The organism is Rathayibacter sp. AC451 (genome assembly GCF_979253095.1).
The window spans coordinates 2951272-3063618 of record NZ_CEEDBD010000001.1 but is presented as its reverse complement, the minus strand read 5'-3'; the positions used below and the strand labels follow the sequence as shown (position 1 = coordinate 3063618).

Genomic DNA, 112347 nt, shown 5'->3' with positions numbered 1-112347 from the left:
CTCCGGCGCCGTCGCAGCCGATCCCCCCGTCTGTGGGGGTTTCTGTGCGGATTCCCGTCTATTCCTCGTCCGGCACCGAACACCCGTGCAGAGTCGGGAGTGCACCGGTACGCCGGTGCCGATCGCCCGTGCTCGGGAACGACGACCGGAGGAGTCAGCCATGCTCGGAGACCTCGCACCGGATCCGCGGCTCGCCGCGCTCGGCGAGCTGGACATCATGGGCACGCCGCCCGAGGAGCGCTTCGACCGCATCACCCGCATGGCGAAGGACCTCTTCGGGGTCGCGCTGGCCGAGATCCACTTCCTCGACGAGACCACGCTCTTCACGAAGTCGCCGCAGGTGCCGGGCTGGCCGCTCCAGTATCCGAGGGCCGGCACGTTCTGCGATGCGACGCTGCGCGAGCAGCGGATGCTCGTCATCCCCGATCTCGAGACCGACGGCGAGTTCGCCGCGCACGAGAACGTCGCGGGAGCACCCCCACGTGCGCTTCTACGCCGGCCGTCCGCTGATCGTCGAGGCCGACCTCGCGGTCGGCACGCTGTGCCTCCTCGACTTCGTGCCGCGCGAGCTGACCGCCGACCAGGAGGCGCTGCTCGACGAGCTGGGCGACTGGGTGGAGCGGGAGCTGCGCGACCGGCTCGAGCGCGACCGCGCCGCGGACGTGCAGCTGCGACTGGCTCCGGCCGACGAGACCCACCCGGCCGGCTACGAGTTCTCGGGCCTCTCGATCCCGATGCGCGGTCTCGCGGGCGACTTCTACAGCTGGCGCGGCGGCGACGTCGTCGACCTGACCCTCGTCGACGTCATGGGCAAGGGCACCGCGGCGGCGATCGTCGGAGCAGGGGTCCGCTCGGCCTTCCACGCGCGCACCGGGTCCTCCGCCACCGACGCCGTGTCGGCCGTCAACGAGCAGCTGCTCGACGACTTCGCCGCGACCGGCACGTTCGCCACGCTCTTCCACGCGCGCCTCGAGACCGAGACGGGGCGCCTCTCCTTCGTCGACGCCGGTCACGGCCTGTCGGTGCTCCTGCGCCCGGACGGCTCGTTCCAGCGCCTGGCCTCGCTCGGCCTGCCTCTGGGCATCGCGGCCGAGGGCGGCTGGGTCGACCAGACCGTCGAGCTCGCGCCCGGCGACTCCCTCGTCTCGTTCACCGACGGGCTGCTCGACCTGTACGACGGCACGCTCGACTCCCTCACCGAGGCGACCGAGCTGGCCCGCTCGTGCGGCAGCACGGAGGAGTTCTTCGCCGCGATCCGCGCGCTCGCCGACTCCGGCAAGGCGCTGGACGACATCACGGTCCTGGTGGTGACCCGCACGTGAGGCGCGGGAAGCCCCACCGAGCACGCGCGCTCCTGGTCGCCGCGTCGGCCGTCGCCCTCGCGCTCCTCGGAGCCCCCGCCGCGGCCGCCGCGGACCGGGCGCCGTCCCCCGACGTGCTCACGCCCGAGTCGGGCGCGTACTTCGGCGCCAGCCTGGACTGGAGCATCGACAGCGCCGCGCAGCAGAGCGAGCGCCTCGGAGCGCCCGCCGCGGTCCTCGAGCACTCCGCGACCCTCCCGCTCTCCAGCGCCGAGACGACCTACCTCGCGCAGTTCCTGCGCCAGGCCCAGGGCGAGGGATCGCTCGCCGCGATCACGCTGCGCCCCTCCGGAGACCTCGTCGGGTTCGACGAGAGCGATGCCGAGGAGGCGGTGGCCGCTCTCGCGGACGCCCGCCAGGACGACGCGCTCCCGCTCTACCTCCGCTTCGCCCCCGACATGAACGCGGACTGGGTGCAGTGGGGCCAGGCTCCGGAGGCGTACATCGGCGCCTTCCGCGCGTTCTCGGACGCCGTGCACTCGGACCTGCCCGACGCCGCCGTGGTGTGGTCGCCGGTCGCCGGTGCCGCATACCCGTTCCAGGCGGCGCGCGGCGGCACCGACCCCGCCCTCGACACCGACGGCGACGGACTGGTCGCCTCGGGTGACGACCCCTACGGCCCCTACTACCCGGGCGACGAGTACGTCGACCGGGTAGGGCTCTCGGCCTACCACGACCCCAGCGGCGGCGGACAGCCGCTGAACGAGGTCCCCCGGCCCGGCGCGCTCGACACCGCCCTCGCCGGCGGCGGCGACCTCGACTTCTACCAGCGCTTCTCGGAGGCGACCGGCACCCCGATGCTGCTCGAGACCGCGGCGTTCTTCAGCCCCGGAGCGGGCGGACCCGGTGCGCTCGAGATCAAGCAGGAGTGGTGGCGGCAGGTCATCGCCGCGGTGTCCGGGCCGCAGTACCCGCTCCTGGACGTCGTGCTGTGGCGCGACTCCTCGTCGGCCCGCGCGGTCGTCGGCGAGGTCGTCATCGACTGGAGCATCTCGACCGACGCCGAGACCGCCGCGGCGTTCCGTGCCGACGCGGCCGGCAGCGGACTGGTGTTCGGCCCGCTCTACTCGCCGTACGGCACGGCGGGTCCGGTGCGCACCGACGGCGGCACCCTCGACGGCGCGGCGGCCTGGATCGTCGTCGCCGGCGTGCTGCTCGCGGCCGTCGCGCTCACGCTCTGGGGGCTCCTGCGCGGCCGCACGAGCCGTCTCGCCTACTCCGGCCCGCCCTCGCGCGATCTGCGCATCGACCTGCTGCGCGGCGGCGCCATCGTGTTCGTCGTCATCAACCACCTCGCTCTCGTCTCGTTCTTCCAGAACGCGACGCAGGAGGCGATCGGCATGGTCTCGGGAGCGGAGCTGTTCGTGCTGCTCTCGGGCGCGGTGCTCGGCCTGGTGCACCGCCCCAAGATCGTCGGCGGGGGCCTCGGCGAGGTCACCCTGCGCACCGGGGCGCGGGCCTGGAAGCTCTACGTCACAGCGGTCGTCGTGACCCTGATCGTCGGCTTCGCCAGCCTGGTGCCGTTCGTGAACGCGGTGCCGGCCACGACCTACGTCGACGAGGGCACCGGAGCCGCGGGCAGCGAGGCGACCGGTCGCGTCTACGACCTGTACACCGGCTTCGACTCCCTCCTGCGCTACCCCGTCGATCCGCAGACGATCGTCGACATCGCGCTCCTGCGGATCGGCCCGTGGCAGGTCAACGTCCTGGGCCTCTACGTCGTCATGCTCGTGATCGCCCCGCTGATCCTGTGGGCCCTGTCGCGGCGCCGCTGGATCCTCGTCCTCGCCGTGAGCTGGGGCCTCTACGCCGTGCAGTCGCTGCTGAGCCTGCGCCTGCTGCCCTCGCAGTTCGAGGACTCGTTCCCGCTGCTGACCTGGCAGGCCCTGTTCGTGACGGGCATGGTGGCGGGCTTCTACCGGCGCGAGATCCTCGGCTGGTTCGCCACCCGCGCCGGCCGCGTCGTGCTGGCCGTCTCGGTGATCGCGACGGTCGCGCTCGCGCTGTTCTCGTGGAACAACCCGTACCTCTCCAGCGCCTACGACCTGCGGCTCGGACTCGTGCCGGCCAACACGTTCACGTCGATCTACTCGTTCGCGTTCGAGCGCACCACGCTCGACCTCGGCCGCGTGCTCAACGTGCTCCTCGTGACGATCACGGGCTACGCGCTGCTCAGCGTCCTGTGGAAGCCGATCCACCGGGTCCTCGGGTGGTTCCTCATCCCGCTCGGCCAGGCCACCCTCTACGTGTTCGTGATGCACGTGCTCTTCGTGCTGATCGTCGCCAACGTCCCGTTCCTCGATCGAGGGAGCATCGTGATCGACACGCTCGCCTATGTCGTCGTCCTCGCCCTGCTCTGGGTCATGGTCAAGACGCGGTTCCTGTTCGGGATCGTGCCGCGATGAGCGCCCGCGGGAAGAAGAAGAAGAGCGGAGTGACGGGGCCGGGCACCGAGAGCACGCTCGTCTCGCCGGGGCGCATGCTGCTCCTGCGCATCATCGTGCTGCTCACGATCGCGCTCGGCGTGAACTACGTCGCCTGGCGCTGGGTCGCGTCCCTGAACTGGGACGCCTGGTGGATCGCCGTGCCGCTGATCGCGGCCGAGACCTACAGCCTCATCGACGTCTGCCTCTACGGCATGACCATGTGGCGCGCGCGGGGCCGGCCGGCGCCCCCGAGCCCGACCCCGAGGCCACGGTCGACATCTTCATCACGACCTACAACGAGCCGATCGAGCTCGTCATGGAGACGGCGCTGGCGGCGCAGGCCGCGCGGATCCCCCACTCGACCTGGGTGCTCGACGACGGCGACCGGCCCGAGATGCGCGCGGCCGCCGAGGGAGCCGGGCTGGGCTACATCACCCGGTCGCAGGCGTGGAAGGACATGCCCCGGCACGCCAAGGCGGGCAACCTCAACAACGCGCTCGAGCAGACGGTGGGCGAGTTCCTCCTGATCCTCGACGCCGACCAGATCCCCCGGCCCGAGATCCTCGAGCACACGCTCGGCTACTTCCGCGACCCGGAGGTGGCGCTGGTCCAGACTCCGCAGGTCTTCTCGAACGTCGCCACCGGGGACCCGCTCGGCAGCCAGGCGCCGCTCTTCTACGGGCCGATCCAGCAGGGCAAGGACGGCTGGAACGCCGCCTTCTTCTGCGGCTCCAACGCGATCCTCCGCCGCGAGGCGCTGATGCAGCTCGGCATCACCGGCTACATCCGCGAGCTCGACCGGAGCATCGCCCGGGCCCTGCGCACCGCCTCCCGCGCCGTGGCCAAGGCCCGCAGCCACCCCGCCGCCCGCGACGCCGCCGTGGCGAAGGCCCTGGACGACGTGTCGGCCGCGATCGCCCACGGGCGCACCGCCCTCGCCTCCGGGGAGCCGATCGGCTCGATCACCTACGACCTGCACCGCGCGGTCGACGAGGCCAGCTACTCCCTCGTCGCCTCCGACGTCGCCGGACTCGAGAACGACCTCGCCGAGATCCGCGCGCTCGCGCGGGCCGACGGAGGCGACGGCGACACGATCGTCGACATCGAGGCGATCGTCTCGTCGCTCGCCGATCGCGAGCTCTCGCCGCTGAACGCGCTCGAGTCCGTCCAGGCGGTCCTGCAGGGCATCGCGGTGGACCGGCCCGACGAGGCCCAGCCGATCATGCCGCTGGCCACCATCTCGGTCACCGAGGACATGGCGACCTGCATGCGCCTGCACGGCCTCGGCTGGAAGACCGTCTACCACCACGAGCTGCTCGCCGACGGCCTCGCCCCCGAGGACGCGGGCACCATGCTGGTGCAGCGGCTGCGCTGGGCGCAGGGCACCATGCAGGTGTTCCTCCGCGAGAACCCGCTGCTGCAGCGGGCCCTCTCGATCCCGCAGCGCCTGATGTACTTCGCCACGATGTGGAGCTACCTCAGCGGCTACGCGGCGGTCGTCTACTTCGCGGCGCCGATCGTGTTCCTGGTGCTCGGGATCCTGCCGGTCACCTCGCTGGCGGCGGACTTCTTCGTCCGGTTCATCCCGTTCATGATCGCCAACCAGCTGCTCTTCCTCGTCTCGGCGAAGGGCACGCCCACCTGGCGCGGCCAGCAGTACAGCCTGGCGCTGTTCCCGGTCTGGCTCGAGGCCTGCCGGACGGCGGTCAACAACGTGATCCTGCGCATCCCGCTCGGCTTCGCCGTCACCCCGAAGACCCGGCAGGAGTCGACCGGCACGCCGTGGCGCCTGATCAAGGTGCAGCTGGTGGTCATGGTGCTGCTCGTGATCGCGATCGTGGTCGGCGTCTTCCACCTCGTCGTGAACGGGGCGGAGCCGATCGGCACCGGAGTCAACATCGCCTGGGCCGTCTACGATCTGGTCGTGCTCAGCGTCCTGTTCCAGGCCGTCCACTACCAGGGCTTCTCCCCCGAGGAGTCCCCCGTTCCCGAGAAGGAGTCCGCATGACGTTCACCACCGAGAAGATCGAGCCCGACATCGCCGTCGTCCGCGGCGAGGGCAAGCTCAACATGGTCTCGGCCCCCGAGCTGCGCACCCTCGTGCTCCGCGTGATCGAGGAGGGCGAGAACCGCGTCGTCGTCGACCTCAGCGGCATCGAGTTCATGGACTCCTCCGGACTCGGCGCCCTCGTCGGCTGCCTCAAGAGCGCCCGCCAGGCCGGGGGCGACCTCCGCATCGCCGCTCCGAGCCCGCAGGTGTCGATGGTCCTCAAGCTCTCGAACCTCGACCGCGTGCTGGCGAGCTTCGAGAGCGCCGAGGACGCCTACCGTGTCTGAGCGCTCCATCGTCTTCCGGACTCCTCCGGACGGTGTCGAGGCCGTGCACGACGCCCTCGAGACGCTGTGGCAGGACCGCACCGACGTCGACGAGATGGAGCGGATGATGTTCGAGACCGCGCTCATCGAACTCGTCTCGAACGTGGTGCAGCACGCCTCCTCGACCACCACGATCATCTGCCAGCTGCGCCTCGAGGCCGACGAGAGCGTCCTGCGCGCCGTGCTGGTCGACACCGCCGACCCGCCGCTCGTCGACACCGACACGGTCGTCGAGATGCCGGACGAGTTCGCCGAGTCGGGACGCGGGATCCCCTTCATCCAGGCCCTGGTCGACTCGTTCGACCACGAGCGGGAGCACGGCCGGAACGTCTGGACCATCGCGAAGCACCGGCCCTCCTCCGCGTCGTGAGTCCGACCCTCGCGCACCGGCGCGCACGCACGCTCCCCGCGGTCGACTCCGTCGCCCTGACCGCGAACGGCTTCGACCGGCAGATCCCGCTGGTGAAGCAGCTGCCCGTGCTCGGGCTCTTCCTCGTCGCCGTCGTGCTCAGCGTCACGGTGCCGACGATCGAGGTGACGAGCGCGCCGGCGCTGATCGGCTCGGTGGTGATGATGCTGGGGGCGACGGTGCTCGCGGCCGTGCTGCCGCGCGTGGATCCGCTCGGGCGGGCGACGCTGCTGATCCCCGCCCTCGACTTCCTGGTCGTGGGCGTGCTGCGCTTCGCGACCGGCGAGAGCGCGTCGATCTTCGCCTCCCTCGCCGTGCTGCCGACCGTGTGGGTCGCGGCGGGACCGGGCCGACGGCACGTCGCCCTCGCCTGCCTCGGCGTCGGGGCCGGGCTGGTGCTGCCGTTCGTCCTCGGATCCACGCTCGAGGACAACCCCAACGAGATCGCCCGCGGGTTCTTCTCGGCGGGCGCTTTCGGGCTGGCCGCCGCGGTCGTCAACGACCTCGCCCGCATGGCGCGGGAGCGGGTGGCCGACATCAGCGCCCGCGAGAAGCTCACCCACCTCGAGCTGACCCAGGCCTCGGTCGTGCAGCAGGCGCTGCTGCCCAAGGAGCGGACGCAGGTCCTCGGCTACGCCTTCGCCGGCGTCTGCCTGCCCTCGCGCGCCATCGGCGGCGACTTCTTCGACTGGTACGACATCGAGGGCGGAGCCGCCTTCACGGTCGGCGACGTGATGGGCAAGGGAGTCGGAGCCGGCATCATCGCCGCGACCGTCCGTGCCGTCGTGCGCAGCGCGCGCGGCCACGACGACCTCTCGGTGGCCGCGTCGCGCGCCTCCGAGAGCCTGTCGTCGGACCTGGGCGAGACCGCCTCCTTCGCCACCCTGTTCCACGCGCGCCTCGACGAGGCGACCGGCACGGTCCGCTACCTCGACGCGGGGCACGGCCTCACCCTGCACGTGCGCGCCGACGGCACCTGGGATCGCCTCGCCTCGCACAACCTGCCGGTGGGCATCGACTCGGACGAGCCGTGGGCGACCGCGCAGCTGACCCTGCTGCCGGGAGACTCGCTCGTGAGCTGCAGCGACGGCATCCTCGATCTCTACGACGGACGGGTGGAGTCGCTCCGCCACGTCGCGGCGCTCGTCGCGCAGTCGACGGACGCGGCCGACGCGGTCGCGCGCATCAGCGCCGGGGCCGAGGACGGGACGAACGAGGACGACGTGACGGTGCTGGTGCTGACGCGCGCGGTGTGAGCGGGCGCGGCCCCGGCCGCTGAACCGTCGCGAACGGTCGTCCCCGCCTCTCGATCGGTCGTCTCCGCCTCTCGTTCGTCACGAACGGTCGTCCCGTGCCCTCGATCGGTCGCGAACGGTCGTTCCGAGCGAGCGGCAGGAGCCGTTCGCGACGGATCGGCCGACGGCCCACCCCCGGCGCGCGCGGACGCCTCGCCCCCCCTCGCTGATCGAGTAGCGCGCGGAGCGCGCGTATCGAGATCCACGTGCCCGGGAGCGGGTGGGTCTCGACACGCCCTTGCGGGGCTGCTCGACCAGCAGCAGGAGGGCGGCCTCGGCGGACGCGCACGGGCGGTCGGTGCCGGGACGTCAGGGCGTGGGCATGCCGCCGTTCACGTTGAGCGTCTCGCCCGCGACGAAGCTCGACTCGGCCGACGCGAGGAACACGTAGGCCGGCGCGAGCTCGGCCGGCTGGGCTGGACGGCCCATCGGCGACTCGCTCGAGCCGAAGTCCGGCAGGCTCTCGGGGTCCACGCCGTCCGTCACCTGCAGCACGGTCCAGGTAGGACCCGGCGCGACGACGTTCACCCGGATGCCCTTCGGCGCCAGCTGCTGCGCCAGCCCCTTCGAGAGGTTGTTGATCGCGCCCTTCGTCATCGCGTAGTCGAGCCGGTCGGGCGCGGGCGTGTGCGCCTCCGCCGACGCGGTCGTGATGATCGTGGACCCGGGGGCGAGGTGCGGGACCGCCGCCTTCACGATGCGGAACATCGCGAGGACGTTGACCTGGAACGTCTCGAGGAACTGCTCGTCGCTGAGCTGCAGCACGTCCTCCTGCCACACCTGCTTGCCCGCGACGTTCACGACCGCGTCGAGCCCGCCGAGCCCCTCGACGGCCTTCTCGACGAGGTCGGTGCAGTAGCCCTGGTCGCGCAGATCACCCGGGAGGGGCACCGCGGTGCGGCCCGCCGCGCGGATCAGCTCGATCACGTGCTGCGCGTCCTCCTCCTCCTCGGGCAGGTAGGCCAGCGCCACGTCGGCGCCCTCGCGCGCGAAAGCGATCGCGACCGCCGCTCCGATGCCGGAGTCGGCACCCGTGATCAGCGCGCGCCGCCCGGTCAGCCGGCCGGTGCCGCGGTAGCTGTCCTCGCCCAGGTCGGGCCGCGGGTCGAGCCGCGACTGCAGGCCGGGCTCCTCCTGGTGCTGCACGGGAGGGGTGGTGTTCGGGTACTGCGTCGCGGGGTTCGTGAAGGTGTACTGATCGGGCATGGTCTCCTGCTGCTCCCCGGCCGGGTCTCGGGCCGTCGCTCCCAGTCCACCCCACCCGCCCCTCGTCCGGAGGGGACTTGACGTCCCGCCGCGCTCCCCCCCCGCCGATCCCCCGCCCCCCTCCGTGAGGGAACCCCGGACCGTCGAGACAGCCCGGAACAGCGGGTTCCCTCGACGTTCCGGGGTTCCCTCACCGCGCGGGAGGGCCTCAGGCCCCGGCCGGGAAGAGCGGGCGCTGGAAGCGGCGCTCGTAGCGCAGGATGCACCGGGAGTCGCGGGCCAGCTCGTAGGCCGCGAGGCACTCCGGATCGGTGAGGGACTCGATCCGGTACCGCTCGTAGTCGGCCAGGGACGGGAAGGTGAAGAGCGTGAAGGCCTCGTCGCTGTCCCCCTCCGACGGGAGGAAGTACCCGTGGTGCTGTCCGCCGAAGCGCTCGACCAGCACCATCCAGCGATTCGCGTAGTCCGTGAAGACGTCGATCTGCTCCGGATCGATCCGGTAGCGCAGGTGGATCGTGATCACGAGCGTCCCCCTCGCGTCCGCCCGTGCCGCTCCGGCGTCGTGGTCCTGCGCATCGCTCCCCCTCGCGAGGTCGGCCGTCTCCGGCGTGCGGATCCTCCGCACCGCTCCACAGTGCCAGCGCGCCGCGCCGCCCGAGGGGCGGCGACGGACGATCACCGTCGAGAAGCCGCCAGGACGTCGGCGCTCACCAGCCCTCGGGACCGGCGCTCCCCGCCGCGTACTCCTCGAGCGGAGCGGCGCCGTCGGCCCAGTGCGCGAGCACCGGGGTCACGATGCGCCAGCACTGCTCGGCCACGTCGCCCGGCACCGAGAGCAGGGTGTCGCCCTGCAGGATGCCGGCGAGCACCTGCGCGTAGGCGTCGAGGGTCGCCGCGCCGGGCTCGGCCCGCAGCGTCGTGCGCTCGAGGCCGGTCAGGTCGTCGGCGCTGTTGACGAGCAGGTCGAGCGCGACGTCGCCGCCCGTGAGCGACATCCTGAGCACCGTCCCCGCGCCGGCCTCGGTCGAGCGGAGGCCGCGGGGCGGCGTCGAGGGGCGGAAGTGCACGGCGACCTCGGAGCGCGGGTCGCCGATCGCCTTGCCGGAGCGCAGGACGAACGGCACGCCCGCCCAGCGCGGCGTGTCGACCTGCAGCAGCAGCTGCGCGAGCGTCTCGGTGCCGGCGTCGGGATCGACGTCGGGCTCGTCGACGTAGGAGGGGAGGAGCCGGCCGTCGATCCGCCCCTCCGTGTAGCGGGCACGGCGGGCCGTGTCGGGGTCGTCGCGCCAGAGCCGGACGGCCCCGAGGACCTCGGCCATCCGCGCGTGGACGTCCTCGGGCGAGACCTCGTCGGGGCGCTCCATCGCGGTCAGCGCCAGCACCATCAGCAGGTGGCTCTGCAGCATGTCCCGCAGCGCCCCGGTGCCGTCGTAGAACTTCGCACGCCCCTCGATGCCGAGGGTCTCGTCGTAGACGATCTCGACCTTCTCGACGTGCTCGGCGCTCCAGCCCGCCTCGAGCAGCGCGTTGCCGAAGCGCAGGCCCAGCATCCCCATCACGGTGGCGTTGCCGAGGAAGTGGTCGACGCGCCAGAGCCGGTCCTCCGGGATCACGGCCGCGAGTGCGGCGTTCAGGGCGACGGCGTCGTCGAGGTCCTCGCCGAACGGCTTCTCGATCGCGACGACGAGATCCTCGGGCAGCTCGATCGCGGCCAGCGACTCCGCGACGGCGTGGCCCATCGCGGGCGGGAGGGCCACGTAGAGCACGGGCGTCGTGGGGCAGGCGTCGAGCAAGGCCGTCAGCTGCTCGGGATCGGAGGCGTCGGTCGCGACGAAGCGGGCCCGCGAGGAGAGGTCGTCGACGGTGCTCGCCGCGATCCCCGCGTCCTCGAGGCTGCGGCGCACGAGCGCCTGCCACTCCTCGTCGCTCTGCGGCGTCCGGGCGGCTCCGATGAGGGTGACCTCCGAGTCGCGAGCGAGCTCGGCGACGCGGCCCAGTCCCGGCAGCAGCAGCCGCTCGGTGAGGTCGCCTCCCGCGCCCAGGATCGCGACGGTGCGCCGCGTCCGCTCGAGTGCGGCGGCCTCGGGGATCCCGATCTGCTCGGTCATGATGTCTCCTCCTGTGCGTCCTTCCTCACGGTAGGGGACGGGTCTGCGCTGTTCCTCCGTGCCTCCTCCGTGCCTCCTCCGCGCCTCCTCCGCGCACGCTCCGCCCGCGGTCCCGCCGCCGCCGCCGAGCGCCTGTGCCGAGGGAACCCCCGACCGTCGAGGGAACCCGCATCTGCGGGCTCCCTCGACCGGCCGGGGTTCCCTCACCGCGCGGCCGGGCGCGCTAGCGTCGCTCCTGACGGCGGGGGACCGCCAGGGGGAAGGTCCGCATGCTCGAGGAGTCCGACCGGGAGCTGATGCGGGTCGTGTCCCGCTACCTGAAGCGCGTCGAGGCGCTCGCCGCCACCGAGCAGACGGCCGAGCGCACCCCGCTCGGCGACGCGGTGAGCGAGCACCTCGGCACCGATGCGACGACGCTCGCGGTGACCACCGAGGAGGTCCTGCCGCACCGCCTGGTCGACGCCGACCTCGCCCTCGACGCGCTCGGAGGAGCCGAGGCGTCGGTCCTGGGCGTCGGCGGCGGCGAGCAGCGGTTCCACTCCTCCATCGGCGAGATGCTCGGCAACCCGCACACCCGCTTCGCCCCGGGCCCCGTGACCTACGCCACCCGCGCGACCGGCCCCCTGACCGACCGCCGCGTGATCGCGTTCGGCGTGCGGCTCCTCCGCGTCGAGGGCGTGCCGTTCGCGGTGCTGCAGCGCGACGCGATGCCGCAGACCGGGCGCGAGGCGGCGTCGCTCGAGATCCTCGCGGCCGACGAGGACGCCGTGCCCGCGTTCGTCCGGCGCCTGCACGCCCTGATGGTCGAGCACAGCGTGCTGCGCGGCCAGGTGCTGTCGTTCGCCGGCTCCGAGTTCGGGCGCCACGCGGGTGCGACCTTCCTGCCGCGGCCCGACGTCGCGGCGGGCGACGTGGTGCTCGAGGACGGCGTGCTCGAGTCCGTCGTCGACCACGTCGTCGGCATCGGCGAGCACCGCGACGAGCTGCTCGCGGCGGGCCAGCACCTCAAGCGCGGGCTGCTGCTCTACGGCCCTCCCGGCACCGGCAAGACGCTGACCGTGCGCCACCTGCTCTCCCGCACCCCGGGCACGACCGCGGTCGTCCTCACCGGATCGAGCATCCGGTTCATCGGAGCCGCGGCCGAGATCGCGCGGACCTTCCCGCCGGCGCTGGTCGTCCTCGAGGACATCGACCTCGTCGCGATGGAGCGCGCGCACAGCCCGCAGCCGCTGCTCTTCGAGGTGCTCGACGCCCTCGACGGCCTCGACGGGGACGCCGACGTGGCCTTCGTGATGACCACCAACCGCGTGCAGGTCCTCGAGCGCGCTCTCGCCGCCCGACCGGGCCGGGTCGACCTCGGCGTCGAGATCCCGCTGCCGGGTCCCGACGCCCGCCGCCGCCTGTTCCGCCGGTACGCCGCCTCCCTCCCGTTCAGCGAGGCGGCCCTCGACGCCGCGGCCGAGCGCGCGGAGGGGGACCACCGGCTCCTTCGCCAAGGAGCTGATGCGCCGCAGCGTGCTCGCGGCGGCCCTGCGCGGGGCGGCTCCGACCGACGACGACCTCGCGGCGGCGCTCGACACCCTGCTCTCGTCGGCGGAGTCGCTGACGCGGCTGCTGCTCGGCAGTCCGGGCGAGCGCGGCGAGGCGCCCGAGGAGGGCGATGCACCCGACGGGAGCGGCACCGTCGACGGGAGCGACCCGTACGAGGACGACGGCTACGGCGTCGTCACGACCGCCGCCCAGCACGCGTCCCCCGGCATGAGCAGCCGCTACTCGGTCTCGTACGAGCCGGACCAGGGCGTCTGAGCCCCACCCGCCGCGATAGCAGCACCCGCCCCGCGCAGCCAGTCCCTGCGCGGGGCGGGCGATCGTGGTCGACTGCTCGGACACGTCCCCGCTCGAAAGCCGGTCCCATGCTCTCCCTCGTGTACGCCAGCCGCGCCACCGCCCCGTTCGACGAGGCGCACCTCGCGTCGCTCCTGCAGCAGAGCCGCGCCGACAACGGGCGCGTCGATCTCACCGGCATGCTCCTGTACCGCGACGGCCGGTTCCTCCAGGTGCTCGAGGGGCCCGACGACGCGGTGCAGGAGCGGATGGACGCGATCGCCCACGATCCCCGGCACGAGTCGATCCGCATCCTGCTGAAGGAGTCCACGACCGAGCGCCTGTTCCCCGAGTGGTCGATGGCCTACGCCGCCGTCCCCGACGCCGAGGGCCAGCCCGAGGGCTTCCGCACCACGTTCGAGGACCTCGCCGGCGACCGCGACACGAGCATGACCCTGCCCGCCCTGCGCGAGCTGGTCCGCTGGTTCCAGGAGCGCCCGGCGGCCTGAGCCTCCGCCGGCCCTGGCATGCTCGAGGGGGTGGGGATCGGAGTGGACGGCCGCGAGCTGCGACGGCTGCAGAGGCAGCACCGCGAGCTGCTGCACCGGCGCTCCCCCGAGCTCGCCGATCCCGAGTGGGACCTGGTGCGCGACGCGGTCCTCGCCGTGCTGACGGAGGAGGACCTCTGGGGCCTGCTTCCGGAGGCGCCGGCCGACGAATACCTGCCCGAGGCGGTCGACCTCGCCCGGCTCCTGCTCCAGGACGGCGCCTGCCTCGGTCTGCACGTGCGGACCTGCTGGGCGGCGCTGTTCGACACGGTGCTCGACGTCGAGGTCGCCGATCAGCTCGCGGGGCGGATCACGGCGGAGGTGCGGGCGGCGATCGCCCTCGCGCCGGAACCCTCCGCGGACCCCGTTCGCGAGGCCGCGGCCGAGTTCCTCCTCGGCGGCTGCCGGCCCCGCCAGGTCGTCGCGGCGGCCGTCGAACGGGTCGCGGCGGGGGTTCCGGGCGAGCGGCTGCTGGCTCTCGCCTCCCTCTACTCCGACGCGTCGGTCTGGGAGGTGCTCGACGCCCTGAACGCGGCATTCGCGGAAGCGGGAGAGCCTGATCTCGTCGAGGGCAGCGACGAGACCGCGATCCTCGCGCTGCGCTCGGCGTGCCGGAGGCTCCTGGCGGGCGCGATCGACGCGTACTCGCTCGGGTCCTGGGCGGGTTCGCGCGTCGGCTTCCTCGGCCCCACGGTCACGGCACCGATCACCCTCCTCGGCGACGACCTCCACGTCGTCGACGCCGACGATCCCGGGCCCGGCCCGGCGGCACTGCTCGACGCCGACCTCCGCGCCGTCGCCTTCCTCCGCGCGACCGCCTGACCACCCGTTCCGGCCCGCTGTCGGGCTCCTGTCGAGTCCCTCCGCTCTGCTCCTCCGCCACGGATCACGGACCGCCCCCATCCGTCACGAACGGCGGCCTCGCACCCCCGGGGACCACCGTCCCTGACGGATCACGCCCCGCCGGACCCCGTCCAGGCGGCGCCCTCACCCCCCAGCCGAGCTCGGCCAGCGCCTCCCGTGCGTCGCGGCGCGGCGAGTACGGCACCTCGACGCCCCGCACCAGCCGGTAGTCCGTGTCGCCCGGCCCCACCCAGAGCACGCTGTCGGAGTCGGTGGCCGAGCCCAGCGCCGCACGGATCGCCTCCGCGGGCTCCGCGATCTCGCGCACGTCGCTCCCGTCGCGCGCCCCGTCGAGCAGCGCGCGCCGGATCCGCGCCGGGTCCTCCGACCGCGGGTGGTGATCGGTGACGACGACCACGTCGGCCCCCTCCGCCGCGGCCCGCCCCATCGGCCCGCGCTTGGACGGATCCCGGTCGCCGTCGGCTCCGAGCACCACGATCACGCGCCCCGGGGTCACTTCGCGCAGCGCCGCCACGGTCTTCTCGATCGAGTCGGGCGTGTGCGAGAAGTCGAGGTACACCCGCGGCCCGCGCTCGCCCGACACCAGGAGCGACCGGCCCGGCACGCGCGCGTCGATGCCGTCGCGCACCGCCTCGGCGAGCGCCGCGAACGGATGCCCGGCCGACAGCAGCATCACCAGGGCGAGTCCCGCATCCGCCGCCATGTGCCGGCCGACCAGGGGGACGGAGGTGGTCAGCGACCCGTCGGGCCCGCTGAGCCGGAACAGGGTCCGGTCGGTCGTCGCCTCGAGCACCTCGACCCGCCAGTCGGCGTCCGCGCCCGGGACGGACGCGACCGTGACCACCGGCACCTCGGCGAGGTCGCGCATCCGCCCGCCCGCCGGCGAATCGAGCAGCACCACGGCGCGCTCCGACAGCTCCGGACGCAGCAGCCGCGCCTTCGCCCGCAGGTACTCGTCCATGTCCGCGTAGTCGTCGAGGTGGTCGTGGCTGAGGTTCGTGAAGCCTGCGACCTCGAAGCGCAGCCCGTCGACGCGGTGCCGCGTGAGCGCCTGCGCGCTGACCTCTAGCGCAGCGGCGTCCACCCCGTCCTCGACCATGCGCGCGAGCAGCGCGTGCACCTCGGGCGCCTCGGGCGACGTGAGCCGGCTGGCGATCTCGACGGGGCCGCTGCGCCGTGTCGCCGTCGAGCTGTGCCCGACGCGCAGCCCGAGCTGCTCGAGCACCGCCGTGAGCAGGTGCACGGTCGTCGTCTTGCCGTTGGTCCCGGTGACGCCGAAGAGCGGCGGGCGGGCGGAGTCGGTGCCGTAGACCCGCGCGGCGACGGGGCCCAGCACCCGGCGCGGATCCGGAGCGACGAGCACGGGCAGACCGTCGACCCGCCGCCGGCCGTCCTCGTCGGTGAGCACCGCGACGGCCCCCGCCGCCCGCGCCCGCTCGACGAAGTCGGCACCGTGAGCGCCCCGGCCCGGCAGCGCGGCGAACAGGCCGCCCGGCTCGACCTCGCGATCGCTGACGGTGACGCTGGTCACCCGGACGTCGGGCCCGTCGAGGCGCAGGCCCGCGGTCGCGGCGAGCTCCGAGAGCAGAGCTCCCGCCGCGCGACGCGGCCGGAGGAACGAGAAGTCCGGCACCGCGCCCCTTGCGTGATCAGTGGGCTCATCGGTCCGGCCCGTCCCGCCGATCGGAGGAAACCGCTCGCCGGAGGTGAAGAGAGTTGACAAGCGCCGGGCGACCCGATCCGCAGGAGGTCGAGGGAGGGGCCGGACCCGTCCGCCCGAGCGCCGTCGGAGCGCGACTCCTCTCGGCGTTTCCCCTCGTCGGGTTCGGACTGCTCGTGTCCGCGTGGACGCGGCGGGCGCAGGAGCTCGCGGGCGCCCCCGGTGAAGCGGGGCGGTCGGGAGCGCTGCAGCGGACGTCCACTCCGAGCGTCGGCCGTCTCGCCGCTCTGGCGCTCGCCGGAGAAGTGGGAGATGGTGGCTCCGTGACTCCCGGCCGGCGCATCCCGCTCTCCTCCGCAGTCCTCGCGGCGCTGCTCTCACTGGCCGGATGCTCGCTTCCGGCTGAGAGCGACGATCCCGTCGTCGAGAAGTCTCCGGTCGGCGAGACCGCGGTCTGGGAGCTCGCCGATCCGTCCGGAGTGTCGCCGCGGATCGAGCAGGTGGATCTCCTCGTCAGCCGCCTCGAGGTGCGCCTCAGGAGTCACCGGAGCGACCCTGCCGCCCGTCGTCTCCCTCGGTGAGGCGGACGTCGTCATCCGTGTGGACGCGTCCTGGAACGGGACGTCCGGGGGGACCTGTCCCGCCAACGACCTCGTTCCCGTCACCGTTCAGCTCGGCGAACCCCTCGGACAGCGCGCGCTCGTCGACGGCGCCTGCCTCCGAGAGGACGCCGCGGGGACCGCCTCGTGCGAGGACAGCGGCGTCGGCCTCGGCGGGCGGTAGCACCGTCGGGACTCGCATCGGACCCGACGCCCGAAGCGCTCCAGCCGAGAGGCCGACGAACGGCCGAGCCCCGACGTCCTCGAGGGTGACGGGTCCGGACGATCGATCCCGCCGCGTCGCGGATCGCGACGCGGGTCTCCTCCACAGGGTGGTCCGGAGGCCGGATCGTCGTCGACGGGCGAAGACCGCCCCCTTGGTGTCGGTGGTCCCTGATTCAATACGCGTATGGCAGAGATCGGAACAGCGCAGGCGGCCCTCACGCAGGTGCACGAGTGCGGGGACGAGGCGTCCCGACTCGTGCGCTCCGCGGCTCCCGTGCTCCTGGCCGCCGCCGAGGCGCTGTACGCCGGGTATCGGGCGGCCCTCGCCTGTCCGGAGGCGTTCGCGCGGGGCGGTGCAGGCGGTCCCGGCGCAGGCGCGAGCCGCAGCGAGGCGGCGGACCTGGTCGAGCGATCGATCCGCGCCGAGTTCGCGGTCGCGCTCGGTGTCTCCGAGCGCGTCGCCTCGCGGGAGTTGGAGCAGGCGCAGCTGCTCACCGAGGATCTTCCCCGCACACGTGCGGCTCTCGCTGCGGCGCGGATCCGCTGGGAGGCCGGGCAGGTGATCTGCTCCGCCGCCGCCACCCTGCCCGTGGCCTCGCGCGCAGCCTTCGACGAGCGCGCCGCGGAGGTCGCGGTGTCGATGACGCCGACCCAGCTGCGGCGCGCGGTGGCGCGGCTCCGCGAGGAGCTGCACGAGCAACCGCTCGCCGACCGCCACGCCCGGGCCCGCCAGGACCGATCGGTGTGGATCACGCCCGAGGTGGACGGCATGGCGACGCTGTCGGCGTACCTGCCGGCCGCCGCTGCCGTCGGCGCGTTCCACCGCCTGGACCGCATCGCCCGGAGCCTCCGCGACGGCGACGGTTCCGTCAGCGGAGACGGGCGCACTCTCGCCCAGCTGCGCGCCGACGCTCTCATCGATCTGCTCTGCGACGGAGACGTCTCGGGCACCACGCCCGTCGACGGCGACTCGTCCGCCGTTCCGACCTTTGTGCCGGGGATCCGAGCGGAGGTGCGGGTGACGCTCTCGGCGAGCACCGCTGCCGGGCTCGACGACCACCCCGCCTACCTCGACGGCTACGGACCCGTGCCTGCCGCCGTCGCTCAGCAGCTCGCGGGCCCGGGAACGACGTTCACCTGCGTCACGGCAGCACCGGGCACGGGCACGGTCCTGGACGTCGGGCGCACCCTCCGGGTTCCGCCTCCGCGCATGCGCCTGCTCCTGCAGCTGCGCGACCGGACCTGCCGGTTCCCCGGCTGCACACGTCCCGCGTCCACCGCCGAGGCCGACCACACCCTCGAGTGGCGCCACGGCGGCACGACCGACGTGCACAACCTCGCCTCCCTGTGCGTCGCGCACCACCACGTCCGCCACGGCGACCGGTGGACCTACGTCCTCCATCCCGACGGGGTCGCCGACTGGATCACTCCCACCGGCCGCCGGGTCACCACCCGACCGGCGCCTCTCCCCGGAGGACCACCCGAGCCGACCCCTCGACCGCGGTTCGTCGACCCGCCGGCGCCGGTCTGAGGCGCGTCGGCTCGCGCATCGCCGGGCGCCTCCGACTCCGCGCCGCCCTGCTGCTCCATTCCGCCCTGCTGCTCCATCGCTCCGTGCTGCCTCGACGCGCCCGGCCACCCCTCGCCGCACCACCACCACCACCACGCAGCGTTCGACGGCACTCGAGCCGCTACTCCCCCGTCGGCCGCCGCCGTTGCTTCTTCGTCGCCGACCGCTGCTGCTTGGCGGCGGCGTGCCGCCGGGCCGACCCCCGCGTCGGCCTGGTCGGTCGGCGCGGAGCCGCCGGCGGTGCCAGTGCCGAGCTCACCAGCCCCCGCAGCTGCTCGAGCGCCACCTCGCGGTTCCGCAGCTGCGACCGCTGCTCCGACACCGTCACGGTCAGCGTCCCCGAGACCAGCCGCCGCTCCAGCCGCTCGAGGATCCGCTCCCGCTGCGACTCGTCCAGCACCGCGGATGCCGCCACGTCCCACGTCAGCTGCACCCGGCTGTCCGACGTGTTCACGTGCTGCCCGCCCGGCCCCGACGACCGCGAGAACCGCCACTGCAGCTCCGACGCCGGGATCGTCAGACCGCGGCCGACCTCGAGATCCACGACGTCGCACCTCCCTCGAGCGCCTCGCGCCTCAGCACTGGAGCACCACCGCGCCGTAGTGCGTCCCCGCGCCCGTCCCGACCAGCAGCAGCGACTCCCCCTCCTGCGCCCGCGCGCGATGCAGCGCCAGCGGCAGAGCGGAGCCGATCGTGTTGCCGACCTCGGGCAGCGTGACCACCATCCGCTCGCGCCCCCACAGCCGCGCCATGCCCTCGAGCCCCGCGCCGCTCGTCTGGTGCGGCACCACCCGGTCGATGCCCGGGAGGCCCGAGCCGAGCCCCGGCCGCACGGTCTCGAGGAACGCCGGGAAGTGCCGCAGCGCGTCGATCAGCAGCCGGATCCCGTCCATGTCGAAGCGGAAGTCCCCGAGCCGGTCCGCCGCCTCCTCGATCCGGATCCGCGAGCCGAACCCGCGGATCTCGGCGTGCGCCACTCCGCTCGTGCGCGTCGCGAAGCGCGACGTCGTGATCCCCTGCCCCGGAGTCGCTGCGCGCCCCACGACGACCGCCGCGGCCGCATCGCCGATCAGCAGGGCGCTCTCGGGCTGGCCGAGGTCGATGCCGCGACTGCCGCCCTCCGTCGACACGATCAGCACGCGCTCGGCGCGGTGCGTGGCGAGCAGGAACCCCGCCTCCTGCAGCGCGAAGAGAAACGAGAGGCAGGTGGCGTTCAACGAGTACGCCGAGACGCCGGTCATGCCCAGTCCGGCGGCGAGCAGCGCGCCCCCGTCGGGGATCGCCTGCAGCTGCGTGCCCGACGCGTTCAGCACCACGTCGATATCGCGCGGCTCGAGCTCGGCTGCGGCGAGCGCCCTGCGGGCCGCCAGCAGCCCCAGTTCGAGCGGGTCCTCGTCGTCCGCGAGCCAGTGCCGCGTCACGACTCCGGTGCGGCGGATCGCCTCGTCGACGTCCAGACCGCAGAGTCCGGCGATCTCGGCGGTCGGCACGACGCGCCGAGGCAGCGCCTCTCCGGTGCCCAGGAGCCGGACGGGGAGCACGTCGGACACGATCGCGTCCCTCCTGCGCCGGCCCGTCGGAGGTCGCCGCTCCCCCTGTATAGCGGGGATGCGCCCTCCGTGCTCGTTAGGGTGGAGCGGTCACGGCAGGAGGGGGTCCGAGTGGATTTCTGGGTCGTCGTGCCCCTCTTCGACGAGGAGAAGCTGCTCCGGGGCACCCTCGACGCCCTCGCGGCGCAGACCGACCAGGACTTCACCCTGCTGCTCGTCGACAACGGCAGCACCGACCGCTCGCGCGAGGTCATCGCCGCGTTCGCCGCCGAGCGTCCGGAGCGGCCCGTGCTCACGATCGACGAGCCGCAGAAGGGCACCGGAGCCGCCTCCGACACCGGCTTCCGGCACGCGATCGCGCACGGCGCGAGGGTCGTCGCGCGCACCGACGCCGACTCGCTGCCGGACGAGCACTGGGTCGAGCTGCTGAAGGCCGACTTCCGCGCCGGCTTCCGCTTCGTCGGCGGACGCGTCGCGCCGCGCACCGACGAGCCCGACTACCGCTGGTACGACGGAGTGATCGGCACCGCTCTCATCCGCATCCTCGAGCGGGCGCCCGGCGTCGTCTACCGCCGACCGGGCCAGCGCTACCGGATGTTCATGATCGCCGGCCTCAACCTCGCCATCGACGCCGAGCTCTACCTCGAGGTCGGCGGCTTCCCGCGCTCGAGCATCGACGACACCGACGAGGACCTCGAGCTGCACCTGAAGGTCTGCCGGGTGATCCCGGGCTCGCAGGCGAGGCTGAACCGCCGCGCGATCGTCCGCTGCTCGATCCGCAAGGGCAAGGCGCTCGGCTACCTCGGGATCCTGCTCTGGTACTGGGGCCGCAAGAAGGGCCTGGAGGTCGTCGATGTCCGCTGAGCGTGCACCAGGCCCCCGCCGCGTCCTCGTCACCGGCGCCACCGGCTTCCTCGGCGGCCACGCCGTGCGCGCGTTCCTCGCCGAGGGCGACGAGGTCATCGCCTCCGGCCGGAACGCCCCCGCCCTCGAGCGCCTCGCCGCCGCCGGAGCCGAGACGATCGCCGCCGACCTCGCCGACCTCGCGACGCTCCCCGTACGCGCCGACGTGCTCGTCCACTCCGCCGCCCTGTCGAGCCCGTGGGGCCGCTGGAGCGACTTCCGCGAGGCGAACGTCGCGGGCACGGAGGCGATGGTGGGCCTCGCCGAGCGCGCCGGCATCCCGCGCATCGTCTTCGTCTCGTCGCCGAGCATCTACTCGGCCCGCCGGCACCAGCACCTGGTGCGCGAGGACCAGTTCGATCCCGCGAGCCGGATGAGCCTCTACATCCGCAGCAAGATCGAGGCGGAGCAGGTGCTGCAGCACGCTCTCGCGGCCGGGCGGATCCGGGAGCTCGTGATCCTCCGTCCGCGCGGCCTGATCGGCGTCGGCGACCCGAGTCTGATCCCCCGCTTCGTCGCCGCGAACCGCCGCCGCGGCATCCCGCTCTTCGACGGCGGCCGCAACGTCGTCGACGTGACCTGCGTCGAGAACGCCGCCCGGGCGCTGGTCCTCGCCGCCGGCACGGAGCACGCCCGCGGCAGCGTCTACAACATCACCAACGGAGAGCCGACCCCGTTCGGCGACCTGCTCCGCGCCTTCTTCGCCGCGATGGGAGAGGACCCGCGCTTCCTCACCGTCGATCTGCGCCTCCTGACCGCTCTGGCCGAGGTGCTCGAGCGGGTTTACGCGAGGCTGCCCGGCAGCGCCGAGCCGCCCTTCACCCGCTACACCGTCGCCACCCTCGCCTACGCGCAGACGCTCGACATCTCGCGCGCCCGCGCCGAGCTCGGCTACGAGCCGACCGTGCCGCTGGCCGAGGGCATCCGCCGCGTCGGCGAGCACTACCGGGCCGCGTCCCGTGCCTGAGCGCGAGCCCGCCCTGCGCGTCTTCGCGTGCGGAGACACCACCTTCCCTCTCGCCCGCGTGTTCCGCGGCGAGGGCCTCCCCCGCCGCACCTTCCCCTCGTCGGTCTTCCTGTACGCGCACCCCGGCGGCCGCCGCGTGCTCTTCGACACCGGCTACCCGCCGTCCCTGCAGGGCACCGGCCCCGTCGGCGCCCTCTACCGGCGGATCCTGCCGGCGCGCGTCACTCCCGCCGAGACGATCGACGCCCGGCTGCGCTGCGAGGGGCTCGAGCCCGACGACATCGACGTCGTCGTGCTCTCGCACCTGCACCCCGACCATCTCGGCGGACTGCGGTACTTCCCGAACGCGACGCTCGTCCTCTCGCGCGGCCAGCTCGAGCGGATCGAGCGCAGCCGCCTCACCGACGGCGTGTTCTCGGCGCTGATCCCGCCCTGGTTCGCCGACTCCGAGCGCCTCGTCGTCGACGAGCAGCCCGTGGTCACCGTCGCCGGAGTGAGCGGCGCCGACCTCTTCGGCGACGGCCGGTACGTGGTGGCCCCGCTCCCGGGCCACGCCCTCGGCCACCTCGGCGCGCTCGTCGAGGGCCGGTTCCTGCTCGCCGGCGACGCCGCCTGGGGCCGCGAGTTCCTGGAGTGGTCCGACCGCCTGCGCCCGCTCCCCCGCCTCATCAGCGACGACCCCGCGGCCCACCACCGCACCTCCGAGCAGCTGCTGCGCCTCGAGGCGTCGGGCCTCACCCTCTGTTTCAGCCACGACGCGTACCCGTCGCGAGTGCTGCTCGACTGAGCGCCGGTGCCGATGCACCGTGCCCGGATGATCCCCACCCCCGTCGCTCGCCCGCGGATCCGGAGAAATCAGCCGGACTCGAGGCTGCAGACCTCGCTTCTGCGGGGAGAGCGGTTCGCAACCGAGGGTGAGAGCTGTTCACGCGTGCCTCGGAGGCCGGATCCGCGGTTCCCTCCTCGTCAGCGAACACCTTCAGCGGCGCTCCGTCCCCCTCGAGGGTTCGAGAGTCGCGTTCCGGCGCTCCTCCTCGAGGCGGGATCGCCGTGCCGCAGCTCAGCCCGGGAAGTCCTCCGGCCAGCCGCGCTCCGCGAGCGAGGCGTCGCACGCGCTCGACGTCGGCGTCCGACGGCAGCTCCGAGGTGACGCGGGCGATCGCCGCCGCCACGTCGATCCGACTCGCGGGCAGCGCGCCCTCGGCGTCGAGCCCCGCGGCGACCTCCGCGACCTCCTCGTCGGTCAGCCGCCGGCGCAGCAGCGCCACGAGCGGCACGAAGTCCTGCTCGGGCAGCCCCGCCGGGTAGCCGGCGCGCAGCCAGCGCACGATCCGGGTGACGAGTCCGACCTGCGGCGCGTCCGCCTCCGGCAGCCCGAGCGGCCATCCCGCACTCGCGAGACGGACGGAGACGCGCACGAGATCCTCGGGCAGCGCGGGGCCCAGCAGCATCTCCTCGATGCGGAGTCGGAGCCGCGCGCGATCCAGCGGCACGCCCGCCGCGGACGCTCGGGACGCGTCGTGCACCAGCCGCTCGACGACCTGCTCGACCTCCTCGGGCGTGAGGCTGCGGCGCAGGATGCCGAGCAGCGGCACGTAGTCCTGCTCGGGGACACCGGCCGGGTAGCCCGCCCGCAGCCAGCCGACGACGCGGGCGACGAGACCGCCCTCGGTCACCTGCTCGCTCATGCTCAGTCCTTCGGGACGAAGACGGGGATCACGTGCGTGAAGTCAACCTCCTGGCCGAAGCCCGTGGCGAGGATGATGCTCAGCCCCACGACCACCGCGAGCACGACGATCGCGAAGCAGGCGACTCCGAGCACGCGCAGCAGCGGCACGGGGAGGCGCGGCTGCTCGCCGGAGGCACCGCCCGCGACCGCGAACGAGCGGACGCCCAGCGCGAAGAGGACGGGCAGGCCGGCCCCGAGGAGGACGGCGACGAGCGCCACCTGACCGGCGGCCTCGAAGAACAGTGCGAGCACGGTGCTACTCCTCAGATCTCGGGGGGGGGTCAGACGTTCAGGGTCTCGGCCGACGGGCGGCGGGAGTCCTGCCACTCGTCGTTGACGTTGTGCGAGCCGATCGCGTCGCGGCGCGAGCGGACGTAGATCAGCACGGCCACCGCGACGAGGATCGCCGCCATCAGCAGGCCGCCCAGCGCCCCGCCCGCGAGGTGGCCGATCCACCACATCACCGCGCCGACGAGCCCGGCGGCGGGCAGCGTGATCACCCAGGCGATCACCATCCGCAGCGCCACGCGCCAGCGCACCTGGGCGCCGGGGCGTCCGACGCCGGAGCCGAGGATCGAGCCGGTCGCGACGTGCGTGGTCGAGAGGGCGAAGCCGAGGTGGCTGGAGGCGAGGATGACCGCGGCCGACGAGCTCTCGGCCGCCATTCCCTGCGGGGTGTCGATCTCGACGAGGCCCTTGCCGACGGTCCGGATGATGCGCCAGCCGCCGATGTAGGTGCCGAGCGAGATGGCGAGGGCGCAGCTGAGCTTGACCCAGAACGGCACCGAGCCGGTGTCGCTCCAGCCGCCGGCCGCGATCAGCGCCAGCGTGATCACTCCCATGGTCTTCTGCGCGTCGTTCGTGCCGTGCGCGAGCGAGACGAGGGACGCGCTGCCGATCTGGCCGATGCGGAAGCCGTGGTCCAGGCTCTTCGAGGCCAGGTTGCCGACCACCTTGAAGACCAGCCAGGTGCCGATCGCCGCGACCGCTCCGGCGAGCACGGGCGACATCAGCGCCGGCAGGATCACCTTGCCGACGACACCGTCGAGCTTCGAGCCGTCGCCGGCCCAGTTGACCCCGTCGACGCCGAGGCCGGCGAGCGTCGAGCCGATCAGCCCGCCGAAGAGGGCGTGCGACGAGCTCGACGGCAGTCCCAGCAGCCAGGTCAGCAGGTTCCAGATGATGCCGCCGATGAGCCCGGCGAGCACGATCAGCAGCAGAGCGGATCCGCCGCCCTCGAGCAGCGCCGGGTCCGGTGCGCCGGACGAGTCCTGGATCTTCACCACCGCGTTGGTGACGGTCAGCGCCACCTCGATGCTGAGGAACGCACCCACCAGGTTGAGGGACGCGGAAAGTGCGACGGCGACCTTCGGCTTCAGCGCACCGGTCGCGATGGACGTGGCCATCGCGTTGGCGGTGTCGTGGAAGCCGTTGGTGAAGTCGAACGCGAGAGCGGTGACGACGACCAGGACGAGCAGAACGAAGGGATCCACGCAGGAATGATGCGCCTGCCGGAGGGCCGTGTGGCGACCTCACCGGATGTATTTACCGGCTATTCACTTTCGCCGGCGGCGTGGCGCGCAGAACCTCGGCCAGGAGGGGTCGTCGCGCACGACTGTGGCTGACGAGCACTCCCGGCCGAGGTTCTGCAGAGACCTGCGGAGGTCAGTGCCCGGACGGCAGCGGCGGAGTCAGGTCCGGAGTGTGCTCGGGGTCGGAGTCGACGACGGGCTCGTCCTCGTGCGGCGCGCTCGGCAGCGGCGGAGTGAGGTCGGGGGTCCGCTCCGGATCGGTGTTCGGCGCCGCGACCGCGACCGGTGCCGCGTGCTTCGGCTCGTTGGTGGACGTGCCCCGCTCGGCCGACTCCGCCTTCTTCGCGGCCTTGGCCTGCTTGCGCTGCAGCTTCTCGGTCTGCTCGGCGAGCTTCCGCGCCTTCTTGCGCAGCTTCTTGCTGGAGTCGCGCACCGCTTCGTGCGCCGCGCGGACCGACTTCTCGGCCTTCTTCAGAGCCTTCTTCGCCCGCTTCTCGACCGCCTTGTCGCTGCCGGCCTTGCCGCCCTTGGTCTGCGCCATGGTGTCGTCCTCCGCTCGTCGGCCTCGACGGGCCGTCCTCCCCCTTACGGTACCGAGCCGGTCCCGTACGGCGCCTGCACGAGTCCGCGGGTGACGGTGGCGCGCCGCGTCGGATCCGGCGTACAACTGCGGCATGACCGATCGACTCTCGCCCCGCGCGTTCCGCGCCGTCCCCGGGACCGAGGACTGGCGCGTCGTCGGCGACGGAGCGCGAGCCTGGTTCCCGACACGCTCCTTCGCCGACGGCGCGGCCCTCGTCGCCGCCGTCGCGGAGATCGCCGAGGCCGCGGACCACCACCCCGACGTCGATCTGCGCTATGGAGGCGTCGCCGTGCGCCTGATCAGCCACGACGTCGGCGACATCAGCGGCCGCGACGCCGCACTGGCCGTCCGCATCTCTGCCGCCGCCCGCGAGCTCGGACTCAGCGGCGCCCCGTCCCTCGTGCAGAGTCTGCAGATCGCGATCGACGCGGTCGACGTGGAGGCGGTGCGTCCGTTCTGGCGGGCCGTGCTCGGCTACTCCCCCGTCGAGGACGCCGACCTCACCGACCCCCGGGCCCTGAGCCCGAACGTCTGGATCCAGCGGATCGCCGCCCCGCGCCCCGAGCGCAACACGATCCACCTGGACCTCTACGTCCCCCGCGACGTCGTCGAGTCGAGGATCGCCGCCGCACTCGCCGCAGGAGGCCGCATCGCGAACGGGGACCACGCGCCCGAGTGGTGGACGCTCGCCGACCCCGAGGGCAACGAGGTCGACGTGGCTCCCTGGCGCGACGACAGCGAGTAGGGCGACTGAGCCGGAACCCGCGGGCGTCTGGGAGTCGCGTTCGAGAGTCGCGCGCGCTCGGAGTGAGCACGGCAGTCTGGACGCATGGTCTTCTCCTCCGACCCCACCGGCTTCCTCGGCACGCACGGTCAGCGGCGCCCGATGCGCGGCCCCCGGCGCGACCGCTGGATGTGGTGGCGCCTGGGCGCGGGCGTCGCCGCCACCGTCGGCGGGCTGATCGCCCTGCTGGTGTTCACCGGCGGGTCGTACTAGACCGGGCCCGCAGAACGGGTCCGAAGGCGAGGCCTCTCGAGGGAGGGGCTTGACTGCTGAGCACTCTCCCAGGTCGAATCCCGAGCACCTCGGGTAATCTGGAGGGTCGTACGGCGCGGAAGACCGCGGCCGTGACGGTTCCCCAGCCCCAGCAGCGCCCCGCCCCCGCGCTGCGAACGACCCGGAAACTCTGACTGCATGCACCACGAGGATCTCGCCCCGACCCCTTCCCCCGGGGAGTCGGGCAGACCGACAGCTCCACCGCTCTGCCGACCCGGCGCCTGCTGCGCGCCCAGCAGGAGGCCCAGCGGACCGCCGGACGTCGCGCCTCCCGCCGACCGTCGAAGCCCCGCGCCTCCGCCATGGCGGCCATGACGTTCGTCGTCGGCATCGCGGTCACCACGACCATGCCGGCCTTCGCCGTCGAGGGTGCCTCCGACCCCGAGGTCGTGCGCGACACGACGAGCGCCGTGGCGGCCGCGCGTCCGCAGAGCTTCGTCGCGGCCGGCGCCGTGCAGCACACCGTCACCCGCGACGCCTTCGCCGCCGAGGCGAAGCCCGAGGTCCTCGTGCCCACCGAGTCGCTCGACGCGATCACCGCCGGAGCGGGAGAGTCGACCGCCGCCGCGGACGGCGCGTCCGGCAGCTGGATGATCCCGGTGTCCGGTCGCATCAGCAGCAGCTACGGCCCACGCCCCGACGCTCCGGTCTCGGGCGTCAACCTGTTCCACAAGGGCACCGACCTCGCCGCCTCGTGCGGCACCCCGATCGTCGCGGCGTCGGGCGGAGTCGTCGAGGAGTCGACGTACTTCGGCACCTACGGCAACTGGATCCTGATCGACAACGGGGGCGGCATCGAGACCGGCTACGCCCACAACAGCGAGCTCCTCGTCGACGTCGGCGACACGGTCGCCGCCGGCGACGTGATCGCGCTCCTCGGGAGCACGGGCGCCTCCTCCGGCTGCCACCTGCACTTCGAGACCCGCGTCGACGGAGAGGCGGTCGACGCCGTGCCGTTCATGAGCGCGCTGGGCGTGCCGCTGGGCTGACCGGCGGTCGACTACGTCGGAGCGTTCGCCTCAGCCCGGACCCGGACCCGGCACCGTCCGCGGTCCGGTCGACACGGTCCCCGACCAGCGGGCGTCCGCCGGTACGGTCGTGACGACGATGCGGGCGTCCTGGTCGACGGAGATCTGCATGCTCGCGCCGTTGCCCTCGTGGGGGTCGCCGCGCGTGATGCCCTCGTCGGAGAAGCACTTCGAGGCGCTGGTCATCAGGCCCTCGATCTCGACGGTCACCTCCGCGTCCGCGGTGTCGCAGGCGACGGCGAGCCGGATCGAGAGCGGTTCGCCCACCAGGCGGACGGTCTGCGGCTCCGGTGCTCCGACCTGGTCGGTCCAGGTGACCGCCGCGGTCTGGCCTTCCGGCAGATCCAGCGGTCCGATCGGACCCGGAGTCGGAGTCGACGTCTCCGTGGCCGTCGCGGTCGGCGTCGCCGCCTCGTCCTCGGCCGGTGCCGTGCAGCCCGCCAGCGCGAGCACCGCGAGCACCGTCGCGGCCCCTGTCGCGGTCGTCCTTCTCATCACCATCGCGGATCCCCCTGTCCGTCTCGGTCCTTCCGGTCTACCCGAGGTCGGCATCCGGCGGGACGGTCTCTGCGGCCCTTGCCAGGGTCCGCCGGAGCGGCGCCGCACCCCGGCACGGAGCCGGCACCCAGAAAACCGAGTAACACTTGGGAGCGAGTCGAAGGGCGTCCGTGAACGAGCACGGAGCCGGACTCGCCGGCCCCGCCGACCCCTTCGCTCGTCGAGCAGGAGGTCACCATGTCCACCACCCAGCCGTCCACCGCCCAGCGCTTCACCGACCGCGTCGTCCTCATCACCGGCGGCGGATCCGGACTCGGCCGCGCCAGTGCCGTCCGCCTCGCCGAGGAGGGCGCGCGCCTCTCCCTCGTCGACATCTCCGAAGAGGGCCTCTCCGCCACCGTCGAGGCCGTGACCACCGTCGTCCCCGACGCGGAGGTCCTCACCGTGACCGCCGACGTGTCGCAGGAGGAGGACGTCGACGCCTACGTCGCCGCCACCCTCGAGCGCTTCGGCCGCATCGACGGCTTCTTCAACAACGCCGGCATCGAGGGCCGGCAGAACCTCACCGAGGACTTCACCGCCGCCGAGTTCGACAAGGTCGTCGCGATCAACCTGCGCGGCGTGTTCCTCGGCCTCGAGAAGGTGCTGAAGGTCATGCGCGAGCAGGGCTCCGGCATGGTCGTGAACACCGCGAGCGTCGGCGGCATCACCGGCATCGGCAACCAGTCCGGCTATGCGGCCGCCAAGCACGGCGTCGTCGGCCTCACCCGCAACTCCGGCATCGAGTACGGGCAGTACGGCATCCGCATCAACGCGATCGCCCCCGGCGCCATCTGGACCCCCATGGTCGAGAACTCGATGAAGCAGCTCGACCCCGAGAACCCGCGCGAGGCGGCGGAGGAGTTCATCCAGGTCAACCCGACCAAGCGCTACGGAGAGGCCGCCGAGATCGCCTCGGTCGTCGCGTTCCTGCTGTCGGACGACGCCGCCTACGTCAACGCGGTCGTCCTCCCGATCGACGGCGGCCAGTCCATCAAGTACTGAGCAGGCGGGGTGCGCCGCGCGTCGGGGGAGAATGAGTCCATGAATCCCACCGGGAGCTTCCGCGCCGCGCGCGACACCCTGCTCCAGCACCGCACCGACGCGGCCGCCGCGACCGAGGCCTTCCGCTGGCCCGACGTCGGCCCCCGCTTCAACTGGGCCGTCGACTGGTTCGACGCGATCGCGATCGGCAACGAGCGGACCGCGCTGTGGATCGTCGAGGAGGACGGCTCGGAGCAGAAGGTCTCGTTCGACGAGATGCGCTGGCGCTCGGACGAGGTCGCCACCTGGCTGCACTCGGTCGGCGTGGAGCAGGGCGATCACGTGATGCTCATGCTGGGCAACCGGGTCGAGCTCTGGGAGTCGATGCTCGCGATCATGAAGCTGGGCGCCGTCATCCTGCCCACCACGACGCTCCTCTCGCCGGCCGACCTGGCCGACCGCCTCGAGCGCGGCGAGGTCGCGCATGTGATCGCCGACGTCTCCGAGACCGCGAAGTTCGACGACGTGGAGGGCGGCTTCGGCCGCATCTCGGTCGGCGGGGCCGTCGACGGCTGGCTCGACTTCGCCGACTCCGCGGAGCCCTTCGGCATCAGCCCGGCGGTGGTCGTCGAGAGCACCGACCCGTGCCTGATCTACTTCACCTCGGGCACGACCTCCCGGCCCAAGATGGTCGTCCACACACACGAGTCCTACCCCGTCGGGCACCTGAGCACCATGTACTGGCTGGGCGTGCAGCCCGGCGACGTCCACTCGGCGATCAGCTCCCCCGGCTGGGGCAAGCACGCGTGGAGCTGCTTCTTCGCGCCGTGGAACGCCGAGGCGACGGTCTTCGTCTACAACTACAGCCGCTTCTCGGCCACCGCGCTGCGCGAGCAGCTCGACCGCGCCGGCGTCACCACCTTCTGCGCCCCGCCGACCGTGTGGCGGATGCTGATCCAGTCCGAGCTCGGCGCGAAGCCGCGTGCGCTGACCGAGATCCTGTCGGCCGGCGAGCCGCTGAACCCCGAGGTCATCGCCGCCATCGAGCGCGGGTGGGGACTCGGGATCCGCGACGGCTACGGCCAGACCGAGACCACCGCGATCATCGCGAATCCGCCCGGCTCCGAGATCGTGCCGGGGGCGATGGGCCGCCCGCTGCCCGGAGTCGCGATCGCGCTGATCGACCCGCTCACGGGCGAGAGCGCGTCGACCGGCGAGATCTGCCTCGACCTCTCGACCGAGCCCGTGAACCTCATGTCGGGGTACCACGCCGACGAGGAGCGCACGGCGCTCGCCCGCGCCGACGGCTACTTCCACACCGGCGACGTCGCCGTGCGCGCCGTCGACGGCACCATCACCTTCGTCGGCCGCACCGACGACATCTTCAAGTCCTCCGACTTCAAGATCTCGCCGTTCGAGGTCGAGAGCGTGCTGCTGCAGCACCCCGCCGTCGCCGAGTCGGCGGTCGTGCCCGCTCCGGACGCCGTGCGCCAGAGCATCGTGAAGGCATACGTCGCGCTCGCCGAGGGCTGGGAGCCCACCGCCGGGACGGCCGCCTCGATCTTCGCCCACACCCGCGAGGTGCTCTCGTCCTTCGAGCGCGTGCGGCGCCTCGAGTTCGCGGAGCTCCCCAAGACCATCTCGGGCAAGATCCGCCGGGTCGAGCTGCGCGAGCGCGAGCAGGCCGCCTTCGACCGCGGCGAGGAGCTCACGACGGAGTGGCGGAGCGACCGGATCTGACCGCGCCGGTCGGCGCCTGCCGTTACCCGAGTCGTGCGGCGGAGCCGCGACTCGATCCCATCCGGAACCACGCGGCGAGCGCCGGCGTCCCGCGCCAGCGGAGGAAGTCGCGGTCCAGGGCCGGGACGCCGCGGTAGCCGGAGGCGCGCGCGATCTCCTCGAGCGCGCCGAGGCGGTGCGGAGTGCTCGCCATCAGGACGGTCGCGAGCTCGAGGCGGCGCTGGGCGAGGAGCTCGTCGAGCGGGAAGCCGTAGAAGCGGCGGAACCGCACGCGCAGGGTGAGCGCCGGCACGTGCAGCTCGGCGGCGAGGCCGGCCGGACCGAAGTGCCGATCGGCGTAGCGCTCGTTCACGAGCGCGGCCGCGGCGACGGCGAGCAGATCGGGTCGGCGGGCCGGAGGGCGGCGGCGGACGGGGCGGCGGGCGGGGCGGCGGGCGGGGAGCGGCAGGAGTCGGGGAAGGGGCACGGTGAAGAGACTCCGCCGCCCGCTCCTGATGACGCGATGGCGCGATCCGCAGTGGTTCCGGCGCACGACGTCCGGCGCGGGTCGGGGCGCGACCCGCCGCGGATCCCGCCGCTCGCGCCCCGGATCCGGGGCTTCGCGCCGACGGCGCGACGCGGAGTGCGGGGCCCGCCGATCATCGTCCCGCCGCCGCCCGTCCACCCCGAGGAGACCCCCATGCCCCTGACCTCGATCCTCGCGGCGCCGTCCGGCGGCACGGTCGCCCCCGGTCGCTCCGTACCCCGCCTCCACCTCGATCTCTCCGTCTCGCACTCCGGCCGGGGTCCCGCCCGCCGTGCGGACGCGCTGGTCCTGGCCTTCTGGTTCCACGTCCGCAACGACACCGCCGGGCCGCTGCACGACCTGCACCTCCTGCAGGGCGGCTTCTCGGACGACGTCGACACCGACCTCGAGTACGACGCAGCGCCCATCGTCCTGGCCGGACCGGACGAGCGCATGGAGCCGGGCGCCGGCTTCGTGGCCGTGGCGCGGTACACGGCGAGAGTGCTCCCGCGCGCGAGGACCCTCCTCAACACGATCGTCGTGCGGGGCACCGGAGCGGACGGCGCCCCCGTCAGCGGGCACGCCCAGGTGCGCGTCACGGTGGCGCGGGAGCGGCCGCCGCAGGTCCGGTGACCGCGCTGTTCCTGCTGTGACCCGAAGGGAGGGCCCTTCGACTCGAAGGACCGGCTCGGCGCGGCGAGCGGGTGATTTCCCGGGCCGCGACGGGTGAAATCCCCACGGCACCTGCTCCTCCGGGTGCAGTGTTGCGCCTGTCGCGCCGCCCGAACGGCCGACAGGAAGGCACCACCGTGAACAGCATGCCGATCGAACGGACGTCCATCGAGCGGGGCGTGACCCGCCGAGACCAGGACGCGAGGATCTGGCTCGGTCGCATGGGGCTGGAGGCGAGGCCCTCCGGTCCGCTGCGCGTCGTCGCCGACGTGCTCCGGAGCGGCTCCTTCGACGTCGTGCGACTCTGGCACACCCCCGGCCGGCTCCACCGCGCCGCTCCCGCGGGATCGGGAGTGCGCCTCCTCATCCCCCTCGAGGGCGAGATCGTCGTGCAGCCCGACGACCCGTCGGCGCTCGAGGTGCTCGTGCGCGTCGGATGCATCGCGTTCCTCCGCCGCAGCCACTCCTTCACGATCGTGACCGATGCCCCGAGCGCGCGCATCGAGATCGCTCTCGAGAGCCCGCTGCTCGGCCTCCTCGACTGGGACGACACGGGCGCTCTCGTCACGGAGGCGGACGGCGCGGGTCGCGGCATCCTGCTCTCGACCGTCAACGCCACGTTCGGATCGGCGCTCGACGCCGAGTCGCCCGCCTTCCCCCTCGTGCGCGCAGCGGTCGAGCAGCTCACGGGAGCGGTGCTCGCCACCTCCCTCCCGCGGGAGCGGACCGAGACGGTGCACACGCGCGCCCTCGCCCTGATCGCGGCGATGTCGACCGACGCCGGGCTGTCGGTGCACGAGGTCTCGGAACGCCTCGGCGTGCCCAAGCGCACGCTTCAGCGGGTGTTCGCGGCGAACGGCACGACGGTCTTCAACGAGATCCGGCGGGCGCGGCTCGCCACGGCCCGCGCGGTCCTCGGCGACCTCTCCACTCCGCCCGCGCACGGGCACGCGCTCAGCGGCTACCTGCGCTCCCAGCGCCTCCAGCGCGACCTGCGCCGCCTCGAGCCGGAGCAGCGGGAGCAGTAATGAGCGCCACCGCGCACTGAAAGGATTCACAGCCGTACTCTGGGGCGCCTGCCGTCCCTTCTCCTCGCACCGACCCCGGGGACGTCGGTCCCGCGAGGACGATCCACCGAGGAAGCATCTGCCCGTGATCACCGCCGACGCTCTCGACCGCCTCGCCGCGGCACTCGACGAGCAGCACTGGAGTGCCGTCGTCGAACTCCTCGACAGACACTGGTCCCGCTCCGTCCACGAGTACGCGCCCGTCCTGCTCGCCGCGCTCGATCGCGTGCCGGACAGCGTCCTGGACGAGCGTCCGCGCTGGATCCGCGCCCGCGACTTCCTGCGGAGCCGGTCACCGGAGGCGCGTCCCGTCGGGGCGCAGGAGCAGCCGGCCGGGCTCCTCCGGACGACGGCACGCATCGCGGAGCTCCGGCGCGCGAACCGGGCGCGGGAGGCTCTCCCCGCTCTGCAGGACGCGCGCGAGCTGCTCGGCTCGATCCCCTGCGGGTCGAGCGCCGTCGTCGACGCCGTCCGCGCGGAGCTGCACTACCAGTGGGGCTGTGCTCTCGAGGAGGCCGGAGCGACGGAGGACGCCCTCGACGAGTACGAGGCCGCGGTGCGGTCGGCACCACTGTCCGGCTCCGCCCCGCGGATGCTGTCGCTCGCCGGCGGTGCGGCGGCGCTCCTCGCGGCCCTCCGCGGTGAGCGCGCCCGGGCGGTGAGGGCCCTCGCCGACGCCGCGACGGGCAGTGGTGCGGAGGATCCGCTCGCGGGCGCCGTGTCGGCGACCCTCGCCGAGGGGTTCCTCCGCTTCGACGAGCTCGACCGGGCCGAGGCGCGTCGGCTGATCGCGAGCATCGACCGGGCGGCGATCGGGCACCGCTGGGCGCCGTACTTCCACCTCCGGGCCGCCGTCGAGTGGGAGCAGCAGGGGACGCGCCGGCTCGCCGTCGAGCTCGAGACCCACCTCGCCGCCCTGCCGCCCGAGGCCGCGACGGACGCGCAGACCGAGCACCTGCGCATCATCCGCTACCTCCTCTTCGCCGCGGACGGACGGAGGGGAGCAGGCGCGCGATGCGCTGGGGCCCGACTCCCCGACGAGGACCCTCCTCGAGCAGTTCACCGCCGCCCTCCGCGCGCACGACCTGGTGCAGCGCGGGCGGCGCGCGGAGGCCCGCGTGCTCCTGGCGCCGCTGCGCGGGCGGACGACGGCGCCCCGCGCTGAGGTCCTGGCCCTCGCGGCGGCCCCCGAGCGCTCGTGCGGAGACCTCGAGCGCATCACCGAGCTCCTCGCGGAGCACCGCCTCCTCTGGCTCCTGCCGGAGCTCCCGAGCGAGGACCGCCACGAGGTCGCCCGGCTCCTCGGCGGTCGAGGCGTCGTCGTCCCGCGCGCCATCGAGCCTGCCGAGGAGAGGGCCCTCTCGCTGCTCACCGCGCGCGAGCGCGAGGTCGCCGAGCACGCCGCCCTGGGCGACTCGGTCGTCGGCATCGCCGCGGCGCTGCACGTCAGCGCGAACACGGTCAAGTCGCAGCTGCGCAGCGTCTACCGCAAGCTCGGCGTCTCCTCGCGGCACGAGCTCCTCGCGGTGCTGCAGAGCGTCGGCCGTGACGGCGCCGACCGAGCCGAGCGGTCCTCGTGACGACCGGCGTCCGCGGGGCCCGGCTGACGAGGGCCGTGGAGGCGGGCGACTGGGTCGCCGTCCAGGAGCTGCTCCGCTCCTCCTGGACGCACCTGGCGCAGAGCGAGCCCGCCGGGCTCCTCGACGCGCTCGAGCGGATGCCGGAGGAGGTGATGGACCGGTCACCGCGGCTGCGGATCGCGATGGTGCACCTCGGTCGCACCCTGCACGGCGACGCGTGGATCGACCCCGCGCCCGGGCGGCGGCCCCTCCCCCTGCCGATGGGCCCCGCCGATCAGCTCGGCGTGTGGGCGGCGCGCGGCTCCGCCGCCCGGGCGAAGGGACGGCTCGACGACGCCTTCCGGTTGATGGAGTCCGGGCAGGACCTGCTGCGGCGCCTCCCGCCGATCGAGGAGGCGTCGATCTCGGCCGGTCTGCCCGAGATCCTGCAGGAGTGGGCGCTGACCTGCGAGCAGGACTCCCGACTCGAGGACGCGCTGGCCCTGCATCTCTCGGCCCACGAGTGGTCGGCGGTCATCGGGCACCGGGGCATGGCGGCCGCGACGGCCGGATCGGCCGCCTACCTCCACGCGGTCGCCGGTCGCAACATGTCGGCGGCGGAGTGGCTCGCCCGGGTCCCGGACACCGAGGGGATCCTGCGGGCGCCGGGATCCGACGTCGCCGGAGTGCTGGCCGAGGCGCTGCTCAGGATCGACCACCTCGACCCCGAGGGCGCCGTGTCCCTCCTCGACGGGCTCGACGGGGCGGCGGCGGGCGAGCGCGGACCGGCGGTCGACTTCGTCCGGGCGTTCGCGGCGGCGGGGCGGCCGTTCTCCTCGCACCTGGTCCGGCGCCGCATCGACGCGACCCTCGCGGCGACGGGGCCCCGGAGCGGACGCGGGCAGTCCGACCTGGTCCGCGCGATCCACGCGTTCACCGGCGGACCCGCCGAGGCCGAGCCGATCGACGACACCGTCCCGCTCGTCGCGAGGATCGCCGCCGCGACCGAGGCCCTCGCCGCGAACCTGCGCGGCGACGAATCGACCGCCCGGCGGCTCGCCGGTCCCCTCCTCGACAGCGGGGAGTCGCCGCGCGTGCTGATCACCGCGCTGCTCGCCTCCTCCGCGCACCCCACGCGCACGCTCGAGGAGGCGGCGGCCCTCGCGCACGCCCACGACAGCTTCGGCGTGCTCGCGCTCCTGCCCCCCGACCGCAGACGCCGGGTCGCCGACGAGCTCGCCTCGCTCGGCGACCACGGCATCGCGCGGATCCTCCGCGACTCCGACGCGCCCCGGGCATCGGATCTCAGCCCTGTGCACCGCGAGATCGCGTTCTCGGCGGCGCAGGGCGCCACCCTCGCGGACATCGCCGACGAGCGGGGTGTCAGCGTGAACACCGTGAAGACGCAGCTGCGCACCGTCTACCGGCGGCTGGGCGTGCGCTCCCGCTCCGAGCTCGCGGCGGCCCTCGACGGGGTCCGCGCGCCGCGATCGGAGGCGTGAGCGGTCGGGTCCGCGCGGCCCGGCCCGGGTCGGGTCAGCCCGGGTACGGCAGCGAGGCGGCGGGCCACGACGACGCGGCGAGCTCCGAGCGCAGCCGGTGGTACTGCTGCACGGCGCTGAGCGAGTCGGTGCGGAAGGCGATCGCCACCGCGGCGTCGCGGCGGTAGTCGTCCCAGCCGTCGTACTGCTCGAAGACGCGGTCGCCGATGCTCGCGAGGAGCTGCCAGGCCCGCTCGGCGGGCAGGTAGCCGGCGACGTAGGCGTAGCGGATCGCTCCGATCGTGCGCTCGGCGTCGCCCGCCAGCAGCAGCACCGGCGCTCGCCCGCCGATCGGCTGAGCCCGCTCGAGCAGGTGGAACTCGCTCTCGCCGGTGAGCGCCGAGACGCGGGAGCGCATCCGCTCGGCCTCCTCCGACGCCGACACCTCGGCGAAGCGGGCCGAGAGCGGGCCGGTGGCGAGCACGTCGGCGACGAACAGCTCGACGTCCTCGGCCGACGCGATGCGGAAGTCGCGGTCGAGCGCGGCGCGCTGCTCGCTCAACGGCGGGATCGGCAGCTCGCTCCACGGGGATCCCTTCGCGCCGTCCGAGAAGCGGGCCCGGAGCGGCTGAGGAAGCTCGGCCCAGCTCGGCTGGAAGGCGAGCGACGAGTTCCACCCGCCGAACGAGAAGTCGCTGATCGCGTCGAGCGCGAGCAGCTGCTGCTGCCGCGGGGTCGGCGCGGCGGTTCCCGCCTGGGCGAGGTACGACAGCTGCTCGCGGCGGGGAGCGCCCGCGTCGCGGATCGTGCCGACGATCGAGCCGGCGGCCAGGCCGAGCGCGAGGCCGACCGCGAAGGTGAAGAAGGGGAAGGCCGGGTCGTCGTCCGAGCTCTGCAGCAGTCCGACCACGAACCCGACGACGCCGAACGGCACGGCCCCGGCGGTGAGGAGGAGGGCGCGCCGTCCGCTCCCCCCGCCCCGTGAGCGACGGCGCTGCTCCGCGAGCCGCGCGAACCGCAGTCGGGGACGGACGGGGAACTCGACATCACCCGGGTGATTCTGCAGCGGCACGGTCGCAGCCTAGACGCCGGAGCGGATCGGGGTCGGGACGGATGTCGGCCCCCTGTGGGACGCTTCGAGCATGAGACTCGCCGAAGCCCTCCTCGAGCGCGCCGACCTGCAGAAGCGGATCGAGGCCCTCCAGTCGCGGATCGTCGCGAACGCGTCCTACCAGGAGGGAGAGGCGCCGTCCGAGGACCCGGCCGAGCTGCTCGACGAGTGCACTCGCGCGCTGGCGGCTCTGGAGAGGCTCGTCACGGCGATCAACATCACCAACACGACGACGCCGACGCCCGACGGAGCGACCGTCACCGCCGCCCTCGCCCGGCGCGAGACCCTGCGCGCGCACCACGGCATCCTCGTCCGAGCCGCCGATGCGGCGGCCGGGTCCTGGGGGAACCGGCAGATGCGCAGCGAGCTGCGTCGGCTGTCGGCCCTGCCCGTGAAGGAGCTGCGGGCGCGGGCCGACGAGATCGCGCGGGAGCTGCGCGACCTCGACGCCTCGATCCAGCGCACCAACTGGGAGGCCGAGCTGATCCTCTGACACGCAGCGCGGTGAGTCGGTAGGCGCACCCGGAGCGAGCACGCACCGTCGGGCCGGCGGTTCATCCGGCCCTCTGTCGACGCGGTGGGCAGCGTCACGGCTCCGGCCGTCACTCCTCAGCCCAGCACCCAGGACCGGTGACCGTGCAGGCAGGACATCTCATCACCATGTGCTGGCCGGTCGCCGAGGGCGGGTTCGGGGACCTCATCGCGCCGACGGGCGACCGCGCGGGCGATGACGCCGACGTTCAGCCGAGCGCGCGCAGCTGCGCCGCGAAGACCGCGAGCGAGCGGTCGACCTCGGGCAGCGAGGGGGTGCGGTTCAGGTGGCCGTGGGGCATGCCCGCCGCGAGGTACCCGGTCGCGGCGACGCCCGCCTCCGCCAGCTGGCGCAGGAGGAGCTCGGCCGAGCCGCGCAGCTCGTCGAACTCGCTCACCATCACGGTGACCGGAGGGAGGCCGGCCAGCGGTGCGGCGCCGGGCAGCGCGTCGACAGGGAGGTCCGAGATCCGGCCGACGTAGTTGCGCACCATCGACTCGATGCTCGAGGTCGGGAAGCGCATCGCGGCGGGCAGCGCCATGAGCTCGCGGGCCACGTCATCGTCGACGGCCGGGTTCGGGAAGTGCGCGAAGGGGTAGGCGAGCAGCACGTGGTCCGGCGGCGTCGCTCCGGCGTCGCGCTCGCGCAGGGCCGTGGCGAGGGCGAGCGCGGCGCCGGCGCTGGCTCCGCCGATCGCGACAGGGTGCGCCTCCGGGGTCCCGCTCCGCAGCCACCGCCAGGCGGCGTGCACGTCGTCGAGCGGCACGGGGTAGCGGACGCTCGCGCTCGCCAGCCGGTAGCCGACCGAGACCACGCGGGCTCCGGAGCGGCCGACCAGCTCGGCCGACACGACGTGCGACTCCTGCATGTCGAGGTCGCCCGCCCCGAATCCGCCGCCGTGCACCCAGAGCAGCGCGCGCTCGGTCGGCTCGGCGGGCTCGTAGACGCGGAGCGGGACGGGTCCGTGCGGGCCGTCGATCGCGGTGTCCGACACGACCACTCCCTCGGGGAGCGTCCAGGGCGCGGGATCGACGGCGAACTCGGCGAGGCGGGCCGCCTGCTCCGGGTCGCCCGGGTCGAGGACGCCCTCGAGCAGCGGCACGCGGGCGGCGAGGTACGGGTCGAGCGGCAACGGTGCCTCCTGGTGGTGGGTGTCCCGCCACGCTACCGAGCGCGGCGCTCCAGCAGGATCACCCCGTCGAGCAGGACTCCGTCATGACCCTCGGGGCCGGTGACGGAGCGCTCGCGGGTGCCGACTTCGCGCTCGATCCAGTCGGCCGCGTCGAGGGCGAGCTCGGCGAGCTCCTCCCGGGGCGCGGGCAGGTGCTGCAGCGCGTGCCGGTGCGCGCTCCACGGCGGTGGAGCGGCGTGCGTCACGATCGCGAGCCGGCCGCCGGGAGCGACCTGCGTCGCCGCACGACGGAGGATCGCGGTGCGCGGCAGCTCGACCATCGAATGCAGGAAGCTCGCGCAGACCAGGTCGAACAGGCCGTCGACGGGCCACTCGGCGCCGAGGTCGGCCTGGCGGAGGTCGACGACCAGGCCGCGGCGCTCCGCCTCCGCCCGACCGCGCCGGAGCGCCGTCTCGGAGAGGTCGAGTCCGCTGACGCTCCAGCCCTGCTCGGCGAGCCAGAGCGCGTCGCCGCCCTCGCCGCAGCCGAGGTCGAGGGCGCGGCCCGGGGGCAGCGCGTGGACGAGGTCGACGAGCGAGGCGTTGGGCCGGCCCGACCAGATGCGGTCGGAGTCGGCGTAGCGGGCCTCCCAGTGGTCGCGTGCAGTGGTCACGGCGGTCCCTTCCCTCGGAGACGAGGATGCCGCGCGCCGGCGCACGGGGCGAGTCCCGATGCCGGAACGGCACGACGGTGAGATGCAGCGACGGCATCCCCGGGGTCGGGGGGCCGCAGCGGGGCAAGGGCTTCCGCGACGGCCGGAGCGGCGAATAGCGTCGAGTCATGGGCCTCCGACTCGAAGAGATCATCATCGACAGCACCGACTTCCGCACGCTCGGCCACTGGTGGCAGGAGGCGCTCGGCTGGGACGTCGTGGACGAGGACGACGAGGGGATCGAGCTGCTCGCTCCGTCGGGTCGCGGACCGAGTCTGCTGTTCCTCGACGTGCCCGAGCACAAGAGCGTGAAGAACCGCCTGCACCTGGACTTCGTGCCGGACGACCAGGACGCCGAGGTCGAGCGACTGCTCGGGAAGGGCGCCACCCGCGTCGACGTGGGTCAGGGCGAGCAGTCGTGGGTGGTGCTCGCCGACCCCGAGGGGAACGAGTTCTGCATCCTCAGCGCTCGCGACTAGCAGCGGCCCCCGCTGCAGAGCAACCGTTTTCCATGCAGCCGCATGGAAGGATTCACAGAAGTCAAGGGTAGAACGCGCGTTCTCACTGCCCTACTCTCGGTGCTCGTGACCCCATGAGGGGCCATTCCGACCCGAGGAGTGACCGTGAGCACGTACGAGAAGCCCGTGGCGGCCGTCGGCATGACGCAGGCCCAGCAGCAGCGCGAGATGCTCGCCGGACGCGTTCTCGCGTCGCGCGGCGCCGGTCTCTACGCCTACGCGTACCGGCTCACCCTGTCGGAGGAGGCAGCCGGTGCCGCCCTGCAGAACGCCGCGGTCACACTCCGCAGCGGCTCCCCGAAGGTCGTCGACGAGGCGTCGGCGCTCGAGCTCGCGCGCACCGAGATCGGCCGGGCGAGCCTGGAGCGCGGCGAGCGGGCCCTCGCGGTCTCCGGCGCGCCGCGCCTGCGGGAGGAGGACCTCCTCCGCTCGGGGTTCCACCGCCGCCTGCACGCGCTGCCCGCGATCGAGCGTCAGTGCTGGCTGCTGCGGCACACGGGTCGGCACGACGTGGAGGCGATCGCCGGGATCCTCGGGATCACGGAGGAGGCGGTGCGCTCCGCGCTCGCCTCGGCCGCGTGCGCCCTGGTCGAGGGCGAGCTCGCCGAGGCGGAGGGCGTCGAGTAGGCGCTCCGCCGGAAGGTGCCCGAGAGGCGCCGGGTCGAGCCGGCGGCACCCCTCAGGCGCTCAGCACCCGGGGCCGAGCCCCGGGAAGCGCGTCAGTCGAGGTAGTCGATGTCGTCCCACGGCTCCTGCACGTCGCCGGTGTCGCGATCGTCGTCGGGCACCTCGATGTCCTCGAAGATCACGGGGACGCCGGGCGAGACGAGTGCGCTGACCTGCCGGTTGCCCACCACGACGAAGTCGACCATGCCGCCGCCCGACCGCGAGGCCTCGGTCGTCGACGCCTTCAGACCGGTCACATCGGCCCCCTGCGAGAGCCCGTAGGTCTTGCCGTCGATCGTGACGGTGGTTCGGATCATCAGGTGGCGCTCCTCGTATCGGTCCTGTCGAGAGTACGAATCCGCCCATTCGCGCTCCAGGCCTTGCGGAACAGGCGCGTTGCTGGCACGAGCGCTGGCGCGGGACGCCGGGCGGGAGTGCCGTCCGGCGAGGATGGTCGGATGCTCCGCCTCCTCCGCTCGTCGGTCCTCACCCTCCGGCACCGGCTCGTCGTCCGCGCGGCCGACGCCGGAGCGCTCGCCCTCGCTGCGGCACTCGAGCGCGCCGAAGCGCACGACCCCCGCACCCGAGCGCTCACGTCGCATCCGTCCGCCCTTCGCGTCAACGGGGCGCGGCCCGCGGAGCCCGCGCCGTAGCGTGGAAGGCGAACCGCACGATCCGACACGACCGCAAGGAGGATCCGATGACAGACAAGACCACGCCCGACGCTCCCGACACCGAGACCGTCGATCCGGACACCGTCGACCCCGAGACCGCGACCGACCCCGAGGGCGACCCGGTCGAGAACCCGTCGGGCTGACTCCGGACCCCGCAGAAGCCCCGAGGCGCCCCGGCGCCCGGGGCTTCCGCGTGTCCGGGCTCCGCGTGTCCGGGCCGCTCAGGCCGACTCGACGTAGCGGCCGAAGCGGCGGTCCCGGGCCAGCAGCGCGTCCCGAGCGGAGTCGTGCCGGCCGTCGAGCACGTGTAGCACGACGAGCAGGTGGTCGCCCGCGTCGTGCACCTGCTCGACGGAGCACTCGAGGTCGAGCACGGCGCCGTCGATCGAGACCGCTCCGAGAGGGGACGCCGTCCAGCCGACGCCCGCGAACCTCCCCGCACGGTCGCGCGAGGCGAGCCGCAGGACGGCGGCGTCCTGGTCCGCGCCGAGGACCGAGACGCCCAGCCGCTCGGATCCCGCCAGCTGCGGCCACGTCGACGACGAGCGCTGCACCGCGATCGTGCAGAGCGGCGGGTCGAAGCTGACGCCGAGCGCGAGGGTGGCCACGACCATCCCGACCGGCTCGCCGTCGACCAGGGCGGCCACGGCCGCGACGGGGGCCGGCACCGCGAGGTGGACCGGAGCCGCCACGAGGGTCATCGCGGAGCGCCGACGCGGAAGGCCGAGCCGGGGTGCCCGGCGGGCAGCGTCGGCACCGTGTGGCCGAGGATCCGCTCGCGCATCGATCCGGAGCGGGGCGTCTCGGGCAGCATCCCGCGCTCGCGCAGCAGCGGCATCACCTGCTCGGCGAAGTCGCGGTACGTCTCCCACGAGCCGTAGGTGTACTCGATCAGGAAGCCGTCGACGTCGGTGCGGTCGACGATCTCCTGCAGCTGATCGGCCACCGACTCGGCGGTGCCGGTGACGCGCATGCCTCCGATCGAGGACGTGATCACGTCGAGGATCTCGGCGACGGTCGGGCTGTACTCGGGCTGCTGGAACATCGCGAGCATGGTCTGCCCGACCTCGGTCGTCACCTCGGCGAGGGTCGCGTCGAGCGGGAACGACATCAGATCGACCCCGCTCCACCCCATGAACAGGGCGGCGGCCGCCTCGCGCGACGGCGTCGCGTCGAGCTCGGCCCGGAGGCGCAGCGCGTCCTCCTCCGTCTCGCCGACGATGATCGAGACGGACGGGATGACGGTGATGTCGCGCGGGTCCCGGCCGTTCGACTCCGCCCGCGAGCGCAGATCGGCGACCGTCGCCGCCGCCTTGCCGAGGTCGCGGTCCTGGATGAAGACGCACTCGCCGTACCGGCCCGCGAAGGCGCGACCGGCGGAGGAGGTGCCCGCCTGCAGCAGGAGCGGCGTGCGCTGCACGGACGGGATCGCCGGGAAGTAGCCGTCGTAGCGGAAGTACTCGCCCTCGTGGGTGATGCGGTGCACCTTGGCCGGATCGGCGAAGGTGCGGGTGGCCTTGTCGTACACGACCGCGTCGTCCTCCCACGCGCCCTCCCAGAGCTTCAGGCACAGCTCGACGAACTCTGTGGCGCGGCGGTAGCGCTCGTCGTGGGGCGTGACTCCGTCGTGCCCGAGGAGCTTGGTGAGCGCGACCTGGTTGTCGGAGGTGACGATGTTCCAGGCGATGCGGCCCTTCGTCAGGTGGTCCAGCGTGGTGAAGGTGCGGGCGTTGAGGTAGGGCTGCTGCGCGGTGGTGGAGGCGGTGACGACGAAGCCGAGGCGGTCGACGGTGGCGGCGAGCCCGCTGACGAGCGCGAGCGGGTCGTGCACGGGGACCTGGACGGCCTCGCGGATGACGACCTCGGGCACGTCGTCGCCGCTCATCGGGTAGCCCAGCGCCTCGGCGAGGAAGAGGAAGTCGAAGCCGGCGTCCTCCAGCTTCCGCGCGAGGTCCTGCCAGTACTCGAGGGTCGCGAATCCGCTCGTGTCTCCGCGGGGGTGGTGCCAGGCGTTGCTGATGAAGTTCGGCGTGAACTCCTCGAACGCGCCGAGGAAGATCTGCTTGGTCACTGTGCTGCCCTTCGATGGCGATCGGACGCTCCCGACCGGAGGGCTGATAACCTCGCGTTATCAACACGGCGATGATAACCAGCAGTAATCAGCCGCCGCAAGAGCGCACCACCGCACCACCCGGAGGACCGATGAGCGACGACGCCGCGGGAGGCACCCGCCCTCGCCTCCGAGATCGGCCTCCTCGTGCGCGCCCTGCGCACCGCCCGCGGTCTGTCGATGCGGCGCTCGCCGCGCAGGCCGGGGTGTCGCAGCCGTTCCTCTCGAAGCTCGAGAACGGCCGGCTGCTGCCGAGCCTCTCGACCCTGTACGCGCTGGCCGCGGCGTTCGAGGTGCCGCCGGCCGAACTGGTGCCGGCGATCGCCTCCTCCGACGACACGACTCCGGAGGCGCACCTGCGCGCGAGCGATGCGCCGCACGCGCCGCGCGCACGCCTGGTCGCGGGGGGACCCGGCCGCCGGACGGAGGCGTACCTCTTCACCGCGCAGCCGGGCCAGTCGGACGACGTCGACTTCGCGCATCCGGGCGAGGAGTTCGTCTTCGTGACCGAGGGGGCCGCCGTGCTGACCTACGCCGACGGCGCCTCGCGCACGGTCTCGGCGGGCGAGTCGGTCACGATCGAGACGCTCCGCCCGCACCGCTGGTCGGTGCCGGCGGACGCGGCCGGCGCGGCGCGGTACCTGCTCGTGACGACGCACTCGGGCTGAGGGTCGCGCGCGCGAGATGCCACTCCGGCACGCCTGGGACGGCGTGTCGAGTACCGGAGTGGCATCTCGCGGGGGCTCACGGAGGATCAGCGGCAGCGCGTCGCCGACGACTCGACCGGGATCGCGGCGGAGGCCGGCTCGCCGGCGACCGTGCCGCGCACGTCGACCGTGAGCGAGACGGCCGGGACCGCGCGGAGCGGGGTCGGCACCGTCACGGACGCGGTCTTGCCGGCGGCGAGCGACGGCAGCGTCGCGCTGCCGTAGGGGGTGCGCACCGAGAGGGCGACGCGGTCGGTCCCGCCGTTGACGGCCTTCACCGAGATCACGGCCTTGCCGGCCGCGCAGGTGACGGTCGCGCCGAGGCTCACGCGCAGCGCGTTCTCGAGGGCGTCGAGGGAGTCGCGGAGTCCGCGCTCGGCGGCGTCCACGTCCTCCTGCGTCGCGGCGGATCCGGCGAGCACGACCGCGGCGATCGCACGGCTCTCGTCCAGGCGTGCCAGCGACTCCTCGGTCCACACGGCGCGGTCGACGGCGTCGGCCTCGGCGAGCGCCGCCGCGAGGGCGGTGGTGTCGGCCGTCGACTCCGAGGCGTCGGCGACGAGGCGGACGTCGTCGAGGACGCCCCACGCTCCGCCGGTCAGCGCGAACTCGGCGGCGATCTCGACCACGCCGTCCTCGCCGACCACGACGGGGACCGTCGTCGTCGTGAAGGAGCTCCAGGTGGTGAGCACCAGCGGGGCGCTGGTCGTGCCCGCGGAGGTGGTCGCGCTCAGGGTGCGGACGTCGCTCGCGGGGCTGTTGGTGCCCTGCGTCGTCGCCTGCAGCGTGTACGCGCCGGCCGGCACGCCGGTGAGGGTCTGGCTCGCCGAGGTGGTGTAGTCGGTGCCGTTCCAGAAGGTGACCGCGAAGTCGCCCTCGGCGGCGTCACCGGTCTGCGTGCGCGCGGCGGGGCCGGTGAAGGTCCACGCCGACGTGTCCGCGTCCTCGAAGCCGGGGTTCTGCACGAGGTTCGGAGCGACGACCACGACGGTCGCCGACACCTCGAGTCCCGTGGCCGTGCGGCCGGGGATCGTGTACTCGCCGGGTCCGCGGATCCACGAGGCGGCTCCGCTCCACGTCACCGCGGGAGTCTCGACCGAGCCGTCGTTGAAGTTCACCGACACGGTGGCCGGCAGCACGACGGGCTCGCCGTCGACGACGGTCAGCTCGACCGCGTCCACTCCGGTGACCGCGCGGGGCGCGACCGCTCCGGTGTCGACGTAGCGGAAGGTGCTCAGCGACTCCAGCGGAATGCCGTCGGCGGCGAAGAGGGCCTGGTTGTCCCAGCCGGAGCCGCCGAAGTCGTCGCCCACGTGCACGGGGTCGTACGGGGCGGCGAAGCTCGTGGCCCAGCCGGAGCCGTCGCGCTCCCAGAGCACGCGGTTCTGCTCGACGTCGCTCGCGGGTCCGACGGGCAGCCAGGCCGGCTCCCAGTAGTAGACGCCGATGCCCGCGTCGCCCACGGCGTGCACCGCGGCGATCACGTCGCGCAGCGCCGTGGCCTGGCCCTGCACGCTGATCGGGTACTCGTCGGTCGCGGTGCCCTCGCCGATCACGTTCGGGTAGCCGTCGCCGTCCTCGAGGGTGTGCGCCCATGAGGTCTCGGCGACCATGACCTTCTTGCCGTAGCTGTCGGCGATCTGCGACAGCGAGGCGGTGAGGTTCTCGGGGCTGCCGTGCCAGAACGGGTAGTACGAGCTCGCGAAGACGTCGTAGTCGACGTCGAAGCGGTCCAGGCCCGCGGCGATGGCGGAGTAGCGGCCCGGGGTCTCGGGGTTGGTGAAGTGCACGGCGACCTGCGCCTCCGGCAGCACCTCGCGGACCGCGGAGCTGCCGGCCGAGAAGAGCCCGGCGAGAGTCGCATCCATGTCGGTCGCGGCACGGGTGTACCCGGCCATGCCGTTGTTCGTCTCGTTGCCGATCTGCACCATGTCGACGTCGACTCCGGCGTCCTCGAAGCGCTGGAGCGACTCGGCCGTGTAGTCGTGCAGCGCGGTGGTGAGCTCGGGAGCGGCGAGGCCCGCCCAGGCCTTCGGCGCGAGTTGACGGCCCGGGTCGGCCCAGAAGTCGGAGTAGTGGAAGTCGACGAGCAGGCCCAGTCCGGCGGCCGTGGCGCGCTCGCCGATCTCGATCGCGCGGTCGACGTCGACGTCGCCGCCGCCGTAGCCGTTGCCCTCGGCGTCGAACGGGTCGTTCCAGACTCGGACGCGGACGGAGGTGACGCCCTCGTCGGCGAGGACCTCGAAGACGTCGGCCTCCTGACCCGACGGGTCTCGGAAGACGACTCCGCTCTCCTCGAGCGACAGGATGCTCGAGATGTCGGCGCCCTTGATGAAGTCGGCGGGGAGGCCGTCGACCTTGTCGACGAAGATCCCGGCGTCGACCGGGCCCTCCGCCGCCGAGGCGCTGGTCGCCCCGATCCCGGCGAAGGTGCCGAGGAGGGTGGAGACCGCGGCCACGGCGGCGGTGCCGGCGGTCCTCCTGGTGCGTGCAGACATGCGTGTCCTTTCGTGGTGGTGCGCCCGCCGCGGGGCCTGACGTCGCTCCGGTGCGCACACGGGAGCGGAGCGGCGAGAGGGCCCGGTCGGGCGGGGAGGCGGTGGCGCTCGAGGCGCTCGCGGGGCCCGAGTCGCGCGCTCTGCGCGTGCTCGAGCCGGATCGGTTCGGCAGGTTCTCCTTTGAACTGTGTGCGCTCCCAGTCTGCGGAGGCGCTCAGCAGCCGTCAAGACGGTGCGAGGGAACTCGCCTGCGTCAATTCGACTGTGCGGGACTGGGAGCGAGCACAGTCTGCCGAGGACGCGGTACGACCCCGCCGGACCCTGTGCATGGGATGATCGCCTGATCGGCGAGAGGGAAGACGATGGGCCAGTTGATCTACGGAGTCGCTCCGGCCGTCGAGGTCGAGGACCGGGCGCTGCGGCACGTCGAGGCGGTCATCATCTCGAAGCTGCGCCGCAACGAGAGCTTCTCCTTCCATTGGGACGGCGAGCCCGACGTCGGCGAGGACGTCGCGACTCCGAACCGAGGACGCCACGGCAGCATCTGGGTCTCGAAGAGCTCGTCGCTCTACTTCAGCTACGACTCCGCGGGCGGCGAGCCGCTGAACCGCGCCTGGATCGACCTGCTGCTGCGCTCGGCGCTGTCGCCGGCCGGGCTGCGCGTGCTGCCCGAGCCGAAGGCCTGAGGCGGAGCGGGGGATCCCGCTCCGCGCGCTGCTCGATCGGCAAGGGGGGCGCGCTACGCTACCCGCTCTATCAGCAGGCAGTGCGTGGCGTCAGCCCTGCTGGTCGGGCTCGGCCACGACCTGCAGGCCCGACTGCGAGCTCGCCGAGACCATCAGCGCGTCGACCCACGCGCGGTTGATCGCCGGCTGGCGCCCGCCGAAGAACTTGTACGACAGCGGCACCGACGGGTGCAGCCAGATCTTCATCCGCCCGCCGCCCGTGTCCTGCGTCTGCGTCCACGAGAACGCGAACGACTCGTCGCGGCGCAGCTTGGCCGTGATCACGATCTCGAGGTGCGCCAGCAGGCGGTCCTCGAAGTCGGCCTCGATGCCGCCGGGGTAGATCAGCAGTCCCATGGGGTGCTCCGCTCCGGGCACCGGAGCATCCGGAGCCGCATCCGATCATCCCAGCATCGCGGCCCGTCACCCAGTCGAGGTGCCTGCGCCTCCTACGCTCGACGGATGCATCTCGAACGCCGCGCGCTCGTCGCGCACGACGGCACCCGGCTCTCGCTCCTCGACTCGGGCGGCGACGGCCCGCCCGTCGTGATCCTGCACGGGCTCGCCGGGAGCGCCGCCGAGTTCGAGCCGACCGCCCGCGCCCTGCCGGAGCACCGGGTCGTGCTGCTGGACGCGCGAGGCCACGGTCGGAGCGAGCGGCACCCCTCCGACGTGTCGCGCGCGGCCTTCGTCGCCGACGTCGCGGCGCTGCTCGACGAGGTGGGCCCGGCGGTGCTCGTGGGCCAGTCGATGGGCGCGCACACCGCGATGCTGGTCGCGGCCGCCCATCCTCAGTTCGTCGACCGGCTCGTGCTGCTCGAGACAGCGGAGGGCGGCGACCCGGACGACTCCGTCGCCGACTGGTTCCGCTCGTGGCCGCTGCCCTTCGCGGATTCCCGGGCCGCCCGGGCGTTCCTGGGCACGGGCGCGCTCGCGGACGCCTGGATCGCCGACCTCGAGGAGGCGCCGGACGGACTGCGCCCGCGCTTCGAGCCCGAGATGATGGCGCGCGTCGTCGAAACGCTGGCCGCGCCGCGCTGGACGGAGTGGGAGAGCGTCGCGGCGCCGACCCTCCTCGTCTACGGCGAGAACGGCATGTTCGCACCGGAGCGGCGGGACGCCTTCGCCGCGCGCGGCCGGGACGTGCGCCGAGTGGACCTGCCCGGTGCCTCGCACGACGCGCACCTCGACGCGACCGAGGGCTGGATCGCGGCGCTGCGCGAGTTCGCGGAGGGCACGTCGTGACGTGCGTCTTCTGCGAGCTGATGGCCGGGCACGGCGAGGCGACCTGGGTGGAGCAGGAGGCGGAGGCGGTCGCGTTCCGCCCGGTCCCCTCCTCCGAGCTCGCGCCCGGGCACACGCTCGTCGTGCCGCGCGAGCACAGCGCGGGACTGCTCGACGCCTCCCCCGCCGCGCTCGCGGCGACGATGTCGCTCGCGCAGCGCGTCGGCCGGGCGATGCGGGCGGCCCTCGGAGCGACGGGAGTGGCCGTGCTGCAGGCGAGCGGCGCCTCCGCGGGGCAGAGCGTGCCGCACCTGCACCTGCACGTGGTGCCGTCGTGGGACGGCGACGAGGTGCAGTGGCCCGCCCACCGCTCGGAGCACATCGTCGACGGGGATGCGTGGGCGCTGCTCGCGGAGATGTTCGAGTAGCCCTCCCGCGCCTCGGCCATACTGACGAGGTGCAGGCCGAGGACGACGAGCGCAAGGATCTGGAGCGCGCGCTGTTCGCGCGACCGAGCGGCGACGCGGAGGACGCGACCCGGCGGCGCGAGGCCGAGCGGCGGCTCCGGGAGGAACGCGAGACGGAGCGGGCGGAGGCGGAGCGGGCCGAGACGGAGCCCCGGACGGCTCCCCGAACCGCCGCCGCGACCGCCGCCTCCGCCGTTCCCGCCTCGGAGGAGCCGCCCGCCCGGCGCCGGCGCCCCTTCCTGCTCGTCGGCGCGGCCCTCGCGGCCGGCCTCGTGCTCGGCGCCGCGGCGACCGCACTTCTGCCGGGTGCCGCGGGGACGCCCGCCCCGACCCCCTCCGCGACCGCCCGCCTCGCGGACCGCTACGCGACCCTCCTCGAGGGCTGGGTCGTCGCCACCGACCTGCCGACCGGCATGGCGCTCATCGCCCGGGACGCCGACGTCTTCACCCCCGAGTTCGACACGGCGCAGGAGGACCGCCTCCTGGTGACCGCTCCGGGCGGGGTCTCGCTCTGCCTCGCCCTCCAGCGCGGCGACGGCTCGCTCTCGGCGGGGTGCACCGGGCTCGAGGCGTTCTTCGAGGCGGGATCGCTCGACGTCGTCGGCACCGACCAGGCCGACGGCACGCCCGTCTACACGCGGGTGTCGTTGCGCTCCGACGGGTCGGTCGAGGGAGGTTTCCAGCGGGTGCAGGAGCCCTGAGCCCACCACCCCGTGTCAAGCCTCCCCGACCTCTCGGAGAACCTCCGGCCGCGCGCGCCAGGATGCGGGGACATCCACTCGACCGGGAGGCCGCCGTGCCCGACAGCATCCAGCACTACGACGTCGCCGTGATCGGCGCGGGGCCCGCGGGCACCGCCGCCGCGCTGCGGGCCGCCGAACTCGGAGCGCGCGTCGTCGTGCTCGAGGCCGCCCGCGTGGGCGGCACCTGCGTGAACACGGGCTGCGTGCCCACGCGCGTGCTCGCGAAGACCGCGCGGATCATCCGCGAGGCGCGCACCGCCTCCGACTACGGCGTCGACGTGGGCATCCCGCGGATCGACTGGGCGGCGACCGTGCAGCACGTGCACGAGCGAGTGGACGAGGTGCGCTCGATCAAGCGCGAGGCGCAGCGCTTCGAGGAGGCGGGCGTCGAGCTGATCCACGAGGGGCGGGCGCGGTTCGAGGACGAGTCGACGCTGGTGCTCGACAGCGGTCGCCGGCTGACGGCCTCCTCGATCCTCATCTGCGTCGGCGGGCACTCGCGCCGCCTGCCGATCCCCGGCGCCGAGCTCGCGACCGTCCCCGAGGACGTGCTGGCGCTGCCCGCGCTCCCCCGCCGGGTCGCGGTGATCGGCGGAGGGAACACGGGCGCCCAGCTGGTGACGGTCTTCAACGCCTTCGGTTCGGAGGTGACCCTGCTCGACGTGGCGCCGCGGATCCTCATGACGTCCGATGCCAGCATCTCGGAGTACGTGGGGGCCGCCTTCGAGCGCCAGGGCGTGCACGTGAGCACCGGCATCGAGACGGTCGAGGGCATCGAGCGCGTCGACGCCGCCCTGACGCTGCGCTGGAAGGACGCGGGGCGCTCGCACGCCGAGGAGTTCGACGCCGTGATCATGGCGACGGGCTGGCCCGCCGACGTCGAGGACCTCGGGCTCGAGAACGCGGGCATCGAGGTCGTGCGCTCGGCGATCCCGGCCGATCAGTACTTCCGCACCGTCGTGCCGCACGTCTTCGCGGTCGGCGATGCGAACGGGCGCGACATGCTCGTGCAGGCGGCGCAGTTCGAGGCGGAGGCGGCGGCCGAGAACGCCGTGCTCGGCGCCAACCGGCGCACCCCGCAGCACCTGCTGCCCGCCGGCGGATTCACGGATCCCGACTACGCGGGCGTCGGTTTCACGCTCGGGCAGGCCCGCGAGCGCGACCCGCAGTGCGTGGTGGCCTCTGTGCCGTTCTCGAACGTGGACCGCGCGGTGATCGACGACCGCGAGAGCGGGTTCCTGACGCTGATCTCGGACCGCCGCCGCGAGCTGCTGCTCGGCGCGCACGCGGTCGGCGAGAACGCGATCGAGGTCGTGCAGTCGGTGACGACGGCGATGGCGGCGGGAGTCGACGTGGCGACCCTCGCGAACGTGCGGTTCGCGTATCCGACCTACAGCGCGGTGATCGGCATGGCGGCGCGGGCGCTGCTGAAGGAGCCGGCGCGGCCGACCGAGCTGGACTGACCGGCGGAACGGCTGCGGAAGCAAGGCTGGAACGCGGGAACGGGCGTTTCGCAGCCGGATCGGGGCTTCCGGCCTTCGTCGTGCGGGGTCGGGCGGTTCGCAACCGAGGTCGGGAGCGGCTCCGCCGTGCGACGGCCCGGATCCGGGCATCCTGACCTCGGTTACGGACGACGGCGATGGTAGGGCGTGGTCGTCGAGACCTTCATCAGGCCGGAGCGCTCCAGGATCGGGCGCGAGTCCTCGGTGGAGTCGCTGTGGACGAGGCGCTTGCCGAGCGCGAGCGCCGAGGCGGCTCGGGCGGCGGTGAGCGCCCGGTAGATCCCGCGGCCGCGGAACTGCGGCAGGAGCGCTCCGCCCCAGATGCCGGCGAAGTCGGTGCCCGGAACCGGTTCGAGGCGGCCACCGCCGACCATCCGCCCGTCGACCTCGGCCACCCACAGCTCCATGCCGTCGCCGCGCGCGAGCCGGGCCACGAGCGCATCGGCGATGCCGACGTCGACGCTCTCGCCGAAGGCCTCGTCGATGACGGCGCTCATCGCGCGCACCTCCGCCTCCTCGACGACCCGGCGGAGCGTCGTTCCGAGCGGAGGGGGCGCGTCGCCGGCGAGCGCCTCCAGCGGTCCGATCATGATCGACTCGGGATCGTCCGGCGCGAATCCGTGCGCGAGCAGGGCCTCGTGCAGCCCGGGTGCCCGGTCGTGGCCGCGCGTCTTCCACTCGACGGCGCGGATCGCGGGATCGGCGTCGAAGTGCGCGACGGCCGCGGCGACGAGCGCGCCGATCCCGGCCTCGTCGGCGCCGCCGAGATCGCGGTAGGTGACGAAGCCGCGTCCGCCGGCGAACGTCACCAGCCGCAGCGGTCCCTCCCGCACGACCGAGACGGCGCTGGGCGTCTCGGCGTCGGAGCGGAGCTGCTCGTCGTAGGCCTGCAGGTACTCGGCGCTCGTCGTCATCCCGGCCACGCTACTCCGGGAGCGGATGTCGGCGGCCGTCGCTACGGTGGCGGCATGACCTTCGCGAACGTGGGCACGCTCGGCGCCCTGCCCGGGAGGCGCGACGAGCTCGTCGCGATCCTCACCGCCTCGAACGAGGCGCTGGCGCGCGTCGGCTGCCTGGTCTACGAGGTCGGCACCAGCGACGAGCAGCCCGACACGGTGTTCGTCGTCGAGCTGTGGACGAGCGCAGAGGCGCACCGCGCCTCGCTCGAGCTGCCGGAGGTGCGCGACGCGATCGCGCGGGCGCGGCCACTGCTGTCGGGGGAGTTCGGCGGGTTCCGCTTCGACGTCGTCGGGTCGCCGCTGCGCTGACGCGCCCGGCACGGAGGGCGCTCGCCTCGGGCGGCGAGTGGACCCGAGACGGCCTTCGACGGATTCCGACAGCGCGGTTCGCGCCGAGTGGACGGAGCGTGCCCGCGCGAGTGGCCGCGGAACGGGATTCGACCGACCCCGACAGCCCGATTCGGGCCGAGTGGGCGGACGGCACCCGCTCGAGTGGTCGCGGAACGGGCCCCGGCCGACCCTGACACGCCGGATCGCGTCGAGTGAGGGGACGGATGTCCGGTGAGTGGCCGCGGAACGGGACCTGGCCGCCTCCGACAGCCCGGTTCGCGTCTCGGTCAGGCGCCGATGCGGGTGATCAGGTCCTGGATGAAGGGGACGACGTCCTGCGCCTGGTCGACGCTCGCGAAGGCGGTCGCGACCAGCGGCCACACGGAGCCGACCAGGGTCGCGACCACGGCGGCCACCGCCGCGACCCACGCCACAGCGGGCTTCCGGGCGACGAGGGCGAGGCCGAGGAAGGCCAGGCCGACCAGGAAGCTGATCGCGATCGCGGCGACGATCGTGCCGACGGGGACGTCGAGCGCTCCCGCGACGGATCCGTCGGCGGCGGCGATGAGACCGAGGACGGGCACCAGGACGCCGAGGACCACGAGGGCCGAGACGACGACGCCGGTCGCGAGGGCGATCCAGGCGGCGCGGGGACGGCGGCGGCCGCCGGAGGTGCGCAGGCGGGCCACGGGACTACTCCCCGGTCTTCTCGGCGGCGGGAGCGACGGAGTGAGCGCGCTCGTCGGTGCTGCCGGCGCTGTCGATCGGCTCGGTGCTGCCGGCCCGTTCCTCGGTCGGCTGCTCCACGACGACGACCACGACGGGGGTCGTTCCATCGGCCTGCACCTCGACGACCTGAGGCGCGTCGTCGTGGTCGGACCGGGGCCCCTCCGCGTCGGGGACGGCGTCCGCGGCGTCCGCAACGGAGCGCTCGCGCTCCTCCGTACGGCGGTCCGCCTCGTCGGCGGCGGCGTCCAGCGCGTCGGCCGCCCTCTCGCCGGCGGCGTCCAGAGTGTCCGCGGCCTTCTCCACTGCAGCGCCCGCGGCGCCGGTGATCCGGTCCCCCGCCTCCGACAGGCGCGCGCCCGCCTCGTCGGCGAGGTCGCCGGCCTTCTCGACCAGCGAGTCGCCCTCGGCGACGGGCTCGGGTTCGATCGGATCGAACGGACCGTGCACGTCGGTGACGGTGATGTTCACCGCGACCGGCGAGGCGTGCACCTGCGAGGCGGCGCGGAGCACCTGCGTGCGCGCCTCCTCCATCACCTCGTTCACGGTGTGCGGGTACTCGACGACGAGGTCGAGGTCGATGACCGTGCGGCCCTCGTCCTCCGAGATCGTGACTCCGGGGATCGTGCTCGTGCCCAGCACGGCACGGGCGGCGCGGTCGAGGCCGCGGGCGGCGGGTCCCCCGAGGTGGTGCACGCCGGTCGTGCCGAGAGCGGTCTCGGCGACGGTGGTCGCGAGCAGGTCCCGAGGTGTCTCGGGATCGGGGTGCGCGGTGTCGATCGCGCCCAGGTCGATCGGTCGAGCGTCGTCGAGAGAGACCGCGGGATCGAGGCGGGGGTCGTCGAGGCGGGGGTCGTCGGTCATGGGGTGCTCCTTGCGTTGCGTGCGGGTGCCGGGGCGCGGGTCACGCGCGCGGGGCGAGGGATCGGGTGCGGGACTGCGCGACGCGGTGCGCCGCTCCGGCGATCGCGGCACCCAGGAGGGGCGCGGCGACGAACACCCAGAGCTGGCTCAGCGCGTCGGGTCCGCCGTGGACCGCGGCGGCCAGCGAGCGCGCCGGGTTCACGGAGGTGTTGCTGACCGGGATCGAGACGAGGTGGATCAGGGTGAGGGTGAGGCCGATCACCACGGGGGCGAGCGAGGCCGCCCGGGCGGTCGCCGAGAGGATCACCGTCACGAAGACGGCGGTCAGCACGGTCTCGGCGAGGAGGACCGCACCGAGGCCGAAGCCGCCCGGAGAGTGCTCGCCGTATCCGTTGGACGCGAATCCGCTCTCCTGCGCGGAGGCGAGGAAGCCCGAGGGGCCGTCGGCGGCGATCACGACGAGCACCGTCGATCCGATCAGTCCGCCGACGAGCTGCGCGACGACGTAGCCGGGCACCTCGCGCCACGGGGTGCGACCGGCGACGGCGAGGCCCACGGTGACCGCCGGGTTGAAGTGGCCGCCCGAGAGGTGGCCGACGGCGGCGACGCCGGCGAGGACGCTGAGTCCGAACGCGAGGGCGACGCCGAGGAAGCCGATGCCGAGCGGGTTCTGCTCGTCGGGGAAGGCGGAGGCGAGCAGGGCCGCGCCCACGCCGCCGAGGACGAGCAGAGCGGTGCCGAAGACCTCGGCGGCCAGTCGGACGGCGGTGGGGACCGGGGCGGCGGCGGTGCGCTCGGGAGCGGAGGGAGTGCTCGTGCGGCTCATGGGAGCGCCTTTCGGGGGGAGTCAGTGGCGACGGCCGGCGACGCGGTCGCGGACGTCGGCGAGGGTGTCCTCGGGCACGGGCGGGACGCCGCGGCCGAGGCTGCGCAGTCCGACCGCCAGGAGGATCCCGGCGGCGACGGCGGACACGACGAGCGTGATCGCGACGGCCGACCAGAGCGGGAGGGCGAGGGCGAGCAGGGCGACGGCGAGTGCTGCGAGCAGCCCGGCGGTCACGAGGGCGAGGACCGCGCCGACCGCCGCCAGGACTGCTCCGCTGCGGGCGCCCGAGACGCGCTCGACGATCTCGCGGCGGGCGGAGTCGAGCTCCTCGCGGACGGCGCGGACCACGGGGTCGATCGCCTTCTGCGCGAGGCCGGCGCGGAAGCCGGAGGTGTCGTCGGTCATGACGCGTCCTTCCAGGGAGGAGAGGGGTCCGGCCCTCCGCGGCGGGCGGAGGGCCGGAGTGGGTGGGGCCGGACCGGGTGGCGCCGGGCCGGACCAGGTGGGCCGGAGCGGGCCGGGCCGGATCACTCCACGCGGGAGGCGGAGCTCATCCGGCTGCGCAGACCGCTGACGATCTGGACCACGACCGGGGTCTCCTGACCCAGCACCGCGTCCCAGCGGCGCACGGCCGTGTCGACGGTGCGGCGCGTCTGCATCGGCGAGACTCCGCGGCGGGTGTGCGCGGTGACGCGCAGCACCCGGCGGTGCCGGATGTCGAACGCGGTGACGTCGACCGCGACGATGCCGGGATCGCGCGTGAGCGCCTCCTCGAGCACCTGCTCGGCGACCTTCGCGTCGAGCGTCAGCGTGCCTCCGGTCGGCGACGAGCCTCCGGAGCCGGCCGACACCCGGAGCAGCGTGGACGTGCGTCCCCGGCCCTGGCGCAGGATGAAGCGGAGCAGCAGCAGGATCAGCACGAGCGCCGCGGCGGCGGTCGCCCAGAGGATCCAGGGCTGCGATCCCGAGAGCGCGTCGGACGTCGGTCCGCTCGCGTCCTCGGCCGCGGTCGAGACGGTCCGCTGGACGTCGGGGAGCAGCGCGCCGACGGCGATCGCGCCTCCGACGACGAGCAGCACGAGCCCGACCAGCAGCAGGAGCAGGCGGTTCAGGAACCGGTTGGTGGTGGTCATCGGACCGTTCCCTTCTCGGAGAGGCGGACGCGACCCGTGAGCGCGGGGCTCACGTCGTAGCCGCTCAGCTCGGCGTCGACGGCCTCGCGGATGCTCGCCGCGTCGGTCGAGACACCGCTGGTGCGCTGCACGACGACTCCGACCCGGCGACGGCCGACCGACACCTGCACCTGGTCGGGGTCGATGCCGCCGGCGTAGGCCGCGGCCCGGGCGACGCTCTGCGCGATCACCCGGTCGTCGACGACGACGGCGGTGCGGTCGATCCCGGCGCTGCGGCGGCCGCGACGACCGGGGGCGAAGGACAGGACGAGCAGCACGAGGCCGATCACCGCGAGCACGGCGCCCGCGGCCGCCGTGAGCGCGATGGGGGCGCCGGCCGCGCCGAGCAGCACGGCGGCACCGTCCTGCGGGGCGACGAGCAGCGCGGGCTGTCCGAGGACCGCGAGCACCGCCTCCGTGCCCAGCCACGCGAACAGCAGGATCAGGAGGATCGCGAGGGCGATCGCCGACCCGGAGCGGGACGAGTGGGTCTCGCGCCGCAGGACGCGCCGGTACAGCGCGTCGGTGGCCGGCTGAGCGGGAGTCGTCACGACACCCTCCTTCGTTCTCGGAGGTCGACACCGGTGATCCGGAGGTCGACGCGGCCGATGCTCGAGCCGGTCAGCTCGAGGCAGCGGCTGCGGATGAGGGTCTGCGCCCGGGCGAGCCGTTCGAGCAGCGTCCCGGAGGAGCGCCGATCGGTCTCGCCGAGCGGGGACACGCGGATCGAGGCCTGCGCGACGACGTGCAGCGAGCCGCCGTCGTCGTCGAGGTCGACCGAGACGTCGGACGGGCCGACGTCGAGGGCGTCCGCGGTGACGGCCGACACGATCCGCCGCACTGCGCGCGAGGAGATCGTCGTACGGCCGTGGCGGGCCGGGTCGGCCATCACCGCCGCGGTCACGACGACCGCCGCCCGCGGAGGGTGTCGCCGAGCGAGCGCAGATCGAGCCTGCCCTCGACGACGCGGCCGACTCCGAAGCCGATGCCCATGCCCAGCGCGACCACGACGAGCGCCCAGAAGCCGAACACGATCGCCGTCAGCGCGAGGACCGCGCCGATCACGAGGCCGGTGGTGGACGGAGTCACTGGACGCGGCTCTCGGCGTCGTCGTCCTTGTCGTCCGAGGGGATGTGCACGTCGGCGACGGTCACGTTGACCTCGGTGACCTCCATGCCGACGACCGAGGAGATGGCCTCGGACACGGCGGAGCGGATGCTGTCGGCGAGCTTCTGCAGCGCGACGGGGTACTCGGCGACCACGGTGATATCGGCGGCGACCTGCTTCTCGCCGACCTCGACCGAGATGCCCTGGCCGCGGTCCTGCGCGTTGATGGCGTTGCGGATGGCGCCGATGGCGCGCGCCGCTCCGCCGCCCAGGTCGTGCACGCCGGGGACCTCGCGGGCGGCGATGCCGGCGACCTTCTCGACCACGCCGTCGGCGATGGTGTTCTTGCCGGTCGAGGTGGTGGTGCCGTGCTTGGCCGAGCCGGTGGTGGCGAGGGTGCCGGGGGTGACGGTGCTCATGATCTTCTCCTGATGTCGACGGGGTTCGCGGCCTGGAGACCGCGGTGCCGACGTTGTGCGGCACACGATGAAGACGGGCGGCGGTGGACGGTCGTCCCGCCGCATCAGGCGGTGCGCAGGGTTCGGGGGCGCGTGGCGCGCTTCGCGGCCAGTGGTCTCCACAGCGGGATGCGGAGTGCTCGCTGGGCGGCCAGCGGTGTCCACAGGGAGGCGGGACGGGGGCGACGGTTCGATCCCCAGGGGATTCGGGGAGTGGGCAGCGGCGATGAGCGGAGGAAGAGGGGTTCCCGCGCAGACCACCTGCAGATCGCGCAGCAGGCTGCAGATCGCGCAGCAGGCTGCAGATCGCGCAGGAGCCTGCGGATCGCGCCGGAGCCGCCGGCCGTGATCGTCGGCGATCCGGCTGCAGCCGAGAGCCGCCTCGGCGCTGCAACGGACGCCCGAGTCGGCGTCGGATGCGGAGACGAGCCCCACGGTGGCCGGCAGTTCGGGATAGTGGTCTCGGACGGACCGTGTGCAGCCGCGCACGCAGGTGCCCCTCCCTCCGAGACCACACCTCCTCGACGAGGAGCGCCGCGGACACGATGCTCCTGGCGTCTTCACCTCCGACCACTCACGCACCACCCGATAACGGAATGTATTGACATGCGCACTCCTCTCGCCGGCACCCGACCCGACACCGACGTCGCCCCCGACCGTCCTGCACGATCCGATCCGAGCCCGAGCGGCTTTTCGGTGACGAAGCGATTCCTCGCCGGCCTCGGCCTGGCGGCGGCGACCGGAGTGCTCCTCACCGGCTGCACCGGAACGGGTCAGGAGACCGCGGCGACCTCCGCCGAGGGCGGCGACCTCACCTACGCGGTCGTCACCCACTCCGGACCCGGCGACGCCTTCTGGGACCGCGTGAAGTCCGGCGCCGAGGCGGCCGGAGCCGACTACGCCGCAACCGTCACCTACAACTCCGACCCCGACCCCGCGAAGCAGTCGCAGCTCATCGACAACGCCGTCGCGCAGGACGTCGACGGGATCGTCGTCTCGATGGCCAACCCCGACGGCGTCCGCGACAGCGTCGAGAAGGCCGTCGCGGCGGGCATCCCCGTCGTCACGATCAACTCCGGCATCGAGCGCTCCGCCGAGTTCGGCGCCCTCACCCACATCGGACAGAGCGAGAGCGTGGCCGGCGAGGCCGTGGGCACCCGGCTCGCCGACGCCGGCCTCACCAACGCGCTGTGCGTGATCCACGAGGCGGGCAACGTCGGCCACGAGGAGCGCTGCACGGCCGCCGCGAGCACCTTCGGCGGCACGATGACCAACCTGCAGGTCGACGGCACCAACGACGCCGAGGTCAAGGCGACGATCAAGTCGAAGCTTCAGGCCGACCCGTCCATCGACGGAGTGCTGACCCTCGGCGGCCAGTACGCCATCGACGCGGTCGGTGCGGTCGAGGAGTCGGGCAGCAGCGCGAAGATCGGCACCTTCGACCTCTCGGAGGACGTCGTCTCGGCGGTCGAGGCAGGCAGCGTCCTCTTCGCGGTCGACCAGCAGCCCTACGTCCAGGGCTTCCTGGGCGTGACCGCGCTCGAGCTCTTCGCGACCACGGGCACGATCATCGGCGGTGGACAGCCCGTCTACTCCGGCCCGGCCTTCGTCACCGAGGACAACGCGGCCGAGGTCGCGGAGTTCGCCGCCGACGGCACCCGCTAGAGCGCGAAACACTCCAGACCCCACGGGGCCGGTGCGTCCGGCCCCCGTCTCGTCCCACGAATCAGGAGTCCCCGTTGACGACAGACATCGTGACGATCGCGACGAGGCCCCGCCTCGAGCGGCGTCCCCTCCGCACGATCCTCGCGCGGCCCGAGACCGGCGCCTTCGTCGCGGCCCTCGCCGTGCTGGTGTTCTTCTCCCTCTACACCCCGCAGTTCCTGAGCCTGGCCGGAGCCGGCGTCTGGCTCGAGTCGGCCTCCACCTTCGGCATCATGGCCGTGGCCGTGGCCGTGCTCATGATCGGCGGCGAGTTCGACCTCTCGGCCGGAGTGATGACCGGGTTCTCGGCGCTGATCGTCGGCATCCTGACCACCCACTACGGACTGAGCATCTGGGTCGCCGTCCTCGTCTCGCTCGTCGTCTGCCTCGGCGTCGGCGCGCTCAACGGCGTCCTCGTGATGAAGACCGGGCTCCCCAGCTTCATCGTGACCCTCGGCACCTTCTTCGCCCTCGCCGGCATCGACCTCGCCGTCACCAAGCTCATCACCGGGCAGGTCGCGATCCAGGGCATGGCCCGGGTCCCCGCGTACGACTCCATCCAGCCGCTCTTCGGCGCCTCCCTCCGGATCGGCGACGGCACGTTCTACGTGTCGGTCCTCTGGTGGTTCGTCGTGACCGCGGTGGCCACGTGGCTCCTGCTGCGCACCCGCGCCGGCAACTGGGTCTTCGCCGTCGGCGGCGCCCTCGACTCCGCACGCCAGGTCGGCGTCCCGGTCTTCAGGACCAAGATCGGCCTGTTCATGGGAACGGCCGGAGCGGCGTGGCTGGTCGGCATGATCTCGCTCTTCCGCACCTCGACGGTGCAGGCGAACACCGGCGTCGGCCAGGAGTTCATCTACATCATCTGCGCGGTCGTCGGCGGCTGCCTGATGACCGGCGGCTACGGATCCGCGATCGGCGCCGCCCTCGGCGCGCTGATCTACGGCATGGTCTTCCAGGGCATCACCTTCGCCCAGTGGGACACCGACTGGCTCCGGACGGTCCTCGGCGGGATGCTGCTCGCCGCGGTCCTCCTGAACAAGTTCGTCCGCACACGAGCAGGAGGCGGACGATGAGCACCGGCACCGCAGGACCCTCGACCGGCCAACCGGCCACCCCGGTCGGCACGCCCGTCGTCGAGGTCAGGGACATCGGCAAGCGCTACGGAGCCGTCACCGCGCTCGCGGGGGTCTCGACCACCGTGAACGCGGGGCAGGTCACCTGCGTGCTCGGCGACAACGGCGCGGGCAAGTCGACCTTCATCAAAGTGCTGGCCGGCGTCCACGCGCCCAGCGAGGGCACGCTGCTGCTCGACGGCGAGCCGATCACCTTCGCCTCGCCCCGCGCGGCCCTCTCGGCCGGCATCGCGACGGTCTACCAAGACCTCGCGGTCGTGCCGCTCATGCCCGTCTGGCGGAACTTCTTCCTCGGCTCCGAGCTGACGACCGGCGTCGGACCGTTCCGCCGCCTGGACGTCAGGTCGATGAAGCAGATCACCGTCGACGAGCTGGCCCGCATGGGCATCGACCTCCGCGACGTCGACCAGCCCATCGGCACCCTCTCGGGCGGCGAGCGCCAGTGCGTCGCGATCGCCCGCGCCGTCCACTTCGGCGCGCGCGTGCTGATCCTCGACGAGCCCACCGCCGCGCTGGGCGTCAAGCAGTCCGGCGTGGTGCTGAAGTACATCGCCCGCTCGCGCGACGAGGGCCTCGGAGTGGTCTTCATCACCCACAACCCGCACCACGCGTACCCGGTCGGCGACCGCTTCCTCCTCCTGAACCGCGGCACGAGCCTCGGCACCTTCGAGAAGAGCGAGATCTCGCTGGCGGAGCTCACCGGCCTGATGGCCGGCGGCGCCGAGCTCGAGTCGCTGGCGCACGAGCTGCAGCGCGAGATGCCGGACTCGCCGGTGGCGCGCGAGGTCGCCGCCGAGGCCGGGGGCGGCCACGACGCCCGCTGGTCCGCCCCGGGCCTGACGGACCACCCCTCCGCGATCCGTCGCGTTCCGCTCGCCTCCCCCGCCCGGGGAGGAGCGGATCGCGGCGGATCGTTCCCGTGCGGGCGGCGATCGCTCTTCGCGATCGATATGTCGCGATCGGCGGACCGGCCGCGGTGCGAATCGCTCATCCGGCGCGAACGGCCTCCGGAAGCGCGCACACGCGACCGTTCGCGACCGATCGATCCGCGCGGCTGATCCGGCGAGAACGGCTGCCCGATCACGGCGGAAGCAGCCGTTCGCGACGGATCGGCGCCGCTCACTCGCTCCGCAGCGACCTCCGCCGCAGACCGGACCGCAGAGCTCAGAGCCGCCCGAGCACGTCGATGTCCTCCAGGAACTCGGCATTCACCTCGGCCGACACCGTCGCGCGGGTCGCGGCGATCGCGGTGACGTAGTCCTCGAGCGACGGGCCCCGCGCCGCGTCCGCCCCCGCGTAGACCGCGTGCTCGAGCGCCGACTGCGAGGCCTTCCGCGCCGCGTACTCGATGTCGGCGGGCGAGAACCCCTCGGTCGAGGCGACCAGCACCCCCACGTCGACGCCGGCCGACCCGGACGGGATGTAGCGGCGCCAGATCGCGTCGCGCGCCTCCGCATCCGGCAGCCCGATCGGGATCACGTAGTCGAATCGGCCGTGGCGGAGGAACGCGGAGTCGAGGGAGCGGATGAAGTTGGTGGCGCAGATCAGCAGCCGGTCGCTCTGCTCGCGGAACGCCGGGATGATCTTCAGCAGCTCGTTCGTCACGCCCTGCGTCGGCGAGGGCGGCTCGCCCTGACGGTGCGACGCGATCTCCTCGACCTCGTCGATGAAGACGACCGCGCGCTCGAGCTCCGACACCGTCAGGAACGTCTCGCGCAGCGCTCCGGCGAGGCCCTTCGGGTCGGCGGCGAGGCGCGAGGGGAACACCTCGACGAACGACCACTCCAGCCGCGACGCGATCGCTTTCGCGAAGGTCGTCTTGCCGGTGCCGGGCGGGCCGAACAGCACCACCGCGCGCGGCGGCGCCACTCCGAAGCGCTCGGCGAGCTCGGGCTGCGCCAGGGGCATCACGAGCCGACGCTCGAGCAGGTCCTTCTCGGCGGTCATACCGCCCACCTGGTCCCAGAGGCCCCGCGGCAGGACGCGCCCGCCGAGCTCGGCCAGGAGGGTCAGCTCCTCGCGCTGCACCGGGATCCGCCGCTCGAAGTAGTGCAGGTTCTGCTTCTGCTCGAAGCCCTGCCGGAGGAACGCCCCGGTGCGTGTCTCGGCCGCCGGCATCAAGGCCGACAGCTTGGACACCCCGGTCGGCGCCATGCGCGCCTCGAGGGCGGCGAGGAGCGACGAGCCGATGCCGCGCCCGCGCGCCTCCGGAGCCGTCGCGAGGAACACGACCCAGCCCTGCGCGTGCGCCGCCCGGCCGACCGCGGCGCCGACGACGTGGTCGCCCTCGACGGCGACGACCGCGTGGTCCTTCGCGCACGAGGCGAGCACCTCGGCCAGGTTGTAGACGGGCTCGGCGTCGGCTGCCGTCACGAGCTCCCACAGGCGCAGGATCCCGTCGACGTCCTCGGCGTGGTGGTCGCGGATGCGCCAGCCGGTCATGCGGCTCCCTCCGCGGCGTGCCGGGGCAGCCGATCGCGGTCGTAGGTGATGGTGCTGTAGCCGTGCGGCTGGGGCGCGCCGCTCTCGTCGAGGCTGACGAAGACGATCCGGTCGATCGCGAGGATGCTGCGGCGGGTGACCATGTTGCGCACCTCGGCCCGCATGGTGAGGGAGGTGCGTCCGAAGCCGGTCGCGCGCAGGCCCATCTCGATCAGATCGCCCTGGACGGCGGAGGAGACGAAGTCGATCTCGGAGATGAACTTCGTCACGGCGCGGGGGTTGCCGAGCTGGAGGATCGCGTAGATCGCCGCCTCCTCGTCGATCCAGCGCAGCAGGCTGCCGCCGAAGAGGCTGCCGTTGGCGTTGAGGTCCTCCGGCCGCACCCAGCGGCGGGAGCGGAACGTGATGTCCTGCTCGTCGGTGTCGCGGGTCACGGCGCGGGCCGGATCAGATCGCGGGCAGGAGGACGTCGCGCACGAGCGCGTCGAGCTTCGCGTCGGCGTCGAGGAACTGGCGCAGCGTGCGTCGCACGGCGCCGAAGTCGTCGAACTCCTCGATCGTCATGCCGTCCTCGAAGTAGGCGCGGTGGAACTCGGGCACGCGCTCGAGGAGCGTGTCGAGGATCTCGGGCGCGACCGGGACGTCGATGCGGTGCAGGTCGACGGGCAGCTCGTTCTCGTTGATGAGCACCTGCCACTCGAAGGGCGGGGAGACCACGAGGTCGCCGCCGATCAGCTCCGACCACTGCAGGTGGTTGCGGAAGGCGGCCGAGAGCACACGGGAGCGGTAGCCGCGCTCCTGGAAGATGCGGTACGCCTCCTTCAGCGCGGCGACGCCGGCCCACTCGAGCACGCCCGGGTCGACGAGGATCCGGTTCGCGGCGACGCTCGCCTTCATCCAGTCGTCGAGGCGGCCGCCCATGATCGTGACGACCGAGCCGAACTCGCGCTCGGGCTCGCCGTCGGCGGCGCGGCGGTCGAGGCCGCGCTCGATGGCCTCCGCGACGGCGACGGCCTGCGCCACGGTGAACGAGACGGTCGCGTTGATGCTGACGCCGCGGTAGGTCGCCTCCTCGATGGCGCGGATGCCGTTCGCGGTCGCGGGGATCTTCACAATGATGTTCTCGGCGAGGTCCGAGAACCGCACCGCCTGCTCGACGAGCGCGTCGACGTCGCGGTGCAGCCGCGGATCCGTCTGCACCGAGAGGCGGCCGTTGCGCCCGCCGCTCTCGCGGAACGCGGGCAGCAGGAGGGACGCGGCCTGCACCGAGAGCTCCTCGATCGCGAGCCAGCCCAGCTCGCTCTCGCCCGCGGTCGGGTGCTCGAGCGCCAGCTCGGCGAGGCGCGGTCCCCAGACGTCGAGGTTGCGCTGGATCGTGGTGAAGGCGATCACCGGGTTGCAGGTCGCGCCGACGGCGCCGAAGCTCAGCGAGCGGGCGAGCTCGATCGGATCGGCGGAGTCGTTCCAGAGGCTGGTGGGGCTGCCCTCCGCGGCGGTGCGCAGCGGGAGGGTGGTGGTCGCGGTCTCGCTCAATGTCTTCTCCGATGAAGGTGCGGCGCGGAGCGCCTGCGGGCGGAATAGCGCCAGCATAACTCCTGACGTCAGATTGTCAGAACAAATTGCGCCAGAAATCCCGCCGCGGGTGACATGGGTGCAGCTATGTAAGCCCTACTATTGACAGGACATCCCTACGTCTTCGAGGAGATCACATGGCCCAGGCCGAGCAGACCCTGCCCGTCGAGCTGTTCCTGGGGCTCGACCGGTCCAGCCCCGTGCCGCTCTACCACCAGATCGCGAACCTCCTCGAGAGCGCGATCCTCGACGAGACGCTGCCCGCCGGAGCCCGCCTCGAGAACGAGGTGGCGCTGGGGGCGCGCCTGGGCCTCTCGCGCCCCACGATCCGCCGCGCGATCCAGGACCTCGTCGACAAGGGCCTGCTGGTCCGGCGCCGCGGCATCGGCACGCAGGTCGTGCACGGCAAGGTGACGCGCAACGTCGAGCTCACCAGCCTCTACGAGGACCTCGAGCGCACGGGCCAGAAGCCCGCCACCGAGGTGCTGACCTCCTCGATCGGAGTCGCCGACGAGACCGCCGCGGAGGCGCTCGGAGTCGCTCCCGGCAGCCCGGTCGTGCACCTCAAGCGCCTGCGCACCGCCGACGGCGTGCCGATCGCGATCCTCGACAACGTGCTGCCCGCCGACTTCACCGACCTGGACCTCTCGGCGCTCGAGAACCACGGCCTCTACCAGCTGCTGCGCGCCCGCGGAGTGACGATGCGCGTCGCGAAGCAGCGGATCGGAGCGCGCGGGGCCACCTCCTCCGAGGCCCAGCTGCTCGACCTGCGCAAGGGCGCCGCGGTGCTGACCATGTCGCGCACCGCTTTCGACACCTCGGGCCGCGCCGTCGAGTTCGGCCAGCACTGCTACCGCCCCGACCTGTACTCGTTCGAGGTCACGCTCGTCGACCGGTAGCCGGCGCGAGCACCGGCAGCCGGCGCGGAGCACGACGAAGGGGGCCCCCGATCGGAGGCCCCTTCGTCATGTCCGGCGTCAGCGGCGCGCGGGCTCCACGACCGGGATCGCCTGCGTGCGGAAGTCGGTCTCGATGTCCTCGAGCGAGCGCCCCTTGGTCTCAGGCACGACCTTGAAGACGAAGAACAGCGACACGAGGTTGATCGCCACGAAGAGCGCAAAGGTGCCCGTCGAGCCCAGCGCGGCGTTCACGATCGGGAACGCGAACGAGATGACGGCGTTGACGGTCCAGAGCACGAACACCGCGATGCCCATCGCGAAGCCGCGGATCGCGAGCGGGAAGATCTCGGAGAGCAGCAGCCACACGCACGTGCCGATGAAGCACTGCACGAAGGCGACGAAGAGCATCATCGCGGCGAGGATGAGGTAGCTGACCGCATCGGACTGGGGCAGCGTGAAGATGATCGCCAGCAGCGCCTGCGCTCCGACCACGCCCGAGAACCCGATGATGAGCATCTTCCGGCGGCCGATGTAGCCCAGCAGCACGATGCCGAGGATCGTCGTGACCACCGACGTCACGCCCACTCCGATGGTCGCCACCAGCGCGGCGCTCACCCCCAGCCCGCTGCTCTCGAGGATCGTCGGCGCGTAGTAGTTGACCGTGTTGATGCCCGTGGCCTGCTGCACGGTCGCCAGACCGCAGCCGACGTAGAGCAGTCGCCGCATCCAGCGGTTCTCGCGCAGGTCGCGCAGCGCGCGGCCCTTCTCCTTGCCCGCGAGGCGGGAGGACTCGGCGATCTCGTCGTACTCCCGGGCGGACTCCTCGGGCTCGCGACTGAGGTCGAGGATCCGCTTGGAATCGGCCAGGCGACCCTGGATCGCGAACCAGCGCGGCGACTCCGGCAGCACGAGCATGCCGATCAGCAGAGCGATCGCGGGGATCGACGCCACCGCGAGCATCACGCGCCACACTCCCGAGTCCTGGATGAGGGCGTCGAGCAGAGCGTTGATGGCGAACGCGGCCATCTGACCGGTCACGATCATCAGCTCGTTGATGGTGACCATGCGGCCGCGGCGGTTCGCCGGGGCCATCTCGGCCAGGTACAGCGGCACGGTGACGGCGGCGGCGCCGACTCCGAGGCCCAGGATGACGCGGGCGAGGATCATCAGCGGCACGTTCGGAGCCAGCGCGCAGCTGATCGCGCCGATCAGGAAGAGCACGCTGCAGACCAGGAGAGTTCCGCGGCGGCCGAGCTTGTCGGCGAGGCGGCCGCCGATCAGGGCGCCTCCCGCCGCTCCGGGGAACAGCAGCGAGGAGACGACCAGCGCCTCCTCGACCGAGCTCATCTCGAGCGCGTCCTTCATGTAGAGCAGGGCGCCGGAGATGACCCCGGTGTCGTAGCCGAAGAGGAGACCGCCGAGGGTCGAGATGATGGTCAGCCGCGTGAGGTAGCCGCGGGACGCGCCCTGGCGCCGAGCGGGAGGTGCTGATGACAACGACATTGTTCGTCCTTTGCTGAGAAGTCGGACCGCAGGCGGGGACGGCGGCGTCGGGGCCGGGAGTTGCACAGCCGATCGCGGGGAGTCGCCTCGGGCGAGTGCCGCCAGTGTAGGCATCGGCAGCACTTAATGTCCAGACATTATGCTTTGGCTGACATCGAGCGGCCAGGTCGCTCCCGCGGGGAAGAGGGAACCATGCGCATCGGACTCGTCGGCTACGGCACGGGCGGCCGCTTCTTCCACGCCCCCTTCCTCCGCGTCGCCGAGGGGGTCGATCTGGTCGGCGTCGTCGCCCGATCGCCCCGGCGTCGCGCTCAGGCCGAGCAGGAGCTCCCCGGGGTCCCCCTCTTCTCGAGCCAGGCCGAGCTGCTGGCATCGGGCGTCGACGCCGTCACCATCACCACTCCGCCCGAGACGCGGCGCGAGCTCGTGCTCGAGGCGATCGCGGCGGGCGTGCACGTGGTGGCCGACAAGCCGTTCGCACCGACCGCGGCCGACGGGCGCGCCCTCGCTGAGGCCGCCGCCGGGGCCGGAGTGGTGCTGAACGTGTTCCACAACCGGCGCTTCGACGCCGACGTGCGCACCCTCGAGGCGGTCCTCGCCTCCGGGCGCCTGGGCGAGGTGTGGCGCGTGAGCTCCCGCTTCGACCTCGACGACGCCGACGGACTCGACCGCGGGCCGTTCGGCGGGATGCTCCGCGACGTCGGCAGCCACGTCGTCGATCAGATGCTCCACCTGCTCGGCCCGGCCGTCACGGTGACCGCGCGGCTGGACCACGTGGGCGAGCCCGGCGCGCGGACCGACGCCGGCTTCCTGGTGACGATCGACCACGTCGGCGGTGCGACCTCGAGCATCTCCTCGAGCAAGCTGCACCACCTCAGCCAGCGCGAGTTCGTCGCCTACGGATCGCTCGGCGGCTACCGCTCCGACGGCACCGATGTGCAGGCGCAGGCGGTCTTCGCCGGACGCCGACCCGCCGACGATCCGGACGGATGGGGGTACGAGAGCGAGGACCGCTGGGGCGTCCTCTCGACCGCCGCGGGGACCGAGCGCGTCCGCTCCGAGAAGGGCGACTACGCCGAGTTCTACCGGAGGTTCGCCGCGGCGGTCGAGGGTCGCGGGCCCGAGCCCGTGCCCGCTCTCGAGGCCGTCGCGACGCTGGAGGTGCTCGACGCGGCCCGCGAGAGCGACCGCCTGGGCCGCACGGTGGCGCTCGTCGAGCAGGGTGCCGACGGTGCGTGACAGCGGAGGCGTTCTGCTGTAACGTCGTGCATATGTCAGCACAAAGGCTGACTGCTCCACCAGGATCGCGATCACCGCGACGACGACGAGACGCCCGGGAGGACCCCGGGCAGGAAGTTGTACAGCGAAGTATGACCGAGCACAGCGAGGCGAACGCGCCCTTCGACCTGATCACGATCGGCCGCTCCGGCGTCGACATCTACCCGCTCCAGGACGGCGTGGGCCTCGAGGACGTCGAGACCTTCGGCAAGTACCTCGGCGGCAGCGCGGCGAACGTCACGGTGGCGGCCGCGAAGCACGGCCTGAAGGCCGGCATCATCACCCGCACCGGCGACGACCCGTTCGGACGCTTCGTCTCGCGCGAGCTCGAGCGACTCGGCGCCTCCGCCCGCTTCGTCCGCACCGTGTCGGGACTGAACACCCCCGTCACGTTCTGCGAGATCTTCCCGCCGGACGACTTCCCGCTCTACTTCTACCGCGCTCCCAAGGCGCCGGACCTCGTGATCAACGTGAACGAGCTCGACCTCGACTCGATCGCCCGGGCCCGCATCTACTGGTCCACCGTCACCGGCCTCTCGGAGGATCCGAGCCGCACCGCGCACCACACGGCCTGGGAGGCGCGCGGCCGCCGCCCGCTCACGATCCTCGACCTCGACTACCGCCCCATGTTCTGGAAGTCGCCCGAGATCGCGCGCCGCGAGGTGTCCCGCGCACTCGAGCGCGTGAGCGTGGCGGTCGGCAACCGCGAGGAGTGCGAGATCGCGGTCGGCGAGACCGACCCGCACCGCGCCGCCGACGCGCTGCTCGACCGCGGGCTCGACCTCGCGATCGTCAAGCAGGGCCCGCGCGGCGTGCTCGCCAAGACCCGCGACGAGACCGTCGAGGTCGCCCCCTACCCGGTCGACGTGGTGAACGGGCTCGGCGCCGGCGACAGCTTCGGCGGCGCCCTCTGCCACGGCCTCCTCCAGGACTGGTCGCTCGAGGAGGTGCTCCGCTTCGCCAACGTCGCCGGAGCGATCGTCGCGAGCCGCCGCGAGTGCTCCACCGCCATGCCCACCACCGACGAGGTCGCCGACATCGTGAGGAGCATCTCGAATGTCCCTGCCTGACACCCTCTCCGCTCTCGACTTCGCGTCGCTGCGCGAGATCAGGACCACCGCCCCCGAGACCGTGCTGCCGCGGGTCCGCGACCGCGCCCGGCGGCCGCTGCTCGCCGAGGACGGCAAGCTCTTCATCGTCGCGGCCGACCACCCGGCGCGCGGTGCGCTGGGAGTCCGCGACGACCCGACCGCCATGGCCGACCGCTACGAGCTGCTCGCCCGCCTCGTGACCGCCCTCGAGCGGCCCGGAGTCGACGGCGTGCTCGGCACGCCCGACATCATCGAGGACCTCGCGCTGCTGGGCGCCCTCGAGGGCAAGGTGGTCGTCGGATCGATGAACCGCGGCGGCCTCAAGGGCGCCCGCTTCGAGATGGACGACCGCTTCACCGGCTACGACGTGCCGAGCATCGTCGCGTCGGGCATCGACTTCGCGAAGCTGCTCATCCGCATCAACCTCGCCGACTTCGCCACGGTCGCGACCATCGAGGCCACCGCCCGCGCGGTCGACGCCGCCGCTGCCGCGCAGGTGCCGATCATGCTCGAGCCGTTCCTCAGCCGCTGGGCGAACGGAGCGGTGCAGAACGACCTCTCCCCGGAGGCCGTGATCACCTCGATCGCCGTCGCCGCCGGCCTGGGCAACACGTCCGCCTACTCGTGGCTGAAGCTCCCGGTCGTCCCCGAGATGGAGCGGGTGATGGCGTCGACGACGCTGCCCACCCTCCTCCTGGGCGGCGACCCGACGGGCAGCCCCGACGAGACGTACGCGTCGTGGGATGCGGCGCTCGCGCTGCCCGGGGTCCGCGGCCTCGTCGTCGGCCGCACCCTCCTCTACCCGGCCGACGGCGACGTCGCGGCCGCAGTCGACACCGCCGCCGCCCTCGTGCACGGCTGACCCCTCCCCACTTTCGAGAAGAGAAGCAGGAACCATGTCCGAGACCACGGGGACCACTCCCCTCCACCAGCTCCCCGTCGTGCCGCACTGGATCGACGGCCGCGAGTCCCCCTCGACGTCGGGCCGCACCGCTCCCGTCTTCGACCCGGCGCTCGGAGTCGCGACCAAGGAGGTCGCGCTGGCCGACGACGCCGAGATCGAGGCCGCCATCGCCTCGGCGAAGGCCGCCTTCCCCGCCTGGCGCGACCTGTCGCTCGCCAAGCGCCAGCAGATCCTCTTCCGCTTCCGCGAGCTGCTCGAGGCCAAGAAGGGCGAGCTCGCCGACATCATCACGTCCGAGCACGGCAAGGTCGTCTCGGACGCGCTCGGCGAGATCACCCGCGGCCAGGAGGTCGTGGAGTTCGCGACCGGCCTGGCTCACCACCTCAAGGGCGAGTACTCCGAGCAGGTCTCCACGGGAGTCGACGTCTACTCGACCAAGCAGCCCCTCGGCGTGGTCGGCATCATCTCGCCGTTCAACTTCCCCGCCATGGTGCCGATGTGGTTCTTCCCCATCGCCATCGCCGCCGGCAACACGGTGATCCTCAAGCCGTCCGAGAAGGACCCGACCGCCGCGATCTGGATGGCGCAGCTGTGGAAGGAGGCCGGGCTCCCCGACGGCGTCTTCACGGTGCTCAACGGCGACAAGCAGGCCGTCGACGGGCTGCTCACGCACCCCGACGTCCGCTCGATCTCGTTCGTCGGATCCACTCCGATCGCCCAGTACGTCTACGAGACCGGGACCAAGCACGGCAAGCGCGTGCAGGCGCTGGGCGGGGCGAAGAACCACATGCTGGTGCTTCCCGACGCCGATCTCGACCTGGTCGCCGACTCCGCCATCAACGCCGGGTTCGGCTCGGCGGGCGAGCGGTGCATGGCGATCTCGGTCGTCGTCGCCGTCGAGCCCGTCGCCGACGAGCTCATCTCGAAGATCCAGGACCGCGCCGCCAAGCTGCGCATCGGCGACGGGCGCCGCGGCTGCGACATGGGCCCGCTGGTCACCGAGGTGCACCGCGACAAGGTCGCCTCGTACATCGCGATCGCCGAGGAGGACGGGGCGGAGGTCGTCATCGACGGCCGCGGCATCGAGGTCGACGGCGACCCGAACGGGTTCTGGCTCGGACCGACGCTGCTCGACAAGGTCCCGACCACATCGCGCGCGTACACCGAGGAGATCTTCGGACCGGTGCTCTCGATCGTCCGCGTGGGCACCTACGAAGAGGGCGTGGAGCTCATCAACGGGGGCGCGTTCGGCAACGGAACGGCGATCTTCACGAACGACGGAGGAGCGGCCCGCCGCTTCCAGAACGAGGTCCAGGTGGGCATGATCGGCATCAACGTCCCGATCCCGGTCCCCGTCGCGACGTTCTCGTTCGGCGGCTGGAAGTCGTCCCTGTTCGGCGACACCAAGGCCCACGGCGCGGAGGGGGTGCGCTTCTTCACCCAGCAGAAGGCGATCACGTCGCGCTGGCTGGACCCCTCGCACGGCGGCATCAACCTGGGCTTCCCGCAGAACTGAGTTCCTGAGCCTCCCTCCTCGCTGCGCTCGTCGATCAGCCGCGGTCGGCGGGGCAGGGGGCAGGGTTCCGCAGAGCGTCCTGCGTCCGCGCACGACGATCCGCTGACACGCGGATCGCCGGTTGCGCTCGCGCACCCCCTGCTGGTCGAGTAGCCGCCGCAGGCGGCGTATCGAGACCCCCGTCACCAGGAGGGTGGATCTCGAGACGCCCGCTCCGCGGGCTGCTCGATCAGCGAGAGGCAGCCCGCCGCATCGGCCAGCAAGCAAGCTGCTGGTCGAGTAGCCGCCGCAGGCGGCGTATCGAGACCCCAGCCCTCGACTCCCACCCACCACCCCTCCACGGAAGGCCCGCACATGACCACGCAGAACGACTGGGTGTTCCGGAAGGGCGCCCTCGCGCGCGACGGGTGGGAGTCCGTCGTCGACGACTCCCGCCCCGGCTGGCAGCACACCGGCCTGCGCGTCGCCGACCTCACCGCGGGCGTCGAGCTCGAGCTGCCCGCCGACGGCGTGGAGCGCCTCGTCGTCCCCCTGTCCGGATCGTTCACGGTCCGGCACCAGAGCTCGGGCCCGTCGGAGACCACCCTGCTGGAGGGTCGGGCCTCGGTCTTCGACGGTCCGAGCGACGTCCTCTACCTCTCGAGCCTCGCCTCCGCGACGCTCGAGGGGCAGGGCGCGTCGCCGTGGCCGAGGCGCCCACCACCGAGGTGCACCCGAGCCGCCACATCACCCGCGCGGAGGTGCCGGTCGAGCTGCGCGGCGCCGGCCGGTCGAGCCGGCAGGTGCACAACTTCGGCACGCCGCAGTCCCTCGAGGCCGGCCGTTTCATCGTCTGCGAGGTCATCACTCCGGCCGAGAACTGGTCGAGCTACCCGCCGCACAAGCACGACGAGCTCGTCCCGGGCCGGGAGTCGCGGCTCGAGGAGATCTACTACTTCGAGACCGCCGTCTCGAAGGGGCTCGACGCCCCGGAGCAGGCCGACCCGTTCGGATTCCTGCGCACCTACTCCTCCCCCGCCGGCGAGATCGACGTGCTGGCCGAGGTGCGCACGGGCGACATCGCCCTGCTCCCGTACGGCTGGCACGGCCCCTGCGTCGCGGCTCCCGGCTACGACCTCTACTACTTGAACGTGATGGCGGGGCCCGACCCCGACCGCGTCTGGCACATCTCGGACGACCCGGCCCACGGCTGGATCCGCGCCACCTGGGAGGGCCAGGACGTCGATCCGCGCCTCCCCTACGAGCGCCACTCCGACGACCGCTGACTCCCCCACCCTCGACGAAGAAGGACACCCTGCACATGAGCACCACGAGGCGGATGACGGTCAGCCAGGCGCTGATCGAGTTCCTCGCGAACCAGTGGACGGTCGACGGAGACCACCGCGAGCGCACCATCGCCGGCACGTTCGGCATCTTCGGGCACGGCAACGTCGCCGGCATCGGCCAGGCGCTGAAGCAGTTCGAGGCCGAGCAGCCCGGCGTGATGCCGTACCACCAGGCCCGCAACGAGCAGGCCATGGTGCACCAGTCGGTCGGCTGGGCGCGCATGCGCCGCCGCCGCTCCACCTTCGCCAGCGCCGCGTCCGTCGGCCCCGGCGCCGCGAACATGCTCACCGGAGCCGCTCTCGCCACCACGAACCGCCTGCCCGCGCTGCTGCTGCCCAGCGACACCTTCGCGACCCGCGTCGCGGATCCGGTGCTGCAGCAGATCGAGCTGCCGCACGACACGAGCGTGCAGGTCACCGACGCGTTCCGTCCGCTCTCGCGCTTCTTCGACCGCGTCGACCGCCCCGAGAAGCTCTTCTCGATCGCCCTCGCGGCGATGCGCGTGCTGACCGACCCCGCCGAGACCGGCGCCGTGACCATCGCCCTCCCCGAGGACGTCCAGGCCGAGACGATCGAGGTGCCGGAGGAGTTCCTCGCGCCCCGCGAGTGGCACGTGCGCCGTCCGCTCCCCGAGAAGGGCCCGCTGGCGCGCGCCGTCGAGGCGATCCGCTCGGCGAAGAACCCGATCGTCGTCGCGGGCGGCGGAGTGATCTACTCCGGCGCCGAGGACGCCCTCCGCGCGCTCGTCGAGGCCACCGGCATCCCGGTCGGCACCTCGCAGGCCGGCGGCGGCTCGCTGAACTGGGACCACCCGCAGTACCTCGGCGGCATCGGAGCGACCGGCACGACCGCCGCGAACCGCCTCGCCGCGCAGGCCGATGTGGTCATCGGAGTCGGCACCCGCTACTCCGACTTCACCACCGCGAGCCGCACCGCCTTCCAGAACCCCGACGTCACGTTCGTCAACGTCAACGTGGCGTCGTTCGACGCCTACAAGCACGGCTCGCAGCTGCCCGTCATCGCCGATGCGCGCGAGGCTCTCGAGGCGCTGCTCGGCGCACTCGAGGGCTGGCGCGTGAGCGAGGACTGGGCGCGCACCGCCGCGGAGGAGAAGGGCGCCTGGGACGCCGCGGTCGACCGCGCCTTCGCCCCCTCGGGCCTCGAACTGCCGGGCCAGACCGAGATCATCCACGCCGTGCAGTCGGCGTCCGATCCGCGCGACGTCGTGATCCAGGCCGCCGGCTCGCTCCCCGGCGACCTGCACAAGCTGTGGCGGGTGCGCGACAGCCTCGGTTACCACGTCGAGTACGCCTTCTCGTGCATGGGCTACGAGATCGCGGGCGGCCTGGGCGTGCGCCGCGCGGCTCCCGACCGCGACGCCATCGTGATGGTCGGCGACGGCTCCTACCTGATGCTGCACACCGAGCTGGTGACCGCGGTGGCCGAGGGGCTCAAGATCATCGTCGTGCTCATCCAGAACCACGGCTACGCGTCGATCGGGCACCTCTCCGAGACCGTCGGCTCCGAGCGCTTCGGCACCTGGTACCGGTACCAGGACGAGCGCGGGCTGTTCCAGGGCAACGACGTGCTGCCCGTCGACCTCGCCGCCAACGCGCGCAGCTACGGAGTGGACACCATCGAGGTCCAGCCCGGCCCGGACGCGATCGCGGACCTCCGCGCGGCCGTCGCCGCCGCCAAGGCGTCCGACACCACGACGCTCATCCACATCCACAGCGACCCGCTGCTCTACGCGCCCGACGGCGAGGGCTGGTGGGACGTCCCCGTCTCGGAGGTCGCCACGCTCGACTCGACGATCACGGCCCGCGAGGCCTACGTCGAGCAGCGCCGCCTCCAGCGCCCCCTGCTCGGCTGACGCCGACCCCCTTCGACGCCGCACCGACGCCGACAGCACCGACTCCGATCCGCACCGACCACGAAGGACACCGTCGTTCCATGAGCACCGACTCGACCACCCCCGGCTCCGCGCAGGGCCTGCGCATCGGCACCGCCCCCGACTCGTGGGGCGTGTGGTTCCCCGACGACCCGGGCCAGATCCCGTGGCGCCGCTTCCTCGATGAGGTCGTCGCGGCGGGCTACGAGTGGATCGAGCTCGGTCCGTTCGGCTACCTGCCGACCGATCCGCACGAGCTCGAGGACGAGCTGGGCTCGCGCGGCCTGAAGCTCTCGGCCGGCACCGTCTTCACCGGCTTCCACAAGGGCGAGGACCAGTGGAAGCGCGCCTGGGACCAGGCCCTCGACGTCGCCGGCCTCGCCTCGACGCTCGGCGCCGAGCACCTCGTCGTGATCCCGGACCTCTGGCGCTCGGACGCGACGACCGAGCTGCTCGAGTCGCGCACCCTCGACGACGAGCAGTGGGCGAAGCTCGCGGCGGGCCACGACCAGCTCGGCAAGGCGCTGCTCGAGGAGTTCGGCATGAAGCAGCAGTTCCACTCGCACGCCGACAGCCACGTGGGCACGTACCGCGAGGTCGAGCGCTTCCTCGCCGAGACCGACGCCGCGTACACGAACCTCTGCCTCGACACCGGCCACTTCGCCTACTACCTCGGCGACAACGTGAAGCTCATCGAGGCGCACCCCGAGCGGATCGGCTACCTCCACCTCAAGCAGGTCGAGCCCGACATCCTCGCCGCCGCGCTCAAGAACGACACCCCGTTCGCCACCGCCGTCGCCCAGGGCGTCATGACGGAGCCGCCGCACGGCGTCCCGGCGTTCGCCCCGATCATCGAGGCGGTCGCGACGATCGACCCGCAGATCTTCGCGATCGTCGAGCAGGACATGTACGGCGTCGACATCGACGTGCCCGGCCCGATCGCCGAGCGCACGTTCCGCCACATCTTCGGCTGCACCGCGATGGCCCGCGTCCGCTGACGCCGGCACCCCCGTTTCGAAGGAGAACCAGACCCATGACGCACACCACCACCCCCTCCGGCGACCTCCGCGTCGCCGTCGTCGGCGCCGGCATGATGGGCTCGGACCACGTCCGCCGCATCACGCAGAAGATCTCGAACGCCGCCGTCACCGCGATCATCGAGCCGTTCGAGGAGCGGGCGCAGGCCGCGGCCGCCCTCGCCCCCGGCTCGGTCGCCGTCGCCACCATCGAGGAGGCGATCGACCGCGACCTCATCGACGCCGTCGTCATCGCCACCCCCGGCCCGTACCACGTGCCCGTGCTGCTGCCCGCGCTCGAGGCGCGGCTCGCGATCCTCTGCGAGAAGCCGCTCACCGAGGACTCCGAGGACGCCCTGCGGATCCTCGAGGCCGAGCAGAAGCTCGACCGCCCCTACATCCAGGTCGGCTTCATGCGCCGCTTCGACGACGAGTACATCCAGCTGCAGGAGCTGATCCGCGGCGGCGAGCTCGGCGCGCTGCTGGGCACGCACCACCGCCACCGCAACGGCGCCGTGCCCGACACGTACACGAACTCGATGCTCATCAGCGACTCCGTCGTGCACGAGATCGACATCGTCAACTTCCTCACCGGGGAGAAGATCGTCGGCATCGAGGTGAAGAACCTCAAGCGCAACTCGCTCAACGCGTCGGGCTTCAACGATCCGATCCTCGCCCTGCTGTACACCGAGTCGGGCGTCCTCGCCGACGTCGAGATGAACGTGAACGTGCGCTTCGGCTACCAGGTGAGCACCGAGGCCGTGTTCGAGCAGGGCATCGCGAGCATCGGAGCCACCCGCGGCCTCGTGCAGCGCTTCGACGGCCGCATCTCGCAGGCCGAGAACCCCTCGTTCAAGGAGCGCTTCAGCGCCGCCTACGACGCCGAGTTCCAGGCCTGGGTCGACGCCGCGCGCGCCGGTCGCATCGGCGGCCCCTCCGCGTGGGAGGGCTACCTCGCCACCGTCGCCGCCGAGGCGGGAGTGCGCGCGATCACGAACGGCACCCTCGAGTCCGTCGAGTACGTCGCCCAGCCCGCGTTCTACGCGTGAGGATCGGACCATGGTGAAGATCGCCCTCGACCCCACGCCCTTCCACAGCACGCACGAGCTGCTGGAGTTCCCGCGGCTCGTCGCCGACCTCGGCTACGAGTGGATGCAGCTGACGCCGCACCCCGACTTCATCCCGTTCCACCGCCGCGCCCGCGCCGACGACGCGCTGGTGGGCGCGCTGAAGAAGGCGGTGTCGGACGCCGGCATCGGCATCTGCGCGCTGCAGCCGGTGCTGCGCTGGTCCTCCCCCGACGAGTCGCTGCGCCAGTACGCGGTGAGCCACGCCAAGCGCGTGATCGAGATCGCGGTCGAGCTTGGTGTGCCGGTGATCAACACCGAGTTCAGCGGCCGCCCCGAGGCGCAGGAGGAGTCAGAGAACTCCTTCTACCGCTCGATGGAGGAGCTCGTGCCGATCCTCGAGCGCGAGGGAGTGCGGATGAACGTCGATCCGCACCCCGACGACTTCGTCGAGGAGGGCCGCGAGGCCCTGCGCGTGCTGCGGGGCGTCAACTCCCCCGCCATCGGGTTCGTCTACGTCGGCGCGCACAGCTTCCACCTGGGCGGGCTCGGCGGCGACGCCGAGGGCATCGTCGCGGCGGCCGGAGACAGGCTGGGCGCGGTCTTCGCGGCCGACACCTTCGACCACCACCGCTCCCACGGCCTCCGCTACATCTCGAACCCGCCCGGCAACGCCGCCCGCGTGCACCAGCACCTGGCCATCGGCGACGGCGACGTCGACTGGGAGCAGCTCTTCGCCGCCCTCGCGACGAACGGGTTCCTCGACCGCGAGGAGTCGATCCTGGTCTCCAACGTCTTCGCCGAGGACGAGACGGCCGAGGCGACGTCGCGCGCCCAGCTCGCGCGGATCACTGAGCTCGTCGCGGGGGCACGGGGCTGAGCTCGGGCGGGTACAAGGTTGCAGGGAGGTGACGTCTTGGCTGCGGGGAACCACAGACGGACGACTGCTCCGTCACCAACCGACTTTCCGTCGTCACGACAGCGCCAACCGCCCCTCGACGAGCAAACCCGCCCTTGGAAACACGAGACGCGCGCGGAGCCGGTCCGCGTCACCACGACTCCCTTGCGCAACTACCAGTCTGCCTCGAAAACTGACCAAAACCGTCGCAGGTGGTTAGCTTTCGCGATGCTGCTGCACACCGCCTGAACCCGCCGTGCCGGCCCTACGGGCATCGCCCGGTACGATGCGCCGAAAGCTAACGTCTCAGCGACACGCCTCCTTCGATCGGTGCATCGAAACGTTGCCGGGAAGTGAAAAGTGCCGTGAGTTTCAACTTTTGATATCGTACGACGACGCCTCAGCGAAGTCATGGAGGACTAAGTGGCCCATATCGTTTCGTTTTCTATCAGCGGCCTCGCTGGCCGGAGCTCGCGGATTACGAGACGATTAGATAGACATGTCAATGTTTTTTGGGACTTAATGGAAGTGGTAAAACCACCCTGTTGAAGGTGTTGCACGCCGCTCTCAATAATGAAACGGAATCCCTCTCGGACTTGCCGTTCGATCGTGCGATTGTGGACATTTACGACGATTCATTTGGTGTGTCGATTCGTCGTGAGTTTGTGAGGCGCGATGTAAAGCCTGAATCGGAAGCAACGCGCGAATACTACCTTGCGACGGGCGATGATGATGAGCCCTGGGTGACCGACAACTCAGAACGACTGTCGGGCCATTGGGTTGTCACCAGCGAACTGCACTCAAACGCGATTATTGACAAATCAGTTCAGGAAGTTTTTGCGGGCCGCAAGATCGTCCACTCATACCTGCCCATCTCTCGTGTCGCGGATGAGCCTCGAAGTAGCGCATCAAAGGGAGTCAGCTGGTCAACGTCGACCGGCTCCCGAGATAGCTCGAGCGCCGACGAGGTCTTCGTTCGCCAAGTGCGACGAAGGTGGTCGGACTACAACTCTCGCAGCAATCGACGGATTCGTGACATCCAACAGAAGGGTCTAGCCGCCGTCCTGGCCATTTTGTTCGGCGGAGCCCGTAGCGGCCGTAATCTAGAGGCGCAGAAAAAAGAGTGGCCCGCTTCAGAAGCGTATGAGATTGTCAAAGGGTTCCTGCGCCAACAGGAGATTGTGTTGGCAGTCGGGCGCGACGAATTTGTGCGGCGGTACACCAATTCTTTTGAACATCAGGAGGTCGTGTCGGAGATTGAACGAGTACAAGCCGCCTCTGCGCGTGTTCTGGCACCGCAACGCGAGTTTCAAAGCGTTATCGACGAAATGTACATCGGAAATAAGCACATCAGCTTTGAAGCAACGAAGCGGTCGCCCGAGCCCGTCCTGCAAGTTCAGATCTCGAAGCGGCCTGTTCCACTAAAGGCTCTCTCGTCAGGGGAGAAGCAGCTACTGCAAATTCTTCTCGAGACCCTAGCGTCTGACGACAATACCGTGATGATTGACGAACCTGAATTGTCACTGCACGTGGATTGGCAGCAGCAACTTGTCGAGTCCATGCGTCGTATTAATCCGAGCTGCCAGCTACTACTGGCGACTCATTCCCCAGAAGTCCAGGTCGATGTTCCGGATCGGTACATCTTCGAACTATGACGAAACAGACACAAGACTTGCGCGTTTTCGCCCGTCGCGTCAGGATGAGCCGGACGCAGACGTGGGTGTTGGTAGAAGGGCGAAGCCACGATAGGCCGTTTTATGAACGACTGTTCCGGCGCTTGCCTGCAAATTCGAAGAAACGTACAAGCATAAGGCTTGTAGAACAAATATCTATTGATGGAACAGCAGCAGGCGGGAAGCCTCACGGCCTCCAAATTCACCATGAACTTAGCAAGACGGGACATCTCGTTCAGGAAAATCGCGACGGCTACCGCTACATACTCTTAATGTTGGACCGAGATCTGGATCTCGTAAGTGGGAACGCGGTCGACACGCCTTCTATAATCTATACCGAATACGCCGACGTGGAAGCCGAGATCCTTGCAAGAGGCGACGTCGTTCGTGGAGTGAGTTCAGCACTAGGCGTCACTAAGCAGCAACTGCGCCCAAAAAAAGTTGAACTTTCCACTCCGCTGGCCTCTCTCGCAGAAAGTTGGAAGGAGTGGATTAATCTCGGTTTGCTTTCCTGCTTATGTGCGCCACAACTTGCAACGCGCATGCGCGCTCCCTCCCAGATCAATCTTGCTCAATTCGGTGAGCTCGACCAAAGTCGTCACGAGACACTTCTGCAGCTACTGAATGCGGCGCAGAAAGTCTCCGACTCCGAGCGTTCGGAGGTCGAACGTCTGATAACCAGCATGTGGAAGAGTGGAGAGATCGAAGGCGTCGTCAAAGGGAAATGGGCGTCCGCTTACTGTCTCTTCTTGGCCCAGGCGGCTCTTGCAGGGCAAACGGTGCGACGCGGAATATCGAGCGAGACGGTAGTTTCGACCGTTCTCGAGACGATTAGGTTCAAGGGGTCTTGGACTGAATACTATGAGTTGCGCGTCACGCGCGCCTTCGCTGTGACTCCGAAACGGGAAGCTAGTACGCTGCCGGCAAAGTCTTTACGCGACGACCGAGGCGAGCGTCCGGAAGAGATGCCGACCTGATCTGCGACACTTAGGACCTCATGAGCGCGAGGGGACTCCAACGCCCAATGACTTTGCTCTTCTGCGGCACTCCGTTCATTTAGGTGGCCGCAAGAGGGTGTACAAGCAGTTTTTTGGGTTGCCGCCCGTTACCGGACGCGAGCTCGCAAGGCGTCCGATCGGAGGCGTAGACACTCACTTCGGTGTGGCTCACGCCGCTCGCCGCTCCCTTCGGCCCCGACCGCGAATTCGCATGACGCCGGATCAGCCGTGGTCTCGCGGCCGTCGACATCCGCCTCTCCCCGTCTCGGACTCTCACTGACCTCACGTCGACCGATCTCCACGGGGCTCCGGCGTCCAGGGAGGGAAACACCCTCAGAGTCGCCTTCGGCGGAAAATTAACGCGTCCGCTTTTCGTCGAACGCTCCTACAAGTACTATGTAAGGACATTCTTACCGCTACTAAAGGAGCTCTCCGTGCCTCTCGTCCGCATCGACCTCACCCGTGGCCGCAGCCGCGAGGGCGTCCGCGCCGTCGCCGACGCGATCCACACCGCCATCGTCGAGACCTACGGCATCCCGCCGCGCGACCGGTTCCAGATCGTCACGCAGCACGAGCAGGGCGAGATCATCGCCGAGGACGCCGGGCTCGGCTTCGAGCGCGAGGCCGACGACGTGGTCGTCGTGCACGTCTTCACGCAGCGCGGCCGCTCCGACGAGATCAAGCAGCAGCTCTACTCCCGCATCGCCGAGCGCCTCGCCGAGGTCGGCGTCGACGGCAGCAGCGTCTTCATCGGCTACGTCGAGAACGGACCGCAGGACTGGTCCTTCGGCTTCGGCGCGGCGCAGTACCTGACCGGCGAGCTCGCGGTGCCGCGCCCGGTCCCCGCCTCCGCGTAGGCGCCGTGCCCGCGAACCCGGTCGAGCGCGGCTCCGCGCTGACCGCGTGGGGGCAGGTGCTGCGCGATCTGCGGCGACGCCTCGACTCCGGCGAGCTGCCTCCCGGAGCGAGGCTGCCCGCCGAATCGGCGCTCGCCCAGCAGTACGGGGCGAGCCGTGTCACGGTGCGCCGGGCGATCGCCGAGCTGACCGCGCAGGGCCGGGTCGTCACGCGGCCCGGCTCCGGCACCTACGTCGGCGCGCAGACGGACGCCCGGGTGCGGCTCGACCTCTCCCTCTCCTGGCGAGAGCAGGCGCTCGGCGCCGGCCGCGAGGCGCGCACCGAGGAGGTGCCCGCTCCGCCGCCCGTCCTCCCGCCGAGCCTCGCCGCGCTCCTCGGCGCCACCCCGACCGGCGGGCTGCTCGACTCGGCGAGCGGACTCCACCTCGTCGACGGCGTGCCGATCGGGCTCACGGAGGCGTGGATCCCGTACCGGCCCGCGGCGAGCGCCGTCGGGGGCGACGCTCGGCTCGTCGAGCACGGGGTGCTCGATCTCGATACCGCGTCGCGCGAGCAGGCGGGCGTGCTGCAGGTGCCGTCGGCGACTCCGCTGATCGTCGTGGCCGCGCGGAGCAGCCTCGCGGCGACCGGGGAGGCCGTCGCGTTCTCGCGGACCTGGTGGGTCGCCTCCCGCGTGCGCCTCGTGCAGTCGCGCGCCCTCTCCGCGGCCTCGAGCGACCTGCCCCGCGGTTGACGTCCGGGGCGCGCCCCGCCGGCCGAGGCCGCTCGCTCCCGACAGCCGGAGCGCCTCCTCCGAGGGACCGGCCGCCCCCGACCTGTCCTCTCGAGCGCACCGGTCGAGTCGCTTCATCCTCTTTGGAGCAGAATGTCCGAACATTCTATTGACGCAAGGCGGTGCGAGAACTAGCTTGAGCCCCGGCGATGACGCCACCACCGAGCGGAGCGATCCGCGCGGCGAACCCGAAGGGACACGACGAAGTGAAGCTCTCGAACACGACGCGGATCACCGGCGCACTCGCGCTCACCGCCTCCGCCGCCCTCCTCCTCACCGCCTGCACCGGCGGCGGAGCGGCCTCGACGGACACCGCGGGCGGTCTCGCCGACGGACTCGGCAGCCGCGCCGAGAACCGCAACGCCTACTTCTTCACCTACTACAACCCGGCCAGCGACGTCTTCTGGGCGCAGATCGAGAAGGGCGCGACCGACGCCGCCGAGCTCGGCGGCCTCGACCTCACCTCGCAGACCGCCGACGGCGACCCCGACAAGATGGTCGACCTCGTCAACACCGCCATCGCGACCGACCCGTCGCTGATCCTCATGCCGTTCAACGAGGGCGAGAAGTGGGTGCAGGTCGCCTGCGACGCACACGATGCGGGCATCACGGTCATCGCGTACAACGTGCCGGCGCCCGAGTCCGCGGGCGACTGCGTCACCGGATTCGTGGGCCAGGACTTCCGCGAGGTCGGCACGATCGTGGGCGAGGCCCTGATCGAGCAGGTCGGCCTCGAGGACGGCGACCAGGTGCTCTTCGCCGCCGAGGAGCCCGACCAGAACTACGCGATCCAGCGCGGCGGAGGCGTCCAGGACGCCATCGACGCCGCCGGCATCGACGTGCAGGGCGAGTACCTCCGCACCACCGGCACCGACGCCGACGCGCTCGACGCGATGACCTCCTGGCTCACCGCCCACCCCGACGCGAAGGCCGTGGTCCCGCTGGGCGGCACCCCGCACCGCAACGCTGTCGCGGCCGAGGACGCCGCGGGCGTCGAGATCCCGATCATCGGCTTCGACACGTCGACCCAGGTCGTCGACGGCATCAAGTCGGGCCGCATCCTCGCGACCGCCGACCAGCAGGGCTACGTGCAGGGCTTCCAGTCGGCGATGCAGGGCGTGCTGAACCTCGACTTCGGCCTCTCCCCCGCCAACATCAACTCCGGCGGACTGGGCCTGATCACGAAGGACAACGTCGACCTGCTCGAGGCGAAGGACCTCCAGGGCATCCGCTACTGATGCCCGTGCCGCCGCGGGGGCCCTCCCGCGGCGGCACCCACCCTCCCCGCACCGATCGCGCCCGAGAAAGCCGAGCCCCCGTGTCCTCCTCCGTCAGACCTCCCACCTCAGAACCCGTCCTCGTCGCTCCGCTCGCGACCCAGGGCATCCACCAGCCGCAGCCCGGACGACGCCTGTCCGACAACGTGGCCGTCACCCGCGGCGACCGGTTCCGCGAGAACCTCCGCTACACCCGCGGCCGCGGCGCTCTCGAGATCGGCATCATCACCGCCGTCGTCTTCGTCGCCTTCTCGATCACGAGCCTGATCGCCCCGACCGCGTTCCCGTTCCTCTCCGAGAGCAACCTCTCGGGCGTGATCTCGCAGTCGATCCCCGTCTACGCGATCCTCTCGATCGGCGCCGGCATCCTGATGATCACCGACGAGTTCGACCTGTCGCTCGGCGCCAACATCGGATTCTCGGCCATCGTCTTCATCCGGGTCACGGAGTCGGCGGGCTGGCCCGTCGGCGCCCTCGTCGGCATCGGAGCGGCCGTCAGCATCGCGCTGATCAACGGAGCCGTCGTGATCGCGACGAAGATCCCCTCCTTCATCGCCACCCTCGGCCTCGGCTTCTTCTGGCTCGGCGCCAGCTACTTCGTCAACGGCACCGCCCCGGCCGTGCTGTCCTCGGACGAGGGCCTGAAGACCCTGTTCGCCGGCGACTTCGGCTTCTTCCGGTCGCAGCTGATCTGGATGATCGTCATCGGAGTCGTCGCCTGGGTGTTCCTGCACCGCCACAAGGTGGGCAACCACCTCTTCGCGGTCGGCGGCAACGCGGCCGCGGCGAAGGCCATCTCGATCAACCCGGTCAAGGTGAAGCTGCTGGCCTTCGCGCTGCTGGGCCTCATGGTCGGCATCGCCGCGATCCTCATCTCGGTCCGCACGAGCGCCATGCAGCCCGGCACCACCCAGGACTACACACTGCTGGCCATCGCCGGCGCGGTCGTCGGCGGCTGCTCGTTGAACGGCGGACGCGGCTCCATCACCGGCATGATCGTCGGCGCCGCGCTCATCCAGCTCATCCAGAACGGGCTCATCCTCGCGAAGGCCCCCGGCTTCTACGTGCAGCTCTTCGTCGGGCTCCTCATCGTCGTCGCCGCCGTGTTCAACAAGCTCATGGAAGGGAAGGCGTCATGACCGACACCTCCACCGCCGGGATCCTCACCGAGGCCGCGCGAGCGGGCCACCTCGAGGACCCCCTCCTCCGCGTCGAGGGCATCACGAAGAAGTACGGGCAGAACACCGTGCTGAACGACGTCTCGTTCGACATCGGCAAGAGCGAGGTCGTGGGCCTGCTCGGCGACAACGGCGCCGGCAAGTCCACACTCGTGAAGATCCTGTCGGGGGTCGTCCCGATGACCTCCGGCGACTACTCCTGGGACGGGGTGCTGCAGCCCAAGGTCGACCGCTCGGTCACCGAGTCGCTCGGAGTCGAGACGATCTTCCAGGACTCGGCCCTGGTGCCGACCATGTCGATCAGCCGCAACATCTTCATGGGACGCGAGATCACCAACCGCCTCGGCTTCATGAAGATGAAGGAGATGGACGCGATCGCGACCGAGATCCTCGACACGGTCGTCACCATCGAGGGCATCAAGAGCTCGCGCCAGCTGGTCGCCTCGCTCTCGGGCGGTCAGGCGCAGGCCGTCGCGATCGCCCGGGCCGTGCACTTCAAGCGCAGCCTGCTGATCCTCGACGAGCCCACCTCGGCCCTGGCGGTGCGGGCGACGGAGGCGCTGCTGAACTACCTGCGCCAGCTCAAGACGGAGGGGGTCAGCTCGATCCTCGTGACCCACAACCTCCACCACGCCTACCAGGTCTGCGACCGGCACATCGTGATGAACCACGGCCGCAAGATCCTCGACGTGCGCCGCGAGGACACGTCGGTCGAGGAGCTCACCGCCGCGGTCGTCGAGGGCGCGGAGGGCGTGCGCCGCTTCCGCGAGGGCGCCTCGCTCACGCAGACGGCCTGATCGCCGCCCCGCCACCCCTGCCGCCCCCCGCCACCGAGGCGGACGGGGCGGCAGCGGCGTTTCAGGGACGGCGATCCTCCTTGAGGCCCCTCGCCGTCCGCGGATCGGGGCCCGCGGCCGACGGCCGCCCTGTTCCGTGTGAAGCGGCCTCAGCTCCGGAGCGTGAAGCTCGGTTTCTCACCGAAGCGCGCCTGGTAGGTGCTCGCGAAGCGCCCCAGGTTGCCGAAGCCCCACTCGCGCGCCACCGCGGCGACGGTCGTCGAGCAGGGGTCGCCGGCCACGAGGTCGGCGTGCGCGCGGTCCAGGCGCACGTCGCGCAGGTAGATCGACGGCGAGACTCCGAGGTGCCGCTGCGTGGCCTGCTGCAGGGTGCGGGTGTGCAGGCCGGCGGCGCGGGCGGCGTCGGCCGGGGTGATCGGGTCGCGGGCGTGGTGCTGCAGGAAGTCCAGGGCCACCCGGGTCCGCGAGGCGGACGGGCGGCGGAGGATCTCGGGCACGTCCCACGCGCGCCACGGGAAGAGCGCCAGCAGCGCCCGGGCGAGATTCAGCTCGGCGGTGAAGCGCACGAGCGGAGCGGTCGCCGCGGCGGCGAGCGCCGAGGTCGCCTCGGACACCGCGGTGCGCCAGCGCAGCAGCACACCGGGATCGGGGTCGGCCTCGTGGTCGAAGGAGACGGGCTGGCGCGGGCCGGCGTGCGACTCCGTCGCCACGTCCTCGAGGAAGCCCGGGGCGAAGTGGATCAGGTTCTGCCGGTGCGGCAGGAAGTCGAGGGCGAAGTGGCGCTCGGCGGGGAACAGGAACGGCGCCGATGCCGCCCCGGTCCGCGTGAAGGGGCGCAGGTCGAGCACTCCGCCGCCCGCGCGGAACCAGCCGACGACGTACTCGCGCAGGTGCGGCACCTCGCCCGTCAGCGCCCCCGCGCAGTCGGAGGTGCGCAGCGTGACGCGCTCGCTGCCCCGGAACGCGTAGCGGAAGGAGAACCCGCCCGCCCTCGGAGCGACGCGGAACCGGCCACCGCCGTAGGCGTCGGCGTAGACGGCCGAAGCCGCATCGGGATCGACGCCCGTCACCTCGAAGCGCCGCTCGGCGCCTCCCGTCGCATCGGAGGAGGAGCCGAACGGACTGCCCGTCGTGAACGTCGACCCGCTCATGACGGCCGCCCGGGCCGGCCGAAGAGGGTGTGATGCCGCATGGAGGGACCTCGCTGTGTCGTTCGCCCGACGGCCCGGCCCCGGTCGGGGTCCGCGTGCGCGTCGGCTGCTCTTGAGACGTGTTCGGGGGTCGTTTCGTCACGTTTCCGGCCCCTGAGAAGTCCCTCCACAGCGAGAGGCGGAGCCGGGGATGCGCCGGGCGGCCATCCTGATCGGCGAGGGCCGCCGCGCCTGGTAGGCATTCCGGGAGGGTGGCGGAACGACCCCGGGCGTGCCGGGGCGACGCCACCGCGCTCACGACGGCAGGAGGCGATCATCGACGACGACCCCCTCCTGCACGCCTCCGACGCCGTCCTCGCCGCCCGGGCCGTCGACGGCGACGTCGCGGCGTTCGAGCAGCTCGCCCGCCGGCACGGCGCACTGATGCGCGTCTACGCCGCCAAGCTCCTGGGCTCGGACATCGAATCCGACGACGTGGTGCAGGAGGCGTTCCTCACCGGGTGGCGCCGTCTGGCCGATCTCGACAGCCCCGCGCACATCCGCAACTGGCTGATGCGCATCGTGACCCACAAGGCGATCGACCGGATCCGGGTCCGCCGCCGCCACGACGACATCGACGACTGGGACCCGCCCGCTCCCGCCGAGCACTCCCCCGAGCGCATCGTCGAGGCCCGCCTCCAGCTGGACGCCGTCTGGGAGGCACTGGACCGATTGCCCGCCGATCAGCGACGCTGTTGGCTACTCCGCGAGACCGCCGGCTACAGCTACCAGGAGATCGCCGACGCTCTCGACCTCCCCGTCTCGACGGTCCGCGGCCTCCTCTCCCGGGCTCGACGATTCCTGCTCCACGAACTGGAGGCATGGCGATGAACCTCGACGACGCCGTGCCCGACGACGACCTCGACGGCCACACGCTGGACGAGCTCGGCGAGTACCTCGACCGCGGACGCACGCCCCTGGATCCCTCGATCGAGAACTCCGCCGCCTGCCGCCTCGCTCTGGCGAACCTCACCCGGCTGACCGAGCTGTCGGCCAGCGCCCTGCGCAGCCGGGCCGACCGCGAGCCCGACCGCGACGACGTCTGGATCGCGGGACTGCTCGACGCGATCCGCTCCGAGGTGCGCTCCGGCCGCGACGTGCCCATCCGCCACCCCGACCCCGGGCTGCGCCTGGCGCTCACCGAGGCGGCGGTGCGCGGCATGATCCGCCGGGCCGGCGACACGATGGGCGGCGTCATCATGGGGCGGTGCACCCTCGACGGCGACGTCGCGACGCCCGGCGCGCCGATCCGGGTCGACGTGACCTGCGCCCTCGAGTTCGGCCTCTCGGTCGACGAGGCGGCCGATCGGCTCCGCGACCGCATCCGCTACGCCCTCGAGCGCCACACCGAGCTCGTCGTGACGACGATCGACGTGACCGTCGACGACGTCTACCCCCGCAGGGAGGACCGACCGTGACCGACGACACCGCACTGTCGCAGCGCCTGACGGCGGCGATCCGCGAGGCGGAGGGCGTCGTCGGGGTGTATCCGGCGCAGCCGATCCTCGAGGCGGCCGCCGACGCCCTCGCCGTGAGGCTGGCGCTCCGGCAGCCCGACGTGCTCGTCGACATCGACCGGTCGGAGGGGTTCACCACCGTCAGCGCGCACATCGCCGCGTCGGCCGCACTGCCCGTCCCCGAGACGCTGCGGTCGGTCGGCGAGCTGCTGCGCGGGATCCTCGCGGAGGAGCCGGGCGTGACGGGTCCGCTCGCGGTCACCGTGAAGGTGCGGCTCGTCGAGGACTCCGGCCGCGCCGAGGGCTAGGACCTGGAGCACGCGAGACCGCGTCCAGCGGACCCCGGCCCGCTCAGAGCGGGAACCCGACTCCGGTCAGCCGCTCCGACGCGTCCCAGAGGCGAGCGGCGAGCGTCTCGTCGCGCGAGCGCCTCGAGCGGCCGATCAGCTCCGCCCCTCCGCGCATGTGCAGGAACCGCTCCGGACCGGTGAAGGCGCCCGGAGGCACGTCCCCGGTCGCCGCGAGCAGCACCGGCAGCGCGCCCTCCTCCGGGCTCTGCGCGAGCAGCGCGGTGAGCCGGCCGGCGATCCCGGTCGCGCCTCCTGTCATCCCCGTGGCGACGAAGCCGGGATGCGCGGCGACCGCGAGGACCGGCGATCCGGCCGCCGCGAGCCTCCGCTGCAGCTCGGCCGTGAAGAGCAGGTCGGCCAGCTTCGAGGCGGCGTACACGCGCGACTCGCGGTAATGGGTGCGCTCCGCGTTCAGGTCGTCGAGGTCGATCCGTCCCATCCGCTCGGCCTGCGAGGCGAGCGAGACGACCCGGCCCCGGAGGTGCGGCAGGAGCAGGTTCGTCAGCGCGAAGGGGCCGAGGTGGTTGGTGCCGAACTGCCGCTCGAAGCCGTCCGCGGTCGTCTCGCGCTGAGCGGTCGAGACGCCGGCGTTGTTGATCAGCACGTCGATCGGCCCGCTCCACTCGGCGGCGAAGCGGCGGATCGACGCGAGGTCGGCGAGGTCGAGGCGGCGCACGAGCGTGTCGCCCGAGATCGCCTCGGCGACCCGCTCCCCCTTCGCCGTGTCGCGGACCGCGAGGACGACGCGCGCACCGGCCGCTGTCAGGGCGCGGGCGGTGGCGAGGCCGATGCCGCTGGTGGCGCCGGTGACGAGGAACGTGCGGCCGGACTGGTCGGGGAGCGAGGAGGTCATAGTGGCGAGACTAGGCACTGTCTAGAATCTAGTCAATGCCTAGCAGTACGATCGTCGGGTGACCCCGCCCTTCCACCACGGCAACCTCCGCGCGGAGCTGCTCGAGCAGGCCGAGGCCCTGCTGCGCACCGACGGCGTCGATGCGCTGTCGCTCCGCGAGCTCGCCCGTCGGGCCGGCGTCAGCCACGGCGCCCCGCGGAGCCACTTCGTCGACCGGCAGGCGCTGCTCGACGCCCTCGCGGTGCTCGGCTTCGAGCGGCTGACGGAGGCGGTGCACGCGGCCGTCGAATCGCCCGGCGCGTTCCCGGAGCGGTTCCGCCGCGTCGGCCGCGCCCACGTCGCCTTCGCGGTCGAGCACGCCGCGCTGATGGAGCTCATGTTCCGCCTCGGCGCCACCACGGGTCCGGTGCGCGACGCCTCGCTCCGGCTCTTCCAGGTGCTCGACGACGCCCTCACCGACGATCCGTCGGGCGATCCCGGGGCTCGCGAGCGGTTCCAGCTCCTCTTCGCGGCGTCGGTGCAGGGCACGGCCGCGCTCGTGATCGCGCAGCGCGTCACGCCGGAGCAGGGCGGGGTGCTGATCGACGACGCGACCGACGCGATGCTCGGGTCGGAGCTGTGGGAGCGCGTGCGGGGCTGAGGACGGGCGAGTAGCGCTGAGGTGGGCGCGGAGTGACGCGGCCGACCACCCGCGGGCGCCGATCCGTGTACGCCGATCCGTCCCTCCCGGTCGCCTCGTCCCGGTTCCGAGAGCCGTTCGCGCCGGGTCGATCGGCCGTGCGCGACGGATCAGGGGCGAGAGCCATCGGAGGCGCAGGCCGGACGGGTTCGGAGCAGGCGGACTCGGGAGAGACGGACTCGGAACAGACGACCTCAGAACAGACGGACCGCGTCCGAGGGCTCGTCCAGGCCGCGCACGAGCACCGGGATCCTCTTGCGGAAGGCGAAGAACCCGCGCGACGCCGACGGCCACGCCGTGCCGTCCCAGCGACGGCGCACGGTGACGAGCGCGACTCCCTCCTCCGCGAGGGCGGAGCGGAGCGCGTCCAGTCGCTCGCGGACGGGACCGATCGGCGCGTACGGCACCACCACGGTGTCGAGCCGCTCCGAGCCCGCCCAGTCGAGGACCCCGGCGGGCGACGCGTCCGCCAGCACGCGCGCCTGCCGACCGCTCCCGTCGTGCGCGCGCTCCGCGGCGTCGGCGAGCGCCGCCGCGGTGAAGGCGTCCACGGCGTCCGACACCGCGAGAGGCGATCGCCCACCCGCGTCGGCGGCGGCGGCGACCGCCACGAGCCGCTCCGCCAGACCGGGCTGCTCGGCGAGGAGGCTCTCCGCCTCGAGGTCCTCCTCGTGCAGCAGGAGGCCGGGACGGGCGCCGACGGTCCCGACCACGTCGTCCGGGTCGATCTGCTCGCGGGGCGGGAAGGGCTCCTCGGCGAGCGCGGGGGCCGAGGCGGCGAGGCCCTCCGGGGAGAAGCGCCCCTCGGTGTACCGGGCGATGTTCGACGCGGTGGCCAGGTACGTCTTCCCCGGGGTCTGCAGACCGGCGACCCACCGCCAGGACAGGGTGTTGGACGCGGCGTCGCCGTCGAGCAGGTGCCGGTAGAAGAAGTCGGCGCCGAGCTGCCAGGGCAGCTCGAGAGTGAAGATCCAGATGCTCGCGAACCACATGCGCGTGTGGTTGTGCAGGTAGCCGGTGTCGACGAGCTCGCGCACCCAGGCGTCCATCGCGTCGATCCCGCTCCGCCCGCCGATCGCGTCGCGGTACCCCGACGGAGGGTCCCCCGCGGCGAGGTCGTCCACCTCGCGGCGGTAGCGGCGCCACACCTCCGGGTTCTGCTCGAGCCAGCCCTTCCAGTAGGTGCGCCAGAACACCTCCTGCACGAACTTCTCCGCCGCGGTCAGCCGGTGACGCCCGAGGACCGCCGCGACGACCTCCTTCTCGGTCACGAGCCGGTGGCGGAGGTACGGGGAGAGCCCGGAGACGTTCTGCCGGGACGGCCCGAGGTCGTGATTGCGCTCGCGCGCATAGGCGGAACCGGCGCGGGCGACGAACTCGTCGAGCGCCTCGAGACCGGCGGCTCGGGTCGGGATGAACATCGCCCCATCATCCGGTCCGTCCCGGTGCGGAGACTGACAGCGCTCGCCGCTGCGCATGCGGGAGGCCGCAGCGCCTCGCCGCCCTCCGCACTCCGCACTCCGCACTCCGCACTCCGCACTCCGCACTTCGCACTGCGCCACAAGTTGCGGGAAGCGCGAGCCGTCACCGCACCTTCTGGAGGAGGGCTCGCCCCGCCTGCACCGCGGGGACCCGACCCCACCGCAGGAAACCACCGCACGCACCCCCTAAGTTGGGGGCCGGGGCCGACGGAAGGAACCGCAGATGAGCATGGAAGGCGTGGCCTGGAGCTCGCTCTACAAGATCTCCACCGTGAGGGACGGCGCGCACGGCATCTCGCGGGAGTCGGTCCGCCGGATCCTGACGTTCGCGGTGCCCTATCGCCCCAAGCTGCTGGTCTTCATCGCCCTCTCGATCGCGGGGGCCTTCCTCGCGGTCGCGACGCCGGTGCTCGCCGGCCAGGTGGTCGACGTCATCGTCGCCCGGGGCGAGGTCGCCACGATCATCCGTCTCGCCGTCGTCATCGCCCTCGTGGCCGTGGCCGATGCCGCCGTGTCGCTCGTGACGCGCTGGTACTCGGCGCGGATCGGCGAGGGCGTGATCCTGGACCTCCGCACCGCCGTCTTCGACCACGTGCAGAAGATGCCGATCGCGTTCTTCACCCGCACCCGCACGGGCGCCCTCGTGAGCCGCCTCAACAACGACGTGATCGGCGCGCAGCAGGCGTTCAGCGGCACGCTGTCCGGCGTGGTCACGAACCTCGTGGCGCTCATCCTCACCCTGATCGTCATGCTCAGCACGTCCTGGCTCGTCACGGTCCTCGCCGTGATCATGCTCCCCGTCTTCCTGGTGCCCGCGCGCCGCATGGGCGGCCGCCTCGCCGCGCTCCGCCGCGAGGCCGCCGACCACAACTCCGCCATGAGCACCCAGATGACGGAGCGGTTCTCGGCGCCCGGAGCCACGCTCGTCAAGCTGTTCGGCCGTCCCGACGAGGAGGCGGAGGAGTTCCGCGTCCGCGCCGCCCGCGTCCGCGACATCGGGGTCCGGACGGCGATGCTGCAGTTCGTCTTCGTCACCGCGCTGATGCTCGTCTCGGCCCTCGCCCTCGCGCTCGTGTACGGGCTCGGCGGCGTCCTCGCGCTCGGCGGGAGCCTGGACACCGGTGAGGTGGTCACCCTGGCGCTGCTGCTCACGCGCCTCTACGCACCGCTGACCAGCCTGGCGAACGCTCGGGTCGAGATCATGAGCGCGGTCGTCAGCTTCGAGCGCGTCTTCGAGGTGCTCGACCTCGAACCGCTCATCCAGGAGAAGCCCGACGCCGTCACCGTCCCGGAAGGGCCCGTGTCCGTCGAGTTCGACGACGTCCGCTTCGCCTACCCGTCGGCGGACAAGGTGTCCCTCGCCTCCCTCGAGGAGGTCTCCACGCTCGACACCCGCGGTGGGGAGGAGGTGCTGCACGGCGTCTCCTTCAGGATCGAGCCGGGGCAGACCGTCGCCCTCGTCGGCACGTCCGGCGCGGGGAAGTCCACGATCGCGCAGCTGCTCTCGCGCCTGTACGACGTCGACAGCGGCGCCGTGCGACTCGCCGGGACGGACGTCCGCGACGTCACGTTCGACTCGATGCGGCACACGCTGGGCATGGTGACGCAGGACGGCCACCTGTTCCACGAGACGATCCTCTCGAACCTGCGCCTGGCCAGGCCGGAGGCGTCCCTCGACGAGGTGTGGGACGCGGTCCGCCGCGCGCGGCTCGAGCCGCTCCTGCGCTCCCTGCCGGACCAGCTGGACACCGTGGTGGGAGAGCGCGGCTACCGTCTCTCCGGCGGCGAGCGCCAGCGCCTGACCATCGCGCGGCTCCTGCTCGCCCAGCCGCGCGTCGTCATCCTCGACGAGGCGACGGCGGCGCTCGACTCGACGTCGGAGGCCGCCGTGCAGGCGGCGCTCAGCGAGGCGCTCGAGGGACGGACGGCGATGGTGATCGCGCACCGCCTCTCCACCATCCGCAGCGCGGACCAGATCCTGGTGGTGGAGGACGGCTCGATCGTGGAGCGCGGCACGCACGAGGAGCTGCTGGCCGCGGGCGGGCGGTACGAGGAGCTGCACCGCACCCAGTTCGCGGTGCAGAAGAGGGCGGCTGCAGAAGCCGAGGCCTCGCTCGAGGTCTGACCGCCGCCGCCCCGACCGGCGCCGGCCGCGGCCCCGTCCACCGCCCTCAGCCCCGCAGTGCGTAGGTCAGCACCGCGTTGCCGGCGCTCGTGATCGACGAATCGCGCAGCTCCAGACGCGTCAGCGGATCGCTCGGCTCGAACAGCCGGCGTCCGGCCCCCGCGATCACCGGGTGGACCATCAGAGTCAGCTCGTCGAGAACCCCCGCGAAGAGCAGCTGCCGGGTGAGCGAGATGCTCGAGAACACCGAGATCCGGCCGCCCTCCGTCTGCTTCAGGCGGCGGAGGAACTCCACGGCGTCCCCCTCGATGAGGGTGGCGTTCCAGCCGAGGTCCCCGGAGAGGGTCGTCGACGCCACGAACTTCTCGATCGGGTTGACGAAGGCGGCGAACGGATCGTCGGCGGGCGCCGCCGGCCAGTACTGCGACCACTCCTCGAAGCCGGCCCGGCCCAGCACGGCGGTGTCGACCTCGTCGATCATCCCGCCCATCAGCGCTCCCAGCTCGGCGTCGAAGCTGTCGAACTGGAACAGGTTCGGCGACTCGACGACTCCGTCGACGGACGAGAACAGACCGGCGGTGAGCATGCGCATGGGAGGCCTTCCGGGGCTCGGACCGGGGCCGCTCCTGCGGTCCCGCGCTGAGCGTCCCGGGTGCGGGCGCCGCCGTCAAGAGGGCCGGCGGATCCGGGGCAGTGTCTCTCCGCATCCCCCGGCGGGCAAGGGGGCGCGGCGCTCGAGGAGCACGACGGACTCTGAGGGGACACCACGATCCTCTCGGAGGCAATGATGTTCTTCCACGTGCAGCGACTCATCAACGACATCGAGCAGGACGAGCCGGATCCCGCCGCCGCGAACGCGCTGCAGGAGGGGCTCGGCGGGCAGTTCGGCGAGATGCGCACCATGATGCAGTACCTCTTCCAGGCGATGAACTTCCGCGGCGCCGACGCGAAGCCGTACCGCGACCTCATCCAGGGCATCGGCACGGAGGAGATCAGCCACGTCGAGCTCATCGGCACCACCATCTCGCGCCTGCTCGACGGCTCCCCGCGCTACAACGGGAAGCCCGCGGATCCGCTCGACACCCCGGGGGCCGGCGGAGCGACTCCGCTGAACATCGCCCTCGACACGGGCAACATCCACCACTACCTCGTCGGAGCGCAGGGCGCGATGCCGGTGGATGCGGTCGGCAACCCGTGGAGCGGCAGCTACGTGTACAACTCGGGCAACCTCGTGCTCGACCTGCTCTACAACCTCATGCTCGAATCGACCGGGCGCCTGCAGAAGTGCCGCATCTACGAGATGACCGACAACAAGACGGCGCGGTCGACGATCGCCTACCTGATCGTGCGCGACCAGGCGCACGAGAACGGCTACGCCAAGGCGCTCGAGACGCTCGGCATCGACTGGAAGAAGACCCTGCCGATCCCGAAGACGAACGCCGAGAGGTTCCCCGAGGTCAAGAAGCTCATCGACCTGGGGCTGCAGAGCAAGCAGTACACGTTCGACCTGGAGGGCGCGTCGGAGGCGGGGAAGATCTTCCGCGGCGCCTCGCCTTCGAACGACGGCACGACCCTCGAGTCGAAGGAGCAGGCTCCGGAGGGAGTGCCCTCGGTCATCGCTCCGGAGCGCTTCGAGGAGTTCTCGCCGGGCCTGGACCCCGAGCTGCTGAAGCTCATCCAGTCGACCGCCGAGATGGAGCTCGACGAGATCAGCTCGTTCTACGGCCCGACCGGGAAGTAGCGCCGCCGATCCGTCGCGGACGGCCGCCCGGATCCCGCATCCGCAGCCGTTCGTGACGGATCGCCGGCCGCTCGGAGCGAACACGGGTTCCGGGCGGCCGCCGCAGCCGCTTCGCTGGGTCCGTGACACGGATTCTGGTGCTGGGCGGGACGGGGTGGCTGGGGCGCGGGATCGCGGAGGCCGCGGTGCGGCGCGGTCTGGAGGTCGTCTGCCTGGCGCGCGGCGCCTCCGGAACGGTGCCCGACGGCGCGCGGCTCGTCCGGGCCGATCGCACCGAGCCGGGCGCGTACGACGCGCTCGACGGTGACTGGGACGCGGTCGTCGAGCTGGCCACTGCTCCGCCGCTCGTCGCCGGCGCGCTCGACGCGCTCGCGGAGCGCGCCGCGCACTGGACGCTCGTCTCCTCCGTGTCGGTCTACGAGCGGAACGACGAGCCGGGTGCCGACGAGACCGCGCGGCTCGTCACTCCCGCCGACCCCAACGACTACGGCCACGCGAAGGTGCTCGCCGAGCAGGCCTCGAGCGCCCGCCTCGCCGAGCGGCTCCTGACCGTCCGCCCGGGTCTCCTCGCAGGACCCGGGGACCCCAGCGACCGTTTCGGCTACTGGCCGGCGCGACTGGCGCAGGGCGGGCGGGTGCTCGTGCCCAGGAGCGCCGGACGCCGGGTGCAGGTCGTCGACGTGACCGATCTGGCGGAGTGGATCGTCGCGTCGGCGATCCGGGGCGCACCGGAGTCGCGAACGCGGTCGGCCCGAGCACGCCCTTCTCCGAGTTCCTCGCCGCGGTGCGGCGCGCGACCGGGTTCGACGGCGAACTCGTGGAGGCGTCCGACGATCAACTGCTGGAGCACGGCGTCCGCTACTGGGCGGGGCCGCGATCGCTGCCGCTGTGGCTCCCGTCGTCGGATGCGGCGTTCGCGCAGCGGGCCGGTGCCGCCGACCTCGCTCCTCGGCCGCTCGCCGAGACGATCGAGCGAGTGCTGCAGGACGAGCTGGCGCGGGGAGTCGATCGGCCGCGCCGGTCCGGTCTCACGCACGGCGAGGAGGCCGAGCTGCTCGCGGGGCTGGGGGTGAGGCCCGTCGGCGTGACGCTCGGGACCGGGTCGGTCTCGATACGCCGATGCGCGGCTGCTCGACCAGCCGAGACTCGTCCGCCGACCGGACAAGCAAGCAGCACGCCCGCCCCCTTCCGCTGATCGAGTAGGCCGCGCAGCGGCCGTATCGAGATCCCCCGCTCCCGCACCCCGGCCCGACGCCGCCGCGCTCAGCCCGCGAGCGTGAAGCCCAGGATGCGGTCGTCGTCCGGCCCCGGATCGCCGCGGCCGTCGGTGTTGCTCGTCGCGACCCACAGGCGGCCGTCGGGCGCCTCGGCCACGTCGCGCAGGCGTCCGTGCTCCCCCACCGCGTGGTCGCTCCACGTCGTCGGATCCGCGACCGGGACCGCGCGCAGCACCTGCCCGCGCAGGTTCGCGAGGTACAGCGTGCCGTCGACCTCCGCCAGGCCGCTCGGGCTGGCCTCGTCGGGGTTCCACTGCTGCACCGGGTCGACGAAGCGGTCGTCGCCCGCGACGCCCTCGACCGTCGGCCAGCCGTAGTCCTCGCCGGCGCGGATGACGTTGAGCTCGTCCCAGGTGTCCTGACCGAACTCGGTCGCGAAGAGCGTGCCGTCCTCGGCCCAGGCGAGCCCCTGCGGATTGCGGTGCCCGGAGCTGTAGACGAGCGAGTCGGGGTAGGGGTTGTCGTCGGGCACCGCCCCGTCGGCGGTCATGCGGAGGATCTTGCCGCCGAGCGAGTCCAGGTCCTGCGCCCGCTCGGTGCGTCCCGCGTCGCCGACCGTCGCGTAGAGCAGCCCGTCGGGGCCGAACGCGATCCGCCCGCCGTCGTGGTTGCTCGCTGCAGGAAGCCCGTCGAGGATCGCCTCCGGCTCGCCCAGGGCGAGCGAGCCCGCCTCGCCCGAGACGTCGAAGCGCTGGATGCGGTTGCCGTCGGAGCCGGTGGAGTACGCGTAGAGGCGGTCGCGGTCGTCGACCGCGAGACCGAGCAGTCCGCTCTCGCCGCGGGCGACCACTCCGTCGACGGTGCCGATCGACCGCGTCCCTCCGCCGGAGGCGAGCTCGAGGATCCGGCCGCTGTCGCGCTCGCTGACGAGCGGAGTGCCGCGCAGGAACACGATCGACCAGGGCGCGTCGAGTCCTGCGGCGACGGTCACGGGATCGGTCGGCACAGCGGTGCCTACGGCGCCCCCCTGCGCCGAGGACGAGCGGGGCGGCGCCGGCTCGGCCGCCGTGCACGACGTGAGCAGGGCCGCGATCCCGGCACCCGCGAGAGCGAGGCGGAGACGCGTCACGCGGATCCCGAGTCGGAGCGGTGCGGGCGGCCGCGGCGCGGGATCGCCGCGAGGTCGATGCCGAGCACGCTCCGCAGCCGCGAGCAGAAGACCCGCTCGAGCTCGGCCGTGGCCGGGTCGCCCTCGGCCCAGATCCGGGCGGCGGCGCAGGCGTCGGCGAGGCGGCTCGCGGTCAGATCCGACCACCACTGCTCCTCGGCGGCAGCGGCGAGCAGAGCGCGCGCCTGGTCGACCTCGGCGCGGGAGCGCACCAGCAGCCGCCGGGCGGACTCCGGGTCGGACATCGCCGACCACAGCTCCGCGATGCGGGCGTCGAGCAGCACGTCGGCGCGAAGGCAGGCCTCATCGACGACGGAGCGGGCCTCGCTCGCCGAGAGCGGAGCGCGGGTGGACACCGCCGTCACGACCGGCCCTGGTGGGCGGCGGCGCGGGGACGGCCGTGGGGGGGACGGCAGGGGCGGGGAACCAGTCATCGGGGTGACCTCTCACTCGTGCGGGGGCGTCGGGCGGACGTCGCTCCGCGGTGCCCGGACGGGGCAGACGGGGCGAGGCGGGCGGAGTCGATCTCCCGCGCCGGTCCGGCGACGTCCGGCCGAGACGGCGGAGCACTCGGGGGAAGGGCTCCGCAGCCCGGTCCTCCGACCGTATCTGAGGGGTCCCTCAGACAGGGAGGGCTTGCCAGGGCCTCCCAGGCAGTCCGCGGGCGCGGCCGCCGCGGGCTCTCGCGTGCGGAGTCGTCGCGAACGGCGCCCGGGCGTGCTCCCGGCGGCTCCGACGTCCTGTTGCGGACGTGTCCGCTAGCGGGCCTTGTGCGCCCCCTCGCCGCTCCCGAGACTGAGGGGCCCGCCTCCCGCGCGGCACCCGCCACCGGAGGTACCGTGCCATCCCACCCTGCTCCGACCGTCGACCGGCGTGCGCCTCTGCGCACGTGGCTGCGCGGCGGATCGATCGGACCGACCGAGCTCTCTCGGCGGGGCGGCCTCCTGGTGCTGCTGTCGATCCTCCTGATCCTGGTGCCGATCGCGATCCTGACGCTCGTGCACGCCGATGCGCACCTGGCCCTGAAGGTGACCGTGGTCACGATCACGGTCACCGCACTCGTCGGAGCGCTGCTGCGCGTCGTGGCCGACGCCCGCCCGCTGCCCCGCAGCGATCTCGACCGGGCCGGCAAGGCCGTCGGAGCCGTCGCGGCCGTCTTCACCGTGCTGTCCGTGGCCGTCGACTGGAGCATCATCCGTCTCTGATGCGGCGGCGGGCCCCTGCCCGGGTGTCCTCTTGCGGACGTGTCCGGAAGCGGAGCTTGTCGGGTCCGGCCCCGTCTCACGAGACTGAGGGGCCCGCGACAGCGCGGGAGAACGGCCGTGGACGGCCGAGACGATCTCTGGAGGACGCCGTGCGGCACCACCTCGCCCCTCGCCCGATCCCGCGCACCCGCGCCGAGCGCTCCTCCTGCCTCCTGTGACGGCGACCGAAGCGGCCGTGGCGGTGCACGAGGAGGCCGTGGCGGCGCCCGACGCCGACGCGCTGCTCGATCGAGCACCCGCGGATGCGCGACGGCGCACCCGCCTGCGCGCCTGGCTCCGCGCCGGCTCGTTCGGCCCGACCGAGCTCTCGCACCGGGGCCTGCTGCTCGTGCTGCTGTCGATCGTGCTGGTGCTGGTCCCGGTGCTGACGCTGACGCTGATGGACGTCGACGCGCACGTCGCGCTCAAGGTGTGGCTGCTGGCGATCACGGTGATCGCGCTCCTCGGAGCGATGCTGCGCGTCGTCGCCGACATCCGGCCGACTCCGCGCAGCGATCTCGACCGCGCCGGGAAGGCCGTCGGAGCCGTCGCGGCGCTTTACACTGCGGCGGCCGTGATCATCGACTGGAGCATCCTGCACCTCTGATCCGACGCATCGCGAATGGCCCCCCAATCGGGGGTTACCTCTCGCTCCGAAGAGCTTCAGGATCAGCGAAGGGGGATCGAATGGTGAACAGCAGCAGAAGATGGCAGGTCGGCGCGATCGTCGCGCGCGTGCGGGCGTCCGCAGCGATCGGCGCAGCGGCACTCGACACGGCGACGCGCGCGGGCCTCAAGCTCGAGGTCCTGCGCATCGCCGACAGCGTCGACGCAGGGCGGATCGGCACCGAGCAGGCGATCGACGCGTTCCGCCGCATCGTCGACGAGGTGACGGCCGGGCCGTCCGAATCGATCGCGGGCGGCTGAGAGTCGCGTCCCGACTCTCTCGGCGACGGCGCCGCAGGCCCGGCGCCTCCCGATCCGTCACGGACGGTCGCCCCGGCGCGGTCCCGACAGCAGTTCACGCCGGATCGACGGGTCGGCTCGACCGTTCCTGACGGGCCGACGCCGGAGCCACCCGCCCCTGACGAAGCGACACCGCGGACATCGGTCGCTGACAGATCGACGCCGTGGATGTGACGGATCGTCGGGGTCGTCGGCATGGCCGACGCTGGGTCAGCGGCTGCCGCAGCATCCGACGGTCGATGCCATCCGCGTAGGCATCGTCCCCCTAGAGGGTCGATCCGTCCTGCCGCTGACGGACGGTGAGGACCATGACCGCGTACACACCGTCCTCAGGGACGATGACATCGAGGTCCTCCGGAGCCACCCCGCTACTGAGGGCGATGTCGACCATGCGGTCGATCGACCGCGGAACGACCGCGGGCCAGCCGACGCCGCGCTGGTTGAAGTGCAGCTGCGGCCGACCGGACAGCATGTTCGAGACCACGATGCTTCCGCCTGGTGCGAGGCAGGCGAGGGCGGATCGGATCAGGGCCTCGCAGGCACGATCGCTGCCGTACTCCCACACGCCGAGCATGTCGATCAGATGGAAATGCTCCCGAGGCAGCCGTCGGCACGCTCTGACGATGTTGTCGTTCACGATTGTCACTCGATCGGTGAGACCCGCGTCTACGGCCAGCTCAGCGGCGAAGGAGAGCGCTTGCGGGTCGAGGTCGACGAGGACGAGATCCGTCATCGCCTCGGACCCGTTCTCGAGGGTCGCGAGAGCATCGAGGACGGGAACCGCAGCGCCGCACCCCAGACTCAGGAGGTGCATCGGACCGGCGACCTGCGCGGCAGCAGCGCGCACCTGCTCGGCGAAGACAGCGGCTCGAGCGCGTAGTGCGATTCCATCGATCATGTTGGTGAAGAGGACGCGGGACCGCTCGTCGGACACGCCGCCTGCGAGGACCCGACCGGCATCGTCGATCCGCTGCAGGGGGTAGAGCCCGAGCGCGGAGGCGCCCGGAAGATGAGTGCGGCCCCATTCGCGCATCGTCCCGCCGTCCGGTGGCAGCCCCGGAACCGACTCCCCCGAGTCGAGGTAGAGCCAGACCGCGGCTTCGTTCGTGGAGAATTCCCCCGAGGAGAAGACCGGCGCCCGCAGGTCCGGATCCGCCCCGAGGGCACGGTCGAGTCGATCACCGAGCGCGCGGAGCCGGTCGCGCATCTCGGGCGTCTCGTCGCTGGGATCTCCGACGCGCACCGTGCGATGCCGCACTGCGAGCCCCGGCCGGAGACGGTGCGACCGGGTCTCGACCACACGGCACTCGCCCGGCGCCAGAATCGCGCCCCCCACTGCTTCCGTCGCGCTCATCGAGCTCCTCTCGTGGTATCGGCGAAGTGAGCGGAGGCTAGCAATGGCGTGTTTCGCCTCCGCGCTCGAGGGACACCATGTCCAGTGGCCGGTCCCGGCGCCCGCAGCCGTCGATCGCTGAGCGACCGGCTCAGGCCCTGCCGCTCCGGAGTGCCGACACCGCCGCCGTGACCAGTGCCGCCAGCCCCGCCGCTCCCGTCGTGGCCGCGATGACGGCCTCGCTCCACGGCGTGGTGTCGTGCGACGCGTAGCCCATGAGCATCGGGGCGATCGAGAAGATCGCGATGAGCTGCCCCGGCAGGCTGCTCCCCAGCAGGAGGACGTACGCGGCCGCCAGCGACGGGGCGCGACGGAGCACCGCGACGGCCAGGGCCACGAGCCCGACGACCGGGACGATGCTGAGCACGAGCTGGAGCCATGTCGCCCCGAGCGGAGTCGGCGTCCCGAGCAGCCCCGACACGACGGCGTGCACCCCGTTGAGCGCGAAGACCGCGGCCACCGCGACCGCCGCCGGAGCGAGGACCCGGGGCGACAGCGCCCGCATCAGCGCGAGGACGCCGGCAGCGAGGAGCAGCGTGCCGACTCCGAAGACCGGCGCGGCCGTCCCGACCGCCTCCCACGGCTCGGCGGGCATCGAGTAGTCGAAAAGATGGTCCTCGATCGACCGGTCCGTCGGCGCCCGCGTTCCGCTCGCCGTCACCCAGCGCTGCGTCGCCGCTTGCAGCTGCAGCGCGCTCGACGCGAGGAGCGCGGCCGCCGCGATCAGCGCCCAGCGGAGCGAGGTGGTGCTGCGCACGTCCGGGGCGGCGGTCATGACCGCACGGTAGTGGCACCCTTCGACGGGAGGGGGAACGGCGGGCGTCGATCCGTCGCAGACGGTCGCCCGGGAGTGGTCGGGGGGACCGATCGCGCCGGATCGACTCAGCAGGACAGCCGTTCCCCCTCCGAGTCGATCGCGAGAGGCAACCGCTCGGGACGGATGGACACGGCGACCCGCCCCCGACAACGGCGGAAGCCCGCCGCACCGGAGTGCGACGGGCTTCCGTCAGTGGTCAGCGCCGCCCGATCAGCCGCAGCTGCGCGCCGCGTACGGCGCCGTCGTCGTCGCGGTGACGGCCGAGCCGCCGACCGTCGCCGTCGCGGTGACCGTCGCCTCGCCCGCGGCGAGCTGCGTCGAGCGCACCGTGTAGGCGGCCGACGCGCTCGCTCCGGGCTTCACTCCGGCGAACGTCTTCACGCCCTCCGAGGTGCGGATCGAGACGTCCATCGGCACGGTGTCGCCGTTGCGGGCGACGACCGTCAGCACGACCTTGCCCGCGAGGCAGCGGGTCGAGGCCGTGGCCGACACCTTCAGCGACGACTGCACGGTGACGGTGGCCTGCACCGGCAGGCGCGACGCGTCCTGCGCCACTCCCGAGACCGTGAAGGTCCGGGCCGAGGCGTAGGAGGCGGGCGCGACCGCGTCCCACGCGACGTCGACCGTGCTCGTGGTGCCGGCGGCCGTGGTGATCACGGCGCGCGGCAGCACGGGCGCGGTGCCGGGCGCGGTCGTCGCGGTCAGCGGAGCGACCGAGGCGACGGCGATGCCGGGTGCGAAGCCCTCGAGCACCTTCTGGTACTCGGCGCGAGTGACCGGGATCACCGTGCCGTGGCGGGGCTTGCCTCCGTCGGCGTTCTGCGGCAGGTTCGCCGCCAGCTTCGAGCCGAGCGGCTGCCACGAGTCGCCGTCCGCGAGCTCGTCGGTGCCGAACGGCACGTAGTGGTTCGGTCCCTGGTGGTAGTCGGGCTGGTCGATGAAGAGGAACCAGTCCAGGCCGTTCACGTCGCCCTCGTTGGCGGGGAAGACGTTCGGGCCCTCACCGCTGGTGAAGGTGCCGCCCGAGCCGTTGGGCAGGCCCGACGCGACGCGCTCCTTGATCAGCGTCCACTCGTCCGCGGGGCCGGTCGGCCCGGGCAGCGCGCCCGAGACGGTGGCCAGCAGGTCGGTGCTCTTCTCCTGGCGCAGCGTCATCGACGCCTCGTCCTTGGTGAAGCGGTAGTAGACGCCGTCCTCCTCGGCGATGGTCGAGTCGATCGTGCCGCGACCCGCACCGCGCTGCACGTCGATCCACGGCTTCGCCTCCGAGAAGGTGACGAAGTCGTCGGTGGTCGCGTACATCATCCGGTTGTAGGTGACGGAGGTGCGGTCGGCGGTGTTCGTGGTCGGGTAGATGTTCGAGGCCCAGAACACCACGTAGGTGTCGAGCGCGTCGTCCCAGTACGCCTCCGGCGCCCAGGTGTTGCCGACGAAGTCGGAGGACACCTTCACGTGCCGCTGCTCGGACCAGTTCACGAGGTCGGTCGACTCCCACACCTCGATGTGCTTCGAGCCCGACTTCTGCGACGTGTCGAAGCCGCCCGCGAGGCCGGCGATCTTGAGGTCGGTCGCGAGCATGAAGAACTTGTCGCCCTCGTTCGACCGGATGATGAACGGGTCGCGCAGGCCCTTCGTGCCCTGGTCCGACGAGAAGACGGGCGTGCCGCCGTTCAGCGTGTTCCACGAGAGCGCGTCGTCGCCCTTCGAGGCGGCGAGGCTGACCTGCTCGGCGCCGTCGCCCTCTCCGGTGAAGAACGCCCAGACGTAGGCCTCGGTGTCCTCGGTCCCGACGGGGAGCGGCTGGACGCGGAGGGTGAAGTCGCGCGTGCGGCTCACCGATCCGCTGGTCGCCGTGGCGCGGACCACGACGTCGATCGCGGTGCCGCCCGCGGCGGGGCGGTCGACGTCGATGGTCTTCGTGCCCGCGGCGCTGCCCTCGCGGATCGAGGCGCCGGTCGGGCTGACGACGGACCACGCGATGCTCGAGCCGAGCGCGCCGGTCGAGGGCACCGACACGTTCGTGCGGATGTCGCCGACGTTCGGGATCGCGAGCGCGTCGAGGTCGCCCTGCACCTTCGCGGAGTCGGCGAGCTCGGCCTTCACCGTCACCGGGTAGTCGACGGAGCGGGTGCCGCCGCCGACGGAGTAGGTCGCGGTGAGGACCACGGCCGCGTCGGGCGAGCCCGCTGCGGGGCGGACGACCGTGGCCGTCGCTCCGTTCACCGCGATCGCGGGGCTGCTCGAGCGCCAGGCGATGGCGACTCCGCTCGCGGTGGCGGGCAGCGGGAAGCTCGCGGTGGCCTCGGTCGGGATCGACACCGAGGCGACGGCGCGGTCGAGCGCCTCGGAGGAGTAGAGCGCGCTCACGGACTCACCGCTGAGGGCGCTGCCGTAGACGGCGAAGTCGTCGATGTCGCCGTTCCAGCCCGCGTCCGCGTAGGTCGAACGGGCCAGGTAGGCGACGAGGGAGGAGCCGAACGAGGAGACGTTGCGGGCGATCGTCGTGGTCGTGCCGATCTGAGTGCCGTTGACATAGACCTTCAGTGTGCCGTTCGTCCCGTCGATGACGGTCGTGTACAGCGACAGGCCCGCGGGAGTCCGCGCTCCCGAGGTCGCGGCGTTCGTCGCTCCGGGGCCCACCTCGGTGCCCCAGGGGGCGCCGGCGTTGACCGAGTTCGTGACGACGGACTTCACGTAGCCCGCGGTGTTCGTGGGGTTCAGCAGCCAGTAGCCGGAGGAGAACGACGCGCCGCTCGCGACAGGGGCGCCGACGAACGCGGCGGCCGTGTTCGCCGCTCCGGAGCGGGGCGAGAGCCAGGTGGAGAAGGTGAGGTCCTTCTTGCCGACGAGCGGCGCGGTGGGGATCTCGAGGTACGGCGCGGCGGCGGCGGATCCACCGGGGAAGCTGATCGCGCCGTTGCGGACCTCCGCTCCGGTGCGACGCAGCGTCGCGTCGTAGCCGTTGCCGCTCGCGTCGGCGATGGTGGTCCCGGCGGGGGCCGAGTCGAACGTGTAGTGGAGCAGTGGAGTCTCCGTCGCTCCGAAGGCGGAGCTCGGAACCGTGGCGCCGAGCAGCGCCGTGGCGGCGACGGTGCCGATCGCCAGCGCGATCCTCACCGCCGATCGTGATCGTGTCATGCAGAAGCCCTCGTGATCGGTGCGGCGTCGACGACCGAACCGCAGGGCTCCGCGGATTCGCGCGTCTTCGCACGGAATGTGAACGTGAACACTCTAAATGAGACGGTTCACGGAGGGCCACCCCTGAGGGGGACGCCGACGATCGGAGTCCTGTCTGCAGGGGTCCGCACCATCTGCAGGGGTCCGCACCATCTGCAGGGATCCGCACGGTCCGCACCCTCTGCAGGGGATCCACCCCCGCGCGAGCCCCGTCGAGCGGAGGAACACGCCTTCCGCACAGGATCCCCTGCAGATCGAACAGCGACTCCTCAGGAGCGCAGGGGAGGCGACTCAGGCGTCGGACGCGACCGACGGTCCCGGCACTGCGCGGTAGCGGCGGTTCCGCACCGCAAGGATCGCGCCGCCGATGACCGCCGCGAGGAGCGAGCCGGCCAGCACGCCCACCTTCACGTGGTCGTCGGACTCGCTGCCGGCGCCGAACGAGAGCTCGCCCACGAGCAGCGACACCGTGAATCCGATGCCCGCGACGAACGCCATGCCGAGCATGTCGATCCATCGGAGCGACGGGTCGAGCGAGATCCCGCGGAACCGGGTGAGCAGGAAGGTGCTGCCGACGATGCCGATCGGCTTGCCGAGCACGAGGCCCGCGATGATGCCCAGCGCGATCGTGTCCTGGAACGACTCCGCCAGCCCCGCGAGACCGCCGACCGTCACTCCGGCCGAGAAGAAGGCGAAGACGGGCACGGCGAACGCGGTCGACAGCACGCTCCAGCGGTCGGCGAAGTGCGCGGCGAGCCCGTCGTACAGAGGCTTCCCGGCCGCATCGGTCCCCACCTGCACCCGAGCCCGAGCGGTCGCGGCGACCGGCACCATGAAGCCCAGCAGCACGCCGGCGACGGTCGCGTGCACCCCGGAGGCGTGCACCAGCGCCCACGTCGCGACGCCCAACGGGATCAGCACCCACCACGCGCGCACGCCGCGCTGCACGCAGACGGCGAAGACCGCGAGCGGGATCAGCGCGAGTCCCAGCATCAGCGCGTCGATGCCGGCCGTGTAGAAGACGGCGATGATCGTGATCGCGATGAGGTCGTCCACGACCGCCAGCGTCAGGAGGAACGTGCGCAGAGCCGGCGGGAGGAACCGGCCGACGACCGCGATCACGGCCACGGCGAAGGCGATGTCGGTGGCGGCGGGGATGGCCCAGCCGTCCAGCGCCGCTCCCCCGCGCTGCAGGTTCACGGCGACGAAGATCAGGGCCGGAGTGACGACTCCGCCGACCGCCGCCACGATCGGCACGAGCGCGGTCCGCGGGTTCCGCAGCGAGCCCGCGACGAACTCCTCCTTGAGCTCGAGGCCGACGACGAAGAAGAAGATCGCGAGCAGGCCGTCGGCCGCCCACGAGCCGACGCTGAGGTTCAGGTGCAGCGCCTCCGGACCGAAGCGGAAGTCGCGCACCGCCTCGTAGAGCGAGGACGCGGGGCTGTTCGCGATGATCAGCGCGAGCAGCGTCGCAGTGAGGAGGAACGCCCCTCCGACGGTGTCCTTCTGGAGGGTCTGGCGCAGCCCCCGCCAGATGGAGTGCGGTGCCTGGTCGGCGGGCAGGTCGTGGTGAGCCATGGGATCGTCCGATCGGAGAGGTGGCGGGCGCGGGAACGCGACCGCTGTCTCCGAGGAGGGGCGGGCGCGGTCTATGCGCGCGGCGGCGGGCAGCCGGCGATCTCGCCGTGCGCGTTGGTGCCCCACGAGCTCAGCCACCCGTTCGTCCCGGAGGCGCGCTTGGTCAGCACCAGCCGGTTCGGGAACGCGGCCGCCGCTCGAGCACGGGCGCGCGACGGGGAGGACATCCCTCCGATTCTACCGAGCACGACTGAGCGCCCGCCCTCTTCTGCAGGGGACGGGCGCTCGGACGGTTCGGGGCTACTCCTCGACGACGATGGTGGTGATGACCGGGTTGCGGCGGTGACGACGGGTCAGCCAGCGGCCGAGCGTGCGGGTGATCAGCTTCTCGAGCGCCTCGCGGTCGGTCGGCTTGCCGGCGGCCTGGAGCACGGCGTCGTCGATGGCCTTGCTGGCGTTGTCCTGCCAGCCGGGCTCCTCCACGAAGCCGCGGGTGAAGAACTCGACGGGCTCGCCGAGCAGGCCGCGGTCGAGATCGGCGATGGCGAGCACCGTGATGGCGCCCTCCTCCGCCAGCACGCGGCGGTCGATCATGGCGTCCTCGGTGGCGACACCCATCGTGGTGCCGTCGACCAGGATGTGGTCGGCGTCGATCCGGCCGCTCATGCGGGCACGGCCCTTGACGAGGTCGATCGAGACGCCGTCCTCGATGACGAAGACGTTCTTCTCGTCGATGCCGGTGCGCGTCGCGATCGCGGCGTTCGCGGTGAGGTGGCGCCACTCGCCGTGCACGGGCAGCACGTGCGTCGGGCGGAGGATGTTGTAGCAGTAGGCGAGCTCGCCGGCGCTCGCGTGCCCCGAGACGTGCACCTTGGCGTTGCCCTTGTGCACGACGGTCGCGCCCCAGCGGGTGAAGGCGTTGATGATGCGGTAGATCGCGTTCTCGTTGCCGGGGATCAGCGAGCTGGCCAGCAGCACGGTGTCGCCCGGTCCGATGTCGATGATGTGGTCCTTGTTGGCCATGCGCGAGAGCGCGGCCATCGGCTCGCCCTGCGACCCGGTGCAGATCATGACGATCTCGGTCGCGGGGAGCTTCTCGAGCACCTTCATGTCGACGACGAGGCCCGCCGGGATCTTGAGGTAGCCGAGGTCGGCGGCGATGCCCATGTTGCGGACCATCGAGCGGCCGACGAACGCGACCTTGCGGCCGTGGCGGTGCGCGGCGTCGAGGACCTGCTGGATGCGGTGCACGTGGCTCGCGAAGCTCGACACGACGATGCGGCGCGGGGCGGTGCGGAACACCTGGTCGATCGCGGGGGCGAGGTCGCCCTCCGAGATCGCGAAGCCGGGGACGTCGGCGTTGGTGGAGTCGACGAGGAAGAGGTCGACGCCCTCGTCGCCCAGGCGTGCGAAGCCGGGGAGGTCGGTGGTGCGGCCGTCGAGCGGGAACTGGTCCATCTTGAAGTCGCCCGTGTGCAGCACGAGGCCGGCCTCGGTGCGGATCGCGACGGCGAGGCCGTCCGGGATCGAGTGGTTCACGGCGAGGAACTCGAGGTCGAACACGCCGGCGTCGACGCGGTCGCCCTCCTTGACGGGGCGGGTGCGCGGGGTGATGCGGTGCTCCTGCAGCTTCGCCGAGATCAGCGCGAGCGTGAAGGTCGAGGCGATGATCGGGATGTCGCCCCGCTCCTTGAGCAGGTACGGCACACCGCCGATGTGGTCCTCGTGGCCGTGGGTCAGCACGATCGCCTCGATGTCCTTCAGGCGCGAGCGGATCGCGGCGAAGTCGGGGAGGATCACGTCGATGCCGGGCTGGTTCTCCTCGGGGAAGAGGACGCCGCAGTCGACGATGAGCAGCTTGCCCTTGTGCTCGAAGACGGTCATGTTGCGGCCGATCTCGCCCAGACCTCCCAGAGGGGTGATGCGCAGACCGCCCTTCTCGAGCGGCTTGGGAGCCGCCAGTTCGAGGTGGTGGCGGGCGGGCTTGGCGGTGCGGGCGTTTCGCATGGGTGCTTTCCGGTAGGAGGGGCCGGCGTCGAGCCGGGACGTGCGTGGCATGGGGGCGCACCGGGTCGATCCGGTGCTGCTGCGACCGCCGCTCCGGCTCTGCGGAAGGGCGTCGCTCCGGCCGCGAGTGCGTCTGCACAGGAGGTCGGGGACCTCCGCGACGGCGGAGGGGGAGACTGCGGGGCGGGCGTAGCGCGCACCGGCGTCCGCCCTCAGACTACTCATGCCCTCCGCCGGGCGCGTCGGACGAGCCCTCCCGTTCGCCGCGAGCGCGTCCCCGAGGCGCGTTCTCGAGGCCCGGTGGCGGCCCCGGCCGGCCGCCCCACTGCCCGCGGAGACGAGGCCGACTGCCCGGATCGAGCCGATCACGGTCGGATCGGGGCGCTCGGCTTCCGTTCTGCGGGTGAGCGTGCACGCAACCGAGGTCAGGAGGGCCCTCACGGCCTAGGAGGGCGCCGTCGGCCCCGTTCGACCTCGGTTGCGAGCACGTCGCGGTGGGGCCGGAGCCGTCAGCCCAGAGTCTTCGCGAAGCAGAGGCTCTCGGGCGCGTCGCCCCAGTAGCCGAAGCCGGGGATCGGCTCGTAGCCCGAGCTCTCGTACAGGGCCACGGCCTCCGGCTGCTGCGTGCCCGTGACCAGGCGGAGCAGCACGACCCCGTGCCGGACGGCGAGGTCCTCGACCGCGGCGAGCAGGAGTCGGCTGAAGCCGCGTCCGCGCGCCGGCTCGGTCACGAACATCCGCTTGATCTCGCCGACCTCGTCCTCGGCGGCGAGCGCCACGCAGCCGACGACCTCGCCGTCGACCCGGAGCAGGAGCGTCGGCGTCGCGGGTCCGGGGCGCGGCCCGGGGTCGTCGCCGCCGTAGCGCCGCATGATCTCGGCCTCCTGCAGGGCGAACAGCGTCAGCGCCACGGGATCGGCGGCCGTGGTCTCGATCAGCGCGGTCTCTTGCGGCGCGTTCTCTCCCGGCGCGGTCTGTTCCGGCGCGGTCTCGATCGGCGCGGTCTCGATCAGGCGGGGCTCCTCAGGCACCCCTCGATCGTACGGGCGCGGAGCCGCCACCCGACGAGGCGTCCCGGCGCCGTCGAGACGTCCACGAGCAGCGGGACGCCTCGACGGGAACGGGACGCCTCGAACGATCTCGAGCCGGCGCGTAGAGCAGACCCGCGCCGGCGGACAATCCCCTGGCGCACCCCGCGCGGGCGTCGCAGGGTGGAGGTCATGAGAAAGCTGTACTACGCCAGCGGGCACATGCTGGTCGCCGACGTCACGTGCAAGGCCGTCCTCCGCTACGCGCGCGCCCTCGCCGATGTCGGCAAGTCGGACGTCGTCACCGTGCCGGTCATCACCGAGGGCGGGAGCAGCGCCTACGCCCACCTCCTCATCGGACCCGCCAGCCAGCTCTGGTCGACCCCGGTCGAGAACAGCCACGGCGAGGAGCCGGTCGACGAGGCCGTCCTCTCCCACATCGAGGCCGAGACGCAGCGGATGCAGCCGTCGCGCCCCTCCTGGAGCGACGAGATGACGGACATGCCGGACCTCGACTTCCTGAACTACCCCGAGCCCGCCTGACCCGGGACGGTCCCAGGAGGGACCCGGTTGGATGGGCCGGGTGAACACGCTCATCGTCACCGCTCACCCCGATCCGGAATCGCTCACCTCGACGATCGCGCGGAGGATCGCCGCGGCGGTCGGCTCCGTCGAGGTCGCCGACCTGGCCGCCGAGGGCTTCGATCCGCGGTTCTCCGCCGCGGATCGGCACTCCTACCGGGTGGCCGGAGACTTCTCCGAGGACGTCGCCCGCGAGCAGCGGCGGCTCGACGGCGCCGAGCACCTCGTGCTCGTCTTCCCCGTGTACTGGTGGTCGATGCCGGCCCTGCTGAAGGGCTGGATCGACCGCGTCTTCGTCAACGGCTGGGCCTTCTCGATCGACCCGGCCGGAGGGATGCGCCGCCGCCTCGGCGCTCTCACCGTGCACCTCGTGCCGATCGCCGGGGACGACGCCGGCGTCTACGACCGCCACGGCTACGAGCAGGCCCTGCGGACGCAGATCGAGCACGGGATCGTCGACTACTGCGGGGCCGTGCGGGGCGTGACCGCCTTCGTCCACGAGTCCGAGCAGGAGGACGACGGCGCCCGGCGCGCCGCGGTCGACCGGGCGGTCGAGGCGGTGTCGGAGGCCGTCCGCCGCTGACGCGGTGGCACACTTCGGAGCATGGACGAGGCGCCGCACGACGAGCTCCGCGCGCTGCAGCGTCGGGCCTCCGCGCGCCGCCCCGACCTGGGACCCGCGGAGTGGGAGCGGCTGCGGGCACTCGAGGGCGGAGCGGCGGCTCCGCGGACACATGCGGCTCCTCCCGAGCCGGTCGGCACTCCGACGGCTCTCGAGCCCGCGCTCCTCGACGATCCGCCCGCCCGCCCCGGTCGCCGCATCCCGTTCCTCTGGGCGGCGTCCCTCGTCGCCGCGGCGCTCCTCGGAGCCGGAGTGACGACCTGGGCCGCCGCTCCCGACGACCGCGAGGTGGCGACACTGCGACTGTCGCCCGCCGACGACCTCGCCGGCTGGGGCGGCTCCGAGGACACCCTCGCGTCCGACGTCTTCCACGGCCTCCGGATGGTGAAGCGGCCCAGCGGCGAGGACGGCGGCTCGTGCCTGTACGTGGTCCCGGCCGAGACCGACGCGTCCGGCATCGTCTTCAGCGGCTGCAGCGCGCGGTCCTTCCCCGCCACGGCGCAGCTGACCGTCTCGCCCTCGCTCCCCGGGGAGCTGCGCGAGGCGTTCGGGGACGGCAGCGGACTCCGCTTCGTCTTGGAGGGCGAGACGGTGCACGTCAGCTCGGACCGGTGAGCCGCGCGTCGGATCGGAGCCCGGTGGCGAGGAGGCGGTGCTGCAGAACCTCAGCCAGGAGCAGGGGCTGACCGCTGACAGCCGACGGGCCCCCTCCTCGGCTGATGATGCGAGCGCCGTGTGGATCGCCTCCCCGTGCCCCGTCAACCCGGC

112 protein-coding genes and 3 pseudogenes are annotated in these 112347 nt (G+C 72.3%); 67 read left to right on the top strand and 48 right to left on the bottom strand.

The features are described 5' to 3' along the window. Window positions 1-154: 154 nt before the first annotated feature. Entirely contained in the window at window positions 155-457 is a 303-nt protein-coding gene (locus AC0CID_RS14675) for a hypothetical protein (RefSeq protein ID WP_465227375.1), read from the bottom strand. A 25-nt stretch (window positions 458-482) separates the two neighbouring features. On the opposite strand from AC0CID_RS14675, the gene AC0CID_RS14670 reads away from it, so the two are divergent. The 6 genes and pseudogenes from AC0CID_RS14670 to AC0CID_RS14645 all read left to right on the top strand — a co-directional run bounded on the left by AC0CID_RS14670 (window position 483) and on the right by AC0CID_RS14645 (window position 7828). After that, the gene (locus AC0CID_RS14670; RefSeq protein WP_465227374.1) at window positions 483-1322 is read left to right on the top strand and encodes a PP2C family protein-serine/threonine phosphatase; all 840 of its coding nucleotides are present in this window, start codon (window positions 483-485) and stop codon (window positions 1320-1322) included. Further along, window positions 1319-3766: an OpgC domain-containing protein gene (gene opgC / locus AC0CID_RS14665; protein ID WP_465227373.1), complete on the top strand. Its 2448-nt coding sequence runs from the start codon at window positions 1319-1321 to the stop codon at window positions 3764-3766. The genes AC0CID_RS14670 and opgC overlap by 4 nt, the downstream gene beginning before the upstream one ends. Before the next feature lie 74 nt (window positions 3767-3840). After that, window positions 3841-5795 (top strand): annotated as a pseudogene (locus AC0CID_RS14660) (glycosyltransferase family 2 protein). Then, a complete protein-coding gene (locus AC0CID_RS14655) occupies window positions 5792-6124 on the top strand; it encodes an STAS domain-containing protein (protein ID WP_207407174.1) in 333 nt (110 codons plus the stop codon). The pseudogene AC0CID_RS14660 and the gene AC0CID_RS14655 overlap by 4 nt, the downstream one beginning before the upstream one ends. Beyond that, window positions 6117-6533: an ATP-binding protein gene (locus AC0CID_RS14650; RefSeq protein ID WP_465227372.1), complete on the top strand. Its 417-nt coding sequence runs from the start codon at window positions 6117-6119 to the stop codon at window positions 6531-6533. Before AC0CID_RS14655 ends, AC0CID_RS14650 begins: the two co-directional genes overlap by 8 nt. Next, window positions 6530-7828 (top strand): PP2C family protein-serine/threonine phosphatase, encoded by a 1299-nt coding sequence (locus AC0CID_RS14645; RefSeq protein ID WP_207407177.1) that lies wholly within the window; start codon window positions 6530-6532, stop codon window positions 7826-7828. Before AC0CID_RS14650 ends, AC0CID_RS14645 begins: the two co-directional genes overlap by 4 nt. A 348-nt stretch (window positions 7829-8176) precedes the next feature. On the opposite strand, the gene AC0CID_RS14640 is transcribed toward AC0CID_RS14645, so the two are convergent. The 3 genes from AC0CID_RS14640 to AC0CID_RS14630 all read right to left on the bottom strand — a co-directional run bounded on the left by AC0CID_RS14640 (window position 8177) and on the right by AC0CID_RS14630 (window position 11181). Continuing rightward, window positions 8177-9073: an SDR family oxidoreductase gene (locus AC0CID_RS14640; protein ID WP_465227371.1), complete on the bottom strand. Its 897-nt coding sequence runs from the start codon at window positions 9071-9073 to the stop codon at window positions 8177-8179. A gap of 208 nt (window positions 9074-9281) precedes the next feature. Next, entirely contained in the window at window positions 9282-9596 is a 315-nt protein-coding gene (locus AC0CID_RS14635) for an NIPSNAP family protein (RefSeq protein ID WP_465227370.1), read from the bottom strand. Between the two features lie 184 nt (window positions 9597-9780). Next, on the bottom strand, window positions 9781-11181 hold the full coding sequence (locus AC0CID_RS14630) for a glucose-6-phosphate dehydrogenase (protein WP_465227369.1): 1401 nt from the start codon (window positions 11179-11181) through the stop codon (window positions 9781-9783). Window positions 11182-11450: 269 nt separating this feature from the next. Between AC0CID_RS14630 and AC0CID_RS14625 the strand changes: the two genes are divergently transcribed. After that, window positions 11451-13514 (top strand): BLUF domain-containing protein, encoded by a 2064-nt coding sequence (locus tag AC0CID_RS14625; RefSeq protein WP_465227368.1) that lies wholly within the window; start codon window positions 11451-11453, stop codon window positions 13512-13514. A 30-nt stretch (window positions 13515-13544) separates the two neighbouring features. Continuing rightward, a complete protein-coding gene (locus tag AC0CID_RS14620; protein WP_465227367.1) occupies window positions 13545-14375 on the top strand; it encodes a hypothetical protein in 831 nt (276 codons plus the stop codon). 64 nt (window positions 14376-14439) lie between these two features. Here AC0CID_RS14620 and AC0CID_RS14615 read toward each other — a convergent pair whose 3' ends face one another. Beyond that, on the bottom strand, window positions 14440-16050 hold the full coding sequence (locus AC0CID_RS14615; protein ID WP_465227366.1) for a Mur ligase family protein: 1611 nt from the start codon (window positions 16048-16050) through the stop codon (window positions 14440-14442). 203 nt (window positions 16051-16253) lie between these two features. Here AC0CID_RS14615 and AC0CID_RS14610 point away from each other — a divergent pair, with 203 nt between their 5' ends. Beyond that, window positions 16254-16658: a hypothetical protein gene (locus AC0CID_RS14610; RefSeq protein WP_465227365.1), complete on the top strand. Its 405-nt coding sequence runs from the start codon at window positions 16254-16256 to the stop codon at window positions 16656-16658. Between the two features lie 427 nt (window positions 16659-17085). Further along, window positions 17086-18432, top strand: coding sequence for an HNH endonuclease signature motif containing protein (locus AC0CID_RS14605; RefSeq protein WP_465227364.1), 1347 nt, complete (start codon window positions 17086-17088; stop codon window positions 18430-18432). Window positions 18433-18592: 160 nt separating this feature from the next. Here AC0CID_RS14605 and arfB read toward each other — a convergent pair whose 3' ends face one another. Beyond that, complete coding sequence (gene arfB, locus AC0CID_RS14600; protein ID WP_207407409.1) at window positions 18593-19015, bottom strand: alternative ribosome rescue aminoacyl-tRNA hydrolase ArfB; 423 nt, start codon at window positions 19013-19015, stop codon at window positions 18593-18595. 31 nt (window positions 19016-19046) lie between these two features. Beyond that, complete coding sequence (locus AC0CID_RS14595) at window positions 19047-20021, bottom strand: 3-oxoacyl-[acyl-carrier-protein] synthase III C-terminal domain-containing protein (RefSeq protein ID WP_465227363.1); 975 nt, start codon at window positions 20019-20021, stop codon at window positions 19047-19049. Window positions 20022-20132: 111 nt separating this feature from the next. Between AC0CID_RS14595 and AC0CID_RS14590 the strand changes: the two genes are divergently transcribed. From AC0CID_RS14590 to AC0CID_RS14580, 3 genes are read left to right on the top strand one after another with little or no spacing between them, the layout of a single operon-like run. Then, window positions 20133-20885: a glycosyltransferase gene (locus AC0CID_RS14590; RefSeq protein WP_207407388.1), complete on the top strand. Its 753-nt coding sequence runs from the start codon at window positions 20133-20135 to the stop codon at window positions 20883-20885. After that, a complete protein-coding gene (locus tag AC0CID_RS14585) occupies window positions 20875-21891 on the top strand; it encodes an NAD-dependent epimerase/dehydratase family protein (RefSeq protein WP_465227362.1) in 1017 nt (338 codons plus the stop codon). The genes AC0CID_RS14590 and AC0CID_RS14585 overlap by 11 nt, the downstream gene beginning before the upstream one ends. Continuing rightward, on the top strand, window positions 21884-22678 hold the full coding sequence (locus AC0CID_RS14580; RefSeq protein WP_465227361.1) for an MBL fold metallo-hydrolase: 795 nt from the start codon (window positions 21884-21886) through the stop codon (window positions 22676-22678). Before AC0CID_RS14585 ends, AC0CID_RS14580 begins: the two co-directional genes overlap by 8 nt. Here the strand turns inward: AC0CID_RS14580 and AC0CID_RS14575 are convergent. From AC0CID_RS14575 to AC0CID_RS14560, 4 genes are all read right to left on the bottom strand, one after another. Then, window positions 22638-23579, bottom strand: a complete 942-nt coding sequence (locus AC0CID_RS14575) for a DUF3349 domain-containing protein (protein WP_465227360.1) — start codon at window positions 23577-23579, stop codon at window positions 22638-22640. The genes AC0CID_RS14580 and AC0CID_RS14575 overlap by 41 nt on opposite strands. 2 nt (window positions 23580-23581) lie before the next feature. Further along, window positions 23582-23872: a hypothetical protein gene (locus AC0CID_RS14570; protein WP_207407394.1), complete on the bottom strand. Its 291-nt coding sequence runs from the start codon at window positions 23870-23872 to the stop codon at window positions 23582-23584. Window positions 23873-23901: 29 nt separating this feature from the next. Next, window positions 23902-25113 carry an anion permease gene (locus AC0CID_RS14565; protein ID WP_465227359.1) on the bottom strand — a complete coding sequence of 404 codons (1212 nt, stop codon included), beginning with the start codon at window positions 25111-25113 and terminating at the stop codon, window positions 23902-23904. Window positions 25114-25285: 172 nt separating this feature from the next. Next, complete coding sequence (locus AC0CID_RS14560) at window positions 25286-25693, bottom strand: hypothetical protein (RefSeq protein ID WP_465227358.1); 408 nt, start codon at window positions 25691-25693, stop codon at window positions 25286-25288. Window positions 25694-25826: 133 nt separating this feature from the next. Between AC0CID_RS14560 and AC0CID_RS14555 the strand changes: the two genes are divergently transcribed. The 3 genes from AC0CID_RS14555 (at window position 25827) to AC0CID_RS14545 (ending at window position 27781) form a co-directional block, all read left to right on the top strand. Continuing rightward, window positions 25827-26480: a VOC family protein gene (locus AC0CID_RS14555; RefSeq protein ID WP_465227357.1), complete on the top strand. Its 654-nt coding sequence runs from the start codon at window positions 25827-25829 to the stop codon at window positions 26478-26480. An 84-nt stretch (window positions 26481-26564) separates the two neighbouring features. Further along, complete coding sequence (locus AC0CID_RS14550) at window positions 26565-26732, top strand: hypothetical protein (protein ID WP_207407402.1); 168 nt, start codon at window positions 26565-26567, stop codon at window positions 26730-26732. Window positions 26733-27103: 371 nt separating this feature from the next. Then, the gene (locus tag AC0CID_RS14545; protein ID WP_465227356.1) at window positions 27104-27781 is read left to right on the top strand and encodes a M23 family metallopeptidase; all 678 of its coding nucleotides are present in this window, start codon (window positions 27104-27106) and stop codon (window positions 27779-27781) included. Window positions 27782-27811: 30 nt separating this feature from the next. Here the strand turns inward: AC0CID_RS14545 and AC0CID_RS14540 are convergent, their stop codons facing one another. Continuing rightward, entirely contained in the window at window positions 27812-28315 is a 504-nt protein-coding gene (locus AC0CID_RS14540) for a hypothetical protein (protein ID WP_465227355.1), read from the bottom strand. A gap of 240 nt (window positions 28316-28555) precedes the next feature. Here AC0CID_RS14540 and AC0CID_RS14535 point away from each other — a divergent pair, with 240 nt between their 5' ends. Further along, window positions 28556-29362 (top strand): glucose 1-dehydrogenase, encoded by an 807-nt coding sequence (locus tag AC0CID_RS14535; RefSeq protein ID WP_465227354.1) that lies wholly within the window; start codon window positions 28556-28558, stop codon window positions 29360-29362. 39 nt (window positions 29363-29401) lie between these two features. After that, on the top strand, window positions 29402-31081 hold the full coding sequence (locus tag AC0CID_RS14530) for an AMP-binding protein (RefSeq protein WP_465227353.1): 1680 nt from the start codon (window positions 29402-29404) through the stop codon (window positions 31079-31081). Between the two features lie 22 nt (window positions 31082-31103). Here the strand turns inward: AC0CID_RS14530 and AC0CID_RS14525 are convergent, their stop codons facing one another. After that, on the bottom strand, window positions 31104-31547 hold the full coding sequence (locus tag AC0CID_RS14525; protein WP_465227352.1) for a helix-turn-helix domain-containing protein: 444 nt from the start codon (window positions 31545-31547) through the stop codon (window positions 31104-31106). A gap of 213 nt (window positions 31548-31760) precedes the next feature. Between AC0CID_RS14525 and AC0CID_RS14520 the strand changes: the two genes are divergently transcribed. The 5 genes from AC0CID_RS14520 (at window position 31761) to AC0CID_RS14500 (ending at window position 36386) form a co-directional block, all read left to right on the top strand. Continuing rightward, window positions 31761-32219: a hypothetical protein gene (locus tag AC0CID_RS14520; RefSeq protein WP_465227351.1), complete on the top strand. Its 459-nt coding sequence runs from the start codon at window positions 31761-31763 to the stop codon at window positions 32217-32219. Between the two features lie 185 nt (window positions 32220-32404). Then, window positions 32405-33286, top strand: coding sequence for a hypothetical protein (locus AC0CID_RS14515; protein ID WP_465227350.1), 882 nt, complete (start codon window positions 32405-32407; stop codon window positions 33284-33286). A 124-nt stretch (window positions 33287-33410) separates the two neighbouring features. Then, a complete protein-coding gene (locus AC0CID_RS14510) occupies window positions 33411-34490 on the top strand; it encodes a hypothetical protein (RefSeq protein WP_465227349.1) in 1080 nt (359 codons plus the stop codon). Next, on the top strand, window positions 34444-34905 hold the full coding sequence (locus AC0CID_RS14505; RefSeq protein ID WP_465227348.1) for a helix-turn-helix transcriptional regulator: 462 nt from the start codon (window positions 34444-34446) through the stop codon (window positions 34903-34905). The genes AC0CID_RS14510 and AC0CID_RS14505 overlap by 47 nt, the downstream gene beginning before the upstream one ends. Beyond that, window positions 34902-36386: a helix-turn-helix transcriptional regulator gene (locus AC0CID_RS14500; RefSeq protein WP_465227347.1), complete on the top strand. Its 1485-nt coding sequence runs from the start codon at window positions 34902-34904 to the stop codon at window positions 36384-36386. Before AC0CID_RS14505 ends, AC0CID_RS14500 begins: the two co-directional genes overlap by 4 nt. A 34-nt stretch (window positions 36387-36420) precedes the next feature. Here the strand turns inward: AC0CID_RS14500 and AC0CID_RS14495 are convergent, their stop codons facing one another. Then, window positions 36421-37437: a DUF1266 domain-containing protein gene (locus tag AC0CID_RS14495; protein ID WP_207406910.1), complete on the bottom strand. Its 1017-nt coding sequence runs from the start codon at window positions 37435-37437 to the stop codon at window positions 36421-36423. Between the two features lie 70 nt (window positions 37438-37507). Between AC0CID_RS14495 and AC0CID_RS14490 the strand changes: the two genes are divergently transcribed. Continuing rightward, window positions 37508-37969, top strand: a complete 462-nt coding sequence (locus AC0CID_RS14490; protein ID WP_465227346.1) for a DIP1984 family protein — start codon at window positions 37508-37510, stop codon at window positions 37967-37969. A gap of 247 nt (window positions 37970-38216) precedes the next feature. On the opposite strand, the gene AC0CID_RS14485 is transcribed toward AC0CID_RS14490, so the two are convergent. Continuing rightward, window positions 38217-39140: an alpha/beta hydrolase gene (locus AC0CID_RS14485; RefSeq protein WP_465227345.1), complete on the bottom strand. Its 924-nt coding sequence runs from the start codon at window positions 39138-39140 to the stop codon at window positions 38217-38219. Between the two features lie 32 nt (window positions 39141-39172). Further along, a complete protein-coding gene (locus tag AC0CID_RS14480; RefSeq protein ID WP_307786214.1) occupies window positions 39173-39793 on the bottom strand; it encodes a class I SAM-dependent methyltransferase in 621 nt (206 codons plus the stop codon). Window positions 39794-39960: 167 nt separating this feature from the next. On the opposite strand from AC0CID_RS14480, the gene AC0CID_RS14475 reads away from it, so the two are divergent. Together AC0CID_RS14475 and AC0CID_RS14470 are read left to right on the top strand one after the other, a co-directional pair. Continuing rightward, window positions 39961-40311, top strand: a complete 351-nt coding sequence (locus AC0CID_RS14475) for a VOC family protein (RefSeq protein ID WP_465227344.1) — start codon at window positions 39961-39963, stop codon at window positions 40309-40311. A gap of 144 nt (window positions 40312-40455) precedes the next feature. Beyond that, window positions 40456-40977 carry a hypothetical protein gene (locus AC0CID_RS14470; protein WP_465227343.1) on the top strand — a complete coding sequence of 174 codons (522 nt, stop codon included), beginning with the start codon at window positions 40456-40458 and terminating at the stop codon, window positions 40975-40977. A gap of 92 nt (window positions 40978-41069) precedes the next feature. Here the strand turns inward: AC0CID_RS14470 and AC0CID_RS14465 are convergent, their stop codons facing one another. Beyond that, a complete protein-coding gene (locus AC0CID_RS14465; protein ID WP_465227342.1) occupies window positions 41070-41333 on the bottom strand; it encodes a hypothetical protein in 264 nt (87 codons plus the stop codon). A 141-nt stretch (window positions 41334-41474) separates the two neighbouring features. Here AC0CID_RS14465 and AC0CID_RS14460 point away from each other — a divergent pair, with 141 nt between their 5' ends. Further along, window positions 41475-41669: a hypothetical protein gene (locus tag AC0CID_RS14460; protein ID WP_465227341.1), complete on the top strand. Its 195-nt coding sequence runs from the start codon at window positions 41475-41477 to the stop codon at window positions 41667-41669. A 242-nt stretch (window positions 41670-41911) separates the two neighbouring features. Here AC0CID_RS14460 and AC0CID_RS14455 read toward each other — a convergent pair whose 3' ends face one another. Next, window positions 41912-42391 carry a flavin reductase family protein gene (locus tag AC0CID_RS14455; RefSeq protein ID WP_465227340.1) on the bottom strand — a complete coding sequence of 160 codons (480 nt, stop codon included), beginning with the start codon at window positions 42389-42391 and terminating at the stop codon, window positions 41912-41914. Continuing rightward, the gene (locus AC0CID_RS14450) at window positions 42388-43761 is read right to left on the bottom strand and encodes an NtaA/DmoA family FMN-dependent monooxygenase (protein ID WP_465227339.1); all 1374 of its coding nucleotides are present in this window, start codon (window positions 43759-43761) and stop codon (window positions 42388-42390) included. The genes AC0CID_RS14455 and AC0CID_RS14450 overlap by 4 nt, the downstream gene beginning before the upstream one ends. A 131-nt stretch (window positions 43762-43892) precedes the next feature. Between AC0CID_RS14450 and AC0CID_RS14445 the strand changes: the two genes are divergently transcribed. Continuing rightward, window positions 43893-44468, top strand: coding sequence for a helix-turn-helix domain-containing protein (locus AC0CID_RS14445; protein ID WP_465227338.1), 576 nt, complete (start codon window positions 43893-43895; stop codon window positions 44466-44468). Window positions 44469-44554: 86 nt separating this feature from the next. On the opposite strand, the gene AC0CID_RS14440 is transcribed toward AC0CID_RS14445, so the two are convergent. Continuing rightward, window positions 44555-47005 carry a glycosyl hydrolase 53 family protein gene (locus tag AC0CID_RS14440; protein WP_465227337.1) on the bottom strand — a complete coding sequence of 817 codons (2451 nt, stop codon included), beginning with the start codon at window positions 47003-47005 and terminating at the stop codon, window positions 44555-44557. A gap of 362 nt (window positions 47006-47367) precedes the next feature. Between AC0CID_RS14440 and AC0CID_RS14435 the strand changes: the two genes are divergently transcribed. After that, window positions 47368-47691: a DUF7882 family protein gene (locus AC0CID_RS14435; protein ID WP_465227336.1), complete on the top strand. Its 324-nt coding sequence runs from the start codon at window positions 47368-47370 to the stop codon at window positions 47689-47691. Between the two features lie 90 nt (window positions 47692-47781). Here AC0CID_RS14435 and AC0CID_RS14430 read toward each other — a convergent pair whose 3' ends face one another. Next, entirely contained in the window at window positions 47782-48087 is a 306-nt protein-coding gene (locus AC0CID_RS14430) for a DUF7882 family protein (RefSeq protein WP_055788704.1), read from the bottom strand. Window positions 48088-48192: 105 nt separating this feature from the next. On the opposite strand from AC0CID_RS14430, the gene AC0CID_RS14425 reads away from it, so the two are divergent. The 4 genes from AC0CID_RS14425 (at window position 48193) to AC0CID_RS14410 (ending at window position 51627) form a co-directional block, all read left to right on the top strand. Beyond that, window positions 48193-48975, top strand: coding sequence for an alpha/beta fold hydrolase (locus AC0CID_RS14425; protein ID WP_465227335.1), 783 nt, complete (start codon window positions 48193-48195; stop codon window positions 48973-48975). Beyond that, complete coding sequence (locus AC0CID_RS14420) at window positions 48972-49382, top strand: HIT family protein (protein WP_465227334.1); 411 nt, start codon at window positions 48972-48974, stop codon at window positions 49380-49382. Before AC0CID_RS14425 ends, AC0CID_RS14420 begins: the two co-directional genes overlap by 4 nt. A 29-nt stretch (window positions 49383-49411) precedes the next feature. Continuing rightward, window positions 49412-50122 (top strand): hypothetical protein, encoded by a 711-nt coding sequence (locus AC0CID_RS14415; RefSeq protein ID WP_465227333.1) that lies wholly within the window; start codon window positions 49412-49414, stop codon window positions 50120-50122. Window positions 50123-50217: 95 nt separating this feature from the next. Then, window positions 50218-51627 (top strand): dihydrolipoyl dehydrogenase family protein, encoded by a 1410-nt coding sequence (locus AC0CID_RS14410; protein WP_465227332.1) that lies wholly within the window; start codon window positions 50218-50220, stop codon window positions 51625-51627. A gap of 161 nt (window positions 51628-51788) precedes the next feature. Here AC0CID_RS14410 and AC0CID_RS14405 read toward each other — a convergent pair whose 3' ends face one another. Continuing rightward, complete coding sequence (locus AC0CID_RS14405; RefSeq protein ID WP_465227331.1) at window positions 51789-52580, bottom strand: GNAT family N-acetyltransferase; 792 nt, start codon at window positions 52578-52580, stop codon at window positions 51789-51791. Between the two features lie 54 nt (window positions 52581-52634). Between AC0CID_RS14405 and AC0CID_RS14400 the strand changes: the two genes are divergently transcribed. Beyond that, window positions 52635-52934 (top strand): putative quinol monooxygenase, encoded by a 300-nt coding sequence (locus AC0CID_RS14400; RefSeq protein ID WP_207406940.1) that lies wholly within the window; start codon window positions 52635-52637, stop codon window positions 52932-52934. Window positions 52935-53242: 308 nt separating this feature from the next. On the opposite strand, the gene AC0CID_RS14395 is transcribed toward AC0CID_RS14400, so the two are convergent. From AC0CID_RS14395 to AC0CID_RS14355, 9 genes are all read right to left on the bottom strand, one after another. Beyond that, window positions 53243-53644 (bottom strand): hypothetical protein, encoded by a 402-nt coding sequence (locus AC0CID_RS14395; protein WP_465227330.1) that lies wholly within the window; start codon window positions 53642-53644, stop codon window positions 53243-53245. A 4-nt stretch (window positions 53645-53648) separates the two neighbouring features. After that, window positions 53649-54545 carry an Asp23/Gls24 family envelope stress response protein gene (locus AC0CID_RS14390; protein WP_465227329.1) on the bottom strand — a complete coding sequence of 299 codons (897 nt, stop codon included), beginning with the start codon at window positions 54543-54545 and terminating at the stop codon, window positions 53649-53651. A 40-nt stretch (window positions 54546-54585) separates the two neighbouring features. Next, on the bottom strand, window positions 54586-55371 hold the full coding sequence (gene aqpZ, locus AC0CID_RS14385) for an aquaporin Z (protein ID WP_465227328.1): 786 nt from the start codon (window positions 55369-55371) through the stop codon (window positions 54586-54588). A 21-nt stretch (window positions 55372-55392) separates the two neighbouring features. After that, window positions 55393-55776: a phage holin family protein gene (locus AC0CID_RS14380; protein ID WP_207406948.1), complete on the bottom strand. Its 384-nt coding sequence runs from the start codon at window positions 55774-55776 to the stop codon at window positions 55393-55395. A gap of 122 nt (window positions 55777-55898) precedes the next feature. Further along, entirely contained in the window at window positions 55899-56504 is a 606-nt protein-coding gene (locus tag AC0CID_RS14375; RefSeq protein ID WP_207406949.1) for a hypothetical protein, read from the bottom strand. Beyond that, on the bottom strand, window positions 56501-57094 hold the full coding sequence (locus tag AC0CID_RS14370; protein ID WP_465227327.1) for a hypothetical protein: 594 nt from the start codon (window positions 57092-57094) through the stop codon (window positions 56501-56503). The genes AC0CID_RS14375 and AC0CID_RS14370 overlap by 4 nt, the downstream gene beginning before the upstream one ends. Next, window positions 57091-57447: a hypothetical protein gene (locus AC0CID_RS14365; protein ID WP_465227326.1), complete on the bottom strand. Its 357-nt coding sequence runs from the start codon at window positions 57445-57447 to the stop codon at window positions 57091-57093. Before AC0CID_RS14365 ends, AC0CID_RS14370 begins: the two co-directional genes overlap by 4 nt. Further along, complete coding sequence (locus tag AC0CID_RS14360; protein ID WP_207406950.1) at window positions 57444-57632, bottom strand: DUF2273 domain-containing protein; 189 nt, start codon at window positions 57630-57632, stop codon at window positions 57444-57446. Before AC0CID_RS14360 ends, AC0CID_RS14365 begins: the two co-directional genes overlap by 4 nt. Next, window positions 57629-58069 carry an Asp23/Gls24 family envelope stress response protein gene (locus AC0CID_RS14355; protein WP_207406951.1) on the bottom strand — a complete coding sequence of 147 codons (441 nt, stop codon included), beginning with the start codon at window positions 58067-58069 and terminating at the stop codon, window positions 57629-57631. The genes AC0CID_RS14360 and AC0CID_RS14355 overlap by 4 nt, the downstream gene beginning before the upstream one ends. 735 nt (window positions 58070-58804) lie before the next feature. On the opposite strand from AC0CID_RS14355, the gene AC0CID_RS14350 reads away from it, so the two are divergent. From AC0CID_RS14350 to AC0CID_RS14340, 3 genes and pseudogenes are all read left to right on the top strand, one after another. Next, window positions 58805-59773, top strand: a complete 969-nt coding sequence (locus AC0CID_RS14350) for a substrate-binding domain-containing protein (protein ID WP_465227325.1) — start codon at window positions 58805-58807, stop codon at window positions 59771-59773. Between the two features lie 74 nt (window positions 59774-59847). Next, entirely contained in the window at window positions 59848-60888 is a 1041-nt protein-coding gene (locus AC0CID_RS14345) for an ABC transporter permease (RefSeq protein WP_465227324.1), read from the top strand. Continuing rightward, window positions 60885-61754, top strand: a pseudogene (locus AC0CID_RS14340) (ATP-binding cassette domain-containing protein); the annotation flags it as partial. The gene AC0CID_RS14345 and the pseudogene AC0CID_RS14340, both read left to right, overlap by 4 nt. Window positions 61755-62112: 358 nt before the next feature. On the opposite strand, the gene AC0CID_RS14335 reads toward AC0CID_RS14340, so the two are convergent. The 3 genes from AC0CID_RS14335 to AC0CID_RS14325 are packed head-to-tail and all read right to left on the bottom strand — an operon-like array spanning window position 62113 to window position 64923. Next, entirely contained in the window at window positions 62113-63390 is a 1278-nt protein-coding gene (locus tag AC0CID_RS14335) for an ATP-binding protein (RefSeq protein WP_465227323.1), read from the bottom strand. Further along, window positions 63387-63824, bottom strand: a complete 438-nt coding sequence (locus tag AC0CID_RS14330) for an acyl-CoA thioesterase (RefSeq protein ID WP_465227322.1) — start codon at window positions 63822-63824, stop codon at window positions 63387-63389. The genes AC0CID_RS14335 and AC0CID_RS14330 overlap by 4 nt, the downstream gene beginning before the upstream one ends. Window positions 63825-63837: 13 nt before the next feature. Then, the gene (locus AC0CID_RS14325; protein WP_465227321.1) at window positions 63838-64923 is read right to left on the bottom strand and encodes a transaldolase family protein; all 1086 of its coding nucleotides are present in this window, start codon (window positions 64921-64923) and stop codon (window positions 63838-63840) included. Between the two features lie 176 nt (window positions 64924-65099). Between AC0CID_RS14325 and AC0CID_RS14320 the strand changes: the two genes are divergently transcribed. After that, window positions 65100-65861 (top strand): GntR family transcriptional regulator, encoded by a 762-nt coding sequence (locus tag AC0CID_RS14320; RefSeq protein WP_251945705.1) that lies wholly within the window; start codon window positions 65100-65102, stop codon window positions 65859-65861. Window positions 65862-65939: 78 nt separating this feature from the next. Here AC0CID_RS14320 and AC0CID_RS14315 read toward each other — a convergent pair whose 3' ends face one another. Next, window positions 65940-67364: a sugar porter family MFS transporter gene (locus AC0CID_RS14315; RefSeq protein ID WP_465227320.1), complete on the bottom strand. Its 1425-nt coding sequence runs from the start codon at window positions 67362-67364 to the stop codon at window positions 65940-65942. Window positions 67365-67556: 192 nt separating this feature from the next. Between AC0CID_RS14315 and AC0CID_RS14310 the strand changes: the two genes are divergently transcribed. From AC0CID_RS14310 to AC0CID_RS14235, 16 genes and pseudogenes are all read left to right on the top strand, one after another. Beyond that, complete coding sequence (locus AC0CID_RS14310; protein ID WP_465227318.1) at window positions 67557-68603, top strand: Gfo/Idh/MocA family oxidoreductase; 1047 nt, start codon at window positions 67557-67559, stop codon at window positions 68601-68603. A 131-nt stretch (window positions 68604-68734) separates the two neighbouring features. Continuing rightward, the gene (gene iolC, locus AC0CID_RS14305; RefSeq protein WP_251945708.1) at window positions 68735-69712 is read left to right on the top strand and encodes a 5-dehydro-2-deoxygluconokinase; all 978 of its coding nucleotides are present in this window, start codon (window positions 68735-68737) and stop codon (window positions 69710-69712) included. Beyond that, window positions 69699-70595 carry a class I fructose-bisphosphate aldolase gene (locus tag AC0CID_RS14300; RefSeq protein ID WP_465227317.1) on the top strand — a complete coding sequence of 299 codons (897 nt, stop codon included), beginning with the start codon at window positions 69699-69701 and terminating at the stop codon, window positions 70593-70595. The genes iolC and AC0CID_RS14300 overlap by 14 nt, the downstream gene beginning before the upstream one ends. 34 nt (window positions 70596-70629) lie before the next feature. After that, entirely contained in the window at window positions 70630-72153 is a 1524-nt protein-coding gene (locus AC0CID_RS14295; RefSeq protein WP_465227316.1) for a CoA-acylating methylmalonate-semialdehyde dehydrogenase, read from the top strand. Window positions 72154-72507: 354 nt separating this feature from the next. Further along, window positions 72508-73418: pseudogene (gene iolB / locus AC0CID_RS14290) on the top strand (5-deoxy-glucuronate isomerase). A 35-nt stretch (window positions 73419-73453) separates the two neighbouring features. Further along, on the top strand, window positions 73454-75352 hold the full coding sequence (gene iolD, locus AC0CID_RS14285) for a 3D-(3,5/4)-trihydroxycyclohexane-1,2-dione acylhydrolase (decyclizing) (protein ID WP_465227315.1): 1899 nt from the start codon (window positions 73454-73456) through the stop codon (window positions 75350-75352). 80 nt (window positions 75353-75432) lie between these two features. Beyond that, window positions 75433-76368, top strand: a complete 936-nt coding sequence (locus AC0CID_RS14280) for a sugar phosphate isomerase/epimerase family protein (protein WP_465227314.1) — start codon at window positions 75433-75435, stop codon at window positions 76366-76368. Between the two features lie 35 nt (window positions 76369-76403). Next, window positions 76404-77435 (top strand): Gfo/Idh/MocA family protein, encoded by a 1032-nt coding sequence (locus AC0CID_RS14275; protein ID WP_465227313.1) that lies wholly within the window; start codon window positions 76404-76406, stop codon window positions 77433-77435. A gap of 13 nt (window positions 77436-77448) precedes the next feature. Continuing rightward, on the top strand, window positions 77449-78333 hold the full coding sequence (locus AC0CID_RS14270; RefSeq protein WP_465228111.1) for a sugar phosphate isomerase/epimerase family protein: 885 nt from the start codon (window positions 77449-77451) through the stop codon (window positions 78331-78333). 569 nt (window positions 78334-78902) lie between these two features. Next, window positions 78903-80006 carry an AAA family ATPase gene (locus tag AC0CID_RS14265; protein ID WP_465227312.1) on the top strand — a complete coding sequence of 368 codons (1104 nt, stop codon included), beginning with the start codon at window positions 78903-78905 and terminating at the stop codon, window positions 80004-80006. Continuing rightward, entirely contained in the window at window positions 80003-81001 is a 999-nt protein-coding gene (locus AC0CID_RS14260; RefSeq protein ID WP_465227311.1) for a hypothetical protein, read from the top strand. The genes AC0CID_RS14265 and AC0CID_RS14260 overlap by 4 nt, the downstream gene beginning before the upstream one ends. 455 nt (window positions 81002-81456) lie before the next feature. Next, window positions 81457-81879: a tautomerase family protein gene (locus AC0CID_RS14255; protein ID WP_465227310.1), complete on the top strand. Its 423-nt coding sequence runs from the start codon at window positions 81457-81459 to the stop codon at window positions 81877-81879. Window positions 81880-81884: 5 nt separating this feature from the next. Further along, entirely contained in the window at window positions 81885-82613 is a 729-nt protein-coding gene (locus AC0CID_RS14250; RefSeq protein ID WP_465227309.1) for a GntR family transcriptional regulator, read from the top strand. 245 nt (window positions 82614-82858) lie between these two features. Continuing rightward, window positions 82859-83890, top strand: a complete 1032-nt coding sequence (locus AC0CID_RS14245; protein ID WP_465227308.1) for a substrate-binding domain-containing protein — start codon at window positions 82859-82861, stop codon at window positions 83888-83890. Between the two features lie 80 nt (window positions 83891-83970). Next, window positions 83971-85068 (top strand): ABC transporter permease, encoded by a 1098-nt coding sequence (locus AC0CID_RS14240; RefSeq protein WP_465227307.1) that lies wholly within the window; start codon window positions 83971-83973, stop codon window positions 85066-85068. Beyond that, complete coding sequence (locus AC0CID_RS14235) at window positions 85065-85904, top strand: ATP-binding cassette domain-containing protein (protein ID WP_465227306.1); 840 nt, start codon at window positions 85065-85067, stop codon at window positions 85902-85904. Before AC0CID_RS14240 ends, AC0CID_RS14235 begins: the two co-directional genes overlap by 4 nt. Before the next feature lie 149 nt (window positions 85905-86053). Here the strand turns inward: AC0CID_RS14235 and AC0CID_RS14230 are convergent, their stop codons facing one another. Further along, window positions 86054-87055, bottom strand: coding sequence for a helix-turn-helix transcriptional regulator (locus AC0CID_RS14230; RefSeq protein WP_465227305.1), 1002 nt, complete (start codon window positions 87053-87055; stop codon window positions 86054-86056). A 423-nt stretch (window positions 87056-87478) separates the two neighbouring features. On the opposite strand from AC0CID_RS14230, the gene AC0CID_RS14225 reads away from it, so the two are divergent. The 3 genes from AC0CID_RS14225 to AC0CID_RS14215 are packed head-to-tail and all read left to right on the top strand — an operon-like array spanning window position 87479 to window position 88859. Then, window positions 87479-87925, top strand: coding sequence for an RNA polymerase sigma factor (locus AC0CID_RS14225; protein ID WP_242683463.1), 447 nt, complete (start codon window positions 87479-87481; stop codon window positions 87923-87925). Beyond that, a complete protein-coding gene (locus tag AC0CID_RS14220; protein ID WP_207407511.1) occupies window positions 87922-88512 on the top strand; it encodes an Asp23/Gls24 family envelope stress response protein in 591 nt (196 codons plus the stop codon). The genes AC0CID_RS14225 and AC0CID_RS14220 overlap by 4 nt, the downstream gene beginning before the upstream one ends. After that, on the top strand, window positions 88509-88859 hold the full coding sequence (locus AC0CID_RS14215; RefSeq protein ID WP_465227303.1) for a hypothetical protein: 351 nt from the start codon (window positions 88509-88511) through the stop codon (window positions 88857-88859). Before AC0CID_RS14220 ends, AC0CID_RS14215 begins: the two co-directional genes overlap by 4 nt. Window positions 88860-88902: 43 nt before the next feature. Here AC0CID_RS14215 and AC0CID_RS14210 read toward each other — a convergent pair whose 3' ends face one another. Next, window positions 88903-89754 (bottom strand): oxidoreductase, encoded by an 852-nt coding sequence (locus tag AC0CID_RS14210; RefSeq protein WP_465227302.1) that lies wholly within the window; start codon window positions 89752-89754, stop codon window positions 88903-88905. Window positions 89755-89812: 58 nt separating this feature from the next. Between AC0CID_RS14210 and AC0CID_RS14205 the strand changes: the two genes are divergently transcribed. Further along, the gene (locus AC0CID_RS14205) at window positions 89813-90394 is read left to right on the top strand and encodes a TetR/AcrR family transcriptional regulator (RefSeq protein WP_465227301.1); all 582 of its coding nucleotides are present in this window, start codon (window positions 89813-89815) and stop codon (window positions 90392-90394) included. Between the two features lie 233 nt (window positions 90395-90627). Here the strand turns inward: AC0CID_RS14205 and AC0CID_RS14200 are convergent, their stop codons facing one another. Then, complete coding sequence (locus tag AC0CID_RS14200; RefSeq protein ID WP_465227300.1) at window positions 90628-91854, bottom strand: FAD-binding domain-containing protein; 1227 nt, start codon at window positions 91852-91854, stop codon at window positions 90628-90630. Between the two features lie 283 nt (window positions 91855-92137). On the opposite strand from AC0CID_RS14200, the gene AC0CID_RS14195 reads away from it, so the two are divergent. Further along, window positions 92138-94039 (top strand): ABC transporter ATP-binding protein, encoded by a 1902-nt coding sequence (locus tag AC0CID_RS14195; protein ID WP_465227299.1) that lies wholly within the window; start codon window positions 92138-92140, stop codon window positions 94037-94039. Window positions 94040-94085: 46 nt separating this feature from the next. Here the strand turns inward: AC0CID_RS14195 and AC0CID_RS14190 are convergent, their stop codons facing one another. Next, window positions 94086-94631: a dihydrofolate reductase family protein gene (locus tag AC0CID_RS14190; RefSeq protein WP_465227298.1), complete on the bottom strand. Its 546-nt coding sequence runs from the start codon at window positions 94629-94631 to the stop codon at window positions 94086-94088. A gap of 195 nt (window positions 94632-94826) precedes the next feature. Here AC0CID_RS14190 and AC0CID_RS14185 point away from each other — a divergent pair, with 195 nt between their 5' ends. Both AC0CID_RS14185 and AC0CID_RS14180 read left to right on the top strand, forming a co-directional pair. Further along, on the top strand, window positions 94827-95780 hold the full coding sequence (locus AC0CID_RS14185; protein ID WP_465228110.1) for a manganese catalase family protein: 954 nt from the start codon (window positions 94827-94829) through the stop codon (window positions 95778-95780). Window positions 95781-95902: 122 nt separating this feature from the next. Continuing rightward, on the top strand, window positions 95903-96853 hold the full coding sequence (locus AC0CID_RS14180) for an NAD-dependent epimerase/dehydratase family protein (protein WP_465227297.1): 951 nt from the start codon (window positions 95903-95905) through the stop codon (window positions 96851-96853). A 190-nt stretch (window positions 96854-97043) separates the two neighbouring features. Here AC0CID_RS14180 and AC0CID_RS14175 read toward each other — a convergent pair whose 3' ends face one another. Both AC0CID_RS14175 and AC0CID_RS14170 read right to left on the bottom strand, forming a co-directional pair. Further along, window positions 97044-98126, bottom strand: a complete 1083-nt coding sequence (locus AC0CID_RS14175; protein ID WP_465227296.1) for a PQQ-dependent sugar dehydrogenase — start codon at window positions 98124-98126, stop codon at window positions 97044-97046. Beyond that, the gene (locus AC0CID_RS14170) at window positions 98123-98530 is read right to left on the bottom strand and encodes a hypothetical protein (RefSeq protein ID WP_465227295.1); all 408 of its coding nucleotides are present in this window, start codon (window positions 98528-98530) and stop codon (window positions 98123-98125) included. Before AC0CID_RS14170 ends, AC0CID_RS14175 begins: the two co-directional genes overlap by 4 nt. Before the next feature lie 474 nt (window positions 98531-99004). On the opposite strand from AC0CID_RS14170, the gene AC0CID_RS14165 reads away from it, so the two are divergent. From AC0CID_RS14165 to AC0CID_RS14155, 3 genes are all read left to right on the top strand, one after another. Then, the gene (locus AC0CID_RS14165) at window positions 99005-99370 is read left to right on the top strand and encodes a hypothetical protein (protein ID WP_465227294.1); all 366 of its coding nucleotides are present in this window, start codon (window positions 99005-99007) and stop codon (window positions 99368-99370) included. A gap of 214 nt (window positions 99371-99584) precedes the next feature. Further along, complete coding sequence (locus tag AC0CID_RS14160) at window positions 99585-100016, top strand: hypothetical protein (RefSeq protein ID WP_465227293.1); 432 nt, start codon at window positions 99585-99587, stop codon at window positions 100014-100016. 80 nt (window positions 100017-100096) lie between these two features. Continuing rightward, window positions 100097-100336, top strand: a complete 240-nt coding sequence (locus AC0CID_RS14155; protein WP_465227292.1) for a hypothetical protein — start codon at window positions 100097-100099, stop codon at window positions 100334-100336. 304 nt (window positions 100337-100640) lie between these two features. On the opposite strand, the gene AC0CID_RS14150 is transcribed toward AC0CID_RS14155, so the two are convergent. The 7 genes from AC0CID_RS14150 to AC0CID_RS14120 form a co-directional block, all read right to left on the bottom strand. Continuing rightward, window positions 100641-101618 (bottom strand): SAM-dependent methyltransferase, encoded by a 978-nt coding sequence (locus AC0CID_RS14150; protein ID WP_465227291.1) that lies wholly within the window; start codon window positions 101616-101618, stop codon window positions 100641-100643. 241 nt (window positions 101619-101859) lie between these two features. Next, a complete protein-coding gene (locus tag AC0CID_RS14145) occupies window positions 101860-102543 on the bottom strand; it encodes a hypothetical protein (protein ID WP_465227290.1) in 684 nt (227 codons plus the stop codon). A gap of 252 nt (window positions 102544-102795) precedes the next feature. Continuing rightward, window positions 102796-105723, bottom strand: a complete 2928-nt coding sequence (locus AC0CID_RS14140) for an immunoglobulin-like domain-containing protein (protein WP_465227289.1) — start codon at window positions 105721-105723, stop codon at window positions 102796-102798. Between the two features lie 330 nt (window positions 105724-106053). Then, window positions 106054-107340: a Na+/H+ antiporter NhaA gene (nhaA, locus tag AC0CID_RS14135; RefSeq protein ID WP_465227288.1), complete on the bottom strand. Its 1287-nt coding sequence runs from the start codon at window positions 107338-107340 to the stop codon at window positions 106054-106056. A 71-nt stretch (window positions 107341-107411) separates the two neighbouring features. Further along, window positions 107412-107567 (bottom strand): hypothetical protein, encoded by a 156-nt coding sequence (locus AC0CID_RS14130; protein ID WP_465227287.1) that lies wholly within the window; start codon window positions 107565-107567, stop codon window positions 107412-107414. Window positions 107568-107640: 73 nt separating this feature from the next. After that, window positions 107641-109347 carry a ribonuclease J gene (locus tag AC0CID_RS14125; RefSeq protein WP_207404340.1) on the bottom strand — a complete coding sequence of 569 codons (1707 nt, stop codon included), beginning with the start codon at window positions 109345-109347 and terminating at the stop codon, window positions 107641-107643. A 509-nt stretch (window positions 109348-109856) separates the two neighbouring features. After that, on the bottom strand, window positions 109857-110378 hold the full coding sequence (locus tag AC0CID_RS14120; RefSeq protein ID WP_465227286.1) for a GNAT family N-acetyltransferase: 522 nt from the start codon (window positions 110376-110378) through the stop codon (window positions 109857-109859). Window positions 110379-110567: 189 nt separating this feature from the next. Here AC0CID_RS14120 and AC0CID_RS14115 point away from each other — a divergent pair, with 189 nt between their 5' ends. The 3 genes from AC0CID_RS14115 to AC0CID_RS14105 are packed head-to-tail and all read left to right on the top strand — an operon-like array spanning window position 110568 to window position 112194. Further along, entirely contained in the window at window positions 110568-110918 is a 351-nt protein-coding gene (locus tag AC0CID_RS14115; protein WP_207404322.1) for a hypothetical protein, read from the top strand. A 40-nt stretch (window positions 110919-110958) separates the two neighbouring features. Further along, entirely contained in the window at window positions 110959-111540 is a 582-nt protein-coding gene (locus AC0CID_RS14110; RefSeq protein WP_465227285.1) for an NAD(P)H-dependent oxidoreductase, read from the top strand. Between the two features lie 21 nt (window positions 111541-111561). Continuing rightward, entirely contained in the window at window positions 111562-112194 is a 633-nt protein-coding gene (locus AC0CID_RS14105; protein ID WP_465227284.1) for a hypothetical protein, read from the top strand. Window positions 112195-112347: the final 153 nt, after the last annotated feature.

Coding starts and splice junctions, on each gene's coding strand:
- AC0CID_RS14560 (WP_465227358.1), bottom strand. CDS start 25,693: ATGGCGCAGACCAAGGGCGGCAAGGCCGGCAGCGACAAGGCGGTCGAG.
- AC0CID_RS14335 (WP_465227323.1), bottom strand. CDS start 63,390: ATGACCGGCTGGCGCATCCGCGACCACCACGCCGAGGACGTCGACGGG.
- AC0CID_RS14315 (WP_465227320.1), bottom strand. CDS start 67,364: ATGTCGTTGTCATCAGCACCTCCCGCTCGGCGCCAGGGCGCGTCCCGC.
- AC0CID_RS14430 (WP_055788704.1), bottom strand. CDS start 48,087: ATGGGACTGCTGATCTACCCCGGCGGCATCGAGGCCGACTTCGAGGAC.
- iolD (WP_465227315.1), top strand. CDS start 73,454: ATGAGCACCACGAGGCGGATGACGGTCAGCCAGGCGCTGATCGAGTTC.
- AC0CID_RS14310 (WP_465227318.1), top strand. CDS start 67,557: ATGCGCATCGGACTCGTCGGCTACGGCACGGGCGGCCGCTTCTTCCAC.
- AC0CID_RS14390 (WP_465227329.1), bottom strand. CDS start 54,545: ATGACCGACGACCCCCGCCTCGACGACCCCCGCCTCGATCCCGCGGTC.
- AC0CID_RS14140 (WP_465227289.1), bottom strand. CDS start 105,723: ATGACACGATCACGATCGGCGGTGAGGATCGCGCTGGCGATCGGCACC.
- AC0CID_RS14460 (WP_465227341.1), top strand. CDS start 41,475: ATGCTCCGCCTCCTCCGCTCGTCGGTCCTCACCCTCCGGCACCGGCTC.
- AC0CID_RS14405 (WP_465227331.1), bottom strand. CDS start 52,580: ATGACGACGAGCGCCGAGTACCTGCAGGCCTACGACGAGCAGCTCCGC.
- AC0CID_RS14630 (WP_465227369.1), bottom strand. CDS start 11,181: ATGACCGAGCAGATCGGGATCCCCGAGGCCGCCGCACTCGAGCGGACG.
- AC0CID_RS14545 (WP_465227356.1), top strand. CDS start 27,104: ATGACGTTCGTCGTCGGCATCGCGGTCACCACGACCATGCCGGCCTTC.
- nhaA (WP_465227288.1), bottom strand. CDS start 107,340: ATGGCTCACCACGACCTGCCCGCCGACCAGGCACCGCACTCCATCTGG.
- AC0CID_RS14155 (WP_465227292.1), top strand. CDS start 100,097: ATGGTGAACAGCAGCAGAAGATGGCAGGTCGGCGCGATCGTCGCGCGC.
- AC0CID_RS14655 (WP_207407174.1), top strand. CDS start 5,792: ATGACGTTCACCACCGAGAAGATCGAGCCCGACATCGCCGTCGTCCGC.
- AC0CID_RS14575 (WP_465227360.1), bottom strand. CDS start 23,579: ATGAGCGAGCAGGTGACCGAGGGCGGTCTCGTCGCCCGCGTCGTCGGC.
- AC0CID_RS14185 (WP_465228110.1), top strand. CDS start 94,827: ATGTTCTTCCACGTGCAGCGACTCATCAACGACATCGAGCAGGACGAG.
- iolC (WP_251945708.1), top strand. CDS start 68,735: ATGACCGAGCACAGCGAGGCGAACGCGCCCTTCGACCTGATCACGATC.
- AC0CID_RS14115 (WP_207404322.1), top strand. CDS start 110,568: ATGAGAAAGCTGTACTACGCCAGCGGGCACATGCTGGTCGCCGACGTC.
- AC0CID_RS14535 (WP_465227354.1), top strand. CDS start 28,556: ATGTCCACCACCCAGCCGTCCACCGCCCAGCGCTTCACCGACCGCGTC.
- AC0CID_RS14540 (WP_465227355.1), bottom strand. CDS start 28,315: ATGAGAAGGACGACCGCGACAGGGGCCGCGACGGTGCTCGCGGTGCTC.
- AC0CID_RS14210 (WP_465227302.1), bottom strand. CDS start 89,754: ATGACCTCCTCGCTCCCCGACCAGTCCGGCCGCACGTTCCTCGTCACC.
- AC0CID_RS14355 (WP_207406951.1), bottom strand. CDS start 58,069: ATGAGCACCGTCACCCCCGGCACCCTCGCCACCACCGGCTCGGCCAAG.
- aqpZ (WP_465227328.1), bottom strand. CDS start 55,371: ATGAGCCGCACGAGCACTCCCTCCGCTCCCGAGCGCACCGCCGCCGCC.
- AC0CID_RS14130 (WP_465227287.1), bottom strand. CDS start 107,567: ATGTCCTCCCCGTCGCGCGCCCGTGCTCGAGCGGCGGCCGCGTTCCCG.
- AC0CID_RS14275 (WP_465227313.1), top strand. CDS start 76,404: ATGACGCACACCACCACCCCCTCCGGCGACCTCCGCGTCGCCGTCGTC.
- AC0CID_RS14475 (WP_465227344.1), top strand. CDS start 39,961: ATGGGCCTCCGACTCGAAGAGATCATCATCGACAGCACCGACTTCCGC.
- AC0CID_RS14490 (WP_465227346.1), top strand. CDS start 37,508: ATGAGACTCGCCGAAGCCCTCCTCGAGCGCGCCGACCTGCAGAAGCGG.
- AC0CID_RS14280 (WP_465227314.1), top strand. CDS start 75,433: ATGAGCACCGACTCGACCACCCCCGGCTCCGCGCAGGGCCTGCGCATC.
- AC0CID_RS14125 (WP_207404340.1), bottom strand. CDS start 109,347: ATGCGAAACGCCCGCACCGCCAAGCCCGCCCGCCACCACCTCGAACTG.
- AC0CID_RS14455 (WP_465227340.1), bottom strand. CDS start 42,391: ATGACCCTCGTGGCGGCTCCGGTCCACCTCGCGGTGCCGGCCCCCGTC.
- AC0CID_RS14425 (WP_465227335.1), top strand. CDS start 48,193: ATGCATCTCGAACGCCGCGCGCTCGTCGCGCACGACGGCACCCGGCTC.
- AC0CID_RS14375 (WP_207406949.1), bottom strand. CDS start 56,504: ATGACCACCACCAACCGGTTCCTGAACCGCCTGCTCCTGCTGCTGGTC.
- AC0CID_RS14230 (WP_465227305.1), bottom strand. CDS start 87,055: ATGAGCGGGTCGACGTTCACGACGGGCAGTCCGTTCGGCTCCTCCTCC.
- AC0CID_RS14200 (WP_465227300.1), bottom strand. CDS start 91,854: ATGTTCATCCCGACCCGAGCCGCCGGTCTCGAGGCGCTCGACGAGTTC.
- AC0CID_RS14195 (WP_465227299.1), top strand. CDS start 92,138: ATGAGCATGGAAGGCGTGGCCTGGAGCTCGCTCTACAAGATCTCCACC.
- AC0CID_RS14235 (WP_465227306.1), top strand. CDS start 85,065: ATGACCGACACCTCCACCGCCGGGATCCTCACCGAGGCCGCGCGAGCG.
- AC0CID_RS14220 (WP_207407511.1), top strand. CDS start 87,922: ATGAACCTCGACGACGCCGTGCCCGACGACGACCTCGACGGCCACACG.
- AC0CID_RS14105 (WP_465227284.1), top strand. CDS start 111,562: ATGGACGAGGCGCCGCACGACGAGCTCCGCGCGCTGCAGCGTCGGGCC.
- AC0CID_RS14445 (WP_465227338.1), top strand. CDS start 43,893: ATGAGCGACGACGCCGCGGGAGGCACCCGCCCTCGCCTCCGAGATCGG.
- AC0CID_RS14435 (WP_465227336.1), top strand. CDS start 47,368: ATGGGCCAGTTGATCTACGGAGTCGCTCCGGCCGTCGAGGTCGAGGAC.
- AC0CID_RS14260 (WP_465227311.1), top strand. CDS start 80,003: ATGACGAAACAGACACAAGACTTGCGCGTTTTCGCCCGTCGCGTCAGG.
- AC0CID_RS14380 (WP_207406948.1), bottom strand. CDS start 55,776: ATGACCGACGACACCTCCGGCTTCCGCGCCGGCCTCGCGCAGAAGGCG.
- AC0CID_RS14605 (WP_465227364.1), top strand. CDS start 17,086: ATGGCAGAGATCGGAACAGCGCAGGCGGCCCTCACGCAGGTGCACGAG.
- AC0CID_RS14300 (WP_465227317.1), top strand. CDS start 69,699: ATGTCCCTGCCTGACACCCTCTCCGCTCTCGACTTCGCGTCGCTGCGC.
- AC0CID_RS14295 (WP_465227316.1), top strand. CDS start 70,630: ATGTCCGAGACCACGGGGACCACTCCCCTCCACCAGCTCCCCGTCGTG.
- AC0CID_RS14625 (WP_465227368.1), top strand. CDS start 11,451: ATGCTCGAGGAGTCCGACCGGGAGCTGATGCGGGTCGTGTCCCGCTAC.
- AC0CID_RS14440 (WP_465227337.1), bottom strand. CDS start 47,005: ATGTCTGCACGCACCAGGAGGACCGCCGGCACCGCCGCCGTGGCCGCG.
- AC0CID_RS14550 (WP_207407402.1), top strand. CDS start 26,565: ATGGTCTTCTCCTCCGACCCCACCGGCTTCCTCGGCACGCACGGTCAG.
- AC0CID_RS14225 (WP_242683463.1), top strand. CDS start 87,479: ATGCGCGTCTACGCCGCCAAGCTCCTGGGCTCGGACATCGAATCCGAC.
- AC0CID_RS14640 (WP_465227371.1), bottom strand. CDS start 9,073: ATGCCCGATCAGTACACCTTCACGAACCCCGCGACGCAGTACCCGAAC.
- AC0CID_RS14515 (WP_465227350.1), top strand. CDS start 32,405: ATGCCGATCGAACGGACGTCCATCGAGCGGGGCGTGACCCGCCGAGAC.
- AC0CID_RS14520 (WP_465227351.1), top strand. CDS start 31,761: ATGCCCCTGACCTCGATCCTCGCGGCGCCGTCCGGCGGCACGGTCGCC.
- AC0CID_RS14530 (WP_465227353.1), top strand. CDS start 29,402: ATGAATCCCACCGGGAGCTTCCGCGCCGCGCGCGACACCCTGCTCCAG.
- AC0CID_RS14190 (WP_465227298.1), bottom strand. CDS start 94,631: ATGCGCATGCTCACCGCCGGTCTGTTCTCGTCCGTCGACGGAGTCGTC.
- AC0CID_RS14585 (WP_465227362.1), top strand. CDS start 20,875: ATGTCCGCTGAGCGTGCACCAGGCCCCCGCCGCGTCCTCGTCACCGGC.
- AC0CID_RS14465 (WP_465227342.1), bottom strand. CDS start 41,333: ATGATCCGAACCACCGTCACGATCGACGGCAAGACCTACGGGCTCTCG.
- AC0CID_RS14555 (WP_465227357.1), top strand. CDS start 25,827: ATGACCGATCGACTCTCGCCCCGCGCGTTCCGCGCCGTCCCCGGGACC.
- AC0CID_RS14320 (WP_251945705.1), top strand. CDS start 65,100: ATGGCCCAGGCCGAGCAGACCCTGCCCGTCGAGCTGTTCCTGGGGCTC.
- AC0CID_RS14400 (WP_207406940.1), top strand. CDS start 52,635: ATGACCTTCGCGAACGTGGGCACGCTCGGCGCCCTGCCCGGGAGGCGC.
- AC0CID_RS14145 (WP_465227290.1), bottom strand. CDS start 102,543: ATGACCGCCGCCCCGGACGTGCGCAGCACCACCTCGCTCCGCTGGGCG.